Annotated in this window: 94 protein-coding genes, 1 tRNA gene and 1 pseudogene; 67 read left to right on the forward strand and 29 right to left on the reverse strand. The window is 55.3% G+C overall.

The annotated features are described in order from the left end of the window. Window positions 1–253: 253 nt before the first annotated feature. Window positions 254–1,570: a T9SS type A sorting domain-containing protein gene (locus VNL73_06230; GenBank protein ID HXF49005.1), complete on the forward strand. Its 1,317-nt coding sequence runs from the start codon at window positions 254–256 to the stop codon at window positions 1,568–1,570. 7 nt (window positions 1,571–1,577) lie between these two features. Here the strand turns inward: VNL73_06230 and VNL73_06235 are convergent, their stop codons facing one another. Then, a complete protein-coding gene (locus VNL73_06235; protein HXF49006.1) occupies window positions 1,578–3,635 on the reverse strand; it encodes a PBP1A family penicillin-binding protein in 2,058 nt (685 codons plus the stop codon). A 178-nt stretch (window positions 3,636–3,813) separates the two neighbouring features. Here VNL73_06235 and tyrS point away from each other — a divergent pair, with 178 nt between their 5' ends. From tyrS to VNL73_06265, 6 genes are all read left to right on the forward strand, one after another. Continuing rightward, window positions 3,814–5,067 (forward strand): tyrosine--tRNA ligase, encoded by a 1,254-nt coding sequence (gene tyrS / locus VNL73_06240; protein HXF49007.1) that lies wholly within the window; start codon window positions 3,814–3,816, stop codon window positions 5,065–5,067. After that, a protein-coding gene (prfB, locus tag VNL73_06245; protein HXF49008.1) for a peptide chain release factor 2 occupies window positions 5,067–6,201 on the forward strand; the annotation gives its coding sequence in 2 pieces (ribosomal slippage) (window positions 5,067–5,135 and window positions 5,137–6,201; 1,134 coding nt in all). Before tyrS ends, prfB begins: the two co-directional genes overlap by 1 nt. After that, window positions 6,188–7,348 (forward strand): pyridoxal phosphate-dependent aminotransferase, encoded by a 1,161-nt coding sequence (locus VNL73_06250; protein ID HXF49009.1) that lies wholly within the window; start codon window positions 6,188–6,190, stop codon window positions 7,346–7,348. Before prfB ends, VNL73_06250 begins: the two co-directional genes overlap by 14 nt. An 18-nt stretch (window positions 7,349–7,366) precedes the next feature. Next, window positions 7,367–7,666, forward strand: a complete 300-nt coding sequence (locus tag VNL73_06255) for an FmdB family zinc ribbon protein (GenBank protein HXF49010.1) — start codon at window positions 7,367–7,369, stop codon at window positions 7,664–7,666. A gap of 2 nt (window positions 7,667–7,668) precedes the next feature. Beyond that, window positions 7,669–8,172 (forward strand): NYN domain-containing protein, encoded by a 504-nt coding sequence (locus VNL73_06260; protein HXF49011.1) that lies wholly within the window; start codon window positions 7,669–7,671, stop codon window positions 8,170–8,172. A gap of 163 nt (window positions 8,173–8,335) precedes the next feature. Next, a complete protein-coding gene (locus VNL73_06265) occupies window positions 8,336–9,745 on the forward strand; it encodes a 2-isopropylmalate synthase (GenBank protein ID HXF49012.1) in 1,410 nt (469 codons plus the stop codon). A 69-nt stretch (window positions 9,746–9,814) separates the two neighbouring features. On the opposite strand, the gene VNL73_06270 is transcribed toward VNL73_06265, so the two are convergent. Continuing rightward, window positions 9,815–10,174 (reverse strand): c-type cytochrome, encoded by a 360-nt coding sequence (locus VNL73_06270; protein ID HXF49013.1) that lies wholly within the window; start codon window positions 10,172–10,174, stop codon window positions 9,815–9,817. A 10-nt stretch (window positions 10,175–10,184) separates the two neighbouring features. After that, window positions 10,185–11,270: a 23S rRNA (adenine(2503)-C(2))-methyltransferase RlmN gene (gene rlmN / locus VNL73_06275; protein ID HXF49014.1), complete on the reverse strand. Its 1,086-nt coding sequence runs from the start codon at window positions 11,268–11,270 to the stop codon at window positions 10,185–10,187. A 149-nt stretch (window positions 11,271–11,419) separates the two neighbouring features. On the opposite strand from rlmN, the gene VNL73_06280 reads away from it, so the two are divergent. The 4 genes from VNL73_06280 (at window position 11,420) to VNL73_06295 (ending at window position 15,457) form a co-directional block, all read left to right on the forward strand. Beyond that, entirely contained in the window at window positions 11,420–11,827 is a 408-nt protein-coding gene (locus tag VNL73_06280; GenBank protein ID HXF49015.1) for a response regulator, read from the forward strand. 83 nt (window positions 11,828–11,910) lie between these two features. Then, window positions 11,911–12,696 carry a TPM domain-containing protein gene (locus tag VNL73_06285; GenBank protein HXF49016.1) on the forward strand — a complete coding sequence of 262 codons (786 nt, stop codon included), beginning with the start codon at window positions 11,911–11,913 and terminating at the stop codon, window positions 12,694–12,696. Window positions 12,697–12,846: 150 nt separating this feature from the next. Continuing rightward, window positions 12,847–14,442 carry an SBBP repeat-containing protein gene (locus VNL73_06290; protein ID HXF49017.1) on the forward strand — a complete coding sequence of 532 codons (1,596 nt, stop codon included), beginning with the start codon at window positions 12,847–12,849 and terminating at the stop codon, window positions 14,440–14,442. A 706-nt stretch (window positions 14,443–15,148) separates the two neighbouring features. Then, window positions 15,149–15,457, forward strand: coding sequence for a hypothetical protein (locus VNL73_06295; protein ID HXF49018.1), 309 nt, complete (start codon window positions 15,149–15,151; stop codon window positions 15,455–15,457). Here the strand turns inward: VNL73_06295 and VNL73_06300 are convergent. Genes VNL73_06300 through VNL73_06320 form a run of 5 tightly spaced genes read right to left on the reverse strand, consistent with a single transcriptional unit; the run spans window position 15,454 to window position 20,001 of the window. Beyond that, window positions 15,454–16,158, reverse strand: a complete 705-nt coding sequence (locus VNL73_06300; protein ID HXF49019.1) for an ABC transporter ATP-binding protein — start codon at window positions 16,156–16,158, stop codon at window positions 15,454–15,456. The two genes, VNL73_06295 and VNL73_06300, sit on opposite strands and share 4 nt — an antisense overlap. A 14-nt stretch (window positions 16,159–16,172) precedes the next feature. Next, entirely contained in the window at window positions 16,173–16,958 is a 786-nt protein-coding gene (locus VNL73_06305; GenBank protein ID HXF49020.1) for an ABC transporter ATP-binding protein, read from the reverse strand. Between the two features lie 7 nt (window positions 16,959–16,965). Beyond that, window positions 16,966–17,955 (reverse strand): branched-chain amino acid ABC transporter permease, encoded by a 990-nt coding sequence (locus VNL73_06310; protein ID HXF49021.1) that lies wholly within the window; start codon window positions 17,953–17,955, stop codon window positions 16,966–16,968. Next, window positions 17,952–18,854, reverse strand: coding sequence for a branched-chain amino acid ABC transporter permease (locus VNL73_06315; protein ID HXF49022.1), 903 nt, complete (start codon window positions 18,852–18,854; stop codon window positions 17,952–17,954). Before VNL73_06315 ends, VNL73_06310 begins: the two co-directional genes overlap by 4 nt. A 10-nt stretch (window positions 18,855–18,864) precedes the next feature. After that, window positions 18,865–20,001, reverse strand: coding sequence for an ABC transporter substrate-binding protein (locus VNL73_06320; protein HXF49023.1), 1,137 nt, complete (start codon window positions 19,999–20,001; stop codon window positions 18,865–18,867). An 89-nt stretch (window positions 20,002–20,090) separates the two neighbouring features. Between VNL73_06320 and VNL73_06325 the strand changes: the two genes are divergently transcribed. The 26 genes from VNL73_06325 (at window position 20,091) to VNL73_06450 (ending at window position 47,490) form a co-directional block, all read left to right on the forward strand. Beyond that, window positions 20,091–20,828, forward strand: a complete 738-nt coding sequence (locus VNL73_06325) for a ZIP family metal transporter (GenBank protein HXF49024.1) — start codon at window positions 20,091–20,093, stop codon at window positions 20,826–20,828. Window positions 20,829–20,915: 87 nt separating this feature from the next. Beyond that, window positions 20,916–22,070, forward strand: coding sequence for an MFS transporter (locus VNL73_06330; protein ID HXF49025.1), 1,155 nt, complete (start codon window positions 20,916–20,918; stop codon window positions 22,068–22,070). Between the two features lie 135 nt (window positions 22,071–22,205). Continuing rightward, entirely contained in the window at window positions 22,206–22,859 is a 654-nt protein-coding gene (locus VNL73_06335; protein ID HXF49026.1) for a hypothetical protein, read from the forward strand. Between the two features lie 56 nt (window positions 22,860–22,915). After that, a complete protein-coding gene (locus VNL73_06340) occupies window positions 22,916–24,490 on the forward strand; it encodes an HAD-IIIA family hydrolase (GenBank protein ID HXF49027.1) in 1,575 nt (524 codons plus the stop codon). Between the two features lie 132 nt (window positions 24,491–24,622). Next, window positions 24,623–25,837 (forward strand): pyridoxal phosphate-dependent aminotransferase, encoded by a 1,215-nt coding sequence (locus VNL73_06345; GenBank protein HXF49028.1) that lies wholly within the window; start codon window positions 24,623–24,625, stop codon window positions 25,835–25,837. Then, on the forward strand, window positions 25,824–26,741 hold the full coding sequence (locus VNL73_06350) for an ROK family protein (GenBank protein HXF49029.1): 918 nt from the start codon (window positions 25,824–25,826) through the stop codon (window positions 26,739–26,741). Before VNL73_06345 ends, VNL73_06350 begins: the two co-directional genes overlap by 14 nt. Window positions 26,742–26,832: 91 nt before the next feature. Then, window positions 26,833–27,360 carry an archaemetzincin gene (locus VNL73_06355; GenBank protein ID HXF49030.1) on the forward strand — a complete coding sequence of 176 codons (528 nt, stop codon included), beginning with the start codon at window positions 26,833–26,835 and terminating at the stop codon, window positions 27,358–27,360. Window positions 27,361–27,496: 136 nt separating this feature from the next. Beyond that, window positions 27,497–29,773: a DEAD/DEAH box helicase gene (locus VNL73_06360; protein HXF49031.1), complete on the forward strand. Its 2,277-nt coding sequence runs from the start codon at window positions 27,497–27,499 to the stop codon at window positions 29,771–29,773. 110 nt (window positions 29,774–29,883) lie between these two features. Continuing rightward, on the forward strand, window positions 29,884–30,570 hold the full coding sequence (locus VNL73_06365; protein ID HXF49032.1) for a CADD family putative folate metabolism protein: 687 nt from the start codon (window positions 29,884–29,886) through the stop codon (window positions 30,568–30,570). 163 nt (window positions 30,571–30,733) lie between these two features. Further along, window positions 30,734–31,090, forward strand: coding sequence for an NADH-quinone oxidoreductase subunit A (gene ndhC / locus VNL73_06370; protein ID HXF49033.1), 357 nt, complete (start codon window positions 30,734–30,736; stop codon window positions 31,088–31,090). Then, window positions 31,081–31,617, forward strand: a complete 537-nt coding sequence (locus VNL73_06375; protein HXF49034.1) for an NADH-quinone oxidoreductase subunit B family protein — start codon at window positions 31,081–31,083, stop codon at window positions 31,615–31,617. Before ndhC ends, VNL73_06375 begins: the two co-directional genes overlap by 10 nt. Before the next feature lie 44 nt (window positions 31,618–31,661). Next, window positions 31,662–32,162: an NADH-quinone oxidoreductase subunit C gene (locus tag VNL73_06380; protein ID HXF49035.1), complete on the forward strand. Its 501-nt coding sequence runs from the start codon at window positions 31,662–31,664 to the stop codon at window positions 32,160–32,162. A 2-nt stretch (window positions 32,163–32,164) separates the two neighbouring features. After that, on the forward strand, window positions 32,165–33,337 hold the full coding sequence (gene nuoD / locus VNL73_06385) for an NADH dehydrogenase (quinone) subunit D (protein HXF49036.1): 1,173 nt from the start codon (window positions 32,165–32,167) through the stop codon (window positions 33,335–33,337). Beyond that, window positions 33,334–33,855 carry an NADH-quinone oxidoreductase subunit NuoE gene (gene nuoE / locus VNL73_06390; protein HXF49037.1) on the forward strand — a complete coding sequence of 174 codons (522 nt, stop codon included), beginning with the start codon at window positions 33,334–33,336 and terminating at the stop codon, window positions 33,853–33,855. The genes nuoD and nuoE overlap by 4 nt, the downstream gene beginning before the upstream one ends. A gap of 1 nt (window position 33,856) precedes the next feature. Further along, window positions 33,857–35,155: an NADH-quinone oxidoreductase subunit NuoF gene (nuoF, locus tag VNL73_06395; protein ID HXF49038.1), complete on the forward strand. Its 1,299-nt coding sequence runs from the start codon at window positions 33,857–33,859 to the stop codon at window positions 35,153–35,155. Between the two features lie 9 nt (window positions 35,156–35,164). Further along, window positions 35,165–37,744: an NADH-quinone oxidoreductase subunit NuoG gene (gene nuoG / locus VNL73_06400; protein ID HXF49039.1), complete on the forward strand. Its 2,580-nt coding sequence runs from the start codon at window positions 35,165–35,167 to the stop codon at window positions 37,742–37,744. After that, complete coding sequence (nuoH, locus tag VNL73_06405; protein ID HXF49040.1) at window positions 37,737–38,720, forward strand: NADH-quinone oxidoreductase subunit NuoH; 984 nt, start codon at window positions 37,737–37,739, stop codon at window positions 38,718–38,720. The genes nuoG and nuoH overlap by 8 nt, the downstream gene beginning before the upstream one ends. Before the next feature lie 9 nt (window positions 38,721–38,729). Further along, the gene (gene nuoI, locus VNL73_06410) at window positions 38,730–39,221 is read left to right on the forward strand and encodes an NADH-quinone oxidoreductase subunit NuoI (protein ID HXF49041.1); all 492 of its coding nucleotides are present in this window, start codon (window positions 38,730–38,732) and stop codon (window positions 39,219–39,221) included. After that, a complete protein-coding gene (locus tag VNL73_06415; protein HXF49042.1) occupies window positions 39,221–39,748 on the forward strand; it encodes an NADH-quinone oxidoreductase subunit J in 528 nt (175 codons plus the stop codon). The genes nuoI and VNL73_06415 overlap by 1 nt, the downstream gene beginning before the upstream one ends. Beyond that, a complete protein-coding gene (gene nuoK, locus VNL73_06420; GenBank protein ID HXF49043.1) occupies window positions 39,748–40,056 on the forward strand; it encodes an NADH-quinone oxidoreductase subunit NuoK in 309 nt (102 codons plus the stop codon). Before VNL73_06415 ends, nuoK begins: the two co-directional genes overlap by 1 nt. After that, window positions 40,050–41,966 carry an NADH-quinone oxidoreductase subunit L gene (nuoL, locus tag VNL73_06425; GenBank protein HXF49044.1) on the forward strand — a complete coding sequence of 639 codons (1,917 nt, stop codon included), beginning with the start codon at window positions 40,050–40,052 and terminating at the stop codon, window positions 41,964–41,966. Before nuoK ends, nuoL begins: the two co-directional genes overlap by 7 nt. Window positions 41,967–41,986: 20 nt before the next feature. Then, entirely contained in the window at window positions 41,987–43,576 is a 1,590-nt protein-coding gene (locus tag VNL73_06430; protein ID HXF49045.1) for an NADH-quinone oxidoreductase subunit M, read from the forward strand. A 2-nt stretch (window positions 43,577–43,578) separates the two neighbouring features. Beyond that, window positions 43,579–45,039 carry an NADH-quinone oxidoreductase subunit N gene (locus VNL73_06435; protein HXF49046.1) on the forward strand — a complete coding sequence of 487 codons (1,461 nt, stop codon included), beginning with the start codon at window positions 43,579–43,581 and terminating at the stop codon, window positions 45,037–45,039. An 87-nt stretch (window positions 45,040–45,126) separates the two neighbouring features. Next, entirely contained in the window at window positions 45,127–45,912 is a 786-nt protein-coding gene (locus tag VNL73_06440; protein ID HXF49047.1) for a DUF169 domain-containing protein, read from the forward strand. Further along, window positions 45,909–47,027: a uroporphyrinogen decarboxylase family protein gene (locus VNL73_06445; GenBank protein ID HXF49048.1), complete on the forward strand. Its 1,119-nt coding sequence runs from the start codon at window positions 45,909–45,911 to the stop codon at window positions 47,025–47,027. Before VNL73_06440 ends, VNL73_06445 begins: the two co-directional genes overlap by 4 nt. Before the next feature lie 34 nt (window positions 47,028–47,061). After that, complete coding sequence (locus VNL73_06450; protein ID HXF49049.1) at window positions 47,062–47,490, forward strand: GAF domain-containing protein; 429 nt, start codon at window positions 47,062–47,064, stop codon at window positions 47,488–47,490. A 7-nt stretch (window positions 47,491–47,497) separates the two neighbouring features. Here the strand turns inward: VNL73_06450 and VNL73_06455 are convergent, their stop codons facing one another. Both VNL73_06455 and VNL73_06460 read right to left on the reverse strand, forming a co-directional pair. After that, window positions 47,498–48,340, reverse strand: a complete 843-nt coding sequence (locus VNL73_06455; GenBank protein ID HXF49050.1) for a DUF2279 domain-containing protein — start codon at window positions 48,338–48,340, stop codon at window positions 47,498–47,500. Next, on the reverse strand, window positions 48,337–49,398 hold the full coding sequence (locus tag VNL73_06460; GenBank protein ID HXF49051.1) for an ABC transporter ATP-binding protein: 1,062 nt from the start codon (window positions 49,396–49,398) through the stop codon (window positions 48,337–48,339). Before VNL73_06460 ends, VNL73_06455 begins: the two co-directional genes overlap by 4 nt. A 201-nt stretch (window positions 49,399–49,599) precedes the next feature. Here VNL73_06460 and VNL73_06465 point away from each other — a divergent pair, with 201 nt between their 5' ends. From VNL73_06465 to VNL73_06510, 10 genes and pseudogenes are all read left to right on the forward strand, one after another. Continuing rightward, window positions 49,600–50,040, forward strand: a complete 441-nt coding sequence (locus VNL73_06465; GenBank protein HXF49052.1) for an Rrf2 family transcriptional regulator — start codon at window positions 49,600–49,602, stop codon at window positions 50,038–50,040. Between the two features lie 11 nt (window positions 50,041–50,051). Further along, complete coding sequence (locus VNL73_06470) at window positions 50,052–50,414, forward strand: iron-sulfur cluster assembly accessory protein (GenBank protein ID HXF49053.1); 363 nt, start codon at window positions 50,052–50,054, stop codon at window positions 50,412–50,414. Between the two features lie 2 nt (window positions 50,415–50,416). After that, a complete protein-coding gene (locus VNL73_06475; GenBank protein HXF49054.1) occupies window positions 50,417–50,662 on the forward strand; it encodes a DUF2480 family protein in 246 nt (81 codons plus the stop codon). A 79-nt stretch (window positions 50,663–50,741) separates the two neighbouring features. After that, window positions 50,742–51,086, forward strand: a complete 345-nt coding sequence (locus VNL73_06480; GenBank protein ID HXF49055.1) for a 2Fe-2S iron-sulfur cluster-binding protein — start codon at window positions 50,742–50,744, stop codon at window positions 51,084–51,086. 21 nt (window positions 51,087–51,107) lie between these two features. Continuing rightward, window positions 51,108–52,142 (forward strand): NAD(P)/FAD-dependent oxidoreductase, encoded by a 1,035-nt coding sequence (locus tag VNL73_06485; protein HXF49056.1) that lies wholly within the window; start codon window positions 51,108–51,110, stop codon window positions 52,140–52,142. Window positions 52,143–52,298: 156 nt separating this feature from the next. Continuing rightward, window positions 52,299–53,291, forward strand: a pseudogene (gene selD / locus VNL73_06490) (selenide, water dikinase SelD). A 66-nt stretch (window positions 53,292–53,357) separates the two neighbouring features. Beyond that, complete coding sequence (locus VNL73_06495) at window positions 53,358–55,025, forward strand: formate--tetrahydrofolate ligase (GenBank protein HXF49057.1); 1,668 nt, start codon at window positions 53,358–53,360, stop codon at window positions 55,023–55,025. Between the two features lie 18 nt (window positions 55,026–55,043). Beyond that, window positions 55,044–56,294: a DUF1015 domain-containing protein gene (locus tag VNL73_06500; GenBank protein ID HXF49058.1), complete on the forward strand. Its 1,251-nt coding sequence runs from the start codon at window positions 55,044–55,046 to the stop codon at window positions 56,292–56,294. Further along, a complete protein-coding gene (locus VNL73_06505) occupies window positions 56,287–57,195 on the forward strand; it encodes a cysteine synthase family protein (protein ID HXF49059.1) in 909 nt (302 codons plus the stop codon). Before VNL73_06500 ends, VNL73_06505 begins: the two co-directional genes overlap by 8 nt. Window positions 57,196–57,289: 94 nt before the next feature. Then, window positions 57,290–60,106, forward strand: coding sequence for a pitrilysin family protein (locus tag VNL73_06510; GenBank protein HXF49060.1), 2,817 nt, complete (start codon window positions 57,290–57,292; stop codon window positions 60,104–60,106). A gap of 64 nt (window positions 60,107–60,170) precedes the next feature. Here VNL73_06510 and VNL73_06515 read toward each other — a convergent pair whose 3' ends face one another. The 5 genes from VNL73_06515 to VNL73_06535 all read right to left on the reverse strand — a co-directional run bounded on the left by VNL73_06515 (window position 60,171) and on the right by VNL73_06535 (window position 64,605). Beyond that, window positions 60,171–60,602, reverse strand: a complete 432-nt coding sequence (locus VNL73_06515; GenBank protein HXF49061.1) for a DoxX family protein — start codon at window positions 60,600–60,602, stop codon at window positions 60,171–60,173. Window positions 60,603–60,628: 26 nt separating this feature from the next. Beyond that, the gene (locus tag VNL73_06520) at window positions 60,629–61,306 is read right to left on the reverse strand and encodes a haloacid dehalogenase type II (GenBank protein HXF49062.1); all 678 of its coding nucleotides are present in this window, start codon (window positions 61,304–61,306) and stop codon (window positions 60,629–60,631) included. A gap of 10 nt (window positions 61,307–61,316) precedes the next feature. Beyond that, window positions 61,317–61,529 carry a hypothetical protein gene (locus VNL73_06525; protein HXF49063.1) on the reverse strand — a complete coding sequence of 71 codons (213 nt, stop codon included), beginning with the start codon at window positions 61,527–61,529 and terminating at the stop codon, window positions 61,317–61,319. 23 nt (window positions 61,530–61,552) lie between these two features. Continuing rightward, complete coding sequence (locus VNL73_06530; protein ID HXF49064.1) at window positions 61,553–61,972, reverse strand: hypothetical protein; 420 nt, start codon at window positions 61,970–61,972, stop codon at window positions 61,553–61,555. An 86-nt stretch (window positions 61,973–62,058) separates the two neighbouring features. After that, a complete protein-coding gene (locus VNL73_06535) occupies window positions 62,059–64,605 on the reverse strand; it encodes an AAA family ATPase (GenBank protein HXF49065.1) in 2,547 nt (848 codons plus the stop codon). Between the two features lie 545 nt (window positions 64,606–65,150). On the opposite strand from VNL73_06535, the gene VNL73_06540 reads away from it, so the two are divergent. Then, on the forward strand, window positions 65,151–65,351 hold the full coding sequence (locus tag VNL73_06540) for a hypothetical protein (GenBank protein ID HXF49066.1): 201 nt from the start codon (window positions 65,151–65,153) through the stop codon (window positions 65,349–65,351). Window positions 65,352–65,477: 126 nt separating this feature from the next. Further along, complete coding sequence (locus VNL73_06545) at window positions 65,478–65,909, forward strand: hypothetical protein (protein HXF49067.1); 432 nt, start codon at window positions 65,478–65,480, stop codon at window positions 65,907–65,909. 118 nt (window positions 65,910–66,027) lie between these two features. Here the strand turns inward: VNL73_06545 and VNL73_06550 are convergent, their stop codons facing one another. Continuing rightward, window positions 66,028–66,372 carry a hypothetical protein gene (locus VNL73_06550; protein ID HXF49068.1) on the reverse strand — a complete coding sequence of 115 codons (345 nt, stop codon included), beginning with the start codon at window positions 66,370–66,372 and terminating at the stop codon, window positions 66,028–66,030. A 212-nt stretch (window positions 66,373–66,584) separates the two neighbouring features. Here VNL73_06550 and VNL73_06555 point away from each other — a divergent pair, with 212 nt between their 5' ends. The 13 genes from VNL73_06555 (at window position 66,585) to VNL73_06615 (ending at window position 79,586) form a co-directional block, all read left to right on the forward strand. Next, window positions 66,585–69,692: a M1 family aminopeptidase gene (locus VNL73_06555; protein ID HXF49069.1), complete on the forward strand. Its 3,108-nt coding sequence runs from the start codon at window positions 66,585–66,587 to the stop codon at window positions 69,690–69,692. 147 nt (window positions 69,693–69,839) lie between these two features. After that, window positions 69,840–71,120 (forward strand): tetratricopeptide repeat protein, encoded by a 1,281-nt coding sequence (locus tag VNL73_06560; GenBank protein ID HXF49070.1) that lies wholly within the window; start codon window positions 69,840–69,842, stop codon window positions 71,118–71,120. A gap of 68 nt (window positions 71,121–71,188) precedes the next feature. Then, complete coding sequence (locus VNL73_06565) at window positions 71,189–71,548, forward strand: hypothetical protein (GenBank protein ID HXF49071.1); 360 nt, start codon at window positions 71,189–71,191, stop codon at window positions 71,546–71,548. Then, window positions 71,548–72,015: a hypothetical protein gene (locus VNL73_06570; protein ID HXF49072.1), complete on the forward strand. Its 468-nt coding sequence runs from the start codon at window positions 71,548–71,550 to the stop codon at window positions 72,013–72,015. The genes VNL73_06565 and VNL73_06570 overlap by 1 nt, the downstream gene beginning before the upstream one ends. A 42-nt stretch (window positions 72,016–72,057) precedes the next feature. Next, window positions 72,058–72,288, forward strand: coding sequence for a hypothetical protein (locus tag VNL73_06575; protein ID HXF49073.1), 231 nt, complete (start codon window positions 72,058–72,060; stop codon window positions 72,286–72,288). A gap of 121 nt (window positions 72,289–72,409) precedes the next feature. Beyond that, window positions 72,410–72,483: transfer RNA gene (locus tag VNL73_06580), tRNA-Val, on the forward strand. Between the two features lie 122 nt (window positions 72,484–72,605). After that, the gene (thrS, locus tag VNL73_06585) at window positions 72,606–74,555 is read left to right on the forward strand and encodes a threonine--tRNA ligase (protein HXF49074.1); all 1,950 of its coding nucleotides are present in this window, start codon (window positions 72,606–72,608) and stop codon (window positions 74,553–74,555) included. 12 nt (window positions 74,556–74,567) lie between these two features. Then, entirely contained in the window at window positions 74,568–75,146 is a 579-nt protein-coding gene (gene infC, locus VNL73_06590) for a translation initiation factor IF-3 (GenBank protein ID HXF49075.1), read from the forward strand. Window positions 75,147–75,327: 181 nt separating this feature from the next. Beyond that, window positions 75,328–75,528 (forward strand): 50S ribosomal protein L35, encoded by a 201-nt coding sequence (rpmI, locus tag VNL73_06595; GenBank protein ID HXF49076.1) that lies wholly within the window; start codon window positions 75,328–75,330, stop codon window positions 75,526–75,528. Between the two features lie 12 nt (window positions 75,529–75,540). After that, complete coding sequence (rplT, locus tag VNL73_06600) at window positions 75,541–75,888, forward strand: 50S ribosomal protein L20 (GenBank protein ID HXF49077.1); 348 nt, start codon at window positions 75,541–75,543, stop codon at window positions 75,886–75,888. A 1-nt stretch (window position 75,889) separates the two neighbouring features. Beyond that, window positions 75,890–76,915 carry a phenylalanine--tRNA ligase subunit alpha gene (gene pheS, locus VNL73_06605; protein HXF49078.1) on the forward strand — a complete coding sequence of 342 codons (1,026 nt, stop codon included), beginning with the start codon at window positions 75,890–75,892 and terminating at the stop codon, window positions 76,913–76,915. Window positions 76,916–76,929: 14 nt separating this feature from the next. After that, the gene (pheT, locus tag VNL73_06610) at window positions 76,930–79,302 is read left to right on the forward strand and encodes a phenylalanine--tRNA ligase subunit beta (GenBank protein HXF49079.1); all 2,373 of its coding nucleotides are present in this window, start codon (window positions 76,930–76,932) and stop codon (window positions 79,300–79,302) included. Next, window positions 79,299–79,586, forward strand: a complete 288-nt coding sequence (locus VNL73_06615) for a hypothetical protein (protein HXF49080.1) — start codon at window positions 79,299–79,301, stop codon at window positions 79,584–79,586. Before pheT ends, VNL73_06615 begins: the two co-directional genes overlap by 4 nt. Window positions 79,587–79,588: 2 nt before the next feature. Here VNL73_06615 and VNL73_06620 read toward each other — a convergent pair whose 3' ends face one another. From VNL73_06620 to VNL73_06680, 13 genes are all read right to left on the reverse strand, one after another. Beyond that, window positions 79,589–80,224 carry an intradiol ring-cleavage dioxygenase gene (locus tag VNL73_06620; GenBank protein ID HXF49081.1) on the reverse strand — a complete coding sequence of 212 codons (636 nt, stop codon included), beginning with the start codon at window positions 80,222–80,224 and terminating at the stop codon, window positions 79,589–79,591. After that, window positions 80,221–80,457, reverse strand: coding sequence for a (4Fe-4S)-binding protein (locus VNL73_06625; protein HXF49082.1), 237 nt, complete (start codon window positions 80,455–80,457; stop codon window positions 80,221–80,223). Before VNL73_06625 ends, VNL73_06620 begins: the two co-directional genes overlap by 4 nt. A 29-nt stretch (window positions 80,458–80,486) precedes the next feature. Continuing rightward, window positions 80,487–80,804 carry a quaternary ammonium compound efflux SMR transporter SugE gene (gene sugE, locus VNL73_06630; GenBank protein HXF49083.1) on the reverse strand — a complete coding sequence of 106 codons (318 nt, stop codon included), beginning with the start codon at window positions 80,802–80,804 and terminating at the stop codon, window positions 80,487–80,489. 86 nt (window positions 80,805–80,890) lie between these two features. Beyond that, entirely contained in the window at window positions 80,891–81,715 is an 825-nt protein-coding gene (locus VNL73_06635) for an alpha/beta hydrolase-fold protein (GenBank protein ID HXF49084.1), read from the reverse strand. Window positions 81,716–81,784: 69 nt separating this feature from the next. Then, on the reverse strand, window positions 81,785–82,207 hold the full coding sequence (locus VNL73_06640) for an ester cyclase (protein HXF49085.1): 423 nt from the start codon (window positions 82,205–82,207) through the stop codon (window positions 81,785–81,787). Window positions 82,208–82,213: 6 nt separating this feature from the next. Next, window positions 82,214–82,765 carry a DUF2569 domain-containing protein gene (locus VNL73_06645; GenBank protein HXF49086.1) on the reverse strand — a complete coding sequence of 184 codons (552 nt, stop codon included), beginning with the start codon at window positions 82,763–82,765 and terminating at the stop codon, window positions 82,214–82,216. A 68-nt stretch (window positions 82,766–82,833) separates the two neighbouring features. Next, on the reverse strand, window positions 82,834–83,346 hold the full coding sequence (locus tag VNL73_06650) for a hypothetical protein (protein ID HXF49087.1): 513 nt from the start codon (window positions 83,344–83,346) through the stop codon (window positions 82,834–82,836). A 253-nt stretch (window positions 83,347–83,599) separates the two neighbouring features. Then, entirely contained in the window at window positions 83,600–83,770 is a 171-nt protein-coding gene (locus VNL73_06655) for a DUF1328 domain-containing protein (protein ID HXF49088.1), read from the reverse strand. Between the two features lie 143 nt (window positions 83,771–83,913). Further along, window positions 83,914–84,096, reverse strand: a complete 183-nt coding sequence (locus VNL73_06660) for a DUF1272 domain-containing protein (GenBank protein HXF49089.1) — start codon at window positions 84,094–84,096, stop codon at window positions 83,914–83,916. Window positions 84,097–84,098: 2 nt separating this feature from the next. Then, window positions 84,099–84,551 (reverse strand): DUF5655 domain-containing protein, encoded by a 453-nt coding sequence (locus tag VNL73_06665; protein ID HXF49090.1) that lies wholly within the window; start codon window positions 84,549–84,551, stop codon window positions 84,099–84,101. 1 nt (window position 84,552) lies between these two features. Then, entirely contained in the window at window positions 84,553–84,915 is a 363-nt protein-coding gene (locus tag VNL73_06670; GenBank protein HXF49091.1) for a metallopeptidase family protein, read from the reverse strand. Between the two features lie 73 nt (window positions 84,916–84,988). Next, window positions 84,989–85,285 carry an HNH endonuclease gene (locus tag VNL73_06675; GenBank protein ID HXF49092.1) on the reverse strand — a complete coding sequence of 99 codons (297 nt, stop codon included), beginning with the start codon at window positions 85,283–85,285 and terminating at the stop codon, window positions 84,989–84,991. A gap of 44 nt (window positions 85,286–85,329) precedes the next feature. Next, window positions 85,330–85,530 (reverse strand): DUF6800 family protein, encoded by a 201-nt coding sequence (locus VNL73_06680; protein ID HXF49093.1) that lies wholly within the window; start codon window positions 85,528–85,530, stop codon window positions 85,330–85,332. A 328-nt stretch (window positions 85,531–85,858) separates the two neighbouring features. Between VNL73_06680 and VNL73_06685 the strand changes: the two genes are divergently transcribed. The 5 genes from VNL73_06685 to VNL73_06705 all read left to right on the forward strand — a co-directional run bounded on the left by VNL73_06685 (window position 85,859) and on the right by VNL73_06705 (window position 90,525). Then, on the forward strand, window positions 85,859–86,182 hold the full coding sequence (locus VNL73_06685; protein ID HXF49094.1) for a cell division protein ZapA: 324 nt from the start codon (window positions 85,859–85,861) through the stop codon (window positions 86,180–86,182). A 132-nt stretch (window positions 86,183–86,314) separates the two neighbouring features. After that, a complete protein-coding gene (gene rny / locus VNL73_06690; protein ID HXF49095.1) occupies window positions 86,315–87,865 on the forward strand; it encodes a ribonuclease Y in 1,551 nt (516 codons plus the stop codon). Between the two features lie 116 nt (window positions 87,866–87,981). Continuing rightward, window positions 87,982–88,863, forward strand: coding sequence for a TIGR00282 family metallophosphoesterase (locus tag VNL73_06695; protein ID HXF49096.1), 882 nt, complete (start codon window positions 87,982–87,984; stop codon window positions 88,861–88,863). Window positions 88,864–88,875: 12 nt separating this feature from the next. Beyond that, window positions 88,876–89,751 carry a bifunctional 5,10-methylenetetrahydrofolate dehydrogenase/5,10-methenyltetrahydrofolate cyclohydrolase gene (locus tag VNL73_06700; GenBank protein ID HXF49097.1) on the forward strand — a complete coding sequence of 292 codons (876 nt, stop codon included), beginning with the start codon at window positions 88,876–88,878 and terminating at the stop codon, window positions 89,749–89,751. Window positions 89,752–89,775: 24 nt separating this feature from the next. Beyond that, the gene (locus VNL73_06705) at window positions 89,776–90,525 is read left to right on the forward strand and encodes a ZIP family metal transporter (protein ID HXF49098.1); all 750 of its coding nucleotides are present in this window, start codon (window positions 89,776–89,778) and stop codon (window positions 90,523–90,525) included. Window positions 90,526–91,007: the final 482 nt, after the last annotated feature.

A 91,007-nucleotide genomic window follows, 5' to 3' on the forward strand; every position in this document is an offset into this window, starting at 1 on the left:
ACGCCCCCGCAACCCCTCCAAAACTACTTTCGCTTTGGTCTTGCCATCAAAGACCCGCTTCCGCATCGCTGAATCCTCCTTGTGAATTCAGCCACAATCTACTCCATTCATCCTACCCTGTCACTAATGGGGAGCAGTATATGATTATTTCGTTGGAGCTTTTAACAGCTACGTCCCTTACTACCCACCCACGGGTGCCCAAAGGGTTTATCTTTTTTACGGTAGGAAAAGTGAAGTAGATACAATTCCTGATTTGGTAATAGAACATAAAGCCCAACTGGAATTTCTTGGCGATTTGAATGGAGACGGAAACAGCGATTACGCAATGCGGGAAACTAATCAAAAGTATCGTATGTCAATTTATTTTGGTGGTAGTGCTTTGGATACCATTCACGATGGCTCTGTAATGGGCGAAATTTTAGATGAATTTTCCGACTGCTACGGTTGCCAAATATCAGCGGGGAAATGGGCTAATCCCACAGACAAGCAAATAGTGGTTGGTACAACACAGCCACGCTATGACAGCTTGCGTTTTTATTTTTACAATGTCCGCGAAGGTGTTATTGATTCGATTCCATTGTTGCGGTGGGATGTCCGAAAAAGATACGGTATTGGAGATCAAAGAATGCAATTCTTGGATGACATCAATGGCGATGGATTTGATGATTTAGCCCACGCATTGCCAGGTGGTACGGATACTTCTATAGGGATAGTAAATATTCATCTTGGGGGAACGTCCCTTGATACTATACCTGATATAATTCTTCGTCCACCGCCAAATTTAACAGGATTGGCAGCCGCTCACTTTGGGGAAAATGTGACGCCAGTTGGTGATTTGAATAATGATGGGTTTTCAGAGTTTGTAGTTGGTGTAGGAAGAACCCCATTTACATACTTTGGCGGTTCACCGTTGGATACTTTGCCCAGGTTCAAACTAGATCGGATTGCCGATCACTTTGTTAATGGTGGTGATATCAATCATGATGGCTACAATGACCTTTTGGTAGGCCGGGACGACCATCCGCTTACAGGGTCTGTATATGTTTATTTCGGCGGTGTGGCGATGGACAGCGTAATGGATCTTTATATTAGCGAATTTGATTTACGTTATCCGTCAGATGGTTTTGGTCAAACGGTTGCTGGATTGGGAGACATTGACGGTGATGGCACCAATGATTTTGCCGTTGGCTCTCGTAACTCGACCTTTGACGATCAAGACCGAGGCTATCTATACCTTTTCAAAGGATTTTCATCATCTACAGGTTTGGAAGATGCCAACTCGCGTATTCCGCGCGATTTTGAGCTAATGCAAAATTATCCAAACCCCTTTAATTCTTCCACAGTTATTCAATATTCTCTTTCAAAACGCGCCCAAATATCTATTGAAATTTTGAACATTACCGGTCAGCGGGTCAGGGTTTTAGAGGAAAGGGAACACGCCGCCGGTACTTACAAGGTGAATTGGGATGGCAAAGATTTTTTGGGGAAACCGGTTTCCAGCGGAGTCTATCTTTATCGTTTGAAAGTGGGAGAAGAAGTAACTACAAAAAAGATGATGCTGGTTCGTTAGGTTTTTCTCACCGGTGCTTCTGGCACCGTTCCGTCGGCACGGTCTTTTCCGTAAAAACCTCCCGAATCGTCTCCGGACAGCGGTCGGTGGCGAGTTGGCCGGTTTCCGGGTCCACGTCCCGGAACAAAATGCCGGAGGGAATCTCGAAATCCTTGTAGGGATAATACTGCGTTGCGGCCAGCATAAAGCTGGTCCAAATCGGCAAGGCGTTGGAAGCCCCCGTCTGGTTGGCGCCGATGGAGGTCTTGTCGTCAAACCCCACCCAGGCGCCCGCCGTTATCTGCGGCGTGTAGCCGATAAACCAGTTGTCGGAAAAATCATCCGTCGTGCCGGTCTTGCCCGCCGCGGGACGGTCGAACCCCGCCCGCCGCGCCGCGGAGGCGGTGCCGTTGTTAATCACCGAAGTCATCAAATTGACCATGATATACGCCGTCTGCGGGTTCAAAACCTCCTTGCGCGAAGTGGTCTCGTGCTGTTCCAAAACGTTCCCGTCCTTATCCTCGATTTTCAAAATAAACCGCGGCTCCACTTTCACCCCGAGGTTCGGAAAAACGGAATACGCCGAAACCATTTCCAACAAATTGCAGTCGGAGGTGCCAATCGCCAGCGAGGGGACGGCCTTGAGCGGCGAGGTAATTCCCATCTTGCGGGCGTATTCCACCGCCTTTTCCGCCCCGATTTTCTGCATCAGCTTGATGGCAATCAAATTTCGCGACCACGCCAGTCCCCGGCGCACGGTCATCTCCCCCCAAAACTTGTTGTCCACGTTCTCCGGCCGCCACTCCCCGAATCCGGGGACGTTTATCACAATGGGGGCGTCGAAAAGCCGGTCGGTCGGCTTGGTTCCCGATTCAATGGCCGCGGTGTACACGAACGGCTTGAAAGCCGACCCCGGCTGGCGGTAGGCCTGCACGGCCCGGTTGAACTTGGTCAAAACAAAATCCCGCCCGCCGACCAGCCCCAAAATGTTGCCGTTCGAATTGTCGATGGCCACAAAGGCGGCTTGCAGTTGTTTATAGACCCGCTTCTGGCCGATTTTGATTTTCCCCTCCACCTTGGTCGTCTCCGGCACCAGAATGGTGTAGTTGGGATCCTCCGGCGAATGGGTCAGCTCCATATTCTTCTGCAGCGAATCGACCCCGGAATTCACCGCCGCCTCGGCCACTTTTTGCAAGGTGGCGTTCAACGTTGTATATATCTTCAGCCCCCGCTCGTAGAGCGCATCCTCCCCGTAAAAGGTCTCCAGGTATTGCCGCACCATCTCGGTGAAGTACGGCGCCAGCCCCACGTCGTCATGCCCTTCCCCCAGCCCCAGCGGCAGTTGCTTCAAACTGTCCGCCTTCTTTTCGGAAAGCTTGCCGTAATTCACCATGTTCCGCAGAACCAGATTCCGCCTTTTCGTGGCCACCTCCGGCTTGCGGAAGGGGTTGTAGCGCTCCGGCGCCTGCAAAAGCCCCACCAAAAGGGCGCACTCCTCGATTTTCAATTCCTGGGCGTTTTTGCCGAAGTAGGTCTGCGCGGCGGCCTGTATGCCGTAGCTCCCCCGCCCGAAGTAATGCTGGTTCAAATACATCTCCAGAATTTCATCCTTGGAATAGGTCCGCTCGATTTTGATGGCGGTCAAAATCTCCTTGATTTTGCGGGTCAAGGTCTTTTCCCGCGTCAAAAAAAGATTTCGGGATAGCTGCTGGGTCAGCGTCGAAAACCCCTGCGCCCATTCCCCCCGCTGCAGATTGACCAAAAACGCCTTCGGCACCCGGATTAAATCCACCCCCCAGTGGCTGTAGAAGCGCTTGTCCTCGGTGGAAAGCAGCGCGTCCACCATGTACGGCGGGATCTCCTTCAGCGGCACCAAAATCCGCCGCTCGCTGTAAAAATCCTTAAGCACCGAGCCGTCGGAGGCAAAAACCCGCGTCACAATGCGCGGCTCGATGTTGGTCAGCTGCGAAAGGGAGGGGAGCGATTTCTGGTAGTCCCGCACGGTCTGTCCGCCGATTAGAATAAAACCGAAAATCACGAGGGCAAAAACCACCAACGATCCGGCTACGAGCTTGCTTTTATTCATTCTTCCCACCCGAATAAAGCCGACCTTCCAATCAAGGTCAAGCTTTTATTACTTTTACACCTTTTGATTATCGGCGTTCGCAGCCGGTTGCTTGTATTGGTTTTTCAGCGCGACGGAAGAGTCCAATCTTCAATTCCCCACTTGCCTTTTTTCCCCAACTCGGTAACTTTAATCAAATATGTTTTTAACGGTTGAAAAACAGCTGGAGATAATCCGGCGGGGGACGGTGGAAATCATCCCCGAAGAGCTGTTGAGAAAAAAGCTGGAGCGTTCCTACGAGCGGCGCAAGCCCCTGCGCATCAAGCAGGGGTTCGACCCCACCGCGCCGGACATTCACCTGGGGCACACGGTCGGGCTGCGGAAGCTGAAGCAGTTTCAGGATTTGGGACACCAGATTGTCCTGATTGTCGGCGATTACACGGCCCGCGTCGGCGACCCCTCCGGCCGCTCCGCCACCCGCCCCCAGCTTTCCGGCAGGGAAGTGGAGGAAAACGCCGCCACCTACCTCGCTCAGTTTTTCAAGGTGCTGGACAAGGGCAAAACCGAGGTGCGCCGAAACGGCGAATGGTTTGCCCCGATGAGCTTCGAATACATACTCAAACTCCTGTCCCATTTCACCGTCGCGCGGATGCTGGAGCGGGATGATTTCGAAAAACGCTACAAGGCCGGCTCCCCCATTTCCGTCCACGAGCTTCTCTATCCCATCATGCAGGCCTACGATTCCGTGGCGATCGAAGCGGATGTCGAAATCGGCGCCACCGAGCAGAAATTCAACCTCTTGGCCGGGCGGCAGTTGCAGGAGGAATTCGGCCAGGAGCCGCAGGTGATTCTGACCCTGCCGGTTCTGGTTGGCACGGACGGGGTGAACCGGATGAGCAAATCACTCGGCAACTACATCGGCATTGCCGAGAGTCCGGAAGAGATTTTCGGCAAGACGATGTCCATCCCGGACGGGAAGATTTATCATTATTTCGAACTGGCCACCGACCTCCCGGCCTCCGAGCTGGAAAAAATCCGTTCGGCTCTCGAGGAGAAAAGCAAAAACCCGATGGAACTGAAAAAACAGCTTGGTTTCACCCTCGTCCGGATGTATCACGGCGAGGGGGAGGCCCGGAAAGCGAAAGAAAACTTCGAGCGGGTCTTTTCCAAAAAGGAAATCCCGGAGGATGTCCCGGTTTTTCCGTTGCCGGCGGGCGCGGACGGCATGCCAATTATCAAATTGTTGACCGAATCCGGGCTGGTGGTCTCCGCCAGCGAGGGGCGGCGGCTGGTGGAGCAGGGAGCCGTGGAGTTGGACGCCGAACGGGTCTCTGATATCCAGTACAAAGTCCCGGCTCGGTGCTGGCAGGAGCAAAAAATTCTGCGGGTGGGAAAAAGGCGCTTTTTGCGGCTGATTGAAAACTTGGAGCAGCCCAGGGGGTTGAAGAAATAATGCCCTCCGTGTACAACCGGACGCTGGTGGACGTTTCCGGAAAGCTTTCCAAACTGCGGAGCTATCTTTGACCCGGCCAAACGGAAAGAATCGCTGGCGTTGCTCAAAAAGAAAACCGAATCACCCGATTTCTGGGCCGACCCGGCCGCCGCGCAGAAAATTTTAAAACAGATAAACGCCGAAGAAAAGATGCTTTCCACGCTGGAAAAACTGGAAAAAAAATCCGCCGACTTGCAGGGATTGCTCGATTTGGCCGCCGAGGAGAAGGACGAGGCCACCCGTACGGAGGCGGAGCGGGAAATCGAGGAACTCTCGCGCGAGCTCTCCGCGTTCGAACTCTTGACTTTGCTTTCCGGTGAGGATGACGCCAAAAACGCCATTTTGACCATCCATCCGGGCGCCGGCGGCACGGAGTCGCAGGACTGGGCCCAGATGCTTTTGCGGATGTACACCCGCTTTCTGGAGCGCCGCGGCTTCAAAGTCGAAATGCTCGACTTTCAGGCCGGGGATGAAGCCGGGATAAAAGACGTTACGCTCGAAGTGACCGGTGAGTACGCCTACGGCTTTCTCAAGTCGGAATCGGGCGTCCATCGACTTGTAAGGATTTCTCCTTTCGACGCAAACAAAAGGCGGCACACCTCCTTTGCCTCCGTGTTCGTCCTGCCGGAAATCGAGGATAAGCTGGAAGTGGAAATCAAGGACGAGGATATCAAGCTGGACACCTTCCGGGCCTCCGGCGCCGGCGGCCAGCACGTCAACAAGACCTCCTCCGCCGTCCGCATCACCCACCTCCCGACCGGGATCATCGTCCAATGCCAGACGGAGCGCTCCCAGCATAAAAACCGGGAGTCCGCGATGAAGGTTTTGCGGGCCCGTCTCTATCAGTACCACCGCGAAAAGGAAGAGGCCAAGCTTTCCGAAATGGAAAAAACGAAAAAGAAAATCGAATGGGGCAGCCAGATCCGCTCCTACGTCTTCCAGCCCTACACGCTGGTGAAAGACCACCGCACGGGATTCGAAACATCCGATGTGGAGGGTGTGATGGACGGGGAAATCGACAAATTCATAGAGGCGTATTTGTCAAAACCGAACAACCAGCCCATGCTTGAAGAGAAGGAAAATGAGCCCGACTGAAGTCAAATTATCGCCGACCATAGCCATAGGAACCCGCGCCGCCGAGCTGGCCAGCCAGGGGATCGACGTGATTTCCCTTTCTGCCGGCGAGCCGGACTTCCCCACCCCTCCCGATGCCTGCGAAGCGGGGATTGCCGCCATACGGGACGGCTTCACCAAATACACCCCGAATAACGGCACCCTGGAACTGCGCAAGGCGATTGCCTTGAAGTTGAAAAACGACAACGGACTGGAGTATGCTCCGGATGAAATTCTGGTCTCCAATGGCGCCAAGCAGGCCTTTTTCAATTTGCTCTGGGCTTTGGTTTCCCCCGGAGATGAGATTTTAATCCCCCAGCCCTACTGGGTCAGCTATCCCGATATGGCCTGTCTCATCGGGGCGGTGGCGCGCTTTGTCCCCACGCCGAAGGAGAACGGTTTCCGTTTGACGCGCGAAGCACTCGAGGCGGCCTGGACGCCGAAGGCCAAGGTTCTGATTTTGAACTCCCCCTGCAACCCGACCGGGGTGGTCTATTCCCAGCGGGAGCTTGATTCCTTTGCTTCCTTTTTGACCGAGAAAAAAATCTGGGCCATCTCGGATGAAATCTACGAGAAGATTGCCTACACCTCCAACGCCGGCTCTTCCATCGCCCGCTCGCCGAAAATGAAGGAGCAAACGGTCGTGGTGAACGGATTTTCCAAGGCGTACGCCATGACCGGCTGGCGGTTGGGATACGCCGCCGGGCCGAAGGACGTGATTCAAAAGGCCTCCGCCATCCAGAGTCACATCACCACCAACGCCTCCTCCATCTCCCAAAAAGCCGGCGTGGGGGCTTTGAAAGGGGATCAAAAAGTGCAGGCGGAGATGGCCAAGGAATTCAAAGCCCGGCGGGATTACCTGGTGGAGGCGTTGCGCAGGGCCCCCAAGCTTTCATTCCCGGTGCCGGAGGGGGCCTTTTATCTCTGGATGGATGTTTCGGCCTATCTGGGAGGAAAAATCGCCGATTCCATCGAGCTTTGCCGGTATTTGCTGGAAAAACACAACGTTGCCCTGGTCCCCGGCGAAGCGTTCGGCTCCCCCGGCTATGTCCGGCTGGCCTACGCCATTCAGCAGGGGCGGCTGGAGGAAGGGGTGCGCCGAATCATCTCCGGACTTTCGGCGCTTTAAGGGGTAAGAAAAAGAACTATGCCGACCTACGAATACGAATGCAACACCTGCCGGTACGCCTTCGAGGCGTTTCAGGGGATTTCCGAATCACCGCTTGCCGAATGCCCCCGCTGCAAGGGGCCGGTGAAGCGGAAAATCTCCGGCGGCGCCGGGCTGCTCTTCAAGGGGAAGGGTTTTTACATCACCGACTACCGCAGCGAGAACTACAAGAAAAAAGCGGCCGAAGAGAAGCCGAAAAGCGAAAATTCCAAGGAAAAAAAAGAGGCGAACAAGCCGAAATCGGAAACCGCCAAACCGCCCAAGCCGCCGGCCGAATAAAAATGGTTGTTGTGGACGGCTATAACTTGATTGGCGGGGAGGCCGGAGTTCTGTCCGGCCTTTCGCTTGAAAGGGAGCGGGAGGGGCTGATTCACCGTCTGGAGCAGTTGTCCGCCGTGACGGGGGAGCGGTTTTTGATCGTGTTTGATGGCGCCGCAAAGCCGGACAACAACGCCCGGAACGCCAAAAACTCAAGCGGGAAACACCCGGTCGCGGTGGCCTTCAGTAAACCCGGTGAGTCCGCCGACGACTGGATTGTCAAATATTTTTCCCGCCGGGCCGGCAAATCCGCTCGATTGATCACGCGCGACCGGAAGCTGGCAGATAAGGTGCGGAAGCTGGGGTTTGCGGTGGAAGCGGATTTGCGCGGGCCGGAATCCCGCGCCGAAGGTTGTCTCTCCCAAGTGCTTATCCCTTCCATGGCCGGCGGGGGTCTCTTTTCCTCCCTTTCCCGCCAAAGCCGCGAGGCGCTGGCGCAGGCCCGCAAGAAGGCAAAAAAACAATAAAAAATACGGTCTTTTCGGGCTGGAACGCTTGACGGAAATCAAGTGTTTTAACCGGCGGAAAGGGGTTGTTTTGATTGACATTTGGTTTGGCGGTCGATATACTGAATAGAGGATTTGAATTGACGTTTTGGCTGGCCATAAAAAATACAACGAGCGAGGATCTATGTTGAAAGTGGACAAACAAAAACATTTGCTCTCCCGCGCGGGATACAAATTCGAGCTCGTGGACACCGCCGAGCCGAACCTGCTCCGAGAGCAGTTCCCGTACACCGATCCGCCCAGGGTGTATTTCCACGGGCGGCTCTACCCGATGGAAACCCCGGAGGATTTCTGGGTGACCGACACGACCTTCCGGGACGGCCAGCAGGCCCGCCCCCCGTACACGGTGAAGCAGATCGTCGACTTGTACGACCTCTTGCACCGCCTCTCCGGCCCCAACGGCGTGGTGCGCCAGTGCGAATTTTTCCTCTACTCGGAAAAAGACCGCGAGGCGGTCGAAAAATGCCGTGCCAAGGGCTACCGCTATCCGGAAATCACCGGCTGGATCCGCGCGGTCAAGTCCGACTTCCAGCTGGTCAAGGATATGGGGCTGAAGGAAACCGGCATCCTCACCTCCTGCTCGGACTACCACATCTTTTTGAAGCTGAAGAAAAACCGCCGGCAGGCGATGGATGACTACCTGGGGGTGGTAAAGGCCGCCCTGGAGCAGGGGATCGTCCCGCGCTGCCACCTCGAGGATTTGACCCGCGCCGATGTCTTCGGCTTCGTGGTCCCCTTCGTGCAGGCCCTGATGAAGCTCTCCGAGGAGTCCAGGATTCCCATCAAAGTCCGCCTCTGCGACACGATGGGATACGGCACCCCCTATCCGGGGGCGGCCCTGCCGATTTCCGTGCCGGAACTGGTGTATACGATGCGCCATTACGGCGGCGTCCCCGCCGAGCGGCTGGAATGGCACGGCCACAACGACTTCCACAAGGTGTTGATCAACGCCACCACCGCCTGGCTCTACGGCTGCTCGGCGGCCAACGGAACGCTTCTGGGGTTCGGCGAGCGGACCGGCAACACCCCGGTGGAGGGGCTGGTGATGGAGTACATCCTTTTAAAAGGGGATTACAATGGCGTGGACACCACCGCCATCACCGACATCGCCCGCTATTTCGAGGAGGAGATCGGATACGCCATTCCGCCGATGTATCCTTTGGTCGGCAAGCAGTTCAACAAGACCTCCGCCGGCATCCACGCCGACGGCGTTTTGAAATCGGAGGAGATCTACAACGTCTTCGACACGAACAAGGTTTTGAAGCGCCCGATCGCCGTCGGCATCACGGACAAGTCCGGCATCGCCGGCATCGCCTTCTGGGTGAACCAGCAGCTCGGGCTCTCCGGCGACAAGCAGATCGACAAGCGTCACCCCGGAATGACCAAGATTCTGGAATGGGTGGACAAGCAGTACGCCGGCAAGCGCACCACCTCCATCTCCGATGAGGAGATGCAGGAACAGGCCAAGCAGCACCTGCCGGAATATTTCGGCGACGGCCAGCCCGCACGGGTCAAGGCCAAAGTCACGGCGTAAGTAACGGTTGCAGAAAAACAAAAAGGCCCCGGTTCTCCGGGGCCTTTGTTTTTTTGGTCTTTTCCCGTGTCACTTTTCCTGCCGCAGGGCCCTCGGCCGCGGCTTGCCGTCGTGGCAGAAAACGCAGCTTATCTGCGGCGCCTCCTTGTAGCTGAAAAACTGGCTGTTCACCGTGTTGACCATCGTCTGCATCCGCCGCGCGGTCGTGAACTTGTCGTTATGCTCCTTGGCCCAGTCGTTCGGGTCGTGGCAGTACTCGCACTTCACCCCCAGTTCCTTGTTGTAGGCCGCCATAATCCGCATCAGCTCGGCCTTGTCCGCCGGTTTCAAAACCTTCAAGTTCTTGAACCCCAAATCCTGCGGAATGATCTGACGGGAGAAAAAGAGGGTTGCGGATAAAAGCAGAAGGGCAACGAGCGCTTTCTTCATAATCCTCTCCTTAGGTTGCGAGGGCCGGGGTCAAAAAGTTTTTGGGCAGGTGATTCAACGGATAGGAGGCCGCCAGCTGCCCGCAGGCGGCCTCCACTTCCCCCCCTTTGCTGAAGCGCACCGTGACCGCCGGCGTCCGGGGAAAAAGAATCTCACGGAAGCGGTTGATCCGCTCCATCGAAGGGCGTTTGTACGGCGCAAAGGGGGTCGGGTTGTACGGGATCAGGTTTATCTTGCAGGGAATCTGGGCCACTTTTTTGGCCAAAAGCATGGCATCCTCCGGCGTGTCGTTCAGCCCCTCGATAAGGATGTACTCAAACGTGATCCTTCTATTCCGCTTGCGGGCAAACTCCTCCGCCGCCGGCAAAAGCTGCTCAAGCGGATACTTTTTGTTCAGCGGCACGAGCAGATTCCGCTTCTCGTTCGTGGCCGCATGCAGGCTGACGGCCAGTTTTAACTTGATGCTCTCGCCGGCCAGCTCCCGGATTTTCGGCACCACGCCGGCCGTGGAAAGGGTTATCCTCCGGGCCGAAAGGCCGGGCCCTTGTTCCGAGGTGATAATCCGCATCGCCTTGAGCGTTTGCTCGTAATTCAAAAGCGGCTCCCCCATCCCCATCAACACAATATTCCGCACCCCCTCGCCGGGCTTCAGATATTTTTGGGCAAAAAGAAACTGCCCCACGATTTCCCCCGCCGAAAGATTTCGTTTGAACCCCATCGCCCCGGTCATGCAGAAGGTGCAGCCGAGCGGACAGCCGATTTGGGTCGATAAACAGAGGGTGATTTTCCCCCGGTCCCGGATAATCACCCCCTCGGCCTCCTGCCCGTCGGCATATTGCAAAAGCAATTTTGTGGAGCCGTCGGAAGCAGCCGTGGTGGATTTTACAACCTTGGGAAGCCCGATGGGAACCGCCTTCTTCAGGGTTTCCCGCAAGCTTTTGGGGAGGTCGCTCATCTGTTCAATATCAAACACCCCCCGCTGGTTCACCCAGCGGAAAATCTGGTGCCCGTGAAACGGCTTCCCGCCGAAGGCGGCCACCCGCTCCGCCAGTTCCTCCGGCGTTTGCCCCAGTATCCCGTTTGTTTCAATGGCCATATCTTAACCTAATTATACGCCAATTTTCCGCCAATCACTAATCGCTTCTCCCGTCCCGCCGGGGTGGGCGGGGGGTGGTTTTCCCCCGATTAAAGAAACTTCCCGTTCCGCCGAAAACTAACAACAGGGGGGCAGCGCCCCGGGAGCGTATGACAACGGGAACCGGAAAGATAAAAGTCAGCACCGCCAAAATCCTGGTCGTCGACGACGAACCGGAAATAACCGAAATCATCCAGGTTTTTCTGGAAAACGCCGGCTACCAGGTGATGGCCGAAAACTCCGCCGTCATGGGGGTGGAGCGGGCCCGCAACTTCAAGCCCGATTTGATCCTGTTGGACATCTCCATGCCCCACATGGACGGCTACGACGTCTGCAAGGAGCTCAAAAAGTCCAAAGTCACCACCGGCATCCCGGTGGTTTTCCTATCCGGCAAAGACCCCAAGGAGGACGGCGGCAAAAGCTTCCAGTCCGGCGGCGATATGTACATCAAAAAGCCCTTCTCCTGCGAACGGCTCCTGGATATCGTCCGCATCGTCCTTTCCTCCATCAACCGGTAGTTTTTCAACGGCCATCTTTATCGCGTAGCGGAGGTTTTAAGGCCTCCATTTTTTTCTTCCCAACTTCCGCTATATTCCAAACCGTGCGAACATCCCGGTTCCTCTTATTCTCATTCCTGATTTTCACTTCCACTTTCTCCCAAGAATACCCCGCCCCCACCGGTGCGGTCAACGACTTCGCCTCCCTGATGAGTTCCTCCCAAAAAGAAGAGCTGGAACAATCCCTCCGAACCTTTTTCGACCGCACCGGCGCCGCCATCGTGGTGGCCACCTTCGAATCACTGGAGGGCGTCCCCATCGAAGATTTCGCCGTCGGATTGTTTGAAAAATGGAAACCCGGCAAAAAGGGGCTGGACAACGGCCTCTTGATTCTGGTCGCCAAGGAAGAGCGCAAAATCCGCTTCGAAGTGGGCTACGGGCTGGAGCCGGTGCTTCCCGACGGCCGTTGCGGCGAAATCATCCGCACGGAGATGACCCCCCGCTTCCGCGAGGGGGATTTCTACGGCGGCATCGCCGCCGGCGCCGCCGAGGCGGCAAGAATTTTGGAAAAATATTACGCCACCGGCGAAATCGAAAAGCCAAAAACCGGCCCGCCCGCTTGGTTTGTGATTCTCCTCCTGTTTTTTGTAGGCGGCATCATCCTCGTTTTCGTCTTTTCCGCCATCCGCAAGGCCAACCAGCCCGGCTATATGAGCGGCAGCCACTGGCAAAAGGGCTGGCACGGCATCCCCTGGTGGCTTATTACAGGGAAACGCTCTTCCGGCGGCTGGTCAAGTGGGGGCAGCGGGGGAGGGGGCGGTTTTGGCGGCGGCTTCGGCGGCTTCGGCGGCGGCTCCTCCGGCGGCGGCGGCGCAACCGGGGGCTGGTAATTTTGCCTTTGTAGGGGTGGGGTCACCCCGCCCGTCTCTTTGTCACCCCTGGCAAGGGAGAAGAGACTCCAGACCGGAGGAAGTGATTTTTCTTGCTTATTTTCGTGTCGATTCAACTATATTATCCACAACCAGCGGGAAAAACAGCCAATGACCCGCCTTTCAAAATTTCCGGCCAAAATCGCCTTCTCCTTTTGCACCCTGTTTTGCCTGTATTCACCCTTTGTTTTTTCGCAACCGGTGGATACGGCCTGGGTACGGCGGTTTGATGGGCCACCTTACAGTGGCGATGTGGCAGAAGACATAGAGGTGGATGCTGCCGGTAATTCGTACGTTACTGGATGGAGTGTTCGAGAAATTGGGGGTTCAGGTTCATGGAGAACTGTATACGCTACCATAAAATATTCTTCCAAAGGAGATTTACTTTGGGCACAGAGATGTTGCGATACACCGAGCATGTCAGGGGAGGCCACATCTGTTGCCGTAGATAAATCAGGGAATGTAATTGTCACGGGTTATATTTTTGACGGTGGCACAAGCACAGATTTTGGAACTGTAAAGTATGATTCCATCGGCAATCAACTTTGGGCGGTTCGCTATAATGGTCCTAGGGATAGTAGTGATGGCGGTATTGCGGTAGCAGTAGATAGTGGTGAAAATATTTACGTAGCAGGTTCAAGCATGGGAGTCGGAACGAACTATGATTACACTCTAATCAAATACAGCTCCGATGGTAACGAACAGTGGATAGCTCGGTATAACGGTCAAGCGAATGACTTGGACGTTGTTGTTGCAATGGCTATTGACCAGCGTTCAAATATTTATGTCACCGGTTATAGTGTAGCAGATTCAAACACGTTTGCTGACTATTACACTGTTAAGTATGATTCCTCTGGGAATGTACTGTGGTCTTCTCGTGAAGACGGTCCCGCGAATGGCATAGATGCAGCAGTAGACATTGCGGTCGATGGATTCGAAAATGTATATGTGACCGGTCATAGTCGGCGAGATAGTAGTAGTTCGGATTGCACGACTATTAAGTATGATTCCAACGGAAATAAAATTTGGGCACAACGCTATATTGCACCCGGAGGAAGCTCTGGCGGAAACGCAATTTCAGTTGATGCGGCAGGAAATGTTTATGCAGCTGGTTCAGCTTTTACCTTTGATATGTATGGTGACAAAACTTTAGGTTATTTGGCCGTTAAATATGACGCATCGGGAAATCAGCTTTGGGCAAATATTTATACCAATGAAAACGGGTATGACAATTATAACGATAATGCATTTGCTCTTGCAGTAGATTCGGCGGGAAGTGTTTACATTACTGGCCGGACCTATTTACCACCGGGGAAAGAATATTACGGTACCATCAAATATGATACTCGGGGAAATTTTATATGGGAAAAATTTTACGAAGGACCGGTGGGCGGTCGCAATTGGGCAACCGATATAGCCGTTGACGGTCAAGGCAATGTTCTTGTAACGGGGCGAAGCGATGGTCTCGTTTTTTCAGATATTGCGACGATCAAATACTCCCCCATTCAGTTTACAAAGGGAGATTTAAATTTGGATGGTGTCTTGACTGCTGCGGATATTGTTTTAGTACTTGGTTGCACTTTTTCTGCTGAATATCCCCCTGCAACTTTCACGGCCTGTGACCTTAATTGCGATGGGAAAGTAACGCCGGCGGATGTGGTGATTTTGCTGAATATGGTTTTTGCGTCAACTATTGCACCATGTTAGAAACAAAAGGGCACAATATATTGTGCCCTCTTCCCCCTCCAAAATCGCAACCAAATCGGAGTGAATTTCGCAGGGTGGGCCTATAGTAGAGGGACGCGGTTGGGGCCAACCCCCAAGCCGCCATCCCTCTTTAACAGGGGTGGAGCGGAGAGGACGAATCTCCAATCTCCAGTCTCTGTCGTGCAACGGGTCGGTGTTGGCGCCACGGGCGTGCCGCCGCCGAACCCCAAAAGGGAAGTGGGAGCCGGTAAGACAAGGAACACGGATTCCCCTCCCTTTCGGGGTTGATTTCCCCCATTGTCTTGGGGAAAGAACGGCCGATTTTTTTCAACCGCCGGTACTCCCGCCTGTTCTTGAAAGGGGCAGGCGGCCCTAGACCCGCAGCGCCTTCGCGGGGCCTGCCGCGCGCAGGGCGGAACAGATAAACAGGCAGGCCGGAAGGAGAGGACCGCCATACGGGGTTATGAGGCCCCGCTTCAGAGGCAGGTTCCGTCTCCCACTTTCACGGCTGTTTTAAAACCCGTCGCACGTAAAAAAAAAGAAACAAAAAAAGGAGAGGCGAGAGGGCAGAGCTCCCGCTCTGCCCCTCCCTCTCCTTAAAATAACCTCTTGTCCCCTCTCCTTGTAGGAGAGGGTCAGGGAGAGGTTGCATTTCCACTTGCAAAATCTCCCCGATTTTTCAAACCCAAAGGAGGTCCTTCTACCCGTGCGCCCAAAAATTCAAAACCAAAGCCAACCCCGCCCCAATCCAAGACACTGCCAAAAATGCGGGCGGGATCCCAAAGAAGTCATTCAATGGCTCAATATCAAAACCAGCCGCCGCCGCATTTATGCCGGGCTGTATTCCGTTATTGAATCGGACAGGGACGGGGAAAGACTCCTGAAGGTCTGCCGCAGCTGCTGCGTGGAGGGGAGAAATCTCCGCTTTCTGCGGGTTGCCCTTCCTGCCGGCGCCGCCGCCCGCAAACACTGCAAAATCACAATCAAAACAGAGGGGTTTTTGCGGAAAAACTAACCCCCCAGATACGCTTTTTTCAACTGCTCGTTGGTGGTCAAATCCTCCGCGGTGACGGTCATCGTAATCTTGCCGGTTTCCAGAACGTACCCCCGCGTGGCAATCTTCAACGCCTGATAGGCGTTCTGCTCCACCAAAATTATCGAAACCCCCTTGGCGTTGATTTCCTTGATAACCTCGAAGATGGCCTTCACCAATAGGGGAGCAAGGCCGAGCGAAGGTTCATCCAAAAGCAAAAGTCGCGGCGAGGACATCAAGGCCCGGCCAATCGCCAGCATCTGCTGCTCCCCGCCGGAAAGGGTGCCGGCGTTCTGCTTGATCCGTTCTTTTAATCGGGGAAAAAGCTCAAACACCCGCTCCATATCGGCGGCGATGGCGGCTTTGTCTTTCCGCAAATAAGCCCCCAGCTCCAGATTTTCCCGCACGGTGAGATTGGCAAAAATTTTCCGCCCCTCCGGCGCGTGCGAAATCCCCTTTTTCACCACCTCGTGCGGCAGGGTGTTTTTGAGCGACGTTCCCTCAAAGAGAATTTCCCCCTCCTTCGCTTTCAAAAGCCCGGAAATGGCCCGCAGGGTGGTGGATTTCCCCGCGCCGTTGGCCCCGATTAAGGTGACGATTTCCCCCTTTTTGATGCCGAAGGAAATTCCCTTCAAGGCCTGGATGCCGCCGTAGAATACGGAAAGGTTTTTGACCTCGAGCAGAAAGCCGTTTTCGCTCATACGGCTTCCTCTCCCAGATATGCCTCGATGACCTTGGGGTTTTTGCGGATTTCTTCCGGCTTCCCCTCGGCAATCGTCACCCCGTAGTCCAGAACCAGAATCCGCTCGCATATCCCCATCACCACCTGCATGTCATGCTCGATGAGCAGAATGGTCAGCTTGAATTTATCCCGAATCCAGCGGATCAAATCCATCAGCTCGCGGCTCTCCTGCGGGTTCGCCCCCGCCGCCGGCTCGTCCAAAAGCAAAAGTTTTGGGTCGGTCGCCAAAGCCCTTGCAATCTCCAGCTTCCGCTGCTGGCCGTAGGGAAGACCGGCGGCCTTTTCCTTGCACAACGGTTTCAAGCCGAATAGCTCGAGCAGCGCCTCGATTTTTTCGTGCTGGCGGGCTTCCTCCTCCCGGTATTTTTTCCCCTTCCATACCGAACCGAAAAGGGAGGTTTGGTAATGCAGGTGGCAGGCGATTTTGACATTGTCCTCCACGGAGAGATTGCCGAAAAGCCGGATGTTCTGGAACGTGCGGGCCAGCCCGCAGGCGGTGATTTGATACGGCTTTTTCCCGTCCAGAACTTTGCCGCAAAAGCGGATTTCCCCCTCGGTCGGGCGGTACACGCCGGTAATTAGATTGAAGACCGTGGTTTTTCCCGCGCCGTTGGGGCCGATAAGCCCCACCAGCTCGCCGGGGAGGAGTTTCAAATTAAAACTGTCGACCGCCTTCAGCCCGCCAAAGTTGATGGAGGCGCGGGCCAGTTCAAGCAGCGGTTCGCTGGAAGTCGGCGGCATCGGAAATTTACGAAACGGGCTTTAGTTTTTTGAACGGCCACCAGCGGCGGAAATCGGGCTGCCAAGTACCAAATAGCCCCTGCGGGCGGGTGAGCATCAAAACAATCAAGGCCAGCGAATAAATGACCATCCGCCAGTCCTTCACCGGTCCCAGATAGCGCAAGGCCTCCGGCAGGAGCGTCAAAATTACGGCGGCAATCACCGAGCCGAATATGGAGCCCAGCCCGCCGACGATGATCATAATTATGATTTCGAACGATTTTATGAACGTGAAGGAGTTGGGGTGCAAAAGCTGGAGGTAATGTCCGAATAGGCAGCCCGCGACGCCGGCGAAAAAAGCGCCGATGACGAAGGCGGTTACCTTGTAATAGGTGGTGTTGATTCCCATCGCCTCGGCGGCGATTTCATCCTCCCGCACGGAAAGGAAGGCCCGGCCGTGGGAGGAGTTGGTCAAACTGGTGACGGCGGCGATGGTCAAAGCGGTCAGGGAGATTAGCCAGAAGAGATTCGTGTAGGCCGGAATGCCGGAAAAGCCGCGCGCCCCCCCGATTGCCTCCACGTTCAAAATCAAAACCCGCACAATTTCCCCCATCCCAAGCGTTACAATGGCGAGATAATCCCCCCGCAGGCGGAGGGAGGGAATGCCGACCAGAAGTCCGAGCAGGGCGGCGGAAAGCCCGCCCCCCAAAAGGGCGAGCAGAAAAACAAAATTCTTGGCCAAAACGGCGGGAAGAAAATCGAGTGCCAAAACAAGCTTCGGCCCCAGATAATAGGTTAAGGTTGCCGACGTGTAACCGCCGACCGCCATAAAGCCGGCGTGCCCCAGCGAAAACTGGCCGGTGGTGCCGTTGATCAGATTCAAACTCACGGCCAAAATGATGTTGATGCAGGAGAGGGTGAGGAGGTGGATGTAGTAGCTGTCGATCACTTCCGGCAGGAAGCGGTTGGCCAGAAGGATCAATACGAACAGGCCGATGAATGTTAGAAGCCGCTTCAAACTTTTTCCCCCACCCGGCTTCCCAAGAGGCCGGTCGGCTTGACGAGAAGAATTACCACGAGCAGGGCGAAGGCGATGGCATCCCGCAGGGTGGATGAAATGTAGCCGGCGACCATTGTTTCCGAGACCCCCAGAATCATGGCCCCCAGAACGGCGCCGGGGATGTTGCCGATGCCGCCCAGAACGGCGGCCACGAAGGCCTTCAGCCCGGGCAAAAGCCCCATCAAGGGATCTATTTTAGGATAGGTCAAAGCGACCAAAATCCCCCCCGCCCCGGCCAGAGCGGAACCCAAAAGAAAGGTGAAGCTGATGACGTTATTGGTGTTTATCCCCATCAAGCTGGCGGCCTCCCGGTTGAACGCCACCGCGCGCATCGCCTTGCCAATGGTTGTTTTCATCACGATAAACCGCAAAAGGAGCATCAGGGCGATGGAGACCGTCAGAATAATCACCGGCAGGTTGGAGACGACCAAGCTGGCGGATTCGTACAGCCGGCTTTCCGGAATCAGGGAGGGGAAAAACTTGGGGTCGGCGCCGAAAACCAGCTGCCCGCCGTTTTCCAGCAAAAGGGAGACGCCGATGGCGGTAATCAAAACCGTCAGGCGGGGGCGGGCGCGCAGGGGCTTGTAGGCGGCCCGCTCAATGATAATCCCCACCAAGGCGCAGGCGGCCATGGCAAAAAAAAGGGTGGCAAAGAAGCCCAAGAGAGTCGGCTCCTGGGCGATTTTGGTCCAGCGGGAGAAGTAGTAGCCAAAAAAAGCCCCGAGCATAAAAACGTCGCCGTGGGCGAAATTGATCAACTGCAAAACCCCGTACACCATCGTGTAGCCGAGGGCAATCAGGGCGTAAATCGAGCCCCAGGAGACGCCGTTGACGAGCTGCTGGAGAAACTCCTGCATCCAAAAAAAGCTACGGGTTCACGGTAGCCGTGTACTCGTATTTCCCGCCTTCGGCGATTTTCAAAACCACGAGCGGCTTGCGAGCGTTGCGGGCGGAATCGATCGTGGTGGAACCGGCGACGCCGGGGAAATCCTTGGTCTGCGCCAAAGCATCCCGGATTTTGGCCCCTTCGGTGGAACCGGCCCGCTTGATGGCGTCGTAGAGAATATTCGCCGCGTCGTATCCCAAAACGGCCATGGCGTCCGGCACTTCGTTGTATTTAGCCTGATATTTCTTGATAAAATCCTGAATCACCGGGTTGGGGTCGTCGGCGGCGTAGTGGTTGGAAAAGTAGCAATCCTTAAGCGCATCCCCCGGCTTTTTAATGGTGGCGATTTCGGTCAGCTTGGGGGAGTCCCAGCCGTCCCCGCCCAGAAGCGGAATATTCAGCCCCAGTTCGCGGGCCTGGCGGGCGATCAGCCCCACTTCGGTATAGTATCCGGGAATGAAAATCGCCTCGGGCTTTTTTCCCTTAATCGAGGTCAGCTGGGCCTTGAAATCCTGATCCCCTTCGAAGTAGGATTCCTCCGCCACGATTTGCCCCCCCAGTTTTTGAAACGTTTCGGCGAAATACTGGGCCAGCCCCACGGAGTAGTCGTTTTTGCTGTCCTTGAAAATGGCGGCTTTCTTCACCTTCAGGTTATCGAAGGCGAACTTGGCCATCGCCTCCCCCTGGAACGGGTCGATGAAGCAGACCCGGAAGATGTAATCGCCGATTTCGGTCACCTTGGGATTGGTGGAGGAGGGGGTGACCATCGGGATTTTGTTTTCCTGGCAGATCGGGGCGCCGGCCAAAGAGCGGCTGGAAGCCACTTCCCCCAGCACCGCCACGACCTTGTCCTGCGTCACCAGTTTCTTCACCGCGCTGGCGGCTTCTTCCGCCAGGGAGCGGTCGTCTTCCACAATCACCTGCACTTTTTTCCCCAGCAAACCGCCCGCGGCGTTCAGTTCTTCCGTGGCCATGTCGATGCCGTTTTTGGTGGAAATGCCGAAGGTGGCCGTGCTACCGGTGAGCCCGCCGAATTCGCCGATTTTGATGACGTCCTCTTTTTTGGCGCAGCCGGAAAGTGCGGCAAGAATCAATCCGAAAATCACCCATTTACGCATCGTTTTTCTCCTCCATAGTGTGCAATCCTTCTTGAGTGCGTCAATTTGCGCCGACTTGACGGGATTGTCAAGCCGTTTATCTTGGCGGCGTGTTTCTGAATCCCGCCGAAATTTTTTTCTGCCTGGCCGCCGCTTTGGCCACCCTGCTCGGAGGATTTTTGGTCACCGCGGCGGGGAAACGGTACCGGGGATCGGTGAAATACTTCATGGCCGTCGGCGCGGGGTTTCTGCTCGCCCTGGTGTTCGCCGAAGTGGTTCCCAGCACCTACCGCATCCTCAAGGGGAATTTCGTCTGGTGGTTTTTGGGGGGGTATCTCGTAATCCATCTGGTCGAACGGGCCTGGGTTTCGCATTTCCATTTCGGCGAGGAGGTGCATCCGGAAAAAATCTGGCTGGCGGGGGCGCCGGCCTCCGCCGGGCTGGCGTTGCATTCTTTTTTTGACGGCGTTTCCATTGCCGCGGCCACGCAGACTTCGCTGGTTTTGGGGAGTTTGATGTTCGTGGCCATTTCGCTCCACAAGCTGCCGGAGGGGTTCACCGTCGCTTCCTTGAATTTGGCTGCGGGGCATTCCGAAAAGCGGGCCTTGGGGTGGGCGGGGATTTTGGGACTGGCCACCCTGCTCGGGATGTTCGTTTCGGGTTTTCTTTATGAATTCCGAATCCCGCTCTTAGCTTTTTCAGGCGGGGTGGCGCTCTACGTCGCGGCTTCCGATCTGGTGCCGGAGGTGAACCGGGAGCCGGGGGCCAAAATTCCGATTCTGGTTTCCGTCGGGGTTCTTCTGTTTTACTTCACGGAGCGGCTTTTGCATCACTGGCTGGAGGGGTGATGCTTTTTTACCCCCTCCGGCCCTAAGGGCCTCGTCCCCCTTGTAAAGGGGGACAAAAAAACAAAGCAAGAATCGTTTGAGGGAATTTTGCTTAAAAACATAAAAGAAAAACTTTCCAAAAACGTCGTCGTTCTTGGGGTGGTCAGTTTTCTGAACGATCTTTCCTCGGACATGGTGGTTCCCTTTCTGCCGGTTCTGTTCACGTCGGGATTGGGAGGGTCAACCGCTTTTTTGGGATTGGTGGAAGGGGTGGCCAAATCCTCCGCCAGCTTGCTGCAGCTTTTTTCCGGATATCTGTCGCAGGCGACCGGCAAACGGAAAAGTTTGGCGTTTGCCGGGTACTTTTTTTCCAGCGTTACCAAGCCGCTTTTCTTTTTTGCCGGAAGTCCCTTGGTCGGTTTTTTGATCCGGGTATGCGACCGGGCGGGGAAGGGGTTCCGCACGCCGCCAAGGGATGCTCTTTTGTCCGATTCCACCACTAAGGAGACCATCGGGCTGGCGTTCGGCTTCAACCGGGCAATGGATTCGGCCGGGGCGGTTCTGGGCCCCTTGATAGGGTTTGCCCTGCTTTCCTTGACCGCGATGGATTACCGCTGGCTGTTTTTGATTGCGGCGGTGCCGAGCGTTTTTTCGCTCTGGGCTTTGGGAGCAGGGGTCAAGGAAATACCTGGCACCGTTTCTCCTGTGCGCGTAAAATTTTTCAGCACGCTCCCTTCGGGAAAGTTTCTTTTGTTTTTGGCCGCCGTTTTCCTTTTGTATCTGGGAACGCTGCCGGAGCTTCTGGTCATTCTACGGGCGCAGGAGCTGGGGGCGGCGACGGCAAACTTGCCTCTTTTTTGGGTTTTGTTCAACCTTTCCGGCTCGTTTTTCGCCGCACCGTTCGGGCATGCCTTTGACCGCATCCCCAAAAAGGTTCTGGTCGGCGGGTGGCTCGCTTATCTGGCTACGCTGGCGGGGTTCGGCGCATTGTCCAGGGAATTTCTGCCGTTCATGTTTTTGCTTTTCGGAATTTTCGACGCCGCCACGGACGGGCCGATGCGGGCGGCCGTCGTGCGCATTGTCCCCGCCGACCAGAGGGCTTCCGCTTTCGGCTGGTATCACGCCGTCCGCTCGGCGGCTTTTCTTCTGGCCGGGAGTTTAATCGGTTGGGGGTGGCAGAATTTTGGCGTGACGGATACGTTTATGGCGGCCGGGGGGGTGACGGTTTTGGGGCTTTTGCTCCTTTTGAGAATTCGGCTTTGACGTGAAGGAATGGAGGTCTAAAGACCTCCGCTACACTCCTATTCATTCTGAAAAAAAGTTTGACAGCGGTATCGGGCGGGGTTATTTTGCCGCCGGTTTGGAAGACGGTGGAGACAAATTCATAGAGGAGGTCGAATGAGAAAGTTATCCGCAATCGTTTTGGTTCTCCTGTTTGCCACAACCGCCCGGGCGCAGCTTTTGGGGCAGTTGACGGACGCGCGGGTGCAGGAGCAGGGGCACAGCCAGTTGGGCGGGTACGTGGGTATTTACAGCGACGACGTTTTATCCTTTTTCGGGCAGTGGCGGTACGGGTTTTCCAACGCGATTGACGGGGGCGCGAAACTCGGGTTTGTCGATTTGAACGGCGGGGAATCGGGAATCGCAGCGGCCGGGGATGTGCGCTACCAACTGCTCCACCAAAGACCCCGCAGTCCCCAGCAGCCGGGCGACGCGGTCGATTTGTCGCTCGGAGGCGGGCTTGAATTCTACTTTGGCGACGTGATTTCCATTTTTTCCATCCAGTTCAACGGAATGGTGTCCCATCGTTTTGTTTCCGCCAACGGACGGGGAATAACCCCTTACGGCCGGGCGCAGATTCGTTTTGAGCGGGTAAGCGTGGATTTTGGACCTCCGTTCGGCGACCAGAGCGATACGGACGGGGAGTTCGGCATCAACGCGGGTGCCGAGTTTGAGTTCGCTCAACAGCTTTCGGCCGTGGGGGAACTGCAGCTCGATTCGAGCGAACTGGCGGATTTCGGGCTGCTTTTCGGCTTGAATTACCGGTTTTAAGCAACCCTTTGCAAAAAATCCCCCCGGTTTCGGGGGGATTTTTTATTTTGGCGCCGATGCCTGAAAGAATTTTGGTCATTCGATTTTCCTCGCTGGGGGACGTGGTTCTGGCCGAGCCGGTTTTTCGGGCGCTGAAGCAGAAACATCCACGGGCGAAAATCGGCTTTGCCACGAAACGGGAGTATGCCGGCCTTTTTAAGGGACATTCCGCCATCGAAGCAATTTTTTCATTGGATAAAAGCTTTGAAAGCTTTGCGAACGAAGTGCGCGGATTTAATCCGGATTTGATAATCGATTTACACAAAAACCTCCGCTCGCGAAAACTGGCCGGGCAATTCCCAAACGTGCTAAAGCTCGCCTATCCAAAGGCGCGGTGGGAACGATTTTTGAAGGTTTTGACCAAATCCCGAAAGCCGGTGGCGCATACGATGGAGCGGTATTTGCAAACGGTCGGGGCTGATGGTGTTTCTTTCTTTCCGCAGTTACACTCATCTCAAACGGAAAGCCAACGACGTTTGATTGAGCCATCCAGCTTTACTATCGGCTTTGGGCTCGGTGCAAAGTGGGAGACCAAGCGCTGGCCGGTGGAGCATTTTGCGCAATTGGCACAAAGAGTATCAAATTCGTTCCCAGTCAGCCGGTTCGTTTTGTTTGGTTCGGAGGAAGAATATGAGTTAGGGAGTGGATTCAAAAAACACTTTTCAGGGACACCCTCCACCGTTTTTGTTTTCGGCCAGCCGTTGGAGCGGGTGAAAAACTGCCTTTCCAAATTGGATTTGCTGGTCTCCAACGATTCCGGACTGATGCATCTGGGGGCCGCTTTGGGCGTTCCGACTTTGGGGCTTTTCGGGCCGACCCATCCGGTTCTGGGGTTTGCGCCGTTGGAGGAAAAATCGAAGGCGTTGACGCTCGATTTGTACTGCTCCCCCTGCAGCCTGCATGGCAAGGTCCCTTGTTTTCGTTCGCGACGGTTTTGTCTGGAGGATTTGATGCCAGAAAAAGTTTTTTTGGAAGTGCAAGCCGTTCTGAAGTCCGTCAAGGCGAAACCGGTTCTGGAGCCGGCGCCGGCGGTTTTTCTGGATAGGGACGGCGTAATCATTCAGGAACGGAACTTCGATTACACAGCGGAGAATATCGAGATTCTGCCGGGGGCCATCGAAGCGATAAAAAAGCTGAAGTCGGCCGGTTTCAAAACGGTCGTGGTTTCCAACCAGTCGGGTATAGGGCGGGGCCTGTTGACCGTTGACAGCGTCGACGCCGTGCATTCGGCGATACGGGAGAAGCTGAAGAAGGGAGGGGCGGAGATTGACCGGTTTTATTTTTGCCCGCACTGGCCGGAGGGAAGCGTAAAAAAATTCCGGAAGGAATGTGTTTGCCGCAAGCCGGAAACGGGAATGCTGGAGATGGCGGATTTGGAGCTGGGGATCGACTTTTCCCGTTCGTTCGTCATCGGCGACCGGGTTTCCGATTTGGAATTGGGGTGGAGAAAGGGGATGCGGTCGATTCTGGTCCTGACGGGGCAGGGGGGGAAGGCGAATGGGCAGCTGGGAACGGCAGGAGAGAGGCCGGTGGTCGTTAAAGCGAATATTTTGGAGGCGGCGGAGAATATCGTTGCGCCGCAAACTTTCTGACCCCCTCCGGCCCTTCGGGCCTCGTTCCCCTTCGTAAGAGGGACGGGAAATTCGAACCTATGTTGCGGCTTTTGTTGGATGCGTAATTGACAGAGCGAAATAGTTGATTAGATTGAAAGAAATGAGGCGTCCGTGAAGACCATTGACCGGGTGATTCCCGACATTTCCCGCCGGGCGCGGCTGCAGCCCGCCAGCCCGATTCGCAAACTGGTGCCGCTGGCGGATGCGGCCAAGAAGCGGGGCATTACCGTCCATCATTTGAACATTGGCCAGCCGGATCTGCCGCCGCCGGCGGATTTCATCAAGGCGGTCAAAAACTGGAGCAAGCCGGTTTTGGAATACGGCAACTCCAAGGGGGATTTCCGACTCATCAACAAGGTCATCCGCTACTATAAACAGGAGCTGGACGTCGATTTGACGGAGCAAAACGTGCAAATCACCACCGGCGGGAGCGAGGCCTTGCTTTTTGCGATGATGGCAGTGACGGTCCCCGGGGACGAAATCGTGGTGTTCGAGCCGTTTTACACGAATTACAACGGATTTGCCGTGATGGCGGGGATTACGCTCAATCCGGTTGTGACCTACGGCGACAACGGGTACCATTTACCCTCCGCCGGGGAAATCGAGAAACATATCAATTCCCGCACGCGGGCAATTCTGGTCTGTTCGCCGAACAATCCGACCGGCACGGTCTATTCCAAAAAAGAGATGGAAATGGTTGCGGAGCTTTGCCGCAAGCATTCCCTCTTTATGCTTTCCGATGAACCGTATCGCGAATTTATTTACGAAGGGGAGTTTTTTTCCGCTTTGCATCTCAAGGAAATGGAGGAGCAGGTCATCGTTCTGGATTCCGCCTCCAAGCGGTTTTCCCTCTGCGGGGCGCGGGTCGGCTTCCTTGTCAGTAAAAACACAGAGGTTGTGGACGCCGCTTTGCGGATGGGGCAGGCGCGGCTTTCCTCGCCGACCATCGAGCAGGAGGCGGTGACGGCGGCCTTCGACATACCACCCGATTACTTTGCCAAAATGGCGGCGGAGTACAAAAAACGGCGGGATTTGCTTTTTTTGCGGCTGGGACAAATGGGCGGCGTTTCCTGTGAAAAGCCGGAAGGGGCTTTCTATTTGATGGCGCGGCTGCCGGTCGAAGATGCCGAAGATTTCTGCCGCTGGCTTTTGACCGACTTTTCCGTCCAGGGGGAGACCGTGATGATGGCGCCGGGGAGCGGGTTTTACGCCACGCCGGGAAAGGGAAAGGATGAAGTGCGGATCGCCTACGTTTTGTCCACCGAAAAACTGGACCGGGCCATGAACATCCTTGCGGCCGGCCTTTTGAAATTTGCCAAAAAGTAAGACCGCGGTTTTCATCGGGCTGGATTTGGGGGGGACCGACCTCAAATACGGGCTGGTCGGTTCCGCCGGCAAAATTCTGGTTTCAAAAAAAATCCGCGCAAAAATCAACGAAGGGCAAAGAGCGCTGGTTGAACAGTTGCGCTCTTCTGCGCGGGAACTTCTTGCCGTTGCATCCGAAAAGAAGTGGAACGTCAAGCGGATTGGAATCGGCAGTCCGGGAGCGGTGAATTTTGAAACCGGCAGGGTGGTCGGCAATTCCCCCAACATTCCCGGCTGGGAGGGAGTCAACCTCAAAAAAAGTTTGCGCATTTCCGGCATCCCGGCGTTTGCGGACAACGATGCCAACTGTGTGGCGGTGGCAGAGCTTATTTTTGGCGCGGCAAAGAATTCCAAGTCCGCCTTGTGCGTGACGGTCGGCACCGGAATCGGGGGCGGGCTGGTTCTGAACGGAAAAGTTTATCGCGGCTCGTCGTATTCCGCTGGAGAAATCGGGCACACCACGCTCGTTTTCGAAGGAAAACTGTGTACCTGCGGCAGTCGGGGCTGTCTGGAAAAATATGCCTCGGTCTCCGCGTTGATGGAGAATGCTTCGAAACGGGGGTTCGACAGCGTTCGAGCGTTGACGGATGCCGCCAAGACCGATGATGCGGCTGCGATCGAGCTTATCTCCCAACAAGCGGCATATTTGGGAGCGGGGTTGGCCTCGGCGGTGAACCTCTTGAACCCGGAAAGGCTTATTTTGGGAGGTGGGTTTGTGGACGTATATCCGCAAATTTTGAAATTAGTTGAGGAAGAAATAAGGAAAAGAGCTTTTCCGGCGGCGTTGCTGAAGTTGCAGGTCGTAAAAGCGAAACTGGGGAACGAAGCGGGGTTGGTAGGGGCGGCTTTTTTGGGAAACAGATAAAAATTTCAGGCAATAAAGGGGCTTGATTAATCAAATCTCCGCTTCCGGTTTGACGGCGGGGAAATTAGCGTATATTTAGAGTGGAAGCAGTATGCGAGGGAAAATCGTCGTCGCCCCGATGGGGGAAATGGATTTCTACCAAATCAACAAGCTCGCGAGCCAGCTTTCGGCCATTTTCGGTTCCTCCGTCGATATTTTGCAGGGGATGCGGCTGCCGGAGGAGGCGTTTTCGGAGCGCCGGGGACAGTACTATTCCACCGTCATTCTGGCCAAGTTGGAGGTTTTGAAATCGAACGACCGGGAAAAAATTCTGGGGATTTTGGATGAGGATTTGTACACTCCTTCCAGCTCCAACATCATCGGCGAGGCGGACCGGCTGGGGGCGGTCGCCTTGATTTCGCTCTATCATCTCAAGCAGGATTTTTTTGCCGGCGGGGAGGAAGACCGGGTGGTGTATCATCGCCTGCTGAAAAAATCGGTGCAGGAGGTGGCGTATTTGTTTGGGCTTTCCTACTGTCATAACCCCAAATGCGTGATGTACAAGGCCTCCAGCGTTTTGGAATTGGACCAGCTTTCCGACCGGTTCTGCGACAATTGCCAGCGGAAGCTGGGGTGGTAATTTAAAAGCGCCAATTCTTTTGTCCCTTTCCCGAAACGGAAAGAAGGAACCACAATTTTCTTGATTTCCGACTGAAAATGCGTTTCATTTTCTACCCTGTGAATAGGAAGCGGCCGCTTTCAGAGGAGATGAAACAATGAATCTACCCCAGATGATTGATTGGCTGAAAGCCGAGCGGTCTTTCACCGAAAACGTGGTTTTTTGGCGGACTTTGGCGGCCAAGCCCGGGAACTACGTTCCCTTTCCGGAAAGAATGGAGGGGCGGATTAAGTCGGTATTGCAAAAGCGGGGGATACACCAACTTTATTCGCACCAAGTGGAGGCGTTTGAGAAAGCCTCCTCCGGCAGGAATTTCGTAGTCGTGACGCCGACGGCCTCCGGAAAGACGTTTTGTTACAACCTGCCGGTTTTGGATGCCATCGCCAAGGAGCACCGCCACCGGGCGCTCTACATATTTCCCACCAAGGCCTTGGCGCAGGATCAACTGGCGGAGCTGCACGACTTCATCACGCAATTGGAACTGGACATCAAGACTTACACCTTCGACGGGGACACGCCCCAGAATGCCCGGCGGGCCGTCCGGTCGGCGGGACATATCGTGGTGACCAACGCCGATATGCTGCACGCCGGGATTCTGCCCCATCATACCAAATGGATAAAACTTTTCGAGAATTTGAAATTCATTGTTCTGGACGAGTTGCATCAATACCGCGGGGTTTTCGGCAGCCATCTGGCCAACGTATTCCGCCGGCTCAAACGGATCGCCAATTTCTACGGCTCGAAACCGCAGTTCATTTTTTCTTCCGCAACAATAGCCAATCCAAAAGAACTGGCGGAGAAGATTTGCGAAGAGCCGGTGGAGTTAATCGATAAAAACGGCGCGCCTTCCGGCACCAAGCATTTTGTCCTCTACAATCCGCCGGTCGTCAACAAAGAACTGGGGCTGCGGCGCTCTTCCTGGGGGGAGGCGGAGCGGCTGGCTTCCCATTTCATTGAGAATCAAATTCAAACCATCGTTTTCGCCCCCTACCGCCTGTCGGTGGAAATTATTCTGGCCGGTTTGCAGAACCGTTTGAAACGCTCCGGCATTTCGGAGGAGAAGGTTTCCGGCTACCGGGGGGGGTATCTGCCGCTGGAACGACGGGCGGTCGAGCAGGGGTTACGCCGCAAATCACTTCTCGGTGTTGTCACGACCAATGCTTTGGAACTGGGGATTGACATCGGGGAACTGGAGGTTTCAATTCTGACCGGCTATCCGGGGACGGTGGCTTCGACTCTCCAACAGGCGGGGCGGGCCGGGCGGAAGAAGGACGTGGCATTGTCCATAATGGTGGCCAACAGTTCGGCGTTGGACCAGTTTCTGACCTCCAACCCGGATTATCTTTTCGGCTCTCCGCCGGAAGCGGGAATCGTCGACCCCAACAATTTTTCCATTCTCACCAGCCAGTTGAAATGCGCCGCGTTCGAGTTACCGTTCGATTCGGAGGAACGGTTCGGCATCGACCCAACCAGGCCGTTTTTGGAAAAACTTTCCGCCGAGCGGGTTTTGCATCCGGCGGGAAACCGGTACCACTGGACCTCGGACATCTATCCGGCGTCGGAAGTTTCGCTCCGCTCGGCAACGATCGAGAATTTCGTCATTTTGAACCGTTCCAACGAGAACAAGGTCATCGGGGAGGTGGATTATCCTTCCGCGCCGATTTTCCTGCATCCCCGGGCGATCTACCTGCACGGCGGGGAGCGGTATCAGGTCGAAGAACTGGATTGGGAGGGGCGGAAGGCGTACGTCAAGGAGGCGCCGGTCGATTACTACACGGACGCCGAGACCAAAACGGAGGTCAAAGTTCTCTCCGAAGCGCGAAGCGCCGGTTTCTTTTCGGACAAAGCGTACTGCGGGGAGATTGCGGTCAGTTCCGCCACCGTGCTTTTCAAAAAAATCAAATTCGGCACGGGGGAAAACATCGGTTCCGAGCACATCAACCTGCCCGAACTGACCATGCACACCACCTCCTTCTGGGCATCGTTTTCCGAAGATTTGGCGCAAAATGCGGGGATTTCCGCCGGCTCGCTCGGCGCCAGCCTGCGCGGGGTGGCCAATCTTCTCCAAAATCTCGTCCCGCTCTGGGTGATGGCGGACCGGCGGGACGTCCGGGCCTTTTCGCAGGTGAAGTCCCCGTTCCTCGACCGGCCGGCGATTTTCATCTACGACAACATTCCGGGCGGGGTGGGGTTTGCGGAAAAAATTTTTGCGATGCGGGAGGAGATTTTCAAAGCCGCCCTCTCGCTGGCCCGCGGCTGCAGTTGTTCCGATGGCTGTCCTTCCTGCGTGGGCCCGACTTTGGAAGTGGGAAGGGTAAGAAACGACACGGTTGCGATTCTGGAATATATGCTGGGGACGGGGGTGCCGGTTTAGCCGGGTTGAGAGGCCGGCTGCGGCATTTTGAGGGGTTCCATTACGCCGTGTTTTAACAGCTTTACAAGATGGATGGGAGTTTTTATACTCCCGCCACGAGGAGGAAAAAAATGGAAAAAATAAAAGAACTGAAAAATTTGATTCAAGAGAGAAGCATACTCAAGCATCCTTTCTACAAGGCCTGGGCGGCGGGGCTTTTGTCGCAGGAGGATTTGCGGCGGTACGCCTGCCAGTACTACCACCACGTGCGGGCGTTTCCGACCTACGTGGCGGGCATCATCGCCAACTGTGAAAATCCGCGGCTGCGGTCGGTCCTTTTGGAAAATTTGAACGACGAGGAGGGTTCCACACCCACCCATCTCGATTTGTGGGTCGATTTCGGCCGCTCGCTCGGGTTGTCCCGGGGGGATATGGAAGGTTCGGAGGTTTACCCGGAGACGCGCCATTTTGTCAATACCTTCAAGCATTTGACCCGCAACCAGTCCGCGCCGGTGGGGGCTTCCGCTTTGTACGCCTACGAGTCCCAGATTCCGGCCGTGGCGGCGGAAAAAATCGATGGATTGAGGAAGTATGAATACGGCGCCAATCTGGACGTCACATTCTTTGCCGTGCACCAGGAAGCGGACGTGAAACATACGGCAGATTTGGAAAAAGTGCTGGCGGGCTCCGGAGTGCAGGAAAAGGAGAAGGCGGTTTTGGCCGTCGGCCAGGTCTTGAACGGCTGGTGGGGGCTTTTGGACGGGGTTTTGGCGCGGTCTCCGGAATTGAAAGAAAAAGTGGCCGCCTGCGGGATGTAGGGCCTGACAACTGAAAGGATAAAAGGGTGTCAATACTTTGAAGGTATTGACACCCTTTGTCATTCAGCGTATATACAAAGGCGGGGGCTTATAAGCCCCCTTGGTGGAAAGGAGAGCAGGCGACTGCGGTTTTTTTTGAGCCGGTTTGTGAAAAAAATCACTTATGTTTGAAACCTATTTTCCTTTAGCGGTGATGATAGCGGCGGCGACAGTGATCGGCGTCGGGCAAATAGCGCTGTCGCACGTTTTGGGGCGGAAATCCAAAAGCCCCAAAAAGCTTATCCCCTACGAATGCGGGGTGGACCCGGTGGGCGGGGCGCACGAACGGTTTCCGGTCAAATACTATTTGATAGCGATGCTTTTCATCATCTTCGACATCGAGGTGGTGTTTTTGTTCCCCTGGGCGGTGGTGTATAAACAACTGGCGTGGTTCGGATTCATTGAGATGGCAATTTTTATTTTCATCTTGTTTGTGGGGTATGTGTACATCGTTAAAAAAGGAGCCCTGCAATGGGAATAAAACCGAATTTGGTTGACCTTGCACCGACGGGAAAAAGCCCGGAAGAACTGGCGACAGATTTGAAGGAGAACGTTTTTCTGACCTCCGTCGAAAAAGTGGTGAACTGGGGGCGGAAGAACTCCATCTGGCCCTTGGGATTCGGGCTGGCCTGCTGCGCCATCGAGATGATGTCCACCTTTGCTTCCCGCTACGATTTGGCCCGGTTCGGGATGGAGGTGATGCGCTCCTCCCCGCGGCAGGCGGATTTGATGATTGTGGCGGGGCGGGTTTCCATCAACATGGCGCCTGTTTTGCGCCAGCTCTACGAACAGATGCCCAATCCGAGATGGGTGATTTCGATGGGGGCCTGCGCCTCCTGCGGCGGGATTTTTAACAACTATGCCATCGTGCAAGGGGTGGACCGCATCGTTCCGGTCGACATTTACGTTCCGGGCTGCCCGCCGCGGCCGGAACAGTTGATTCACGGCATCACCTTACTGCAGGAGAAGATTATGAAGGAAAGACTCCTGCAAAAGAAGGTGGGTTAATTCGAGGTTCTCTTCGGCACCGGAGGGGACCCAATACATAGATTATGGGATTTGAGCCGATTGAGAAACTGGAAAATAGATTTGGCGACCGGGTCGGGGAGGTTGTGAACTACCGGGATGAGTGGTCGGTCTATGTTCCGAAGGCCGACCTCATCGAAGCGTTGCGGTTTCTCAAGACCGAGGTGGGATGCGAGTTCAATTTTCTCTCCGACATCACCTCGGTCGATTTGTTTTCGCAAAAGCCCCGTTTTGAAGTTCTGTACCACCTCTTTTCCATTCCGCTGCATCACCGCTTGCGGGTCAAGGTCAAAATTGAAGACGGGGAGAAAGTCCCCACGGCGACGGTGCTTTGGGACGCCGCCAACTGGCACGAGCGGGAAATATATGACTTGATGGGGATTGAATTCGAGGGGCATCCCGACTTGCGGCGGATTTTGATGCGGGAGGAATGGATCGGCCACCCCTTGCGCAAAGATTATCCCCTGACCTACGAAGCGCCGCAGTTTTCGTTCAACAAGGATTTGCCGCCGGAGATTATCAAGTAGCGATGGCCAAGACCGAAATGATGACCATCAACATGGGGCCGCAGCACCCCTCCACGCACGGGGTTTTGCGCCTCATTCTGGAGCTGGACGGGGAGACGGTGGTCAAAATCACCCCGGTGATGGGGTATCTGCACACGGGCATCGAAAAAAACGCGGAAGACAAGAAATACATGCACGTTTTGCCGATGACCGACCGGATGGATTATCTGGCGCCGATGTCCAACAATCTGGTCTTTTGCCTCGCCGTCGAAAAACTTTTGGGAATCGAGATTCCGCCCAAGGCCCAGTGGCTGCGGGTGCTTTTGGCGGAGCTCACCCGCATCGCCTCCCACTGCGTCTGGGTCGGCACGCACGCCATGGATATCGGAGCGATGTCGATGTTCCTCTACGCCTTCCGGGAGCGGGAACGGGTTTTGGAAATTTATGAGATGGTCTCCGGCCAGCGGATGATGTCTTCTTATTTCCGCATCGGCGGGGTGATGGAAGACGTGCCCCCCGATTTCGAGGAAAAGGTGCGCGCCATCCTGCGGGATTTTCCGGCGCGGTTCGACGAGTACGAGGCGCTTTTGACCAAGAACAAAATCTGGCAGAACCGTACCAAGGGGGTGGCGGTCATCTCCGCCGAGGAGGGCATCAACTGCGGTCTTTCTGGGCCGTCCCTGCGCGGCTCCGGGGTGAACTGGGATATGCGCAAATCGAACCCCTACTCCAGCTACGAAAAATTTGACTTCAACGTGCCGGTGGGGCAAAACGGGGATGTTTTCGACCGCTATATCGTGCGGATGGCCGAGATGCGGGAGAGCTTGAAAATCGTCCGTCAGGCCCTGGACGGGCTGCCGGAAGGTCCCTGGATGGCGCGCGTTCCCGGCGTCACCCCGCCGCCGAAGGAAGAGGTTTTGCACAAAATGGAGGCGTTGATTTTCCAGTTCAAAATCTATACGGAAGGTTTTTCGCCGCCGCCGGGAGAGGTGTATCAGGCGATTGAGTCGCCCCGCGGTGAGCTCGGCTATTATGTCCGCAGCGACGGGACGCCGAAGCCGTACCGGATTCATTTCCGCACACCTTCTTTCTGCAATTTGTCGGCTCTCTCCAAGATGGTGGAGGGGCGTTTGATTGCGGACGTGGTGGCGGCCATCGGCTCCATCGACATCGTTCTGGGGGACGTGGACCGGTGAGCGTGCAAACCGTCTATCCGACCGTGGAAAAAGCGGGGATTAAAATCGCCGTTTTGTCCCCGGCAACAGTTGAAAAAATCAAGAAGGCGATGACCCGCTTTCCCAAGCCGCTTTCGGCTGTCCTGCCCGCCTTGCATGCCTGCTACGAGCAGTTCGGTTATCTCGACGAACCGATGTATGAGGCGATTGCCGAGATTCTGGGGGTCACCCGGGCCGAGGTGGCCGAAGCGGCCACGTTTTACACCCTTTTCCCCAAGCAGCCGGTGGGGAAAAATCTGGTGATGGTTTGCAAAAACATCTCCTGCGCGCTGCGGGGGGCGGATAATCTCGTCTCTTATCTCGAAAAGAAATTGAATACCAAAGTCGGCGAGACGACGGCGGACGGGAAGTTCACCATCTGGAAGGTGGAATGCCTCGGCTCCTGCGGCACGGCCCCGATGATGCAGGTGAACGACGAGTTCCACGAAAATTTGACCCGGGCGAAGGTGGATGCTTTGCTAGAAAAACTTTCAAAATAACATGGCGGAGCGGATTCTTTTCAAGCATATCGACAACCCAAAACAGTACCAAGTGGAGACCTACGTCCAAAACGGCGGGTATTCCGCCTTGAAGCTGGCATTGAAGGAAATAAAGCCGGCGGAATTGATTGAGATGGTCAAAAAATCCGGCCTGCGCGGACGAGGGGGGGCGGGGTTTCCGACCGGGCTTAAATGGAGCTTCGTTCCGAAGGATTCCCCCAAGCCGAAATATCTGTGCGTAAACGCGGACGAAAGCGAGCCGGGGACTTTCAAGGACCGACAGTTGATGGAATACGATCCGCATCAGGTTTTGGAAGGAGTGATTCTTTCAAGTTACGCCATCGGCTGCCACCATGCGTATTTCTACATCCGGGGGGAATTCGGCTTCGGCTACAAACGGATGGCGCAGGCGGTGGAGGAGGCCTATCAGAAGGGTTATTTGGGAAAGAACATTCTCGGTTCAGGGTTCGATTTGGACGTGACGATTGTGCGGGGCGGCGGAGCGTACATTTGCGGCGAGGAGACGGGGCTTATCGAATCGCTGGAAGGGAAGCGGGCGATGCCGCGGGTCAAACCGCCGTTTCCGGCGGTTTCTGGTCTTTATAATTGCCCCACAGTGGTCAACAACGTGGAGACCCTGGCCTGCGTGCCGCACATCGTCAACCGGGGAGCGGAATGGTTTGCCTCCATCGGCCCGGCCAAAAGCCCGGGCACCAAAATCGTCTGCCTCTCCGGCCACGTGAACAAGCCGGGGAATTACGAGCTGGAGATGGGAACGCCGCTTCGCGAATTGATTTACACCCACGGCGGCGGGATTTTGGGAGGACGGAGGCTGAAGGCCGCGATTCCGGGGGGCTCGTCCGTGCCGATTTTGACCGGAAAACAGATCGACGTGAAACTGGATTTTGACTCGGTGGCGGCGGCTGGCTCCCTTTTGGGCTGCGCGGCGGTGATCGTGATGGACGAACGGACCTGCATGGTCTGGATGGCCGAGCGCCTTTCCGAGTTTTACGAGCACGAGTCCTGCGGCAAATGCACTCCCTGCCGGGAGGGAACGTTCTGGCTGGTCGAAATACTTTCCCGCATCGAGGAAGGGCGCGGCACGATGCGTGATTTGGATTTGCTTTTGAACATCTGCGACAACATCTCCTTCAAGACGGTTTGCGCCCTGGCGGACGGCGCCGCCGCGCCGGTGGTTTCGGCCATCCAGCATTTCAAGGACGAATTTGTGGCGCACATCGAAGAGAAACGGTGCCCCTTACCGCACCGGGCGTTCGATTTCGACGGGTTTGTGAATTAGAGAGTGAAGATGCATATCACGGTTGAAGGAAAAAAAGTAGAGTTTTTGCCGGGACAGACGATTCTGGAAGCAGCCCTGGCGGCGGGATTCAAAATCCCGACCTACTGCTGGCATCCAAAACTGGACCCCGTGGGGGCCTGCCGGATATGCTTTGTTGAACTTGAAAAATCCCCCAAGTTAGTCGTTTCCTGCTCCACCCCCGCGGTGGAGGGGCAGGTGGTCTGGATTGATTCCGAAAAAGCGAAAAAAGGACGGGCCGGGGTGACCGAATTTCTGCTCATCAACCATCCGCTCGACTGCCCGACCTGCGACAAGGGAGGGGAGTGCGAACTGCAGGATATCTCCTGGAAAAACGGCGGGGATGCCAGCCGGTTCGAGGAGCAAAAGTACCGTTTCATCGTGGATCGCAACTCGACGTTTGACGATTTATCCATCGGGCCGATGATTGTGCGGAATCAAAACCGCTGTATCCACTGCTACAAATGCGTGCGCTTCAACAAAGAGATTGCTGGAGAGGGGGATTTGGGGGCCTTTCAGCGCGGCTATCATACCGAAATCAATTCCATCGGGCCGGAGGGGATTGCCAACGAATACGCCGGAAACACGGTGGAAATTTGTCCGGTCGGGGCGCTCACGGCCAAGGACTGGCGCTACAAAATCCGGGTCTGGCTGACGCAGAAAACACCCTCCGTCTGCAACCAGTGTTCGGACGGCTGCAACACGATGCTCTGGACTTCCGCTCAAAATTTATACCGTATCACCTCCCGGCGGAACGACGCCGTGGACGAAGGGTGGATTTGCAACAAGGGGCGGTACAACTACCAGCTCGTCAACCACCCGGAGCGGCTGAAGAGGCCCTTGATTAAAAGGAGCGGAAAATTTGAAGAGGCCAGCTGGGATGAGGCGCTCGACTTTGCCGCCGGGCAGTTGGCCAAAATCCGGGATGAGATGGGAGCGGATTTAATTGCCGGCATTACATCTCCCGTGCTGTCCAACGAAGACAACTACATTTTCCAGCGGTTCTTCCGGCAGGTTATCGGCACCAACAACATTGATTTTCGGGTGCGGTTCGGGAAAAACGCGCCGCCTTCCGAACTTTTCCGGGACGCCGTACGCATCCGGATGGAAGAGATCGAAAAAGCCAAAGCGGTTCTGGTTTTGGGGATGGACCCGAACCGGGAGCACCCGATTTTGAATTTGCGGCTGCACAAGGCGAAAGCCCGCAATGGGACGGGGTTGTTTGTTGCTAACTCTCGCGGAGTCAAGCTCGGAGATTGGGCGGGCAGAAAGGCGGTTTACAAGCCGGGGATGGAACTTGGTTTCTTAAATTCGCTTTTGGCTGTATTACTGAACGACAAAGTTTTGAAAGACATATCCAAGGAAACCGCCGGTTTGGCGAAAAAACTTGCTGACTGGTTGCCGGAAAAAACCAAAGAACAAACGGGCGTTGACGCTACGCAAGTAAAAGCGTGGGCGAAGAGCTGGGCGGCTGCAGGCGAACTCACCATTTTTCTGGGACGGGAAATTGCTTTACATCCGCAGCGGGAGGAGATTCTAAAAACGTGCCGGTTACTCTCCCATTTGATAAACGGCGCCGATGGGGCCGCCAAAAAAGTCAGCCTGCTCTTTGAAGAGGGAAACACGCAAGGGACGGCGGATGTCGGCTGTCTGCCGGACGTTCTGCCCGGATACCGCAAGGTCGGAGACAAGACGGGAGATTTTAACGACAAATGGGGGGAGGTTGCGCTGCCCGAAAAGGCGGGACGGGACGTTTTTGGGATGCTTTCCGCCGCACGAGAGCGTAAGCTTTCGGCCCTCGTGGTGATGGGACAGGATGTTCTCTTCTCTTTCCCGGACTATCACTTTGCGCGGGAGGCGATGGAGGCGACCGGCTTTATCGTTGTTATCGACCAGTTTATGACCCAGACCGCCAAGCTGGGGCACGTGGTTTTTCCCGCGGCGGCATACGTCGAAAAGGAAGGAACTTATACCAATTGGGAGCGGCGGGTGCAGCGCTTCCAGCGGGCCTACCGCCCGCTGGGGGAAGCACGGCCGGAGTGGCAAATTCTGGCCGATTTGGCCGACCGGATGGGGCGGCCATTTGCGCTCCATTCCCCACAAGGAGTTTTTAATGAACTTGCGCACATGATTCAGAGTTATGCAGGGATTACCTACGCCGATTTGGCGGGGGAGGGAAAAATTTGGGAAGGGAACGGCGCCAAGTCCGCCGCTTTCGAGGTTTTCAGCCCGAAGGAAATCGTCCCGGAAAAGAATTTTTCCATGCTTTTGGCGACCGGCAATTCGCTCCAACACTCCGGGATTCTGCATTTTCCGACCGAAAACCAGCAGCGCATCGAGCCGGAGCCGTATTTGGAGGTGAACACCGATGAACTTTTGAAAATGAAAAAATACAAGGGGGACCGGGTCAAAATCGTTTCATCCCTTGGCGAGATTGAAGCGCGCGTGCGGCCGTCGGAGCTTCTGCCCCCGAACGTGGTTTTTTTGCCGGAGAATTTTCCGCAGGCGCAGTTGAACAAATTGATGAAATGGGACAGACCGTATTTGTGGGTGAGATTGGAAAATGCTTGAGCAGGCGATAATAGCGGTAATCAAAGTCGCCGTGGTACTCTGGGCGATACTTACGGCCTGCGCCTATATCGTCTGGCTGGAGCGGAAGCTGGTGGCGCGGATGCAGGTGCGGCTGGGGCCGACACGGGTGGGGCCTTTCGGGCTCCTGCAGCCCTTGGCGGATGCCATCAAGCTTTTCACCAAGGAGGAAATCATCGTGGAACAAGCGGAGAAGTGGCTCTATATCGCCGCGCCCTTGATTGCCTTCATCCCGGCCTTTATCACCTTTGCGGTTATCCCCTTCGGCGACACGGTAACGCTTTTCGGCCGGCAGATCGACCTTCTGATTTCGGATTTCAACGTAGGCCTTTTGTACATCCTCGGCGTCACCTCCCTCGGCGTCTATGGCATCGTTCTGGCCGGGTGGTCCTCCAACAGCAAGTACTCCCTTTTGGGGGCCTTGCGCTCGGCGGCCCAGATGATTTCGTACGAGATTTCGCTCGGGCTTTCCGTGATCGGGGTTCTGCTTTTGACCGGCAGCTTGAGCTTGGTTGACATTGTGAAAGCACAGGGGTCGGTCAGTGACTGGTTCATCTGGAAACAGCCGGTCGGGTTTTTGTTGTACTTGATTTCGGCCTTTGCCGAGACGAACCGGACGCCGTTCGATTTGCCGGAGGCGGAGACCGAACTGGTGGCCGGATACTTCACGGAGTACTCCTCGATGAAATTTGCGATGTTCACCATTGCCGAGTACGCCAATATGGTCACCGTTTCGGCCCTGGCCACTACCCTCTTTTTGGGGGGTTGGCAGGGGCCGTTTCTGCCGCCGGTGGTTTGGTTTATGCTGAAAGTGATGTTTTTCATTTTCCTGTATATCTGGGTGCGGGCGACCTTGCCCCGTTTTCGTTATGATCAACTGATGCGCTTCGGCTGGCTCGTGCTTCTGCCTGCCGGGCTGGTAAATGTTCTGGTCACCGCCTTGGCGGTGGCCTTGTAAAGGAGTTGGATGGTAGATAAAACCAAAGTTTCCGTCTGGGAGATTCCCTTGGCGATCTTGAAGGGATTTTATACCACCTTCAAGCATCTTTTCCGCAAGCCAATCACCATCGAGTATCCGGAAAAAATCAGGCCGGCGATGTATCCCCGCTACCGCGGATTGCATTTTCTGGAGCGGTACGAGGACGGTACGGAGCGCTGCGTTTCCTGCGGGCTGTGCGCGGCGGCCTGCCCGGCGGACGCCATTTACATGGAGCCGGCGGAGAACGAAAAAGGGGAGCGGTACGCCAAGGTGTACGAAATCAACGAACTGCGCTGCATTTTCTGTGGTTTCTGCGAGGAGGCCTGTCCGGAGGAGGCCATCTTTTTGGGGAAGGAGTTTGAATTCTCCGCCGACCACCGGGACAAGTTTATCTACACCAAGGAGGATTTGCTGGTACCCTGGCCGCGCAAAAAACCGTCCGAGGTGGAGTTTAAACGCAAAAACCGGAGAGTTTTCTGATGGAAATGGTGGTTTTTCTGGGAGCGGGGTTCGTGGCGCTCGTTTCCGCCATTCTGGTCTTCACCCAGAAAAATCCGGTCGCCTCAGTCGTGTTTCTTATCGTCACTTTGGCCGCGCAGGCGGTTTTGTTTCTTCTTTTGAACGCGCCGTTCGTGGCTGCCCTGCAAATCATCGTCTATGCCGGGGCGATTATGGTTCTGTTTCTTTTTGTTGTAATGCTTCTGAATTTGGGGCGGGACGAGTTCGGGCCGGAGAAGCGGAAATTCATCCGCCCCTTGGCCATCGTCTTTGCGCTCGTTTTGATTCTGGAAGTTTTGGCCATTTTCAAAACCGGCTTGGCCGATAGCGCCCGCCTGGCTTACCATCCCGATTTCGTCGGCGATTTTGGCACGGTGGCGGGGGTGGGGCTTTTGCTTTTCACCCGTTACCTGTATCCCTTCGAAATCACCTCCGTATTGCTTCTGGCGGCCTTGGTGGGCACGGTAATTCTGGCCAAAAAACTGCCGGGCCGGAAAGGGGAGCTGTAATGGCAACGGTGCCTCTCGACTGGTATCTGATTTTGGCGGCATTGCTTTTCGCCATCGGCACGGTGGGGGTTTTGGTTTCGCGCAACGCCATCGTGATTTTCATGGCGATTGAACTAATGCTGAACGCCGTCAATCTGACTTTGGTGGCGTTTTCGCACTTTCTGGGGAAAAACGACGGGCAGGTGATGGTGTTTTTGGTGATGACCGTGGCGGCGGCGGAGGCGGCCGTGGGGCTGGCGATTATCCTGAACATCTTCCGCACGCGGGAATCGGTGAACATTGACGACATCAATTTGATGAAATGGTAGAACAACTGGTTCCTTTGATACCGCTTTTGCCCCTTTTGGGCTTCCTCGTCATTGGTTTGGGCGGGAAGCGGCTGCCCAAAGCGGCGGTCTCGATTATCGGGCCCGGTGTTGTTGCCGCTTCGTTCCTTTTGGCCGTAACTATATTCTTCCAGCTTTTTTCTCTTCCACCTTCGGGAAGAAACATCGTCGCCAAGGTTTTTTCCTGGATGGTGGCCGGGAATTTTTCCGTGGACATCGCCTTTCTTATAGACCCGCTTTCGATGGTGATGACTTTGGTGGTCACAGGCGTCGGGTTCTTGATTCACGTTTACTCCGTCGGCTATATGGGGCACGACCCCGGCTACCGGCGGTATTTCGCTTATCTGAACCTTTTCACTTTCTCGATGCTCTGTCTGGTTTTGGGGTCCAATTTCCTTGTGATGTACCTCGGCTGGGAGGGGGTGGGGCTTTGCTCGTATCTTTTGATCGGGTTCTGGTACGAGAAAAAAAGCGCCTCGGATGCCGGCAAAAAGGCGTTCATCGTCAACCGGGTGGGGGATTTTGGTTTCGCCCTCGGCGTGATGCTGATATTCAGCACTTTCGGCACGCTCGATTTTGGCGGGGTTTTTTCGCAGGCATCCTCGCTTTCTTCCGAGGGAGGTAGGAATTTGGCCACGGCGATTACACTTCTACTTTTCCTGGGGGCTACCGGCAAATCGGCTCAGATTCCACTTTACACCTGGCTTCCCGACGCGATGGAGGGGCCGACGCCTGTTTCGGCCTTGATCCATGCCGCCACGATGGTCACGGCGGGCGTTTATATGGTGGCGCGTTGCCACGCCCTTTTCATTTTAGCACCATTCACGCTGGCCATAGTCGCCGTCGTCGGCGCGTTGACGGCAATAATGGCAGCCTCCATTGGATTGGTGCAAAACGACATCAAGCGGGTTTTGGCCTATTCCACCATCAGCCAGCTGGGGTACATGTTTCTGGCGTGCGGGGTGGGGGCTTTTTCCGCTGGGATTTTCCATCTGGTCACACACGCCTTTTTCAAGGCCCTGCTTTTCCTCGGAGCCGGGTCGGTCATTCACGCCCTTTCCGGGGAGCAGGATTTGCGCAAAATGGGGGGGCTTCGAAAATATCTGCCGGTCACCTACGTCACCTTTCTCATCGCTACCTTGGCCATCTCCGGAGTACCTTTGCTTTCCGGCTTTTTCTCCAAGGACCAGATTCTATCGGCCGCTTTTTTCTCTCCGCACGGGGGGGGCTGGCTTTGGCTGTTGGGCATCGTCACCGCCTCAATGACCGCCTTCTATATGTTCCGGCTTTTCTTTTTGACCTTCTCCGGGCGCTGCCGGGCCTCCGAGGAGATGCAGCACCACATTCACGAGTCGCCCCACTCGATGACCGTACCGCTAATGATACTCGCGTTTCTTTCCATCATCGGCGGTTACATCGGCCTTCCGCACGCGATGGGGGGAGTTAACGCCATCGCCGGGTATTTAGCGCCGGTCTTTTCCGGCCTGCCGCATCATCCGGAGCCCTCGCTCGGGATGGAATATCTTTTGATGGCCACCTCGGTCATCGCTGCGGCACTGGGGATCAGTATCGCTTACTTTTTCTACATCCGGTCACCGCAGGCGGCGGAAAAACTGAAGAAAAATTTTATCTATACGCTTCTTTTGAACAAGTATTACGTGGATGAAATCTATCAGGCGCTCATCGTTTCCCCCACTGTGGCGGGCTCGCGCTGGGTGTGGCAGAAATTTGATTTGGGAGTCATCGACGGGGCGGTGAACGGCTCGGCCAAGGTAGTGGAAAAGCTGGCGCGGGCGGGGCGGCAGTTGCAAACCGGCTACGTTCGACAATATGCGATGGCCGTTGTTATGGGAGTGGTTCTGATTTTCGCCTACTTGGTCTGGTGGATGTGATGAAGAGGTTGGAAAATTAGATGGATGCGCAGATTTTAAGCTGGGTTGTTTTCATACCGTTGGCCGGCATCCCCATCCTTTTGCTTTTGCCCAAGGAACGCCCAGAGTTGGTCAAATGGACGGCCTTAGGTGTGGCCGGTGTCGATTTTTTGGTTTCGCTCTATTTGCCGGCCAATTTTGATTCCGCAAATCCGGGAATGCAGTTTCCCGTCGCGATTCCCTGGATTGAAAGCTTCGGCATTTATTACCGGTTAGGGCTGGACGGGATTTCGCTCTTTCTCGTTCTCTTGACGACTTTTCTCTCAATGCTGGCGATTTACTCCACGTTTTCGGCCATCCAAGAAAAAGTGAAGGGATTCTACATCTCCTTTCTGCTTTTGCAAACCGGAATGTTGGGCGTCTTTGTCGCGCTGGATGTTTTTCTTTTCTACGTTTTCTGGGAAGGGATGCTCATCCCGATGTATTTCCTCATTGGCATCTGGGGGGGGCCGCGAAAAATTTACGCCACCATCAAGTTTGTGCTTTTTACGATGTTCGGCTCCCTTTTGATGCTGGTGGCGATTTTGGCGCTCTATTTCCTTAACCGCTCGGCTACCGGGAATTACTCGTTCAACCTGTTCGATTACTACCAGCTCGCCCTGCCGCTCAATTTGCAAATCTGGCTCTTTTTGGCTTTTGCGCTCGCTTTTGCCATCAAAGTGCCGATGTTCCCGTTCCACACCTGGCTGCCGGACGCGCATGTGGAGGCCCCCACGGCGGGGTCGGTCATTCTGGCCGGGGTTTTGCTGAAAATGGGAACCTACGGCTTTCTACGCTTCCTGTTTCCACTGTTCCCGAATGCCACCTTCCAGTTCATTCCGCTTTTAGCCGTTCTCTCCATAATTGGCATCATATACGGGGCTTTGATGGCGATGGTGCAGAAGGACGTCAAATCGCTGGTGGCCTTTTCCTCCGTTTCCCATCTCGGGTTCGTCACGCTCGGGCTCTTGGCGATGAATCTGCAGGGATGGCAGGGGGGAATGCTGCAGATGCTGAACCACGGCGTTTCAACCGGAGCCTTGTTTTTGCTTGTCGGGATGATTTACGAGCGGCGGCACACCCGGCTTATCGACGACTTCGGCGGACTTACCAAGGTGATGCCGGTATTTGCCGTATTCTTTATGATTATTACACTCTCTTCCATCGGGCTGCCGGGGACGAACGGCTTCGTCGGAGAATTTCTGATTCTTGTAGGCACCTTCCGCACCAACCCGGTCTGGGCGGCCTTCGCCACCACGGGCGTCATCCTTTCGGCGGTCTATATGCTCTGGATGTTCCAGCGGGTGATGTTTGGCGAAGTGAAAAACCCGGCCAATGCCGGACTTTCCGACCTTAACTGGCGGGAAAAGACGGTGCTCGTTCCGCTGATTGTGTTCGTTTTTTGGATCGGAATTTATCCGAACACGTTTTTGAAAAATATGGAAGGCAGTTTGGAAAATCTGCTAAACCAGGTGAACCGGCGGGAGACGGTATTGCGCTCGCTGCCAAAGCAAAGCTGGTCGGAATTTATGGCGGGCGGCGCTTCCAGTCAGGCCAAAGCTGCCAATCTGCCGGCCAATAACGTTCCATAACGATGGATATTTTCTCAATCATAGGAACGGTAAATTATTCGGCTTTCGCGCCGGAGTTGGTCATCTTGGGTTTTGCTCTTCTGGTGATGGTTCTGGAGCCGTTTCTGCCCGAACGGGCCAGGCAAATAAACTTCTACTTGACCGTGCTCGGCCTGATTGCCGCGGCGGGGGCATCGCTTTGGCTCTGGAACCGGGCCGGCGTGAACTTTGGCGGAATGGCCCTCTCCGACAATTTCGCCGTCTTTTTCCGCTTGGTTTTCCTTGCCGGGACGTTCTTGGTGATTCTGGCGTCCAAAAATTACCTTGCAGCAGAACGCTTTGCCAACGGGGAATATTACTCCCTTCTGCTTTTCTCCACGCTCGGGATGATGTTCATGGCCGGGACTTTGGACTTGATGGTCATTTTCCTTGGGTTGGAGGTGATGTCCATCCCGCTTTACATCTTGGCCGGTTTCCGCAAAACGGATGTCCGCTCCAACGAGGCGGGGATGAAGTATTTTTTAATCGGCGCCTTTGCCTCCAGTTTTTTTCTCTACGGCATCGCCCTTCTGTACGGCGCCACCGGCACCACCCATCTGCAGGAGATTTACAACCAGCTTCCGAACCTGCAGGGGCGCGGGGATTTTCTGATTTACGCCGGTGCGGCGCTTTTGACCGTGGGATTCGCCTTCAAAGTGGCCGCCGTTCCCTTTCACATGTGGGCGCCGGACGTGTATGAAGGGGCCCCCACGGCCATTACCGCTTTTATGTCCGCTGGGCCGAAGGCGGCCGGGTTCGCCGCTTTGCTGCGGGTCTTTGCCCTGTTTTTAGGAGATTATAGGGAGGCAATGGAGGCCGTTTTCTGGGTTTTGGCGGTTTTGACTATGACCGTGGGGAACGTTTTGGCGCTCGTCCAACCCAATATCAAGCGGATGCTGGCGTATTCCTCAATCGCGCACGCCGGATACATTTTGGTGGCTGTCGTCGCCGGCGGGCCGGACGGGGTCTCGGCCGCCCTGTTCTACCTTCTGGCTTACACGGTGATGAATATCGGGACTTTTGCCGTCGTTTTGGCCGTGGAAGCCAAGGAGAGTTCCAACCAAATCGGCGACTACCGCGGCTTGGCCAATCGGCATCCGTATCTGGCGGCGGCGATGACGATTTTTATGCTCTCCTTGACCGGCATTCCGCCGACGGCGGGATTTATGGGCAAGCTGTACATCTTTTCCGCCGCCGTTTCGGCCAACCAGATTCCTCTGGTCGTGATTGCCGTCTTAAATTCGCTCGTTTCGGTTTACTACTATTTGGGGGTGGTTGTGGCGATGTACATGCATCCTTCGCCCGCTTCCGAGAAAAATCAAAGTTTCTACACGGTGCCGCTTTTGGCCGTTATAATCCTTACGGTTTTGGGCACTCTACAGTTGGGAATTTTCCCACAGGCCCTGCTACAGGCCGCCAGCGATTCGCTGGTGGGGTTGTTCTAAGCGTGCCGGGTTGAAAACCCGGCCTGCAAAATTTCGATTTTTATCGGCGCTTGCCAAGTTTTTGGCTTTTTCATACTTTCATTCTCAATGCCTGACTTGCAAAAATTGGATGAAGCCCTGAATCAGCATATTCACCCGGAAACTTTTCCTTTGGCCATCAAGATGGCCAAAAGAGGGGAGGCGTTGCCGGAGAAAATCAAGCGGCCAGTAAAAGATTTAGGTGTAGAGGTGGCCACCTGCCAGGGATTTTCGCTGGCACGGCGCTACGGCTGGTCGCTCGCCATTTTTGGCGAGGATATTTCCTGTCCTTTGACCAAAGTGGCGTTCGGGTTCGAGAAAGAGGTAAAATACTTCACCGACGGGCTGGCTTGCGAGGGGATGTACACGGCTTCCAGCGAGGCCGGAAAGAAAACGGAGGCCGAAGTTCCCAAATTCGGCTATCACGAATACGAGTCCATCTGGGTGGCGCCGGTGGGGCGGGCCAATTTCACGCCCGACGTGATTTGCGTTTATGGCAATTCGGCCCAGGTGATGCGGCTTTTGACCGCGTCGCTCTTCAAATCCGGCGGATACTTGGTCTCCCGTTCGGCCGGGCGGATTGACTGCGCGGATATCGTTATCGAGACGATGAAAACAGGCCGAGCGCATTACGTTCTACCCTGCTACGGGGATCGGATTTTCGGGTTGACCCAGGATTACGAGATGGCGTTTGCCTTTCCCTACAGTTTTTCAGACGCACTCATCGAAGGACTGGAAGGGACGCACAAAGGAGGGGTGCGGTATCCAATACCGAGCTTTTTGCGGTTTCAGGCGCAGTATCCGGAGAAGTATCAAAAACTGGCGGAGTTTTGGAAAAAGGAGGGAGGGGAATGACGGCAAAAGATAGAATAGACGCGCTTTTGTCCGGCCGGCAGCCGGACCGGACGCCCGTGGCCGCCTGGCGGCATTTTTATCATCTGGAATTTTCACCCGAACTGTTCGTTTCCGCCACGGTCGGCTTCCAGCGGAAATTTTCCTGGGATTTCGTCAAAATAAACCCGCGCGCCTCCTATCATGTGGAGGGCTGGGGCGCGCAGTACGTTCCGCCCAAAAATCCTTTGGACAAGCCGCAGCGCCTTTCTTTTCCCGTGGGTCTGCCGGCCGACTGGGAGAAAATCGAGGAGCTGCCGCTCGGCTCCGGAGTTCTGGCGGCGGAACTTTTGACCGTTTCCAAAATCGCTAAAAAGCTGGGGAAATCGGTTTACAAGTTTATGACCGTCTTTTCCCCACTTTCCATCGCCGGGGATTTGGTCGGCACGGAGGCGCAGCTCGTGCGGGATATGCAGGAATCGCCGCTTTTGGTGCAGGAGGCGCTGGAGGAAATCACCAAGACGTTTGTGCGCTTCTCCGTCGATTGTCTGAACGCCGGGGCGGACGGGATATTTTTTGCCACCACGGAGTGGGCCTCCAAAAACGTTTTGACCGAGGAGGATTACCGCAAATTCGGCCGGCCGTTTGATTTGGAAGTGATTGAGGCCGTCCGCGGAGTCGGCGGCAAACTGATTTTGCACGTCTGCGAGCCGAACAACATGCTTTCGCAGTTCACCGACTATCCGGTGGATATGATCAACTGGGCGGCCTCCGACCGTTCCAATATCACCCTATCGGAAGGGTACAACCTGTTCAAAAAGCCGGTCATCGGCGGCATCGACCATACTTCTTCCCTTTTGCTCGGGCGCAAAGAAGCGCTTGTGAGTGCCATGCGGCCGACTTTGGCGCTGCTGAAAAATCTACCCGCCGTTTTGGGGGCGGAGTGCGCTCTTCCGCCGGCCGTGCCGGAGGAGAATTTGATGGCCTTGCGGCAGCTGGTGGAAAAGTCCGGCGGCTCCAGAAAAACGACGGTGAAAATCCGGCCCGTACGTAAGGCCAAAAAAGCGGCGAAAGGGAAGAGAAAAGTTTCTAAAACCAAAGGGAAGAAGAGGCGGGAAAAGCGGGGAAAGAAAAAGTAGAAAGCGAATGAATAAAAATGTAATGGCAAATGCAGTGGAAGAAATACAGGGCAAAGCCAAGGTGCTTCCGAAGGAAAAGTTGTTGGAAGAAACGGTCGCCGTTTTGAAAAACAGGTTTCCCAAGTACACCTGGGTCGGTATCTATCTGATGGATGGAGCGGACGAACTGGTTCTGGGGCCTTTTCTTGGGAAAACCTCCCCACACACCCGGATCAAAATCGATTCCGGAATTTGCGGGGCGGCGGCCCGCGAGAAAGATACGGTCATTGTTCCCGACGTTAGCGCCGACCCGCGTTATCTGGCCTGTTCAATAGGGACCAAATCGGAAATTGTCGTCCCCATTATGCGCGACGGGAAAGTTTTTGGTGAAATCGACATCGATTCCGATTTGCCGGACGCCTTTGATGCCGAAGATAAAAAGCTTCTGGAGAAAATAGCCGCAATATTGGGGGAGAAGTTTTAGCGGCCGGTTATTTTATAGTGACCCGCCAATTCAAGTTGAAGTAGTAAAAGTCCAGAATTTCAAAGTATCTTGCCGCGCCCGGGGCAAAGCTGCGCACCAAGTCGGGTATCGTGGTTCCCGCGCCGAAACGAAGCTCCCGCAGGGGGGAAATTCCGTCTGCATTGCGGCGGGTGCTGTAGCCGATTCCCAGCGAAACCGGCTGGCGTTCCCCCCATTTCAACTCGGGGCGATAGGTGCCCCAAAAAATGAAATTATCGAATTGCCGGGCCGTCTGGGAGAAGAGATGATTTTGAGAATCGAAGGGGTTGGATTTGGCGCTGGTTTTGATGTCCCAGTCTGCGGGGCGGCTTAGCTTCAAAAGCCCCAAACCGATGCCGGCGTAGTTGGCCAACAAGTCCTCTACGCCAAAACCCTGCGTGGTGTTGAAAGCATCCATAGGCACTTCCACGAAGGTCATCAGAATGGCGCTTTCCAACGCGCCGTAGAGGCGGGCTTTTTTTGGAGAGAAGCCGGCCCAGCGGTAGGCGCGATAGGCCTCCTTGGTCAGCGTGTAGGCCACCGTCAGGTGACTAACTTCGTCATTCTGGGCCAGATAGTCGCCAGACCAGTCGCTTTTAAAATGAAATTTTCCGGTGGACCCGCCCCAGCTTTTCTGGGTCTGGTCATATGCCACGGCCAACCCGACAACGTGCCCTCCCCCCAAAATCAACATACGGGACGTTTTCGGTTTGTAGAGGGGATAATGAGTCGTCAGTGTCGGGCCATTGGCCAGCGTATCCGGCGGGGCTGAGGTTTCGGCAAAAAGGGGAGCGAAGGAGAGGCCGAGAAGAACCGGCAAAAGTGACTTCAAATCCGTTTCCCCGTTTGCGAGTCGAAAAAGTATAAATCGTCGGGGTTCAGGAAAACGGCACCGGGGATTTGGCCGGCTTTTTCCACGGTGCGGACGGAGAGCTTCTGGCCGTCGGGAGTTTCCAGATAATAGAAAAATTCGTGGCCGAAGTTCTCACCGGCCAGAAATTTTGCCGGCAGTTTCAAGGTGTTATTGGCCGAAGGGGACGAGAGTTTCCCCTTTTCCGGACGGAAGCCCATAACAGGTTTGGCGGATTGCGCCGCTTTTGTAAGAAGGAGGGACGGCAGCGGGAAGGTCCATCCCTGGAAATTCAGCGCGCCGTTGGAGATCCCTAAACTGGTCAGCGCATTCATTCCGGGATGGCCGAAGAATTGGGCCACGAAAAGGGAGCGAGGGTCGTTGTAAATTTGCTCCGGTGTGCCGATTTGCAAAAGCTCCCCCGATTTCATCACGCCGATTTTGTCCCCCAGGCTCATCGCCTCGGTCTGGTCGTGGGTCACGTAAACCGTGGCGGCGGAAAGTTCCTTTTTAAGCCCCAACAACTCCTGCCGCACCCGCTGGCGCAGGGCGGCGTCCAAATTCGAGAGCGGTTCATCCAAAAGCAGAACTTTCGGTTCCCGCACCAAAGCCCGTCCCAAAGCCACGCGTTGGCGCTCGCCGCCGGAAAGCGCTTTGGGTTTGCGTTCCAAAAGGCCGGAGAGTCCCAGAAACTGGGAGGTTTTTTTCACTTTCGAGTCGATTTCACTTTTTGGCGTTTTTTTCAACTTCAAACCGAAGGCGATGTTTTCGAAAACGGTCATATGGGGGTAGAGGGCGTAGTTCTGAAAGACCATCGCCACTTCGCGTTCTTTGGGAGGAAGGTTATTCACCTTTTTTTCGGCGATAAAAATATCCCCTTCGGCCGGTTCGGCCAAACCGGAGACCAGCCGTAGAGTAGTGGATTTTCCGCAGCCGGAAGGCCCCACCAGAACGAGAAAGGTTTTTTCTGAAACTTCAAACGAGATTTTTTTAGGAACCTCCACCCCGTTTTCAAAGCGATAGCTCACGTCTTTCAGCACAAGGGAAGGCATCGGGGGAGAAAATAGGAAATTGGAGGAAATTGTCAAAGAATGCCGATAAAGTTGTCGGCAATTTTATCCAGGATTTTTTAGAACGACGTATCCTACGGATTGACAAGAGCTTATGGGGATTAAAATTCCATTGACAAGTTGGCTCTAAAGTTCGTATAATTAAATGCCGACCTGTAAAGTCGGGATTATATGTTTACGCTTAGCAAAAAGACGGATTATGGCCTGATGGCCATCGAGTATCTGCGCGCAGCCGGCAAGGAGCGGCGGGTTTCGGCGCGGGAAATTTCCGAGCGCTACGACATTCCGACCGAGCTTTTGGCCAAAATTCTGCAGCGTCTGGCGCGTCATGGGATGGTGGAAGCGGTCCCCGGCCCATCCGGCGGGTACCATTTGGCGAAAGATGTACGGGAGATCCGGTTGACCGATGTCATCGGCGCGGTCGGCGACGAAGTGGCCTTGATATCCTGCTTGAAGCATGACCATTCGGCCTGCGAGCAGATCGGCTGCTGCACGGTGCGCAGCCCCCTTGTGCGGGTGCAGGAAAAGCTTTTGGATTATTTGGGACGAATCACGCTGGAGGAACTGTACCAAACGGAGACGGTTTTTCCGGTAGGCGGACTTAAGGTATAAGGAGCAAAAAAATGGCGGAGATGGTTCAGAATACCGGCGTGGAGCCGGAAGGTAAAATTTTAGTCACGGAAACGGCGGTACGCGAAATCAAAAAAATTCTTTCGCAGCAGGCCCCGGGCACATTTTTGCGCGTTGGCGTCAAGGGGGGCGGTTGTTCCGGGCTTTCCTATCTGATGAATCTGGACACGCAGACGGGAGAGCTGGACCGGTCGTTTATGTTCGGCGATGTCAAGGTGGTTGTGGACGCCAAGGCGCTCGTGTACCTGAACGGGCTGACCTTGGATTACACGGGCGATTTGCTAAACGGCGCCTTCCGTTTCAACAACCCGCAGGCCAAACGGAGTTGCGGCTGCGGCAGTTCATTTTCTGTCTAAAAATGGAAGTCATCGATTTTGCTGATTTGGCCTCCGGCGGGGTGGTGCAGGAAGAGTCGTTTGTCAAAACACTTTCCGGACTGGCGTGGGACAAATATCAAGGCAAGGATGTCCTCATCCGGGGCTGTGCCTCGTTTCCCGTGCCGACTTGGGCTTATATGATGCTTGCAGCCCGGCTGGCGGGGGTGGCGAAAACCATTGCCTACGGCGAGGAGAAAAACCCGCTTCCCATTTATCAGAAGTCGTGAGTGGAAGGTTTTGCGCCTTTCACAGTTGCCTGCCCGTTCGTAATCGCTTTAATTCCTCCTTCCATTCCTGAAGAGAATAATGCCCAAGGTTCACTTCAAAAATCTGGATAAGACTGTTGAGGCCTTGGAAGGGCAGTCGATTTTGGACGCTGCCTTGGACAACGACATCCAACTCACTCATGACTGTGGCGGGAACTGCACCTGCTCCACCTGCCATGTGGTTATCCTCGAAGGAATGGAGCATCTTTCCCCCAAAGACGAAGCGGAGCAGGATCAATTGGAAATGGCGGAAGGGCTGACGCCGACTTCCCGTCTCGGCTGTCAGTCGCGGGTTTTTGGCGACGTCACCTTGATTGTTCCCAATGGTACTTCGCCGGGGCCTACATCCGACCCCGTTTTCAAAATTGGGTCACCAACGGGATAGCTTTATATTATTTTGTAAAATATGAGCGCAGGTGAAAAAATTTACGACGTGACGGTAATCGGTGCGGGGCCGGTGGGCCTCTTCGCCGCCTATTATGCCGGATTGCGGGATCTTTCGGTAAAAATCGTCGATTCGCTGCCGTACATCGGCGGGCAAGTGAACACCCTCTATCCCAAAAAGCCGGTTTATGACGTGGCGGGCTGTCCGGCCATTGTGGGCGAAGATTTGGTCAAAAATTTGGTCGAGCAGGTTCAGCAGTACAAGCCGGCGATTGTTCTGGGGGAGCGGATTACCGAGCTGTATCGTCAAGGGGACGGCAGTTATTTGCTCAAAGGCGACCACGGCAGCGAACATCGTACGAAAACAGTGATTATCACCGCCGGCATCGGAGTTTTTGCCCCCCGCAAGCTGGAAAAACCGGAGGTGGAGGCCTGGCTGGGGAAGGGGTTTTACTACGGGGTGATGGACCCGGAGGAATTCCGCGACAAAAAAGTGCTACTCATAGGCGGCGGCGACACGGCGCTCGACTGGGCTTTGGCGCTTCAGCGTATCGCCAAAAGCTTGGTACTCGTCCACCGTTCTGCCAAATTCACGGCGCACGAGGACAGCGTAAAGAAACTTCACAACTCCGGCATACCGGTTTTCACCACCACGGAAGTGGAGGCGGTCAGCGGAAATTCCAAAATCGAGCGGGCCTCAATTCTGAACAAGCTGACGCAGGAGAAAAAGGAATTTGAAGTGGATGCGGTGGTTTGCTGCATCGGCTACGCCGCCAATCTGGGGCCTTTGCGCAACTGGGGGCTGGAATTTGGCGCAGGGCATACCATCAAGGTCAACGCCCATATGGAAACTAATCTTCCGGGTGTTTACGCTGCGGGAGATATTGCCGGCTTTGAAGGGAAGCTTAAGCTCATCGCCACCGGCTTTGGCGAGGCCGCCATCGCCGCCAACTACGCCGCCCACCAAATCAACCCCTCCGCCAAGGTTTTTCCGGGTTATTCCACGAATTTTGTGGAAGAGAAAAAAGAGAAGCAGGCCCATCCCGCTTCGAAATAGTTTTCCTCCCTAAATAGTTAGTTAGTCGTTTTCCCGGCTTGACGGGGTCGAGGGGAAAGCTTATTTAAACATCGAGGAGATGGAATGACACCAGCGGAAAAGGCCTGCCGGATAACCGCCTTCGCCCGGTCGGGCGGTTGAGCAGGAAAGGTAAGTCCGGTGGACTTACACGACATCGTCCATAGTTTGGACATACCGAAGAACGAGGCGGTTTTGGTGGGGGTGGAGACCGCCGACGACGCCGGGGTGTATCATCTCACCGATGAAATCAACCTGGTGCAGACGGCGGATTTCATCACGCCGCCCGTGGACGACCCGTTTTTGTTCGGCAAAATAGCGGCGGCCAATTCCCTTTCGGACGTATACGCGATGGGGGGGCGTCCGCTGACGGCTCTCAATCTGTGCTGTTTTCCTTCGGCCGGCGTTGATAAGGAACATCTGACGGGGATTCTGCGCGGCGGGCTGGAAGCAATAAAGGAAGCGGGCGCGGCCTTGGTCGGCGGACATACGGTCAAAGACGAGGAGCTGAAATACGGGCTTTCAGTAACCGGCATCGTGCGCAAAGCGGATATCAAGCGGAATTCAACGGCCAAAGCCGGTGACCAACTAATTTTGACCAAGCCGATTGGCACGGGGGTAATCGTCTCCGGCACGCGCAGAGGACTTTTGCCTCCCGATGGGGTTATCCGCCGCGCCGCTGAACATATGTCGAAATTAAATGCCACGGCTTCCAAACGAATGGTGGAATTCGGCGTATCCGCTTGCACGGACGTAACCGGTTTTGGGCTGGCGGGGCACGGTTATGAAATGGCGAAGGGTTCGAAAGTGGGGATTCGTTTTTGGGCGAACAAGGTGCCGCATTACCCGGAAAGTTTGGAAATGATTCGGCAGGGGGTGCGCACCGGCCTTACCAACCCGAACTTTCATTCAGTCGAAGGACACTTCAAATCTGATTCCTCGTTGCCGGAAGAACTGGTGGGGCTTTTCTTTGACCCGCAAACGTCCGGAGGGCTGTTGATTTCGATTGCCACCGAAAAAGCCAAAGGGCTTTTGGATACCCTGCACAAAGACGGCATTAAAGAAGCATCCATTATTGGTGAGGTTTTTGTCTCTTCCGAGCCGCAAATTCTTCTTGAAATGGCACATTGATTTGAATTCCGAAGGCCGCATCTTCTATGTTTTTCTCCATCGGATTTGCCACCGTGAAAGGATTTTATGAACGCGGATAATCCCCGGAACCGGATTGACAAACCGATTGGGGAAATTGCCGCCTCCGCCGGGTTGGCGGGGGACGAATTAATCCTATACGGACAGACCAAAGCAAAAGTACGCTTGGAAACATGGGAACGTCTCAAGAACAAGCCTGACGGCAAATTGATTTTGGTAACCGGTATCACGCCGACCCCCGCGGGAGAGGGAAAAACCACCGTTGCCATCGGGATGGCGGACGCCCTGCGGCGGCTCGGAAAAAAATCGCTGGTAACCTTGCGCGAGCCCTCCTTGGGGCCTGTTTTTGGCATGAAAGGAGGGGCCACGGGAGGAGGAAAGGCCAAAGTTATTCCGGAAGATGAAATCAATCTACATTTCACGGGGGACTTTCATGCCGTAACAGCCGCGCACAATCTTTTGTCCGCCCTTTTGGACAACCACCTGCATCACGGCAATGTCTTGGATTTCGATATGCGCCGCACGATTTGGAAGCGGGCTTTGGACGTGAATGACCGGGCTTTGCGCCGGATTGTCGTGGGATTGGGAGGACGGGAAGGGAGCTATCCCCGTGAGGATCGCTTCGACATCACCGCCGCCAGCGAATTGATGGCCATTTTGTCTTTGGCCAAAAGCCGGGAGGAGTTGAAGGAGCGAATCGCCAACATCATCGTCGGTTTCACCCGAACGGGCGGCGCCCCCATCCGCGCATCGGAACTGAACGGCGCAGGTGGGATGGCGGCTTTACTGCGGGATGCCTTGGCCCCCAATCTGGTGCAGACGGCGGAGGGAACTCCGGCCTTCGTACATTGCGGCCCGTTTGCCAACATTGCACACGGCTGCAATTCGATTCTGGCCACCCGCTTTGCCCTCAAGCTGGGGGATTTCGTCCTGACGGAAGCCGGCTTCGGCTCCGATTTGGGCGGGGAGAAGTTTCTGGACATCTTTTGCCCGTCAGGCGGTTTTAAACCGGCGGCTGCCGTCCTGGTTGCGACCGTACGCGCCTTGAAATTTCACGGCGGGTGCAAGCGCAGTGAGCTGGACAAGGAAAACACGGAAGCGGTGGAGCGCGGGTTTTCCAACCTTGTCCATCATCTGGGAATTTTAGGAACGTTTGGCCTGCCGGCGCTGGTCGCCATCAACCGGTTTACGAGTGACACGGAAGCGGAGCTGAAAGTTGTCGAGCATCGGCTTGCGGATATGAACCAGCCGACGGCGCGCTGCGAGGCGTTCGCGATGGGTTCCGAGGGGGCGGTGGAAGCGGCGGAGCAATTGGCAAAACTGGTGGAGACGCAAAAATCGGACTACCATCCGCTTTACACGGCGGAAATGCCCTTGGCGGAAAAAATCGAGACCGTGGCCACACACATCTACGGCGCCGACGGGGTGCACTACTCCGGGCGCAGCGCCCGCCAGTTGGAGGAATGCGCGGAGATGGGGTTCGGCAATAATTTTGTTTGCATTGCCAAAACGCCCTATTCCTTCGGCGACGATCCAAAGAAAGGGCACCAGCCCGCCAAACACAAAATCACGATCCGCGAAGTGCGGCTTTTGGGAGGAGCCGGGTTTGTGGTGCCGATTGCCGGGGAGATTTTGACGATGCCGGGGCTGCCGAAAGTTCCCGCCGCCGAGCAAATCGATTTGCTCCCGGACGGCACCATAGCCAATCTGGTGTAAAGGAGTAATTTCATCGACATAAAACCATTTTTTGGATTCCGCTACAATCCGCAGAAAGTCGGGTCGTGGGAAAACGTGATTTCTCCGCCTTACGACCAATACAATGCCCAAATGGAGCGGGAGTTCCGCGCCAAAAGCCCCTATAATGCTGCTCATCTGATTTTGCCCAAGCCGGAGGAGGATTCGCTGGTTCCCTATGAGCAGGTTCGGGAACGGTTGAGAGGGTGGCTTAATGACCGAGTAATCCTTCCAGATTCCAAGCCCGCAATCTATGCTTATAGCATTACTTATAGGGAGGAGGGGATACAGAAGAAGAATCTCGGCTTTTTTGCGCTCGGAAAGCTCGAGGAATATTTGAGCCGCGGGGTGGCGCCGCACGAAAATATTCTGGCCTCGCCCCGGGAGGACCGGCTGCGCTTGCGGCTTGCCACGCAGGCGGATTTCGGGCCGATATATATGGTTTACACCGATCAGGAAAAAACCTTTGAAAAGCTGGCAGCCCCACTTCTGAATACATCGCCGTTGGTTACCGTTCGGGATATGGCCGGGGAGCTGCACGAGCTTTGGGCGTTGGCGGATGAAGCGACGGTTCAGCAAGTTATAAGCTTGTTAGCATCAAAGCCGACCTTGATAGCCGACGGTCACCACCGCTACGATGCGGCCCTGGAATCCCATCGCCGAAATTTGGACAAACCTTGGTTCGCCCACCGGCTGATGGCCTTTTTCAATGCGGAGGGAGAGGGGCTTTCCATCCGGCCCATTCACCGCTTGCTGTATGAATTAAAGCTTTCTCGAAAAGAATGCTTAGGAAGGTTGTCCGAAAATTTTGAAGTGTCGGTTCTTTATGCCGGAGGCTCGGAAGAAGATTTTCTGAATGCTAAAAAACTCGTAAGAGAAAATTCAGATAAAGAGCACCGGTTTGGGCTGTTGCTGGAGGACAGTTTTTACCTGTTGACCCGCCCAAGAAGTGAAAATCTGGACGTTTCCGTTCTTAACGAGGAAATTCTAAAGAACACCTTTGGATTTTCAGAAGTGGAATTACGAAAGGTCTTGGACTACTCCAGGGATGCTGGCGAAGTGGCGGAAAAGGTTGGCTTGGGCAGGGCAAAAGCAGGGTTCATCATGAATGCTACACGGATGGAGGAGATCTGGCGGGTGGTCCAACTCGGGGAAAAACTCCCGCCGAAGTCCACCTTCTTCTATCCCAAACTATTGACGGGGCTGGTGATGAACATAAATTCGGATTTTTACAAAAAAAGCAATGGCTGATATCAAAGAAAGCATACTCGAAACCATCGGTAAAACGCCGTTGGTGAAAATCAACCGGCTCTGCCCCAATCCAAAAGTGACCATGTGGGCCAAACTGGAATGGGGGAATCCGCTCGGCAGCGTCAAGGAGCGGGTGGCTTTGGCGATGGTCGAACAGGCGGAGCGGGACGGACGGCTGACCAAGGGCAAAATCATTTTGGAATCCTCTTCCGGCAATACCGGCATCGGGCTGGCGATGGCGGGGGCACAAAAAGGATACAAAGTTTTAATCACGATGTCGGAAGGGGTCTCCATCGAGCGCCGAAGGATTATCGAGGCGCTGGGCGCGGAAGTTTTGCTGACGCCGGCCGAACTCGGTTCCGATGGGGCTTGGGATAAAGCGGACGAATTGCATCGCTCCAATCCGCAGAAGTACTGCCGCTTGTCGCAGTATCGGGAACAATCGAATATCGACGCCCACTATCACGGCACGGCGAATGAAATTTGGGAACAGACCAAGGGAAACGTGGACGTACTGGTCGTCACTCTGGGGACCACCGGCACGGCGGTCGGCTGCGGACGGCGGCTGAAAGAACTGAATCCCGAGATCAGAATCATCTCCGTTGAGCCCCAGCCGGGAAAGCACAAACAGCAGGGGATACGGAATATAGAATCCATGCGAACGCCGGAAATCTGGGATGCCTCCGCAGTTGACGAGCGTTTGGTATGCAAAGACGAAGACGCCTTTGTATGGGCGAGGCGTTTGGCCAAAGAGGAGGGGCTTTTGGGGGGCATTTCCACCGGATCGGCCTTCTGGGGGGCGTACGTCACAGCGCAAAAAATGGCCGGCGGCAACCTCGTGGTTGTTTTCCCGGACAACGGCCTTAAATACCTCTCCACCGAGCTTTATCGTTCCATTTAAGCCCCGTTGACAGCTTGAAACTTCCGGGGTATACTCGGCGTATTATAGTGGACGCTCAATGACCCCTCAAACCTAAAATCCCAAGGAGCAAGGAATGAAAAAAAAGGAGTTTTTAACGATGCTTATGGCCGGCTTTTTGGCATTGCCCGCTGCGGCGCAGGCGCAGAAATCGAAAGCAACTGCCGCCGATATCCCCAAATTAAAGTTTGAAAAATACCAGCTTCCCAACGGGCTGGAGGTGATTTTGTCCGAAGACCACCGGCTGCCGCTCGTGGCGGTCAATTTGTGGTACCATGTCGGGCCGGCCAATGAAGATCCGGGGCGCACCGGCTTTGCCCATCTCTTCGAGCATATGATGTTCCAGGGCTCCAAGCATGTGGAGGGGGACTCCCACTTCAAGCTTTTGGAAGCATCCGGGGCCTCCGACATCAACGGCACCACCGATTTCGACCGCACGAATTATTTTGAAACCCTTCCTTCCAATCAACTGGAGCTGGCCTTGTGGCTGGAAGCGGACCGGATGGGTTTTTTGCTGGATAAGCTGACCCAGGCGAATTTGTCCAACCAGCAGGACGTGGTGCGCAACGAACGGCGCCAGAGCGTGGAGAACCGGCCCTACGGCATCGTGGAAGAGGAGATGTTTCACCAGCTCTATCCCTCCAACCATCCCTACTATGCCTCGGTCATCGGCTCCCATGCCGATATTCAGGCCGCACAACTCGAGGACGTGAAGAAGTTCTTCAAGCTGTTTTACGCCCCCAACAACGCCAGCTTGGCCATCGTCGGGGATATCGACATCGCCAAGACCAAAAAACTGGTGGAAAAGTACTTCGGTTCACTCAAACGAGGAGCCGACGTTCCAAAACTGAACGTTACCACCCCGCCAATTACCTCCGAGCGGCGGACGGTCGTGGCGGATAGAATCGAACTGCCGCGGGTGTATATGGCCTGGATTACCCCTTCCATTTTCAAAGAGGGGGATGCCGAGGGAGGCGTGGCGGCGCAGATTTTGGGCGGGGGCAAGTCCAGCCGGTTGTACAAAAAACTGGTTTATGAAAAGCAGATTGCCCAGGATGTTCTGGCTGAACAGTATTCGCTTATTTTGGGTTCCGTATTCTACGTGCAGGTGACCGCCCGCCCCGGGCATTCGGCCGAGGAGATTGAAGCGGCCATCAACGAGGAGTTGGAACTCTTGCGTTCCCAAGGCCCGACCGAAGCGGAAGTGGAGCGGGCGAAAAACGTAATTGAAACCGGCATCATCCGCGGGCTGGAGACCTTGGGTGGGTTTGGAGGCGTGGCCGACCGGCTGAACATGTACAACCATTACCTCGGCACGCCGGACTATTTGCAGCAGGATATTTCCCGTTACCGGAAAGTGACGCCCGTCTCCGTGCAGAACTTCGCCCAAACTTATTTGAGGAACGAAAACCGCGCCGTCGTTCACGGCGTTCCGGGAACCCCCAATCTGGGGCCGGAGGTGCCGATTCCCCAACTGGACAGCGCGCAAATGGCCTCCGGGGCGGAATCGATCAATCTGGCCGAGCCGTGGCGCAGCGAAGTTCCCAAAGCGGCCGCCGAGCGAGCGCTCAAGCTGCCGGTGCCGGAAAGTTTCAAACTCTCCAACGGGTTGACCATTATCTACAACCAACGTCCATGGCTGCCGATTACCTCGGCCCGACTCGTTTTCAAAACCGGCAGCGATGCGAACCCCCTCGACAAACCAGGCCTGGCAAACTTCACCGTGGCCATGCTGGATGAGGGGACCAAAACCCGCAGCGCCTTGCAAATCGCGGATGAAGTGGCCGGTTTGGGGGCCAGCTTGAGCACCAGTTCCACGATGGATGCCTCGCAGGTTGCCATCCAGTCTTTGACCAAAAACTTCTCCAAAGTGCTGGATTTGCTTGCCGATGTCGTTTTGAACCCCAGTTTTCCGGAGGAGGAAATCGAGCGCCAGCGGGCCAGCCGCCTGGCGGGGCTGGTGCAGGAGCGGGAAAACCCTTCCGCCGTTGCCAACCGGGTGATGGCGCGGGTGCTGTACGGCGCCAACCATCCCTACGGCTACCCGGAAATCGGCACGGAAGCGGCCATCAAGGCCACGACCCGTGACGATATGTACGGTTTCTGGCAGAAAAACTTCGTTCCCAACAACGCCGCTTTGGTGGTGGCGGGGAGCATTAGCAAGAATGAATTGAAGGCGCTGGCGGGAGCTGCATTTGCCAGCTGGAAACCGGGAGCGCCCGCCGCTCCGCAACTGGGAAATCCGGCCACCACGCCGGCGAAAGTGGTGATCGTGGACAAACCGGGGGCGCCCCAGACCCAGTTGCGGGTGGCCGCCATCGGCCTGCCCCGCTCCACGCCGGAGTATGCCGCCCTGCAGGTGGCTAACGGCATTTTGGGCGGGCTTTTCTCCAGCCGCATCAATTTGAACCTGCGGGAGCGGAACGGCTACAGCTACGGCGCGTTTTCGACCTTTGTCTACCGCCGCGCGGCCGGTCCATTTCTAATTGCCACCGGTGTGCGGACGGATGTGACCGGCCCGGCCGTTGAAGAGATCTACAAGGAAATCAACCGGATGTCCGCCGAGCCGGTAACAGCCGACGAACTGGCCCTGTCCAAGCAGTCGCTGGTCCGCTCCCTGCCGGGGGATTTTGAAACCAGCTCCAGCGCCGCCGGGACTTTCTCCAACCTGTACATTTACGACCTCGGTTTGGACTACTACTCCAAATTCCCAGCCATGGTTTCCGCCGTCGATGCCGCCACGGTACAGGCAACGGCCAAAAAGCACCTGCGTCTGGACAAAATGGTCGTGGTGGCGGTGGGGGACAAGACCAAAATCCGGCCGGAGTTGGAAAAGCTGAACCTGGGTTCGATCGAGGTGCGCGACACGGAAGGGACTTTGGCCCAGCAATAAGTTCGCAGCTTCGAGAAAAAGCCCGAAGGGTTTTTCCCCTTCGGGCTTTTTTGTCGCAGGGGCCCTATGAGGATGGCGGATTGACTTTGCGTGAAAAAAGTGCGGCCAGGTTGTACTTCCCCGGGCCGATGAAAACCAGGCTTAAAAGCACGATGCCGTTTTCAACGGCGTGGGCGGCGCCGCGCAGTCCCTCGCCGCGGCTGAAATGGCTGGTGGCGGCAACGAGCATCGTCAAAGCCATCAAAAGCCCCGCCCAGCCGAAGAAAACTCCGAAAATCAGACAGAGCCCGCCGAAAAACTCCGCGCAGGCGGCCATAAAGCCCCAGAAGGTGGGAAATAAGTCGATGCCGAAATTATCCATCGCCCCGCCGAGGCGCGCCCAGCGTTCCCGCCCGCCGGAAAGCTTGGGCCAGCCGTGCCACAGGTACATCCCGCCAAGGCCGATACGCAGAATCAAAAGCCCGGTGTCTCTAAAATTTTGCAGCCGTCCAATCATCCTGTCATCCTTTCCTTGATATTCGATTATATCAGCGAGGCGAACGTTTTCAAGTCGGGCACTTCCAAATCGGGCCGGCCTTCGGCTGGAAGCACTGCGCCGTGTCCCCGTCTGTGCACCAAAACGGTTGCCAGCCCCAACCGTTTGGCTGGGATAATATCATGATAAACGCTTTGAGCGACGTGAAGGATTTTGTCCGGACTTACCCCGATTTTCTCAATCGCCCGCTCAAAATTGTTCAGCGAGGGTTTGTAGGACTTCACCTGCTCGGCGGTAATCACCCAGTCAAAACGAATCCGCAAATTCCTTGCGGTTTCGGCAAAGAGATCTTCATCCGTGTTGGAGATTACGGCCAGTTTGAAACACTGTTTCAGCTCCAAAAGGGATTCCAGCGTGTCAGGAAAGGGTTTCCAGTTTTTCATTGAATCGGGCAGGGCGTTCAATTCCTCCTCGGTGGGGGAGAAGCTGAATTTTTCGCCGAATCCCCGCATCACGTTGCGCAGAACCTCACGGTATTTGATATACGGCCCGGTTTCTGCTTGAGCTTCCAGTTCCGCATAAAGCCGCAAAATTTCGGCGTCGTTCAAGGCGACGTCTCGCCGGAACAAGACGGGAAGGATGGCCTTCAAAATCCCTTTTTCCCAGTCAATCAAGGTTCCGTAGCAGTCGAAGGTCAGGACGCGGTATTTTTTCAAGACCAGCAAATTTGGCCCGTTACTTTGAATTGGACTCTTTTTCTGCAGCGGCTATCAAATTGGATAAGGCGACGATGGCCATCGGCGGGCGCCAGATGGTGCGGCCGGCGGCGATATTAATCCGTTTCATCAAGTCAAAAGGGTCTCTGCCTTTAAGATCGGAGAGTTTTTTGACGCCGATAGACTCCAGTCGCTGGACAACTTTTTCGCCGCAAAGCGGGACTGAGAGCATTTTTCTTTTCTCCTTTTCCGCAATCACCGCTTGACCCACTTGCCGAGCAAATAGCCGACCAGATAGCCGACCGGCATCAAGGCCAACACATAGAAGGGAAGAAAGACAAAAGCGATGACGGCGGTGGAGGAGCCCCCTTGGGGATTGAAAACATCCAGCCAGACGACCAGTTGGATGAAAAGGGTCATGGCAAAAACGACGAACCCCGCTGCGACGATGCCCCATTTGTGCGGGCGGAAGGTTTTGGCATCCTCGGCGGCGCTCAACCGGTACCGCCATCTCGTCAGAAAAGCAAAAACGACGAACGGAATGGCGTTTATCAATCCAAGGAGAAAAAGATTATGCCCGGAGGCGAAAAGGAGGGAGGGAAAGCGGACGAGAATGGCAAAAATTTGCTCCGGCTTGTAGGCCGCCTCGACCAAAATTCGAACCAACCAGGGCATGACGATTCCGAGAAGAATTACGGCCCAAAAATTCCTCTTTGAAAAATGGCGCGGCTCGGCGGGCGCGAACGCGGGCGCGGCGCCGTTTATCTCTTTTGCCGTTTGGTTTTGGATAACGGCCTCCTTTCCTTTGGCCGTCCGGTGCGCTTTTGGACGGGAACTTTCCGAGGAGGTGTTGGCGGTTTGGGGGGTTCTTTTTTGGCCTCCTTTGCGGCCGGTTTTTTCTCTCCGTTTTCTTTGGAGGGCGGCGCTTCCTTTAACGCTTCGCCGAACTCTTTCAGCCGTTTTTCGACCAGGAAGTTTACCGTTCCTTCCGGATATTTCCCATCTTTTCCCCGATTTCCGGCCGGCACGCCGGTTAAAATTTCAATCCCTTCCTCTACGTTTTTGACCCCCCAGATGCGGAACTTCTTGGCCTTCACCGCCTGCAAAACCTCCTCCTTCAGCATCAGATTTTCGATGTTGCTGGCGGGAATCATCGCCCCTTGGTTGCCGTTCAATCCCCGCGTCTTGCAAAGCTCAAAATGCCCCTCAATCTTTTCGTTCACCCCGCCGATGGCCTGCACCTCCCCTTTTTGATTCACCGAGCCGGTCACGGCTATTCCCTGCTTGATGGGGAGACCCGAAAGGGCGGAGAGAATGGCGTACAGCTCCGTCGAAGAGGCGCTGTCCCCCTCGACCCCTTCGTAGCTCTGCTCGAAAACCAGCCGGGCGGAAAGGGGGAGCGGTTTGTCCTGCGCATATTTTTGGGCCAGATAGCCGCTCAAAATCAGGACCCCCTTGCTGTGAATCGGCCCCCCCAACTGCACCTCCCGCTCGATGTCCATAATGCTGCCCCGCCCCGGGGCGACCGAGGCGGTGATGCGGGAGGGTTTGCCGAAGGCGTAGTCCCCCAACTGCAGAACCGAAAGCCCGTTCACCTGCCCGGCGGCCTCCCCCTCCGTGTCGATGAGCAAACTCCCGCGCACGGTCATCTCCTGCAGCTTTTCCTGAATCAGGCCGGAGCGGTACACCTTTTCCTCCAGCGCCTTTTCGACGTGGGCCGCGGTGATGTGGGAATTTTTCCCCTTCTGCGCCCAAAAGTTGGCTTCCCGAATCAAGTCGGTCAGCCGGCCGAAATTGGTGGAAAGCTTTTTCTGGTCCTCCGCCAGCCGGGCGGAGTGCTCCAAAAGTTTGGCGGCCGCGCCGGCTTCGAGCTGCTTCAGCTTTTCTTTGTGGCAGAGGGCGCAGAAAAAGGAGAGAAACTCTTCCACGGTCTCCTTGGCGGCGTCAATTTTGGTGTCGAAATCGGCGCGGACTTTTACCAACTCGGAAAATTCCTCCTCGTAGGCGTGCAGGAGATAATACCAAAGCGGCTGGCCGACGAAAACCACCTTGATGTCCAACGGAATAGGTTGCGGGCGCATGCTCTTGGCGGCGGCGAACCCCAGCCGCTCGCCGATTTCCTCGATTTCAATCTCCCGCCCCCGCAGGGCCCGCTTGATGCCGTCCCAGCTGAAGGCGTTGCGCAAGACATCCTCCACGGGAAGCACCAAATACCCGCCGTTGGCCCGGTGAAAGGAGCCGGATTTTATCAGTGTGAAATCGGTGTAAAGCGTGCCGAAGCGGGACTCCTTTTCCACCCGCCCGAACAGGTTGGCGAAATTGGGGTTGAACTCGAGCACCACCGGCGCCCCTTTTTGGCGGGAATTGTCCACCAGCAAATTCACCTCGTACTTGCGGAAGGAGACGCCGTCCATAAATCCGGGCGGCAGCCCGAGTTCCTCCGGCCCCGGCATCCGCGGATGCGGCGGTTTGAAGGCGTCGATATTTTCCAGAACGTCCTTCTGCACCGCCTTCAAATACTCCACCACCGCCGGCGAATCGGCGTAGCGTTCCAGCAAATCCCCCACGAACCCGCCGACGATGAAAAGCGCCACTTCCTGGTCGAGCTTCGAAAGCTTCTCCTGCGCCGCGCGCTCCAGGTCGCGGATTTTTTTCATCACCCGCTTCACTTCCTCCTGCAGCTCCTCCTGTTTTTTGGAAAGCGCCTCCTGCTCGGCCGGCGGCAGGGCGGCAAAATCCTCGTCTTTCATCGGCTTGCCGCCGACCATCGGAATGATGAGAAACCCGGCGGGGGTGGGCTGGATGCCAAAGCCGGCCTTGAATACCAACTGATCCAGCTCCTGCAAAAACCCGGCGCGATCTTTGTCCACTTTTTTGACCACTTCCTCGCGCCCGGCGGCGTATTTTTCCCCCTCAAACGCCTTGGGAATTTCCCGCCGCAGGTGGTCGATTAAAAATTTCATATCCAAAGCAAACCGCCGCCCCCGCCCGGCGGGAAGCTGAATCGATTTGGGCTGACTCGGTTCGTCGAAATTGTTGACGTAGCACCAGTCGGGCGGCACCGGCCGCGTGGCGGCCAGCTCCTCCAAAAACGTTTTCACCGCGGTCATTTTGCCGATGCCCGGCGGCCCGGCGACGTAGATATTGAACCCCCGGCCTTCAATCCCCAGCCCGAACTGCAGGGCGGAAACGGCCCGCTTTTGCCCAATTATCCCTTTGAGCGGCTTCAGCTCCCCCGTATGGGCAATCCCCAGCGATTTGGGGTCGTAGGTTTTGCGGAGTTTTTCCGGAGAAAGTTCCGGTATCATTGCTTTGAGTATATTAAATCAATGGATTTGGGGCAAACGGAACTGTTAATCCACTCCCTTTCTGGGTTGACAACGTCTTTAACATTTGCTATACAAATCCCGAAGGAGGACAGGTTGAAGGGAAAACGAAAAAAGTATCAACGGAATACGGACCCGACGGTTGAATTACTAAAAGATATCCTAATTACGCAGCTTGGCCGTGCAGGTGTGCCACAGTTAAGTATTCGAAAAATTGTCGGTTGTGACATTGCTAGAGTTAGTGAAATCGTGAAACATATGAAACCTGGAAGACGGAGCGAATAAATCGCTCCTCAATCGAGGGCCGTTAAATGAAGTCTGATGAGAAGATAATTGAACTGCTTACCCAGATACTTAAGGTCGAAGCGATCCAAGCGGCCAGTAATAAAAGTAGTATTACCGAAGGTGCAAGAATGTTAAAACTTGCCGGATTGGATAATCAAACTATTGCAGAGGTTCTCAATACGTCCCCAGCCACAGTTCGAACTCTCACTTCAAACCTACGGTCACGGAGGAGGGCACGCTAAATGCAATCAGAAGACCGTATTGAAAAACTTCTTGCACTTTTATTGCTCCATCAGATGAAGGGATCACCAAATAGAGACAAGGCGCTCCAATTGAACCTCGCCGGGTTTACCAATACTGAAATCGCAGACCTTCTCCAGATTAAGGCAACGGGAGTTGCGGTAGCCTTATACGAAGCACGACAAAAAAAGTCGAAGAAGTAGCCAAAAGCTTAAATCCTGGGGAATCATACACCTTCAACAATCTACATGCCGGGTACTAACGACTTTCGAATATATGCCTTCGACCTCAGTCGCGTTGACGCCGCTGGGAAGAATGTTGGACAGAAAGTGTATTGGAAGCTTTTCGCAATCGAGAATCTTCTTCGCGTGATGATGCACTCAATTCTGACTGTACAAGTCAATGCGAATTGGTGGGTTGCGACTGTCAATCCAAATCTTCAAAATAAAGTCAGGACTCGACAGGCCGATTATGCTAACAAGCCCTGGCACAGCACGCCCGGAAGACACGAAATATATTACGCATTTCTTTCAGATTTAAACAGTATCATCACCGCTAATAGTCATCTCTTCAAACCTATAATTCCTGATATTGACAACTGGATTGCCCAAATTGAGCTAATACGCCTTCCACGGAATATCGTTGGGCATATGAATTGGCCTCATAAAACAGACCGTCAGCGCATCGATGTGATGTATGCCGACCTTACAAAGCTTATTCAGCACTTACCGGCTAAAGGTATCGGCCTAAGTATTCCGTGACAAATTCGTAAGAATCCAAGTTTGCCACGTTCGCCACTTTTTTAGTGTTGTGTCGGGAGCTACTCCCGCCAATGTTTTATTGGTGGACGACTTTTTTGTTCTTATCCCTAGTGAGGGATTAGTCGCAATGCTCGAAATACTTTTCGACAGCATCTTCTTTAGAAAGCCAGTAGTCTTCTACCCAGACTCTTAGTTCTGAGTCCGCAGTAATGTTGTAAATGTCTTGGAAACCAAATTCTTCGAAATCTCCAACAATTATGTCTCCTTTATAAGGATCATTTCCTCCGTACCATTCCAATAAGGCAAACCCTGATGGTGTTTCCACTATGAAGTAATCGCAACTACTACTTTTATATACTACCTCTCCTTTTGAAGCTAATGAGGTACTTATCCAAAGAAACCAAACTCCAATAGCGAATAAAAGTGTTCTTGCGGTAAACCGACTTCTGTTTGGTAAAAACATTGGAACCTCCTGCCCTAAGCCAACAGTGTTTCTTCCGCTTATTTTTGCCTGTGTTAAAATTACCTATCGAGCGGAGGATGTCAAGAAATATTTCGGAGCAGTGGCATCGGAGGCCTCTCTCGGCACTGCCATCCTTTTTTTTCTTGCAAAAATTTTATCTTGTCCCCCCCTCAAAAATCCTTACTTTTAGCCCTTTAGTTTTTGGAGGAGAAATGCGCAAGGTTGGGTTGGTTCTAACAATACTTTTGGCTTCGGCCCTTCGACTCGGCTCAGGGTCTTCGACTGCCCAAGCGGAGTATTGGCAGCAGCGGGTGGCGTATAAGATTCAGGTGACGCTGAACGATTCCACCCGGGTCATCTCCGGCACGGAGAAGCTGGTGTACTGGAACAACTCGCCGGATACGCTCCGGTTTGTCTATTTCCACGCCTACCCCAACGCCCACCGCCCCGGCTCCCGAATGGCCAAACGCCAGCAGAGCTTCTACAACTTTGGAATTGCGGACTCCAAGCCGGAGGAGTGGGGGGAGATGAAGATTGAATACGTGCGGGGCGCTTCCTCAAGCTGGAATTTGCCGGTGCATCTCGACGAGACAATTTTCAAAGTCGATTTACCTTCGCCGCTTGCCCCCGGCGATTCGTTCATCTTCGACATCGGTTTCCAGACCAAAATCCCCGCAGGCGAGGCGGCGGGGAGGACGGAATACACGGACGGACAGTTCAAAGCGGTCTATTGGTATCCTTCGATATGCGTTTATGACTGGAAAATGGGGTGGGTCAATAATCAATTTCTCGGCTCCGGCGAGCATTACGGCGAATTCGGCACCTACGAAGTTTACATAACGCTGCCGGCGCACTACATCGTCGCCGCCACGGGGATTTTGCAAAATAGGGAAGAGGTTCTGCCGGATACCCTGCGGCAAAAACTGGACATCAGACATTTCAAAGACAAGAAATGGAACTCCCCGGCCAGCGTCATCATTCCCAAAACTCCCGGTGCAACCAAGACCTGGAAATTCAAAGGGGAAAATGTAAGCGACTTCACCTGGGCGGCCGACCCGACTTTCCGCATTGGCGAAGCGGAGTGGGAGGGCATCAAAATTTACAGCTTTGCGCAGGAAAAGCACGCCGCCCGCTGGCAGGATGCGGCGGAACTGGGCCGGCAGGGAATCGAGTATTTTTCCAAAAACTACGGCCGCTATCCCTATCCGCAGATGAGCATCACGGACAGCTACGACGGAATGGAATATCCGATGATTGTGCTCTGCGGCGGGGAGTCCCCCTCCTATCGACTTTTAATCTGGCACGAAATCGCCCATAACTGGTATATGGGGGCGGTCGGCTCCAACCCGGTGGATCGGGCCTTTTTGGACGAGGGGTTCACCACCTTTCTCGAAGTGAACATCATCGAAGCGCTTCACGGCCGAAGGGGAAACGTTTCTTTTTGGGATACGAAATGGAAAAAGAAGCTCTACCCGGTGGACGAAGACCGCGCCAACCGGGGCTACCGCAACTACCTTTTCTGGCACAAGACCGGCTTCGCACAGCGCTCCATCATCGAGGCGGACCGCTCACCGGAGCGGATGGTGTATCGCACGTCCTCCTATTACAAAACGGTGGTTTTGCTCTTCAACCTGCAATACGTGCTGGGGGATTCGGTTTTCGCGCGGGGAATGAAAAACTACTTTGAAAAGTGGCATTTCAAACATCCCTACGAAGAGAATTTTCAGGCCGCAATGGAAGAGGCCGCCGGCACTTCGCTCGAATGGTTTTTTGACCAGTGGATTAACACCAACCGCACGGCGGATTACGGCATCGGCTCCGTTTCCACCAAATCAACCGGCAAAACGGGGGATTCAGCGTATTTGGTCGTCGGGAAAATCTACCGCTCCGGCGAACTGGTTATGCCGATCGATTTGGGATTCAAATTAAAAGGGGGCGGGATGCGGCAGTTCACCATTCCGGTCAACGATTACCGCAAGCCCGTTTATCCCGAGCAAGGCCGAGGGAACGCCACTTGGAAATATTTGCCCGTCTGGGATCAGGTTCGCCTGCCGGAAAAGGAGTATCAATTTGCGGTTTACCTGCCTTCCAAGCCGAAGGAAATCGAAATCGACCCTTCCGGACGGCTGGCGGATGTCAATCCACTCAACAACCGCTGGAAAAGCTTCCCCGATTTTCCCAAAGCGGATTTGCAGTTGAACAATCTGGTGGTGGACGTTTTGCCCGTTGACCGCTACCATTTCCTCTGGCGTCCCTCCCTCTGGTACAACCGCGTGGACGGAGTAATGTTGGGTGCCAATTTGCAGGGGAGCTATCTCGGTTTGGATCACGTCTTCTGGGCCGACGGGCTCAAAGCCACCAAGAAATTGAAGCGGGGGAATATCGATTTTTCGTATTCGACCTTGGTCGGGTTTTTGGGACGGGGAGGAAAGATTTTTGGCAGGGCAAGATGGCTGGAGGGGAGGGAGTATTATGAAGCCGGAATCTCCAAAGAATCCCGCCCCCGCCAGCTTTTCCCGCCTGTGCACCGGATGAGTTTATCGGTGGTTAGCGAGAAACTTGTCCACCCGGAATATCTTTCCGCTTACAGTTCCTGGTCGGCTCAAAATGAGGAAGCGACTTTTTTGTGCTTGAAATGGAGCACCGAAATGCGGGCCGGCAAAGCGGAATTGAACTATGGCCTTTCCGGCGAGGCCTCGATTCTGGGGAGCGACAGCGACGTGCGCCGTTTTTGGGGGCACTTCGAAATCAAAACGCCGGTTTGGAAAAAGTTCAGTTTGGACGTGCGGACTTTTGCCGGATTGGGGAATCGGGACGCCCCGCCGCAAAAGCGCTTTTATCTTGCCTCCGGCAGCCCCGAAGAGGCGCTGGATGCCCCCGTTATCCGTAGCCGGGGAGCTGTGCCGACCCGTTTTGTCGATAACGTCCGGCTCGGCGGCGGCGGAAATGTGCGCGGTTTCTACGCCCAGAATCTGTCCGGGGACGGGGTTGCTTCAACAACTGTCGAATTGACTTTTCCCCGGCTGGTATCGTTCAAGTTTTTGCCCAAAATTCCACTTTTGACCGCCTTTTTGCGAAACTATTCCAATTACGTGTTTGCTGATTTTGGGGCGCTTGGCCACTATCGCGGTTTATATCCCAACGAACTTGATGATGAACTGGACATCAAAGGATATCTCGATTTGGGGGCCGGGCTGCGCTTTCCGCACGTCTGGCCCAAGCACCGCTTCCGGTTGGATTTCCCCTTCTACCGCTATCCCAAATTGAACGAGGATAACTTCCGCTTCCGCTGGGTGGCGGGGTGGGAAGTGGAGGTATAGTTTCTCGTTCCCCGGAGCAGGGGCTGCGGAGCTGCCCGAAATAGGGAATTTCATTTTTTTCCTAAAATTCGCCTTTCCCGCTGCCGATACATAAATAGATGCAGCGGTATTTGCCCCTTTTTAATTTTTCAGCCCAAAGGGAGGCGTATGTCAGAAGTAAATAATTCCGTTCTCGAACGGGCCCAGCGGCTCTTCGAGGCGAATCAGTTTTTGGGGCTGGTGGCGCTTTTTGAAGGGCTGCCGGCATCAGAAGTCAGGCAGTTGGCAAGACCGGATAAACTTCGGCTTTACTTCATCGTTGCAAGCGCTTACTTGCGTGTGGGTAAGGTGCCGGCCGCATCCCGGTTTGCCAATATGCTGGTAAAGGCCTTCCCCGATGATTTGGGGGTGTTGCACTTGGCGGCCCAATCCTCCTGCGAGATGGCGGAATACGACCGCACCATCCATTACGCCGGCCGGTATTTCGAGGCGTTGGAAGCCGGCCAATTCAGCCAAAAGTTCAATTCCGCCGAGGGATTACAGTCCGAGGTTTACCGCCTCTGGGGGCGGGCCCTCAAGGAAAGCGGCAGGGGGGAGGAGGCGGCCGAAAAGTTTCGCAAGGCAATCGACGCCAAAAGCGACGATTCGCTGGCCTATCTGGACTTGAGCCATTTTTACTTCCAAGTCAAAAAATATGGGGAAGCCGGGCAGATTTTGTCCCAGGGGTTCAAAAAAGTCCCCCAATCGGAGGAGCTTTTGAAGCTGGCGGAAGAGTTTTGCGCCACGCGGGAAGGGGCCGCCGTCTGTCTAAAAGTGTTTGCGGATGCCGGCAAATGGAGCAAGGTGCTTTCGGTTTTGGAGAAACATTCGAGTTTGCGGACGCTCACTTGGGCCAAAAAATTCAAGGCGCAGGCACTCGCCGGCTTGGGGCAATGGGGTGAAGCCAAGTTCCTGTACGAGGAGTATCTCTCCGCCTTTCTGGATGACTGGGAGGTGCTCAACGAGTTGGGAAACGTCTGCTTCCAACTCGGGGAGTTCGACCGGGCGGAGGAATGCTACCGAAGGGCTTTGGAGCGGAACCCGGCCTGGGAAGAGGGTTGGCGCAACCTTTCGGTCAGCTTGTCCCGCCTGGGGAAGCTCAAGGAGGCCCGGGCCAGCTTGGAGCAGTATATCACACTCGTGCCGGAGGATAAAAGCGTCTACGGCTTTTTTGCCGATCTGCTTTACCGGGAAAACGAGTTCGGCCGGGCGGTGAATTTTTACGAGGATTTCCTGCGTTTCCATCCGGCGGAAAAAGAGGCCTGGGTAAAACTGGCGGACTGCTACTTGAACCTGGGGCACACCCAGTCGGCCCTCTCCAGCTTCCGCCAGGCGCACACCCTTTCGCCGGAATCGGACGAAATCCGGGTGAAAATGGAAGAACTCCGCCGGCAGCTGCCGAAAATTTAAAGCTCCCTTCGTTTTCTGCCGAAACATAAGATGAGGGGAAGAAAATCCCCTTCAACTTCGACACCGGGATGGCGAAAACGAGAAAAAGAAAATCCGGACAAACCGAGCTGGCGCTGCAAACACCGGTTCTTTCCCTTCCAAACGAAAGTCCGGACGCCGGACATTTTTTGCCGGTTTATTACCCGCCGAGCGGCGAAGAGCTCGACGCACTCGCGCTCCGGCTGGCGCCCGTTCTGGCAAAGACCGGCTGGGTCGTGCGGGTGAGGGAGGGGGAACAGGGGGATAAATTCCTGGAACTTCAAAACAAAAACGGTCAGCGCCGGCGGCTCTCTCCCGAAGAAGCGCTTGCCTGGCAGGCGTTTTTGCCCCAGCTTTCCGGTTTGGACACTCTTTTTTCATCCGGGCCAAACGATAGAAAGGACAAGTGATGGACTTCCGGCCCACCGCGAGCCTCGAAAAGGAAATCATTTCCCTTTTGAAAGACGAACTTTCGTTTTACCAGTCGATGTTCATTCTGGCCGACAAGCAGAAGGACTGCATCAAGCTGGGCCGGGACACGGAACTGGCGCAGGTGTACGCCGACATTTCCCGTTTTTCCCAACGGATTGCCCAGAGTGAGGCGCGGCTTTCCGACATCATGCAAAAAGACCAGAAAAGCTTCGTTTTGGCCAGCTCCCACCTCGAAGTGCGCCGGCTGGTGACCTCCATCGCCGCCATCGTGGAAAAAAACATCAGCTTGCTCAAAGACAACCTTTCCGCGGCCGAAAGCCGGGAGGCGTTCATCCGGTCCGAACTGGAGGAGCTGGTCAAAAGCCGGCGGCTTTTGGAAGAGTTGGCCGGCCGATCGGACGGGGCGGGCGGGAAAAAAAACAACTTGTCAAAACCGGGCCTTTGACGATACATTGAATAGGTCTCGCCTTGCGGGACGGAGAAAAAAATGCCGGTTAACGGAAGAAGGAAACAAAAACCAGAAAACGGAACGCCCGTCGGCGTGGTGACCCGCGAGGAGTTTATCCACCAGGCCAAGGAACGGCTTTCGACGCTGCCGGACATCCGGCCGGAGCGGATTCAAAAAGCGCTTCTGCGCGTCTCGCAGGGGTATTACGACCGCCCTCAGGTGGTCGCCAAAATCGCCGACCGTTTTTTGGAAGAAATGGGGATTGATTAAAAACTTGCCCGATTCGATTCCCGCCCCTTTAGTGTCCGCTTTTCCGCTCCATCCCATTCACAGAGAGATTGAAGCCCGGCTTGACACCCGTGATGCCGCCTCTATATTGCACCGGTGTTGCGGGCGATTAGCTCAGATGGTTAGAGTACTTGCTTGACATGCAAGGGGTCGATGGTTCGAGTCCATCATCGCCCATTTTTTGATGATGGCGAAAACCGCAAGAAAACGGCCGTTTTTTCTGGAGAACCCGCCGTTCCGATTATTCTTCCGAAATCGTCATTCCCCGGCCAAAGTCCCCGGTTTAATTGTACGGATGAATGGATAAGCTCGTTTTAACCATCCACGGCAACCGGGAAGAGTTTCCCAAAGGGGTCACCCCGCAGCAAATACTGGAGAAGAAAAACTCCGATTTAAGGCAGAAAGCGCTGGGGGCGCTTTTGAACGGCCGGATGATTGACCTTTTCCGGCCAATCGAAGAAGAGGGAGAACTCAAGTTTCTAACTTGGGAAGACCCGCAGGGGAAGGAGATGTTCTGGCATTCCACCGCCCATCTGATGGCCCAGGCGGTGCAGGAGCTTTTCCCGGGCACCAAGGTGGCCATCGGACCCCCCATCGAGGAGGGGTTTTACTACGATTTTGACCGGGACCGCTCCTTTACTCCGGAAGAGCTGGCCGCCATCGAGAAGCGGATGGCGGAAATCGCCGCCGGCGGACACCCCTATTCCCGCCGGGAGATACCGACCTCCGAGGCGCGGGAGTTCTTTAAAAAAATGGGGGAACCGTACAAACTGGAGATTCTGGACGGCATCAACGATCCGTCGGTTTCGATTTATTCCCAGGACCGCTTTACCGATCTGTGCCGCGGGCCGCACATCCCCTCCACCGACCGGATCAAGGCGGTCAAGCTCACCGCTTCCTCCGGCGCCTACTGGAGGGGGAGCGAGAAAAACCGGATGCTTTGGCGCATTTACGGTGTCTCCTTTCCCGACCCGAAACTTTTGGAGCAGTATCTCGCCCGGGTGGAGGAGGCCAAGAGGCGGGATCACCGGAAATTAGGAAAAGAATTGGATTTATTCTCCATCAAGGATGAAATCGGCGCCGGGATGGTTTTGTGGCACCCCAAGGGGGCCCTGGTGCGCTATCTTATCGAAGAGTATTGGCGGCAGCGGCATCTGGCTTTCGGCTACGACATTCTGTTCACCCCGCACATCGCCCGGCTTAATCTCTGGCAAACTTCGGGACACACCGATTTTTACCGGGACAACATGTATTCGCCGGTGGAGGTGGAAAAGGATTTGTACCAGTTGAAACCGATGAATTGCCCGTTCCACATCGAGATTTACAAGACTCAGCTGCGCAGCTACCGGGATTTGCCGTTGCGCTGGGCCGAACTGGGAACCGTGTACCGCTACGAGCGCTCCGGTGTTCTGCACGGGCTTTTGCGGGTGCGCGGGTTCACCCAGGACGACGCCCATATCTTCTGCCGCCCCGACCAGGTGGAATCGGAAGTTCTGGGGGTTCTGGATTTGACCTTCGAGTTTTTGTCTGCCTTCGGCTTTGACGAGTATGAAGTAGTGCTTTCCACCCGCCCGGCGGATGCCATCGGCGTGCCGGAGGACTGGGAAATGGCCACCCATGCCTTGCGCCGGGCCTTGGAACTGAAGGGGCTGGCCTATTCGGTTGACGAGGGCGGGGGAGCTTTTTACGGCCCGAAAATTGATTTGAAAATCAAGGATGTGATGGGGCGGGCCTGGCAGTGCACCACCGTCCAGTTTGATTTCAATTTACCGGCACGGTTCGATTTGTACTTTGTCGCCCCGGACGGCACCTACCAGCGGCCGGTGATGATTCACCGCGCCCTTTTGGGTTCGATGGAACGGTTCTTCGGCGTTCTGTTGGAACATTACGGCGGCGTTTTTCCGCTTTGGCTCGCCCCTATACAGGTAGCGCTGCTCCCGATTACCGATGAGCAGTTGGAATACATCGGCAAACTTGCGGAGCGGTTGAAGTCGAAGGGGGTTCGGATCTTCGTTGACCGGGGGAAGGAGAAAATCGGCTACAAAATCCGGGAAGCGGAATCGCAAAAAATTCCCTACATGGCAGTGGTGGGTAAAAAGGAAGTGGCCGCCGGCACGGTGGCCCTGCGCCGTCACGGCCGGGGGGATTTGGGAACGAAAAATATAGATGAACTGGAACAGTTTTTGTTGGAAGAGATAAAAACCAAGAAAACCGGGCTTGGCCCCTCGGGCAGGGCCGCCGGCTACTAAAAAGGAGGAACCATCAAGGAAAAAGAACTTCGGGTAAACGACCGTATCCGCATTCCTCAAGTGCGCGTGATTGACGCCGATGGCGGACAGCTGGGGGTTTTGAACACCCGCGAGGCCCAGCGAATGGCGGCCGAAAAGGGACTGGATTTGGTGGAAATCTCCCCCAACGCCCGCCCCCCTGTCTGCCGGATTATGGATTACGGCAAGTACAAATACGAACTGGCCAAAAAAGCCCGCTCGGCCCGCAAAAAGCAGCACACCGTCGATATGAAGGAAATCCAGCTTCGCCCCAACACGGACGACCATGACTACAACTTCAAACTGCGCCACGCCCGGGAATTCTTGGGGGACGGGGACCGGGTGAAAGTCGCCATCAACTTCCGCGGCCGGGAGGTGGTGCACCAGGAATTCGGCTTCGACATGGCCAAACGGGTGGAGCAGGATCTGGCCGATGTTGGCTACCCGGAACAGAAGGCCAAGCTGGAAGGGAAAACCATCACGATGGTTTTTCTCCCCAAACCGGCTGCCTCCGGCGGACGCCCCAAAGAGGTGCGGGCCTCCGAACCGGCCCCACCCCCCAAACCGATGTGAGGTTTATATTCTTGTGCATTTGAACGGTCTTTAACCTCATTCTCAATCCTTCCAGGGAAGGGTTGGGTCGCAGGTCCAATTTTTTTGTAGCCAAGTTAAAAAAAATTTCTTACATTATCGGCTTAGCTGAAACCGGCCTCAGGCCGCTTTATGTTTTGGTTAGAAGAAATGAGGAGCCGATATGCCTAAAATGAAAACCAACCGCTCGGCGGCCAAACGCTTCCGCAAAACCGCCTCCGGCAAGCTGAAGCACAAGCGGGCCTTTTTGCGCCATATTTTGACCAGCAAGACCTCCAAACGGAAGCGTCAAATGCGCCGGCCAGCCTACGTCGGCGGCGCCGACCAAAAACGGCTGGAAACGCTTCTGCCGTACGGGGCTTAGGGAGGAAGAAGCATGCCACGCGCCACCAACAACGTCGCCGCCAGGGCCCGCAAGAAAAAATATTTCAAGGCCGCCAAGGGGAATTTCGGCGGCCGCCGCAAGCTGTACCGCACGGTCAAGGAGACCGTGATGCGGGGCTGGAAATACGCCTACCGGGACCGCAAGAACAAAAAACGGGAATTTCGCGCCCTCTGGATTGTCCGTATCAACGCCGCGGCGCGCCCGCACGGGCTTTCCTATTCCCGCTTCATCTCCGGGTTGAAAAAAGCGGGGGTCGCTTTGGATCGCAAGATTCTGGCGGAGCTGGCCGTGCGGGACTCGGCCGCCTTCGGCGAACTGGCCAAGCTCGCAAAAGCGTAGTATGGGGGTTCTGTCCGAAGGGGAAGTCGGGCAGCTTGTTTCCACGGCCGAAAAGGAGATCGAGTCGGCCGCCGGCACGGAAGAACTTAATACCTTAAAAGTCAAATACGTCGGGCGCAGCGGCGTTCTGACCCTAGCGCTCCGCTCTTTGAAGGATGTCCCGGCCGAGGAGCGCCCCAAGGTGGGGCAGGCCCTGAATTCGGCCCGGGTCGCCCTCGAAGAAAAAATTAATTCACGCCTTTCAGCACTCGAAGCGGCTTCCCGAAAAGCCGCTCGAGGTTTCTTTGACCATACTCTTCCCGGAACTCCTGCGCCTTTAGGTCACCGCCATCCGTTGATCAAAGTGAATGCTGAAATCGTGCGGATTTTCAACGTGATGGGATTTGAAATTGCCACCGGCCCGGAGGTGGAAACCGATTTTTACAACTTTGAAGCGTTGAATTTTCCCAAAGACCACCCGGCGCGGGATATGTGGGATACTTTCTACCTCAAGGATTCCGACCTGCTTCTGCGCACCCACACCTCACCCGTGCAGGTGCGGGTTTTTGAAAAGCGGAAACCGCCGGTGAAAATACTGGCCCCCGGGAGGGTGTACCGCCACGAGGCGATAAATGCCCGCAGCTACTACACCTTTTTGCAAATCGAGGGGTTTTACGTGGATGCCGATGTCACCTTTGCCGATTTGAAAGGGGTTTTGAACGCTTTTGTCTCCGCTTTCTACGGCAACGTGAAAACCCGTTTCCGCCCCTCCTATTTTCCGTTCACCGAACCCTCGATGGAGATAGACATCTCCTGCACGATTTGCGGAGGGAAGGGATGCTCGGTCTGCAAGTACGAGGGGTGGCTGGAGATTCTGGGGTGCGGGATGATTCATCCCCAGGTTTTCAAGAACGTCGGCTACGATCCGGAGGTCTGGAAGGGGTACGCCTTCGGCTTGGGGGTGGACCGGATTGCGATGCAGAAATACCGGATTGACGACATCCGGCTTTTTTACGAAAACGATTTGCGATTTCTGGAGCAATTCTAAAACTTCAAGCTTAAATGCAAACGTCCTATAAATGGCTTCTGGAATGGGTTGATTTCTCCTTCTCCCCGCAGGAACTGGCTGAACGGCTGACCGGCATCGGGCTTGCCGTGGAAACGGTCGAGCCGCTTTTCCCCAAGCTGGACGGCGTGGTGGTCGGCAAGGTTGAACTGGTGGAAAAACATCCGGAAGCGGACCGGCTGACGGTCTGCACGGTATCGCTTGGCTCCGAAAAGAAGCGGGTGGTTTGCGGCGCCCCCAACGTGCAGAGCGGGCAGAAGATCGCCTACGCTCCCGTCGGTTCCAAACTGCCGAACGGCGTGCAAATCGGGCTCGCCAACATCCGCGGGGTGGAATCGGCCGGGATGATCTGCTCCGAGTCTGAACTCGGCCTGGGAGTCGATAAAGAGGGGATTATGGTGCTCGATTCCGGCGTCATCGGCAAGAAACTTACCGACGAGCTGGATTTGGACGACTGGAAGCTGGCCGTGGAGCTGACCCCCAACCGGCCGGACTGTCTTTCGGTGGTGGGCATCGCGCGTGAAATAGCCGCTTTGGTCGGGGGAAAGTTGAAACATCCGAAAATCGCCCTGAAGGAGGCGGAGGAACCGGTCTCCCGCTTTGTCTCCGTGCAAATTTCCGACCCGGAGCGCTGCGGCCGCTACGCCGCCCGGCTCGTGCGGAAAATAAAAGTCGGCCCATCCCCCTTCTGGCTCAGGAAAAAAATCATCGCCGGCGGGATGCGCCCCATCAACAACGCCGTGGACATCACCAATCTGGTGATGCTGGAACTGGGGCATCCGTTGCACGCCTTTGATTTCAAGCGCTTCGGCTCGGCGCGGGTTTTGGTGCGCCGGGCGGCGGAAGGGGAGAAGCTGAAAACGCTGGACGGTGTGGAGCGGGTTCTCACGGCGGAAGATCTGCTCATAACCAGCGGCAAGGCGGGAACGGCTTTGGCCGGTGTGATGGGGGGGATGGAAAGCGAAATTCAGCACGACACCACGGAGGTTTTGCTGGAAGCGGCTTACTTCGAACCGCGCGGCATCCGCCGGACGCGCAAACGGCTGGGACTAATGACTGAATCGGCCCTGCGGTTTGAAAAAGGGACGGATATCAACGTCATACCAGTCGCCCTCGACCGGGCCGCCCAGCTTTTTGCCGAACTGGCCGGAGGGGAAGTTCTCACCGGCTGCGTGGATGTCTATCCCAAGCCAAAGGAACCGGTAAAGCTGGCCCTGCGGCCCATCCGGATGGCGCAGGTTTTGGGGGCGGAGATTACCTCTCCCGAAGTGGTCGATTACCTGACCCGGCTGGAGATGACCGTAAGCCCCGGCAAGGAATTGACCGTTACGGTGCCAAGCTTCCGCGTGGACATCAGGGAAGAGGCGGATTTGATCGAGGAGGTGGCGCGGCTTTACGGCTACGACAAAATCCCCTCCCGGCAGCGGGGCGGCGGGCCTTTGGTTCCCGGGGTTTCCGCCTTCGAGGCGGCCGCTGAGCGGATGCGGGAGCTTTTGACCGGTTCCGGTTTCTCCGAGGCGGTCAACAGCCCCTTGGGGAATCCAAAAGTTTTCGCCAAGGCCGGTTTTGCCGGGCCGTTCGCCGCGCTGGCCAATCCCCTTTCCGAGGAGCTTTCGGTTCTGCGCCCCACCCTTCTGGTTTCGCTGGCGGAAGCGGCCGGCCGCAATCACGCCGGAGGGACCCTTACCGTCCGGCTTTTTGAGTTCTCCAAAATTTTCCGCTCCGGCACCCCGCCGGAGGAGTGCTGGCGTTTGGGCCTCGTGCTCTCCGCCGCCGCCGCGCCCCATTGGCGGGAGAAGGGGCGGACGGCCGATTTTTACGACTTCACCGGTGTTCTGGAAAAACTTTTTGCGGTATTCCTGCGGCAGCCCGTGGCGTTGACACGAAAAGAGTCGCTGCCCGCCTTTTTGGAGCAGGAATTCGAGTTAAAAATAGGGGGACAATCTATCGGCCTCGTTGGCGAATTGAACCTGGAATGGATCAAGGAACTGCATTTCAAAAAGCCCTGCTTTCTGGCGGAAATCGACTGGGAAACGCTGCTCAAACTGGCCGGTCCGGAAAAAACCTATGTCCCCTTTTCCCGCTTTCCGGCGGTGGAGCGGGACGCCGCCTTGATCGCCCCGGTGGAGCTTCTGGTCGGCGATGTTTTGGATGAAATACGGAATGCCAGGGAGCCGCTCTTGGAGAAGTTCGAGCTGTTCGATTTGTACACCGGCCCGCAGGCGGGGGAGGGGAAAAAGAGTCTGGCCCTTTCCTTCCGCTACCGGTCGAGCGAAAAAACCTTAACCGACGCCGAGGCGGACGCCGCCCACGAAAAACTGATCGGCCGGCTGGTTTCCCGCTTCGGCCTCGTCTGGAGGAAACAATGACCGATGCCCTAAAACGTCTGGAAGAGAAAGTCACCAAAACCTTTGAGGCCCTGGAAAAGGCGAAAGAGGAATTGAAGGTGCTGGAGCGGGCCAAAACGGAACTGGAGGCAAAACTTTCCGAAAAGGAAAAAGAGATTGCGGCCTTAAGATCCTCCACCCGGCGAATGGACGACGAGCGGGCGCACGTCGTTAAAGTGGCCAAGGACAAGTCGGATAAATTCAAAAACCGGCTGGAAGGGATTTTGACCAAGCTTTCCCGCTTGGAATCTGAACTCTCCGCGTAGGTTTACTTGTAATTGGGAACGTTTTGGCCGAGGACAATATCCCGTTGGCCACTCCAGACGCCGTTTTCGTCTTTGGTCAGCTGGACAATTCCCGAGCCGCCCCTTTTTTCCAGCCGGTTTTTTATCCGCCCGGTTATAAGCGGGTCTCCCTCAAAGAAGTAGTCGTCAATCCAGTACTCGTTTTTGTCCGGCTCTTTGATTATGCAATGGATATGGGCCGGGTCGCTTCCGTTCGGATAAGGGGCCGGACGGATGGAGCGAAAAGAATACTGTCCCCGCTCATCCGTCTTCACCCAACCCCGCAGATGCCCGTGCCGCCTTGCCCAGCCGGTCTGACCTTCGGACGGTTCATAATACCCCTCTGCGTTGGTGTGATAGACGTAGAGGATGACATCCTTGGCCGGCGTTTTGCCGTCCTTTTTGAAAATCGTGCCGCTCAATTCGAGCCGCTCCCCCGGCTCGGAGCTGTCCGCGATCACCGTCTGCCAACTCAAATTTTTCGGCATCCCTTCATAAATCCCCTCGCACCCTTCGCAAAAGCCCCCCACCCGTTCCAAATTGCGGTCTCGTCTTTGGGCTTCCATGTTACGGCCGGTCAATAAGAAAAGAAAGACCAAAATAAAAATCTTTGAAGTCACTTTTCCTGCTTTTTCTCCTCGTTCATAAAATAGGAGAGGGCGCCGGAAGGGCATTGCTTGACTTGCTCAATCATCCTTTGCGTATCCGCCCCCTCTGGGTTCACCCAAGGGCGTTTGGTGGGGTCGAATACCGCGGGGAGGCCCAAAAAGCATTTGGCGGAATGGACGCAAAGCGCCGGCTGCCAGAGAATGGTCACTTCGCCGTTTGTGTATTTTTTGGTGATATCCTTCATTCTTCGTTATACCCTTCTACCGGGGCTGTTCAGCTTGAGGTCAGTTTCAACCCGATAATGCCGGCCACAATTAAACCGATGCAGAAAAGCCGCGCAAGGGAGGCGGATTCGGAAAAAAGGAGGACGCCGAATGCCGCCGTGCCGACCGCGCCGATGCCGGTCCAGATGGCATAGCCGGTCCCCACCGGTATCGTTTTCACCGCCTGCGCCAGAAAAAAGAAGCTCGCCAGCATCGCGGCAATCGTCCAGACGCTCGGCCCGAGCCGGGTGAATCCCTGCGCATATTTCAACCCGACCGCCCAGATGATTTCAAAAATTCCGGCAACAATCAAATAAACCCAAGCCATATACTTCGCCTCCTTTCGGGAGCAGTATATCAAATACCCGCAACTTGCGGAAACTTTTTGACTTGAATGGGGAACGAAACGAGCGGTTATTTCTTTTTCTGCGAGAAGAGCCAGGGGAGGAATTCCTCCTCCTTGAAGGCCGGCACCCAGACGTCGTGGCCAACCCCCTTGTATTCCGTGTAGCGCACCTCCGCGCCGGCTTTTTTGGCCGCTTCCACCATCTCCCGCGAGCGCTTGGGGGGAACGGCCTGGTCCGATTTGCCGTGGAAGGCCCAGATGGCGGTGTTCTTCATCCCCGATGCCCGCCCGGGGTATCCCCCGCCGCACATCGGCATCGCCGCGGCGAAGGTTTTCGGATACCGCCCGATGATATCCCACGTCCCGAACCCCCCCATCGAAATGCCGATTACGTACTGCCGTTTGGAGTCGATTTTGTAGCGGGAGCGCAGATGCTTGAGCATTTTGACAATCAGCTTCTCTTGGCGGGAGGCGGGTTTGCCCCAGGGCCCGGCCCAGTATTCATCCGGCGGGCACTGCGGGGCGACGACAAAACAGGGGTGGTTTTTCTGGTTTTCCGGCCGGGTAAAAAATCCGGGGCCGTGTTCATCCCCCCAGGAAAGCAGAACGCTCAAATCCTTGCCGCGCGCCCCCCGGCCGTGCAGCCAGAGCACCACCGGGTAGTATTTCTTCGGGTTGTAATTTTTCGGCACAAAAAACAGATAGCGGATGCTGTCCTTTTTGGAGGCCCTGTACACCCGTTCCTGAAACCCGCCGGGAAGGGAGGAAATCGCCTGCTCTAATATGGCCGGGGTGGAGGCCTCTTTTGAAGCCAACTTATCCCCCGTTTTGGAAACCAAGAGGGTTGGGAAGGCAAAAAGTCCCAATAAAGAGAGCCAAAAGGTTCTCGCCATATATACTTATATTTTCGACAGAAACCGCCGGTTGCTGGAGGGCTGAATTTATTCAGCCCCTCCGACGGGTTAAATCACGCCCAACTGCTCAAGCAAATCAATCCCGTCCCATTCCCCCCAGCGCTCGCTGATTTTGCCCTTCCGGATCGTGATGATTTCGATACCTTTGAAGCGGATTTGCTTCCCGGTCGGCGGGGCGTTCAGATATTTTCCTTTGTGCGTGCCGACGGCCGACCAGCGGACGGCCACTTTTCCCGTGTCCGGTTCGACGACCAAATCCTCAACTTTGCAGTTGAAATCCGGAAAGGCGGCATACACTTCCAAAATCGCTTTTTTGAATCCGGCGTTGGACGGCTCCCGGCCGGAGGAATCCCGGTCTACAAAATCGGTGGCGTGAAGCTCGTCCACAATTTTGACGTTCCCCCGGACCCAGCCTTCCTCAATCCAGCGGCGGGCGATTTTTTTCAGCTCTTCAGTTTTTCCGTCGGCCACTTCTCGTCAAACGCCGGTCGGCACCGCCGGCTTGTGCTGGCTGACCCCCGCGGGGGATTGCCAGGTGCCGACGGAACCCGGTTTGACGAAGGTATTCTTTACCCTTCTGGAGCGCAAGAAGTAGGGGATCCAAATCGCCGCCGCGATAATCGTCCGAGCCATTTCCTTAAGGGCCTGCGTGTCTTTGGAAGCCGCCACCGCCGGTATGGCGTTCCCCATAAAGAAATCGCTGACCACAAAGACGACGTTTAGCGCCAGCATCGCGATGTACAAAGTCGGGAAGCGCCAGTGTTTGGTGAAGAAAAAGAATATCAACGCCAGATTGGCGAGGATGAAAAGGGAATTTCCGACGATTTCAAACGTGAGCAGGGGTTTCCAGAGCGGGTGATACGCCTCCGTCCCCGGCGTGGTCAAAACCGGCCAGTAGCCATCCCGGAAAATCGGCCAGAAATCCTTCAACAAATTGAGTCCCAAACGAAGCGGTGCGACAAACAACCCGATGGCGGGCAAAATCAGCCATCCCTTCAACCCCGTTGGTTCTCCCGGCGCGGTATTCATTTTCCCCTCCCTTTTTAGTAGCCCGTAAAGCGGCCGCTTATGCCATCTCAATCGACAAAAAGGAGAGGTTACTTTACCTGCCTTCTTGGATGATCTTTATTGAACGACTTAAAAAGTTCAAAGTATGTTTCTCTTTTTCTTTTGTATTCGTCCGTCGTCATAAGCCAGCCGTTGTAAACCCAAAAATACCATTCGGTTTGCCCGGCCCAGATGTGCCACGAGAGGGGGCGCAACATATCATCGACCGGCAGCGGCAAAACCAAGGTTATGGAATCGATGGGATGGTATACTTGTTTTTCAAATATGCTTCGTATCGTATCCTCGTTTAAGTGCCGCCGGTGGACGGCAAACGGCCAAGCCCCGCGGGCGGCCCGCCCCATAAATTTTCCCGATGGAATATTCCGCCACGATTCGGCCAGCACGGAGCCGTCCTTGGTCAAGTAGTAGGTCTGGATATAATCCTCTTTGCCCGGCCATTCGTTTCGGACGTAGTAACTTATTGAATCAGAACATTCCCGCTGCCGCCACGCAAAGTGCTGGCGTTCCCAGCGTTGAGCTTGTCGATGAGTCGTGATCGGCATACCGAAGGGGGCAGGCATCAGCCCACAACAGCCGTCAAGAAGGAAGGCGCAAACGGCCACCAATGGAAACATGTGATTCTTCATCCTGCCACTGCCTTTCCAAAACGGTGGCGCGTTCTATAAAACCTACGGCGGACAGGATAGGTCTGTTTGCAGAGTTTTGTAGTTTTGCCTCTCCGGGGGAGGTTGATGAGAGCCGGGAGGAAAATAATAAGGGCGGGGGTAAACCCCGCCCTTGGGAGGAGTGCTCAGGTTAAACAGGGGGAGGAATCCGCCGGCCAAGGACGAAGCAGATGGCGGCCAGTATCAAGAAGGCGATGAACAAAATCCACGCAATCTTGGCGGCTATAAACTGCACGCCGGTCAGCCCCAATACCCCTGCGATCAACGCGATGATGAGAAATCCAAATGCCCAACGCAGCATGGTTTCCTCCTTTCGCTACTCTAACTTATACCCCGCAGAGGCAGGCGAGGATTGCTTGGTTAATCCATTGGAATGCTTGAGCTTGAAGGGTGCCCTTTGGAAATTGCTCAAACTGCGGACTTAGCGCTTTTGTTGCTGGGATTTTATTGAGCGGGCTTTCTTTTCGGCCGCAAAAGCAACTCCCCGCTGCAGTTGGGGCAGTCATAATTCATCTGTTTGGCGCAGGAGGGGCAGAACGTGCATTCGTAACTGCAAATGAACGCCTCGCCATCGTTTTTCAGGACGCCCTTGCATTTTTCGCACGCCGTTTTCATTTCCAAGGCCATAATCAACCCTCCTTTTTCTTCACATGCTTCCGCAGCCCGATGTCATACGCCATCCGCATATATTTTTTTAGTTTGAGAGTCAAATCACTTTTTTTATAAAGCCGAAAACGGTTGGCGAAATATTCCCGCCCGCCCGGCCGGGCCGGGGGGATTTTTTCGATTTGAGTAAAGCATTCATCGGTGTACAATTTATCGAAAAGCAGGCCGCATTGGATGTAATCCTTTCCAATCTTGGTCACCCCTGCAAAGCGGATTTTCGCCACAAAGGCAATCCGCGTCTTGGCCGGATGCAAATCGAACTTTCCGATTTTTTTGTACTCGTCAACGAAGAAACGGAACAATTTGACGGCTTCCGGCGTCTTCCCCTTCAAAAAACCCTCCAGCGTGTTCTTGCCGCAGGAGTGCCATTGGCTTTTGTTGACGAAGCGCTGTTTGCAAACCGGGCAGGTCCACATATCAGCCGATTCCCATATCCTCCAAGTCCTCCTCGTCAAAGCCAAAATAATGCCCCAGCTCGTGGAGCACCGTTTCCTGAATGCACTTGATTAGCCCCGCCCGGTCATCTTCGAAGTCGGATTCGAGGTTGTTTTTGAAGAGAATGATAGTGTCCGGCAGCCGCCCCAAATCGTCGTGCAGCCGCTCCGGTCGCGGCGTCCCGGCGTACAGTCCGTAGAGCTCCCGCTCGTCCACCTCATCCCCCGGCTTTGGTTTTCTGGCATCCCGAACGACTATTTGCACGTTTTCAATTTTTTTGCGGATTTCCTCCGGCAGTCCGGAAACCGCCTCCTTGGCAATCCGTTCGAATTCCGCCTGGGTCATTCTTCTGTCCTTTTTGTCCCCCTTAACAAGGGGGACGAGGCCGAAGGCCGGAGGGGGTTGGGAGCCGTTTCGCTCATCTCGTCCGCGCGGAGCGAACCGGCGCCGACCGGTGTGCGCCGTAAAGATTGGCGTACGGAAAATGCCCGACCGGGGTCACGTAGCTGGTATGAAAATTGGCGTTGTGATATGCCAGGGTCTGGCAGTTCTGGCACAAAACCACGCAATTATCCTCTTTATCCGGCCCGCCGGAGCTTTCGCGCAGTAAATAATGGGCCGCTTCTTCCGTTTCGACCAGCGTCTCGCCGCAGCGCGCGCATTTTCCGTTCTGGCGCAGCCGGGCCTGGGATTTGGTGAGGTTGGAAAAGGACATTGCTCCTCCTTTGTTTGTTTTAACTACGACTTACGTTCTTCACCCTACGCTCTACGGGTCTTCTCCAGCCATTTTTCCACGCCGACAAACGGCGCAATGGCCGCCAGCTTCTCCAGAATCTTTTTCCGCTCCTCCGGGTCGCCGGCGGCGAGATATTTGGCCTTTAACTTTTGGTATTTCTCCCGCCGCTCTTTTTTCTGTCTAATCTTAAGCTTCCTTTTCGTTTTGCGTATTTTGCCCATCATTATCAACCTCCTTGGCGATGCTTATCCAAAGAATTTTGGTTGGCCTTTGGTTTTCCAAATTCATTCTAATACCAAAATTAGGTATTATTGATAAGGATTTCAAGCTGTATCCCGCCGGCTATCTGTAAATTCTCATCGCTCGGGACTAAAGCCGTCCGCTACGAAAAAAACATTTGATGGAAGCGGTATGCTTGACTTCCGATTTTTGCCGATATATCTTTTGAGGTGTGGCTTTGGTAGATGCCACAGGCAGTACCGTAGTTGAGCAGTATGATGTAAGTGGTTGTAACCAAACGACGTGCAGGAATGGGAAGGGTTTTACTTTAGCGTGGACGAAAAAAGACAAACCGTAAGGGTTAACATTTTCGGAGAGGAATATCCGGTAACGGCCCCCGCCAAGGCCGACTATATTCACCATTTAGCCGACTACGTGGACAAGAAAATGCGGGAAGTTACCGCCCGAACGCAATCCAAACAGCCGGCCCGAATCGCAGTCCTGGCCGCCTTGAACATAGCCCACGAACTTTTTTCGGAACGCCGGGAGAAAGAGTTGAAGCTTTCCTCGGTGGAAGGGAAGGCCGAAGAGCTTCTGGTCTGGATGGACCAAAAGCTGGCCGAAGACCTCGAACTGCCGCAGCCCAGAAAAAGCTGACGGCTTTTCAACCCGGCCCCCAATAAGGCCGGGCCCGCGCACCAAACCCGTTTCCTCCTGCTTAAAATAGATTCCCCTTGCCATCCCGCTCGCGGGACGGCAAGAAATAATGGAGGTTGTATGCCGGAACTAATATGGATTATTATCGCCGGCCTTTTAATACTCGCCGCTTTCTTCACAGGCGGAATTCTTTTCCGCCGTTTCTCCTCCCAAAAAGTTGCCAAAGCCGAGGAATTCGCCAAAAAAATCGTGGCGGAAGCGGAAAAAGAGGCGGAAATCAAGAAAAAAGAGGCCATCCTGGAAGCCAAGGATGAATGGTTCAAGGCCAAAACCGCCTTCGAACGGGAAATTTCCAACCGCCGCGCCGAACAGGCCAAAGCGGAAAAGAAAGTGGAGGAGCGGGAACAGTCCGTCGAACGCAAGGCCGACCTGGTCAACAAAAAAGAGCGGGAGTTAATCAACAAGGAAAAAGTGGTCTCCGCACGGGACAAGGCCTTGGAAATCCGCGAGCAGGAACTGGAAAAGCTGATTGCCGACCAGAACCGCCAGCTGGAGCGGATTTCCGGAATGTCCTCCGAGGAGGCCCGGCGGCAGTTGATGGACAACCTGGTGAACCAGGCCCGGGCGGAGGCGGCGGCGACCATCAAACAAATCAAGGAAGAGGCGGAAACAACCGCCGACCGGGAGGCGAAAAACATCGTCATCTCCGCCATCCAGCGCACCGCCGCCGACCACGCCGTGGAGTCCACCGTCTCGGTGGTGCACATCCCCTCGGACGATATGAAGGGGCGCATCATCGGGCGGGAAGGGCGGAACATCCGCACTTTTGAAACGCTCACCGGCGTGGACGTCATCGTGGATGACACGCCGGAGGCGGTGATTCTCTCCGGCTTCGACCCGGTAAGGAGGGAAGTGGCCAAAATGGCCTTGGAAAAGCTGATTTCCGACGGGCGGATTCACCCCGCCCGCATCGAGGAAGTTGTGGCCAAGTCGGAAAAGGAAATGGAAGTCATCATCCGGGAAGCGGGAGAGCAGGCCTGTTTCGACGTCGGCGTGCACGGGATTCATCCCGAAATTTTGAAACTTATGGGAAAATTGAAATTCCGCACGAGCTACGGCCAGAACGTGCTGGAGCACTCCAAGGAAGTCGCCTGGCTCTGCGGCTTGATGGCGGCGCAGTTGGGGCTGGACGGAAATCTGGCCAAGCGGGCCGGGCTTCTGCACGACGTGGGGAAGGCGATCGACCGGGAGACGGAAGGGACGCACACCCAAATCGGCGCCACGGTGGCGGCGAAGTACAACGAGCCGCCCGCCGTGATTAACGCCATCGCCTCGCACCATCAGGACGTCGTGCAGGAAACGCCGTATTCCGTCCTCGTCCAGGCGGCGGACGCCATCTCCGGTGCGCGGCCGGGGGCTCGCAGGGAATCGCTGGAAAACTACATCAAGCGCCTCGAAAAACTGGAAGAGGTGGCGGACTCCTTCAAGGGGGTGGCGAAGGCGTATGCCATTCAGGCCGGGCGTGAGATCCGGATTATGGTGGAAAACGAGCAGGTGGATGATTCCGGCGCGGTGGTTCTGGCGGCGGACATCGCCAAGAAAATCCAGCAGGAGCTGGAATACCCGGGGCAGATTAAAGTCACCGTGATTCGCGAAACCCGGGCGGTGGATTACGCCAAATAATTTTCGGCGGTGCCAACCCATCCGGTGGCGCCGAATGGTTTTTACATCCGGCGGCACGCCCCTGCGCCACCGGTGTAATAACGCAGGGCGAATCTTTAGATTCGCCGCCGCATTTTTTGTTTGCCTTTTCGGCAAAAACTCTCTTTTTTCCAAACCGGCCGGAACGGCCTTGGAAGGGAATTGACCTGAACATACTTTTTGTCGGCGACATCATGGGGAAGCCGGGACGGTGGGCGCTTTCCCAGCTTCTGCCCGGTTTGAAAAAAAAATATGCCATTGACTTCACCATCGTGAACGTGGAAAACGCCGCCGGCGGCTACGGCTGCACCCCGCAAATCGCCCAGAAAATCAAAAGCTACGGGGCGGACTTGCAAACCTCCGGCAACCACATCTGGGACCGGAAGGAGATTTTTCCCTACCTGGAAACGGATCCAAACTTTCTGCGCCCCGCGAATCATCCCCCCGGCACGCCCGGCTTCGGCTCCCGCGTCAAGCCGTTGATTACCGGGCAGAAAGTGGGGGTTCTGAATCTGGAAGGGCGGGTCTATATGCGGGATTTGGAAGACCCCTTCCGCTACGCCGAGCGGGAGATTGCCGAGATGAAAAAGGAGACGCCGATTATTTTTGTGGATTTCCACGCCGAGGCGACCTCCGAAAAGCAGGCGATGGGGTGGCATCTGGATGGCAAGGTCTCCGCCGTGGTCGGCACGCACACCCACGTGCAGAGCGCGGACGAGCAGATTCTGCCGGGGGGGACGGCCTTCATCACCGACGTCGGGATGACCGGGCCGCACAAAGGGGTCATCGGCATCAACGCGCAGGACGCCCTGGCGCGGTTTTTGACCCAGCTGCCGCACCGCTTCACCGTCGCCACGGAGGATATCAAGCTCTGCGCCGTGGTGGTTTCGGTCGATGAACAGAGCGGCAGGGCGACCAAAATCGAGCGGCTGAAAATCGACTTCAAACCGGAAGGGCAGACGTTCGACGACGGGGAATAGGAGTTCCCGGATATGGCCATTTTATTAGACGGCAAGGCGTTAGCGTTCGAAATTAAAACGGAGCTTAAAGCCCGCGTCGAAAAACTTAAAGCCGCGGGGCGGAAAGTCGGGCTGGCCGCCGTTTTGGTCGGCGACAACCCGGCCTCCGAGGTGTACGTCCGCAACAAATCGAAATTCTCCGAAGAAATCGGGGTATATTCCGAAATCGTCCGGCCACCGGGGAACATCACCACCATCGGTTTGATTACCGTGATTCTGGCCTTGAACGACCGGCCGGATATCACCGGCATCATCGTGCAGTCCCCCCTGCCGAAAAAAATCAGCGAGCGGGAGGCCTCCGAGGCGATTCTGCCGGGGAAGGATGTGGACGGGTTTCATCCCCAAAACATGGGGCGGCTAATTTTGGGGCGGCCTAATTATGTCCCCTGCACGCCGGCCGCCATTTTGGAAATTCTCGCCCGCTACGGGCATTCCCCGGCGGGAAAGCACTGCGTCATCGTGGGACGCGGCAATATCGTGGGCAAACCGTTGGCGATTATGCTGGCGGAAAAGACCATGGGGAACGCCACGGTGACGGTCTGCCATTCCGCCACCCGTAATCTGGCGGAGCATACCCGGCGGGCGGATATTCTCATCGCCGCCGTGGGGGTGCCGGAGCTCATCAAGGGGGACATGGTGCGGGAGGGGGCGGTGGTCATCGACGTCGGCATCAACCGCGTCGAGGACAAAGCGAGTCCCAAGGGGTACCGTCTGGTCGGGGACGTCGATTTCGAATCCGTTTCCAAAAAAGCGGAAGCGATCACCCCCGTTCCGGGGGGCGTCGGGCCAATGACCGTGGCGATGCTCCTCTCCAATACCGTCAAAGCGGCGGAAAAATCAAGAAAATAGAAATTCGCATGGTTTTTTCCTGAAATGGAAATTACCGCCTGGCATGTTTTTTGGGCTGCGCTTTTGACCGATTTGGCGACCGGGTTGGGAGCCTTGCCGTTTGCTTTCAAGCGCACGATGTCCTCCCGCTGGGAGGGTGTCGCCGGGGCGGTGGCGGGGGGGATGATGATTTCGGCGGCGGTTTTTTCGCTGGCTGACAAGGCCTTGCACCGCGGAAACGTCTGGGGGGTCGTTGCGGGGATGCTGGCGGGGGCTTTGTTTTTCGTCTGGAGCGCGCGGATGGCGGAGAAAAACCGCTGGCAGATTGCCAATTTGAGCGAGGCGGATTCGCGGCAGGCGGTCTTGATGCTGGCGGTGCTTTTCGTCCACAGCATCCCGGAGGGGATCGCCATCGGCGTGGGATATGCCACGGGGGAGATTGAGTTCGGGCTGCTTTTGGCCATTGCCATCGCCATCCACAACATTCCGGAGGGAATTGCCGTTTCGCTCCCGTTGCGGGCCAAGGGGGTCTCCGTTTCCGCCTGCGCGGGGTATGCCATTTTGACGAGCGTGCCGCAGCCGGTTTTTGCCGTTCCCGCCTTTCTTTTGGTTTCCTTTTTTCAGCCGCTTCTTCCGGCAGGGTTGGGTTTTGCCGGGGGGGCGATGATTTATCTGGTGGTGGCGGAGATGATTCCGGACAGTTTATCCCGCTGTTCCAAGGGGGATACGGCGTGGGGGGTTTTGATTGGGCTCTTGGTGATGCTGCTTTTGACTTCCGGTTTGGGATTGAGTTGAGGGGGCTGCAAAATCGCAACCAAATCGGAGTGAATTTCGCAGGCCGGGCCTTTAGTAGAGGGACGTGTGTAGGGCTAACCCCCAAGCCACCTCCCTCTTTAACAGGGGTTGTGAGGCGGGGACGAATCTCTAATCTCCTGTCTCCAATCTCTGTATTGGTTAGCGGGATTTAGCCTCGGAGAAAGAGCCGGTGTGCACACCGGACCCTCCCCGGGGCGCAAAGGCGTAGCATGATACCCCCCGGCCGAGTGCCGGGGGCAAGAAACACACCACGCAAGCCCCCTTTGACGAAAGGGAGCGAAAAGCCAAAAAGCCCCTCCCCCATCAGGGCGGGGGAGTGCGGCAGTTCCACCCGGCCCCTGAGGCCAAGCCATTCCATCGGCTTGCCACCATAAGGCGCGCCCAAAAGGCCCGTCGGCAAAAGCCGCCGCCCGTTCCGGGCTTGGGGCGGACGGCCCAACCAAAAAAAGCCGGAATAGAAC

This window comes from Verrucomicrobiia bacterium, from assembly GCA_035574275.1.
Lineage (GTDB): Bacteria > Zixibacteria > MSB-5A5 > DSPP01 > DSPP01 > DSPP01.

Coding starts and splice junctions, on each gene's coding strand:
- VNL73_06235 (HXF49006.1), bottom strand. CDS start 3,635: ATGAATAAAAGCAAGCTCGTAGCCGGATCGTTGGTGGTTTTTGCCCTC.
- tyrS (HXF49007.1), top strand. CDS start 3,814: ATGTTTTTAACGGTTGAAAAACAGCTGGAGATAATCCGGCGGGGGACG.
- VNL73_06250 (HXF49009.1), top strand. CDS start 6,188: ATGAGCCCGACTGAAGTCAAATTATCGCCGACCATAGCCATAGGAACC.
- VNL73_06255 (HXF49010.1), top strand. CDS start 7,367: ATGCCGACCTACGAATACGAATGCAACACCTGCCGGTACGCCTTCGAG.
- VNL73_06260 (HXF49011.1), top strand. CDS start 7,669: ATGGTTGTTGTGGACGGCTATAACTTGATTGGCGGGGAGGCCGGAGTT.
- VNL73_06265 (HXF49012.1), top strand. CDS start 8,336: ATGTTGAAAGTGGACAAACAAAAACATTTGCTCTCCCGCGCGGGATAC.
- VNL73_06270 (HXF49013.1), bottom strand. CDS start 10,174: ATGAAGAAAGCGCTCGTTGCCCTTCTGCTTTTATCCGCAACCCTCTTT.
- rlmN (HXF49014.1), bottom strand. CDS start 11,270: ATGGCCATTGAAACAAACGGGATACTGGGGCAAACGCCGGAGGAACTG.
- VNL73_06280 (HXF49015.1), top strand. CDS start 11,420: ATGACAACGGGAACCGGAAAGATAAAAGTCAGCACCGCCAAAATCCTG.
- VNL73_06290 (HXF49017.1), top strand. CDS start 12,847: ATGACCCGCCTTTCAAAATTTCCGGCCAAAATCGCCTTCTCCTTTTGC.
- VNL73_06305 (HXF49020.1), bottom strand. CDS start 16,958: ATGCCGCCGACTTCCAGCGAACCGCTGCTTGAACTGGCCCGCGCCTCC.
- VNL73_06315 (HXF49022.1), bottom strand. CDS start 18,854: ATGCAGGAGTTTCTCCAGCAGCTCGTCAACGGCGTCTCCTGGGGCTCG.
- VNL73_06320 (HXF49023.1), bottom strand. CDS start 20,001: ATGCGTAAATGGGTGATTTTCGGATTGATTCTTGCCGCACTTTCCGGC.
- VNL73_06335 (HXF49026.1), top strand. CDS start 22,206: ATGAGAAAGTTATCCGCAATCGTTTTGGTTCTCCTGTTTGCCACAACC.
- VNL73_06340 (HXF49027.1), top strand. CDS start 22,916: ATGCCTGAAAGAATTTTGGTCATTCGATTTTCCTCGCTGGGGGACGTG.
- VNL73_06355 (HXF49030.1), top strand. CDS start 26,833: ATGCGAGGGAAAATCGTCGTCGCCCCGATGGGGGAAATGGATTTCTAC.
- VNL73_06360 (HXF49031.1), top strand. CDS start 27,497: ATGAATCTACCCCAGATGATTGATTGGCTGAAAGCCGAGCGGTCTTTC.
- VNL73_06365 (HXF49032.1), top strand. CDS start 29,884: ATGGAAAAAATAAAAGAACTGAAAAATTTGATTCAAGAGAGAAGCATA.
- ndhC (HXF49033.1), top strand. CDS start 30,734: ATGTTTGAAACCTATTTTCCTTTAGCGGTGATGATAGCGGCGGCGACA.
- VNL73_06375 (HXF49034.1), top strand. CDS start 31,081: ATGGGAATAAAACCGAATTTGGTTGACCTTGCACCGACGGGAAAAAGC.
- VNL73_06380 (HXF49035.1), top strand. CDS start 31,662: ATGGGATTTGAGCCGATTGAGAAACTGGAAAATAGATTTGGCGACCGG.
- nuoD (HXF49036.1), top strand. CDS start 32,165: ATGGCCAAGACCGAAATGATGACCATCAACATGGGGCCGCAGCACCCC.
- nuoF (HXF49038.1), top strand. CDS start 33,857: ATGGCGGAGCGGATTCTTTTCAAGCATATCGACAACCCAAAACAGTAC.
- nuoG (HXF49039.1), top strand. CDS start 35,165: ATGCATATCACGGTTGAAGGAAAAAAAGTAGAGTTTTTGCCGGGACAG.
- nuoH (HXF49040.1), top strand. CDS start 37,737: ATGCTTGAGCAGGCGATAATAGCGGTAATCAAAGTCGCCGTGGTACTC.
- nuoI (HXF49041.1), top strand. CDS start 38,730: ATGGTAGATAAAACCAAAGTTTCCGTCTGGGAGATTCCCTTGGCGATC.
- VNL73_06415 (HXF49042.1), top strand. CDS start 39,221: ATGGAAATGGTGGTTTTTCTGGGAGCGGGGTTCGTGGCGCTCGTTTCC.
- nuoK (HXF49043.1), top strand. CDS start 39,748: ATGGCAACGGTGCCTCTCGACTGGTATCTGATTTTGGCGGCATTGCTT.
- nuoL (HXF49044.1), top strand. CDS start 40,050: ATGGTAGAACAACTGGTTCCTTTGATACCGCTTTTGCCCCTTTTGGGC.
- VNL73_06430 (HXF49045.1), top strand. CDS start 41,987: ATGGATGCGCAGATTTTAAGCTGGGTTGTTTTCATACCGTTGGCCGGC.
- VNL73_06435 (HXF49046.1), top strand. CDS start 43,579: ATGGATATTTTCTCAATCATAGGAACGGTAAATTATTCGGCTTTCGCG.
- VNL73_06440 (HXF49047.1), top strand. CDS start 45,127: ATGCCTGACTTGCAAAAATTGGATGAAGCCCTGAATCAGCATATTCAC.
- VNL73_06445 (HXF49048.1), top strand. CDS start 45,909: ATGACGGCAAAAGATAGAATAGACGCGCTTTTGTCCGGCCGGCAGCCG.
- VNL73_06465 (HXF49052.1), top strand. CDS start 49,600: ATGTTTACGCTTAGCAAAAAGACGGATTATGGCCTGATGGCCATCGAG.
- VNL73_06470 (HXF49053.1), top strand. CDS start 50,052: ATGGCGGAGATGGTTCAGAATACCGGCGTGGAGCCGGAAGGTAAAATT.
- VNL73_06475 (HXF49054.1), top strand. CDS start 50,417: ATGGAAGTCATCGATTTTGCTGATTTGGCCTCCGGCGGGGTGGTGCAG.
- VNL73_06480 (HXF49055.1), top strand. CDS start 50,742: ATGCCCAAGGTTCACTTCAAAAATCTGGATAAGACTGTTGAGGCCTTG.
- VNL73_06485 (HXF49056.1), top strand. CDS start 51,108: ATGAGCGCAGGTGAAAAAATTTACGACGTGACGGTAATCGGTGCGGGG.
- VNL73_06495 (HXF49057.1), top strand. CDS start 53,358: ATGAACGCGGATAATCCCCGGAACCGGATTGACAAACCGATTGGGGAA.
- VNL73_06505 (HXF49059.1), top strand. CDS start 56,287: ATGGCTGATATCAAAGAAAGCATACTCGAAACCATCGGTAAAACGCCG.
- VNL73_06510 (HXF49060.1), top strand. CDS start 57,290: ATGAAAAAAAAGGAGTTTTTAACGATGCTTATGGCCGGCTTTTTGGCA.
- VNL73_06515 (HXF49061.1), bottom strand. CDS start 60,602: ATGATTGGACGGCTGCAAAATTTTAGAGACACCGGGCTTTTGATTCTG.
- VNL73_06525 (HXF49063.1), bottom strand. CDS start 61,529: ATGCTCTCAGTCCCGCTTTGCGGCGAAAAAGTTGTCCAGCGACTGGAG.
- VNL73_06530 (HXF49064.1), bottom strand. CDS start 61,972: ATGCCCTGGTTGGTTCGAATTTTGGTCGAGGCGGCCTACAAGCCGGAG.
- VNL73_06535 (HXF49065.1), bottom strand. CDS start 64,605: ATGATACCGGAACTTTCTCCGGAAAAACTCCGCAAAACCTACGACCCC.
- VNL73_06540 (HXF49066.1), top strand. CDS start 65,151: ATGCAATCAGAAGACCGTATTGAAAAACTTCTTGCACTTTTATTGCTC.
- VNL73_06550 (HXF49068.1), bottom strand. CDS start 66,372: ATGTTTTTACCAAACAGAAGTCGGTTTACCGCAAGAACACTTTTATTC.
- VNL73_06555 (HXF49069.1), top strand. CDS start 66,585: ATGCGCAAGGTTGGGTTGGTTCTAACAATACTTTTGGCTTCGGCCCTT.
- VNL73_06560 (HXF49070.1), top strand. CDS start 69,840: ATGTCAGAAGTAAATAATTCCGTTCTCGAACGGGCCCAGCGGCTCTTC.
- VNL73_06565 (HXF49071.1), top strand. CDS start 71,189: ATGGCGAAAACGAGAAAAAGAAAATCCGGACAAACCGAGCTGGCGCTG.
- VNL73_06570 (HXF49072.1), top strand. CDS start 71,548: ATGGACTTCCGGCCCACCGCGAGCCTCGAAAAGGAAATCATTTCCCTT.
- VNL73_06575 (HXF49073.1), top strand. CDS start 72,058: ATGCCGGTTAACGGAAGAAGGAAACAAAAACCAGAAAACGGAACGCCC.
- thrS (HXF49074.1), top strand. CDS start 72,606: ATGGATAAGCTCGTTTTAACCATCCACGGCAACCGGGAAGAGTTTCCC.
- rpmI (HXF49076.1), top strand. CDS start 75,328: ATGCCTAAAATGAAAACCAACCGCTCGGCGGCCAAACGCTTCCGCAAA.
- rplT (HXF49077.1), top strand. CDS start 75,541: ATGCCACGCGCCACCAACAACGTCGCCGCCAGGGCCCGCAAGAAAAAA.
- pheS (HXF49078.1), top strand. CDS start 75,890: ATGGGGGTTCTGTCCGAAGGGGAAGTCGGGCAGCTTGTTTCCACGGCC.
- pheT (HXF49079.1), top strand. CDS start 76,930: ATGCAAACGTCCTATAAATGGCTTCTGGAATGGGTTGATTTCTCCTTC.
- VNL73_06615 (HXF49080.1), top strand. CDS start 79,299: ATGACCGATGCCCTAAAACGTCTGGAAGAGAAAGTCACCAAAACCTTT.
- VNL73_06625 (HXF49082.1), bottom strand. CDS start 80,457: ATGAAGGATATCACCAAAAAATACACAAACGGCGAAGTGACCATTCTC.
- sugE (HXF49083.1), bottom strand. CDS start 80,804: ATGGCTTGGGTTTATTTGATTGTTGCCGGAATTTTTGAAATCATCTGG.
- VNL73_06635 (HXF49084.1), bottom strand. CDS start 81,715: ATGGCGAGAACCTTTTGGCTCTCTTTATTGGGACTTTTTGCCTTCCCA.
- VNL73_06645 (HXF49086.1), bottom strand. CDS start 82,765: ATGAATACCGCGCCGGGAGAACCAACGGGGTTGAAGGGATGGCTGATT.
- VNL73_06650 (HXF49087.1), bottom strand. CDS start 83,346: ATGCCGATCACGACTCATCGACAAGCTCAACGCTGGGAACGCCAGCAC.
- VNL73_06655 (HXF49088.1), bottom strand. CDS start 83,770: ATGCTGCGTTGGGCATTTGGATTTCTCATCATCGCGTTGATCGCAGGG.
- VNL73_06660 (HXF49089.1), bottom strand. CDS start 84,096: ATGGCCTTGGAAATGAAAACGGCGTGCGAAAAATGCAAGGGCGTCCTG.
- VNL73_06665 (HXF49090.1), bottom strand. CDS start 84,551: ATGTGGACCTGCCCGGTTTGCAAACAGCGCTTCGTCAACAAAAGCCAA.
- VNL73_06670 (HXF49091.1), bottom strand. CDS start 84,915: ATGACCCAGGCGGAATTCGAACGGATTGCCAAGGAGGCGGTTTCCGGA.
- VNL73_06675 (HXF49092.1), bottom strand. CDS start 85,285: ATGTCCTTTTCCAACCTCACCAAATCCCAGGCCCGGCTGCGCCAGAAC.
- VNL73_06680 (HXF49093.1), bottom strand. CDS start 85,530: ATGATGGGCAAAATACGCAAAACGAAAAGGAAGCTTAAGATTAGACAG.
- VNL73_06700 (HXF49097.1), top strand. CDS start 88,876: ATGGCCATTTTATTAGACGGCAAGGCGTTAGCGTTCGAAATTAAAACG.
- VNL73_06705 (HXF49098.1), top strand. CDS start 89,776: ATGGAAATTACCGCCTGGCATGTTTTTTGGGCTGCGCTTTTGACCGAT.